Origin of the sequence: Billgrantia aerodenitrificans (assembly GCF_021404405.1) — a bacterium.
Classification (GTDB): Bacteria; Pseudomonadota; Gammaproteobacteria; order Pseudomonadales; family Halomonadaceae; genus Halomonas; species Halomonas aerodenitrificans.
The window spans coordinates 1-110,708 of sequence record NZ_JABFTV010000007.1; the positions used below are offsets into that span (position 1 = coordinate 1).

Sequence of the window (110,708 nt, forward strand, 5' to 3'; positions counted from 1 at the left end):
AGGCATCAGGGGGCATAATCTAAGTCCCAGGCTGTAGCGCCTCAGGCTCTGCGGATGCTCACCCTGATGCCAAGGCCTGCTGGTAGCTAATCAACAAGCCCGGAGAGACACAAGGCTCTGCACGAAAACTGTCTGCGCTCGCCCATACGGCGTTAAAAATCGGCTCAAAGTACTCATTTACACCCCGTAAACTCCGTCTTTTCGCCGATTTTTGCCTTGTCTGGCCATCGCTCGCCGACTTTTCGTACAAAGCCTAGCGAGCTACGCCGGCCTGCGTCAGAACGACTTGGGGCTCGGGCGCGCCATGGGTGAGGCATCGTTGGGTGTGTAGTGGACGGCGGGGGCGGCTTCCGGTCGGCCCGAGACCAGGCGGTTGCCCATCACCTTGAGGACACCGGGTCGTGTAAAGGCCGAAATGTTGGCCATGCGCCCCAGAGTTTCGCCATCGGCTGTGACCGTGTGGTCATGGCGCAGCTGAATATGGCACTGAGGCGATTGGAAATAGACCACGGTTTCATTCGAGCGGGGCGTCTGTCTCAGCAGCTTGGTGACAAGGAAAGCCAGCAGCACGCGCAGCCATGAGTGGTGCCGAACCGCCACTACGTTCAGCATGCCATCGTCGATACTGGCCTCGGCTATCTCATGCCCGCCGCCGAAATAGGCACCCGAGGCAATGGCAATGGTGAGCCACGGCCCCTCGACGGTGCGATCGTCGCACTCGATGCGGCCATGGATGCCGCGCTGCATGCCGAGCCGCTGCGCCAGCGTCAGCAGGTAGCTGAACCGGCCCAGGTGGCGCTTCTGCTGCTGGGAGGCCGTGCGGGAAGGCAGCGTGCCAAGGCCGATATGTGCGACATTGAGAAAGGCCGTGCCGTTTAGCCAGGCGACATCGACCTCCAGGCTCTGCTGCGAGGCCATCAGCCTGCACAGCTCCAGCGGGTCGTCAGGCAACCCCAGGTTGCGGGCGAAATCGTTGGCCGTACCGGAGGGCAGCACGCCCAGAGTGGCCTCTCGTTCGATGCAAACCGGTACTACCCGGTTTACCGAGCCATCGCCCCCGGCCACCAGCACGCGGTCGCCGGGGGCCACCTCCTGCTCCCACTCGGTTTCGCTGAGCCCGCGGACGTGCAGTTCCTCGATACCCGCCGCCTGAAGATAGCCCCGCCAGTACGACTCGCCCTGGCGGCCATCGCCGGCGGCCTTGTTGACGATCAGCCAGTAGTTCATCGGTGTCTCCTTCACCTGAGGTCACTCCTTGAGCGTAAGGATAGCGAGCTATTGTTCAGCTCGCCTTAGCATAGGTGGAGTCGCTTGGGCCCGTTACCCAGGTGAAGAAAGAACACCCACTCGGTACCGCTCAAAACAGAAAAAAATCCACGGGTTCAGCGGTATGCAGTGCGGGGCAGGGCATGATTCAATCTGCCCCATATCGACACGCCGAACAGGCTGCCCCACCTCATTCGTTTCCCCTGCTCGATGACACGCGGTCGGCGCTTCATGCGCTGGCTGTTCGGCATGTCATTGCCTTGAATCGGGAAAACCGAGGGGAGGTGGGTAGACGCCCGGCTGTCGAGACCGAACGCTCTCATCACGCTGACAGGAGGACCCTCGTGCCCATGGAGAACCGCTCGACCATTCCAGCCACCATGCACGCCATGGTCCTGACCGGCCACGGCGATATCGACAAGCTGGTGTATCGCAGTGACGTCGCCACGCCGCGTCCCGGGCCGGGGGCGGTGCTGGTGCAGGTCACCGCCACGGCCAAGAACAACACCGACCGTAAGGCCAGGGAAGGGCTCTACCCGACCAAGGACAAGGGCGAGGTGACCTCCTTCGCCATGGGCGGCGAGCCGACCCTGACCTTCCCACGTATCCAGGGCGCCGACGTGGCCGGCCGCGTGGTGGCGGTGGGCGAGGGTGTCGATGCCTCGCGCATCGGCGAGCGCGGCCTGCTCGACTTCAATCTCTATGCCGACGAGCGTCGCGACATCAACCTGACGCCGGACTACTACGGCCACGGCGCCGACGGCGGCTACGCCGAGTACATCGCCGTGCCGTCGGATCAGTTCCATCACGTGCCAAACCCGGAACTCGCCGACGCCGAGCTGGCGGCCATGGGCATGTGCTCCTACCAGACCGGCTACCACATGATGACCTCGGCCAGGGTCGCGGCGGGGGAGAGGGTGTTGGTCAGCGGGGCCAGCGGCGGCGTGGGTGCCGCGCTGATCCAGATGTGCCGCATCGTCGGCGCGATTCCCTATGCCGTGAGCCAGCCCGACAAGGCTGAGGCGCTGCTGACACTGGGTGCCGAGGCGGTGATCGACCGCGGCGATCTCTCCACCTTCGTCGAGCGCGTGCTCAAGGCCACCGGTGGGGCGCCCATCGATGCGGTAATGGACCTGGTCGGCGGCGAGATGACCGATCTGTTCATCGACACCATGATCGGCGACATGAAGGCGCGCACCACCTACCCGCGGCTCTCCATCGCCGGGGCCAGCGGCGGCAATCTCAGCGAGATCATGTGGACGCGGATCTACCTCTACCAGGTGCAGATCTTCGGCGTCTCCCACGGTACCCGTGAGGAGGCCGAGCAGTTGGTCAAGTGGATTCGCACGGGTGAGCTCAAGCCAGTGCTGCACGCTGCCTTCAAGCTCTCCGAGCTGCATGAGGCGGAGCGCTACTTTGTCAACCGCGGCAGCAACTACCTGGGCAAGATCGTCGTCGTGCCCGACGCCCAGTGGGCCGAGCATGGCGCTCCCTTTGCGCTCGAGGAAAAGGCATGAGCCACGAACTGACTCTGCAACTGCTCGACACCCATGCCGGCGGCGACGTCAGCCGGATCGTGATCGGCGGCATCGATCCGCTGCCCGGCGATACCGTGCGCCAGCAGATGGAGTACCTGGAGAACGATGCCGACGGCCTGCGCAAGCTGCTGCTGGGCGAGCCCTACGGCATTCCCGAGATGTCGGTGGACCTGATCGTGCCCGCCTGCGACTCCCGGGCGCAGATGGGCTACATCATCATGGAGGTGATGGGCTACCCCATCTATTCCGGCTCCAACACCATCTGTACCGCCACGGCGCTGCTCGAAACCGGGCTGGTCCCCAAGCGCGAGGGCATCCAGCACTTCACGCTGGAGTCTCCCGCCGGGTTGGTGCAGATCGAAGCGCGGGTCGAGAACGGCGTGGTGGAGGCGATCACCTGCGGTGGTTTGCCGAGTTACATCGACACCCACCGGGCCACCATCCACGTGCCCGAGGTGGGCGATGTGACCTACAGCATCGCCTACAGCGGCGGCTTCTACGCCCTGGTGGATGCAGCCGAGCTCGGCTTCTCGCTCAAGCGGGAGGAAGAGCGGGCGCTGGCCGAATGCGCCCACCGCATCGTCGAGGCGATCCAGGCGCGCAGCGGCTTCTCCCACTACACCCTGGGCGACGTCGGTCCATTGCCGTTTCTGCACTTCATGGGGCCGGTGGAGCAGATCGCCGACGACTTCTACCGCTCGCGCTCGACGACCTACGTGCACCCCGGCGTGATCTGTCGTAGCACCACCGGTACCGGTACCTCGGCGCGACTGGCGCTGATGCACTACGAGGGCACCATCAAGCCCGGCGACCGGCTGGAAACCGTCTCGCTGCGCGAAACCGGCTTCATCGGTCAGTTCATCGAAGCGCGTGAGGCTGGCGGCAAGCACCAAGTGGTGGAGAACACCATCACCGGCAAGAGCTACGTGCTGGCGCGCTCGGAGATCGTGGTCAATTGCGATGACCCGATGGTGGATTGCGGTGGGGTGCACCATATCCTGGCCAGCCGGCATCAGTCGTAGCGGCGTCGCCACTGTTTCACGGCGATCTGCTCCTTGACCAGTTCGAGCATGTCGACGAGCACCTGTTCGGTCACCCGATCGGTGTGCTCGTCGACCTGCAGCCAGGTGTCGAAGCTGCTGTCGGCCAAGCGTTCCACCAAGGCGGTGAACTCCGGCGAGCGCAGTCCTTCCATGGCCTCATGCACCAGACGACAGGCCAGATCGCTCATGCTCGCCTCCATGCTGCGGGCGACGAGATCGCCCATCGGCAGGCGTCGCAGGCGCCTCACTTCCTGACTCTCCGCCACCGTACGGCTCACCAGCGAGCTGACGTAGCGCATCGTATCGTCGCGGTTGCGCGCGTAGGCGTTGCCGGTCATCTCTTCCAGTCTGCGTGTGAGCTCGTGAATCAGCTGCTGCTTGCGCGGCATCACCACCTGGTCGACGACCCGCGTGGAGAGCGAATCGTTGGAGCGGATCTGCTCCTGCATGTTGCCCAGTAGGCGGATCGCCACGCGATCGGAGAGCTCCTCGAAGAAGATTTCGTAGTACTTGGTGTAAACGGCGTAGAGCCGCCAGCGGCGCACGTCGATCAACCCTAGTCGGTGCAGACGGGCCAGCAGCGAGATCACGCGCAGGATGCGCAACAGGCGGAAGCCGCCCACCGGGATACAGCCCAGCACGTCGTACCAGTGCACGAACGGGTAGAAGAACCAACGGTGGTAGCGTCGCTCGGCGATGGCCACCGCCCAGCCCAGCAGCACGTCGAGCACGAAGATGGCGACGAAGATCAGATCGATCTCGACGAAATTCTCGTGGATATGCCGGTCGTAGGCGCCGTGCAGCCCCGGGGCGACGGCGGCAAAGGCAGCGTTGAGCGGGCCGAGCAGGAACAGGGCGTCGAACAGCAGCAACGCCAGGTTGACCACCACCAGCACGATGATCAGCAGGTCCCAGATCAGGTGCAGGCGCTCCAGCCCGGGGCTCAGCGGGCGCGAGACTCTTCTCGACGGCATGGTGGCTCCTTGCACGGCGTTTAGGCTAAAGGTTAGCAGCCATTTGTTCCCTACAGTTTTGGCTTGCCGCGCAGCGCCTTGGTCTGCCCCTTCTTCGTCTTCTTGTCCATGCGCTTCTGCTTCGAGGCGCGGCTCGGCTTGGTTGGTTTGCGCGCCTTGCGCGTCTTCACCGCTTCCTGGATCAGCGCCTTGAGCCGCTCCAGGGCGTCTTCGCGGTTCTGCTCGAAGGTGCGAAAGCTCTGCGCCTTGATCACCACCACGCCTTCCTTGGTGATACGGCTGTCGGAGAGCGCCAGCAGCCGCTCCTTGTAGAAGGGAGGCAGGCTGGAAGCAGGAATGTCGAAGCGCAGATGCACTGCGGAGGCCACCTTGTTGACGTTCTGGCCGCCTGCGCCTTGGGCGCGTATCTGACTGAGCTCGATCTCGTGGTCGGCCAGTTCCACGCTATTGGAGAGTCGCAGCATGTCGGCTTCCTGCGGTGATTGGTGGGGGAGCTGCAACGTAGGCTAGACCTCGCTGCCGTAGGCCAAGCGTACCTCTTCGAACAGCCAGTTGGCGAAATTCGCCATGGCCGCGCTGGGCTTGCGTGACTTGAGGCGCGTCAGCCAATAGCTGCCTAGCGCGGCATGAATGTCGAAGGGCTGCACGACCTGGTTGCTGCTCAGCTGGCGGGCAAACATACGCGGTGGCGCGAGGGCCACCCCCACCCCCTGTACGGCGGCTTCCATCATGGCCAGCGACGAGTCGAAGGTGATGCCACAGGGTCGCGCGGGCGGGCGGGAGATGCCCGCGGCGGCGAACCAGTGGCTCCATTCGCTCTCGCGATAAGAGCGCAGCAGGGTCTGGCGGAACAGGTCCGACGGCGCCCTGAGCGCTTCCGCCAGGCGCGGCGTACATAAAGCAGAGTGGGGGGCATCGAAGAGCCGCTGAGCCTCGAGCCCGTGCCAGGCCCCATCGCCGAAGCGAATGGCGTAGTCCAGTCCTTCACTGGTCATGTCCACCCGATTGTTATGGGTCGAGATTCGAACTTCGATCAGCGGGTGCCGGGCCTGGAAGCGCGCCAGGCGTGGCAGCAGCCAGCCCACCGCAAAGGTACCTACCGCACCGACATGGAGAATGTCGCGTACCCTGCCGCCTTCGAGCCGCTCCAGCATGTCCGCCATGCGGTCGAAGGACTCCCGCATCACTGGCAGCAGGGCTTCGCCCTCGGCGGTGATCATCAATCCCCGCGGCAAGCGCTTGAAGAGTGCCACTCCCAGGCGTTCTTCTAATAGCTTGACCTGATGACTCACGGCTGCCTGGGTCACGTTCAGTTCGTCGGCGGCGTGGGTGAAGCTCAGATGGCGTGCCGCCGCCTCGAAGGCGCGCAGGGCGTTGAGCGGCAGGTAAGGTCTCGTCATATGCCCAAGCTCAGTTTATGGCTCGTGCAAGATATCATGGTTTGAACCTCTCGCCAGCCGACCGCTACTCTGCGTTGCGACGCGTCGACTTCCCCAAGAGAACCCTACGACAAGCGGACGGAACCATGATCAGCAAGAAAAAAGCCCTCAAAACATTCATGGCGGGCGCGCTAGCTTTTGCGCTGGTGCCGGCCGGCGCGCTGGCCGATGCCTGGCAGGAGCGCAGCGACTGGAGCGAGATATTCCGTGCCAACGAAGCCAGCGGCACCCTGTTGGTGGTCGACAAGCGCGACGGTAGCACCACGACGCTGGTACACGACGGCGAGCGGGCCAGGGAGCGTTTCGTGCCGGCTTCCACGTTCAAGATTCCCCACACTCTGTTCGCTCTGGATGTCGGCGCGGCGGAGGATGAGTTCCAGGTCTTTGCCTGGGACGGCGTCGAGCGCAGCATTTCCCAGTGGAATGCCGATCAGGACCTGCGTTCGGGCATGCGTAGCTCTGTGGTGTGGCTGTACCAGCAGTTCGCCCGCGAAATAGGCGAGGAGCGTGAACGCCACTATCTGGAAGCCGTCGACTATGGCAATGCCGAGATCGGTGACGATCTGGAGAACTTCTGGCTCAATGGAGGCATGCTGGAAATTTCCGCCGCGGAGCAGATCGAATTCCTCGAGCGTCTCTACCGGAACGAGCTGCCCTTTGATGAGGCCGACCAGCGTCTGGTCAAGGATCTGATGATCACCGCTGCCGGCAGCGACTGGATAGTGCGCGGCAAGACTGGCTGGAGCGGCCAGCTCGGCTGGTGGGTAGGCTGGGTGGAGCGCCCCAACGGCCCGGTGTTCTTCGCTCTCAACATGGAAACTCCCAATCGCATGGCCGACCTGCCCAAGCGCCAGGGTATCGTCGACGAGGCGTTACGCACCATCGAGGCACTGCCACCGGCGAACTGATCGCGCTTGCCAAGGGCCGCTCCGCGCTCGTTGCGGGGCGGCTTTCGAACTCAGTCGAGGCGGCGCTCGACGGCCTCGAAGTAGGCGCGGATGCGTGCCGCATTGGCGCCTACGTCGCTGCGTCCCATACGTGAAGCCGAGCGAACGTCGAGGCGCACGCGGTCGTCGTCTTCGCTGAGACGGATGACGATATCGTCAGTGAAGCCGAACCAGGTGGTGGTATCGGTGGCTTCGATGCGGGTCAGGGAGTTGTGTGCCAACTGCCAGCCCATGTCCAGCGCTGCGGCTTCGGCGACGTCCCGTGCCAAATTGAGCGGTGCGTCGAGGATCATCGGCTGGATGTCGGGGTAGGCCTCACGCTGCTGGCGGGCCACCGACTCGCCCGGGTACTCCACGGCGTTGGGGGCGGCCTCGCGGGCTGCCGCCAAGGTTTCGAAGGCGGGTGGGTTCTCGGTATCGGTGGTGATGTCGTGTATCGGCGGGGCCGTCTGGGCACGCTGCCAGTGCAGCCAGGGTACGGCAAGCATGGCGGCGGTGGCGACCACCACCAGTCCGCCGATCAGCGCCGGCTGCAGGCGCCGGCAGAAGGTCGCCGCGATCAGCGCCAGCAGCCCCAGGGTTGCGGCGCCAGCGGATAGATAGACGCCACGGCGCAGCATGTCGAAGGCACTGCCCAGGGGCAGCAGCTCCAGGCGATAGGCCGGCCCGGCGCCGGCCAGCAACAGGGCGGCCAGCAGCAGCACCAGCAGACTGAACCAGGCAAGGCGGGGCAGCCAACGGCCGCCGCGCGGGCGGCGTCGTGAGTTCAAGTCGGACATGACGATGCTCGACAAGCCAGGAATCGATACCTTCAGCATATCCTCTCGGGCCGGGAGTTGCCGTACCTCGATTTGCATTTCGCAACCTCCCCGCCGCTCACGGCTGCTATCGTTTGCTTAAGGTTCATGCCAAAGCAGCGCATGGAAGCCACGTATTTGGCGCGTGCAAGCGCGCTTCGCAGGAGGCAAGGGATATGCCGACTCGCTCCGATTCCGACCGCTACGGAAGTTCCAAGCGTCACAACTTGCTCGGCGTGCCCGTACATCGCGCCGTTTTCCTCACCTCTGCCACGCTCATCCTGACCCTGGTGGCCTTCGGGGTCGCCATGCCAGAACGTCTCGAGGCCGGCGCCGGGGCGGTACAGGACGCCATCTCCGAAAATCTCGGCTGGTTCTACCTGCTGGCGATGAACGCCTTTCTGATCCTGGCGCTCTATCTGATTTTCAGCCGCTACGGCAACGTCAGGCTCGGCGGCGAGGACGAACGCCCCGAGTTCTCCACCTGGGGCTGGTTCTCGATGCTGTTCGCCGCCGGTACCGGGGTGGGCCTGCTGTTCTACGGCGTGGCCGAGCCGGTCACCTTCTTCGCCGACCCGCCCTTCGGCGAGGCCGAAACCGAGCAGGCGGCGAGCGACGCGCTGGTGCACAGCTATTTCCACTGGGGACTGCATGGCTGGTCGATGTACGGTCTGGTGGGGTTGTCGCTGTGCTACTTCTGCTTCAATCGAGGCCTGCCGTTGACCATTCGCTCGGCGTTCATGCCGTTGCTGGGTAGCAAGCGCGTGGAAGGTCCGATCGGCAACGGTATCGATGCCATGGCTGCTACCGGTACGCTGATCGGCGTGGCCGTGTCGCTGGGCCTGGGCGTGCGCCAGATCAACACCGGGCTGGGGCACGCCTATGGCATACCCGACAACATCGGCGTGCAGATCGCACTGATCGCCGGCATCACCACGGTAGCGCTGTTATCGGTGCTCTCCGGCCTGGCCAAGGGTATTCAGCAGCTGTCGAAGCTGGCGATGCTCATCGGCGCCGCCCTGGTGGTCTATGTGCTGTTGTTCGGCCCCACCCAGTTCATTCTCAACTCGATGCTGCAGAGCTTTGGCAACTACATCAACGAGATTCCCAGTCGGGGCACCTTCACCGAGGCCTTCAATCCGCCCGATGCCGAGAGCTGGCAGAACGAGTGGACCCTGTTCTACTTCGCCTGGTGGATCTCCTGGTCGCCCTTCGTCGGCCTGTTCATCGCCCGCGTTTCGCGTGGTCGCACTTTGCGCCAGTATTTGCTCGGCGTGCTGCTGGTGCCCACGCTCACCTCGGTGCTGTGGCTCACGGTGATGGGCGGCTCGGCGCTCTATCGCGAGCTGTTCGAGGCGGCCGGGCTGGTCGACATCGTCGAGGACGAGCCCGAGCTGGCGTTCTTCCTGTTCCTCGACCACTTCCAACTGCCCGAGTGGGTCGTCACCACCAGCATGACCCTGATGATTGCCACGGTGGCGATCTTCTTCATCACCTCGTCGGATTCCGGCTCCCTGATCATCGACATCATCACCTCCGGCGGCGACCCCCACCCACCCAGGACCACAAGGGTGTTCTGGGCCATCCTGGAAGGTGTGGTGGCAGCCGTTCTGCTCACCGCAGGCGGGCTGGAGGCGCTGCAGGCGGTGGCGACCATCTCGGGGCTGCCTTTCGTGGTGATCCTGCTGCTAATGTGTGCCGGGCTCTACCTGGGGCTGCGACGCAACGAGAACGGCAAGGATGGGCAGGCATCGAGCTCGACTTGACGCCTGCTCGCTTCGGAGCCAGCTTGAAGGACAAGGGAAGACAGTGAAACGGTGACGCCAAGGAGGCATGCCATGAGCCGTTATCATCGACATCGGGCCGACGAACTGGAAGAGGAGATTCGTCGCTCCCGCGCTCATCTGGACGACACTCTGCACGAGCTGGAGAGTCGTTTATCTCCGCCTCGCATCAAGCGCAGCGTCAAGCGCCACCTGCCTCGCAGTGATGGGGCCGGCGCGGGCTTTCTGCGCAACCTGGAGCGTGCGATCCGCGAGAACCCCCTGCCGGTGCTGGTCACCGGTGTCGGTCTCGGGTGGTTGGTCGTCTCTCAGCTTCGCTCCGGTTCACGCGGGCAGCGTTGGGCCGATTCGTCGGTGGCAGACGGCCCGAGGATCCCGGCGCGCCAGGAAGCGCCTCAGCGTATGGTGGCCACGCACCTGGGGACTCAGCAGGGGCGCAGTGCCATCTCTACGCATCGGCCCGAGGTGGTCGGCGTGGCCACGCATCTCGGCACCGGGCAGGGCTGGAGCGGCTATGTGTACCCGCAGACATGAGAAGCTTGGCCTTTTGCGTCGGAAGTATCAGGCGCATCGGGAGTTTTATCGCTATTGCCACCCTGCTCGGCGGAGCCCCGCCGCTCTGGGCGCAGGCCGAGATGGTGGAGACGTTTCCCGAAGATGGCGCAAGGCTCGAGCGGGCGCCCGAGGAACTGACGATACGGCTCGACGAGCCGCTGCGCTTGACGCTGTTTGCAGTATCCGGGCCCGAGGGAATGGTCGAACTCGGCGACACCAGCCAGGATACCTTGGCTGAGCGTCACCGGGCCGTGCCAGCGGGCCGTATGGTGCCGGGTGAGTATCGCATCGTCTGGCGCGGCACCGCAGCGAGCGGCACGGTCTCGGCAGGCGGATACCGGTTCGAACTCAAGGAATGAGCCCGGTGTTCGAATGCGCTTGCCGAGAGAATTTGCCCGAAGCGTACGCAAGTTGCCGAATCCCAACGTTTCGTTGCGCTGCGTTTCTGGAGCCATGGAGAACTCGTTGCATATCTTGACGGTGTGGGGGCCTACCAAGGAGGACGTACGATGAAAAGGACATTACTGGCGATTGCCATCGGCGCCATTTCTGCCGGACTGGCCGGCGGTACCCTGGCGCAGGAAAACGACATCGAACTCGATGACAACGGCAACGTGGGCGAGGAGCAGGCCGCCGAGCCCCAAAATGCACAGAACGCGAACGCTCAGGACGATAATGGCGCCGAGACGGATGTCACGGCGGATGATGGCGATCTGCCTGAAGAAGGTGACGACGCCGAGGACTACGAGGAGCTGTACGACGACGCACCCGCCGATGCCGAGGCAGCGGATGACGACCAGGAAGCCAACGGTGACGATGACGCCAATGGCACTGACGATGCCAACGGCGATGCAGCCGCTACCGAGGACGACGACCTGGAGCTGGATGTAAGTGACGACGAAACCCAGGCCGATCCCGGTGACCAGGCCACGACCGACGAGCCCGACACGGCGCAGGATGAACAGGCGACCGAAGACGGGGATGCGGCGCAGGCCGGTCAGGCCGCTCAGCAGGATCCGGAAGCGGGCTTCGAAGAGATGGGGCCGGGCGAAGTCGAGCTGGATCCGTCCATCGCGTCTTTGCGGGCGAGTGAGGTAGAAGGCATGACCGTGATCAACATGGAGGGCGAGACCCTGGGTCAGGTCGAAAACGTGTTGCGTCACGATGATGCCGGCGATCTTCACGCCGTCCTCTCGGTGGGTGGCTTCTGGATCTTCGGTGGCTCCGAGGTCGCCCTGCCGCTGGCCGACATGCGCCTCGAAGGCGAGCAACTGGTGCTGCAGGACATCATCGGCCAGGACGAGCTCGACGACCTTGCCACCGACTATGACGAGGATCGCTACAGCGAAGTGGATGGAGACATGACCCTGGCGGAAGCCATGGAGCAGCGCTAGCACTGCAGCTGCTGTGACTTGCAGGAAAAGGCAAGGCCATCAAGGCCTTGCCTCTCTTTGTGTCGAATATCCGCCAACCAGGCCGAGCGAAACGAAGCGGCTACGCGCAGTTACCAAATTTTTCTGAAGATTTCTGTGGGTTGGTGGGCGTAGCGTCTATGTTCAGGAGGTGGTTACCTGTGTCGACTCTAGGAGGGAGTGTTATGAAAAGGACATTACTGGCAATTGCTATCGGTGCCATTTCAGCAGGTCTGGCAGGTGGCGCCCTGGCCCAGGACAATGCCGAGGACGACAACGGCTTGAACGGCGACGCCGCGGTGGGAGAAGAGCAGACCACCATGGATCCCCAGAACGATGACACCCTGATGGACGAGCCGGACATGGATGAGCCGGACATGGACCAGCCGGACGAGATGGACACCGGCGACGATCTCGGCACGGCTCAAGGCGACGACCTCGATCCCATGGGGGCCGACGGCCAACTGGACGACGCCCTGCGCGACATGCAGGTCAGCGAGATCGAAGGCATGACCGTGGTGAACCAGGAGGATGAGGAGCTCGGTGACGTTCAGAGTGTGGTTCGCGACAACGACACCGGCGAACTGCATGTGGTCATCACCGTGGGCGGTCTGTGGGGCATGGGCGGTAGCGACATTACCCTGCCGCTGGCGGAAATGGAGCTCCAGGACGACCAGCTCGTCACCCGTCAGGCCTACGGCGAGGACGAACTCGAGGAGTCCGCTCAAGAGTACGATGAAGAGCGCTACAGCGAAGTGGAAGGCGACATGACCTTGGGCGACGCCTGGGGTCAGTGAGTCGGCACAGCCAGCGCTCCAACGGGTACCGTCTGGCGTTACGACTCGAAGAAGGCAAGGCTTGGCAGCCTTGCCTTTTTATTTGCGCTGCTTTTGGCAGACTACCCTGAAGAGATCCTTCTATCGGAAATGAGACGAGATGAGCGAAATCAAAAAGCCTTGGGCCGAGCCCATGCCGGAAGCGCAGTTCGACTTGATGCGGCGCATCCTGGATGCACCAAGCCCCGTGGGGCTGGAAGCCGCCATGACCTACGGCGTGCTCGAGCCTCACTTCGAGAGCTTTGCACCCAAGAGCTGGCACCTGCACCAGTTCAAGGGCCATGCCGGGGTAGTCTGGGATACCCACCCAGGTCGCGACGAGCTATTCAAGGTGATGATCGTCGGCCACGCCGACAAGATCCGCATGCAGGTGCGCAGCATCGGCGACGACGGCAAGGTATGGATCAACACCGACTCCTTCCTGCCCAACGTGCTGATCGGCCACGAGGTCAAGCTGTTCAGCGAGGATCCCGAGGAACCGGGCCGCTACCGCATTATCCAGGGGGGAACGGTAGAGGCGCTCGGCGCTATCCACTTCTCCGACCCGGCTCAGCGCGAAGGGCGCAAGGGCATCAAGAAGGAACAGATCTATCTCGATCTGCAGATCCACGGCGAGAACAAGAAGCAGCAGGTGCTCAACCTCGGCGTGCGGCCCGGCGACTCGATCGTCTTCGACCGTCCCATTCGTCATGGCTTCAGCCCCGACACCTTCTACGGCGCCTACCTGGACAATGGCCTGGGCTGCTTCGTCACCGCCGAGGTGGCGCGGCTGATCGCCGAGGCCGGCGGTACGGAGAAGGTACGTGTCATGTTCGCCATCGCCAGCTATGAAGAGATTGGCCGCTTCGGCAGCCGGGTACTGGCCGGCGAGCTGGAGCCCGACGTGATCATAGGGGTCGACGTCAATCACGATTACGTGGCCGCCCCCGGCATCGGCGATCGGCGCATGCAGCCGCTGGAGATGGGCAAGGGCTTCACCATGGCGGTGGGAGCGATTGCCAGCGAACAGCTCAATCGCATCATCGAAACCACTGCCCGGGAGCACGGCATTCCCATGCAGCGCGATATCGTCGGTGCCGATACCGGCACTGACGGTATGGCCGGCGTGCTGGCCGCCATCGACTGTGCCGCCACCTCCATCGGCTTCCCCATTCGCAACATGCACACCATCTCCGAGACCGGCAATACCCAGGATGTGCTGGCGGCCATCCACGTGCTGAGTCGCACGCTGCAAGCGCTGGACGCACTGCCGGACCCGCATCGCGAATTCCTCGACAACCACCCTCGGCTCGATCAAGCTCAGCGACTGACGCACCAGGGCTCGGCGAAGCCCGAGGGAAATGAAGACGACAAGCGCCAGGGTCGAGGCCACCAACAGAAGCACCCGTCCTGATGGGGCGTCGGCATTCTGGAAGCCGCCAGCCCATCTCGGAGGCGTTCCACGATTGGGCATTCCATCATCGCAAAGGAGAAATACATGAAGCGTGTCGTGACCCTTGCCCTGCCGCTCGGCCAGTCCCGGCGTAACGCCAAGCGATTGGCGCTTGCCGCCGGATGTACCCTGATGCTGGTGAGCCCTCTGCTGTGGGCGCATGCACATATCACCGCGACCGAGCCCGAGGCCGGGGCGATCCTGGAGCAGGCGCCGGAGCGACTGGAGCTACGCTTCGACTCGCCCATCCGCATCACCCAGTTCGAGGTCACGGGACCTGAAGGGACGGTGGAGCTTGGCGAAGACCCACTCGGTCCGCTGGCGGAAACCCATGGTGCAGTGCCTGCCGAAACCCTGGCGCCCGGTGATTACGAGGTCGTCTGGCGCGGCATCGCCGAGGATGGCCATACCATGTCGGGCGGCTATCGCTTCGCGATTCAGGAGTAAACGGTGGCATCGATCGGCCTGGACCCTTGGACGGCCGGCCGAGTGCTGGCGTTGGCGGGCTTCTATGCTTCTGCACTGCTGGCGATGGGTGGGCTGCTGTTCCGCGCTGCCTTTCCCGGCCAGCCGCCCCGCGATGCCGCCGTACTTGACCGCTGCACCTGTGTGGCCGCTGGCTGCGGCATCGTCATGCTGCTGCTACTGTGGCTGCTTCAGGCCGCCTACCTGGGGGGCGGTAACTGGGCATCGGCCTTCAACCCTGTGCTGCTGGGTATCGTCGGCGAGAGCGCTCAGGGCGAGCGGCTGCGCCTGGCCCTGGTAGGGCTGTTACTGTTGCCCGTTGCGCTCTGGCAAGGGGCGCCCCGTATCGTCCGCTACGCTGTCGGCGCGCTGGGCGTCGTGCTGATTCTGCTGGCCTTTTCCCGGGTCGGCCACACGCGAGGCTCGCCGTGGCAGAGCGTGCTGCTGATGCTGCACCTGGGTCTTGCCTCCTTCTGGGCTGCGGCGCTGCCGCCCCTTTACCGCGTGGCCGGCAGCGTTTCGTCGGGCGCATCGGCGGAGCAGTTGCAGCGCTTCGGGCGCTTCGGCCTGTTGCTGGTGCCGCTACTTCTCCTCGCTGGCGGCAGTCTGGCCATGTGGCTGATGGGTGGCAGGCCGGGGGCGCTGCTGGACACAGCTTATGGTCAACTGCTCTCGGTCAAGCTGACGCTGGTGATGGGGCTGCTGCTGCTGGGAGCGGCCAACCGCTGGTGGCTGGTGCCCGCCGTGGCGCGCGGCAAGCCCGAGGCGCCGCTCCAACTGAGGTGCAGCATTGCCGTGGAAGCCTGCCTGATGGTCATGATCGTGCTGGTGGCCGCCGTGCTGCTGACGACCAGCTCGCCGGTGCGGTAGGCTGTCGCTTCACGAGCCGAGTACCGATTCGTCATGACCCACGATGACCGTCTGCCAACCCAGGTCCGCCGTCTGCTCGAAGCGGCACCGGCGGCCACGCTGCCGATGACCTATCAGCAGCTCGCCGAAGCCCTGGGGCTCACCCCGCCGAGGACCATCCAGCGCGTGGCCCAGGCGCTCGAAGCATCGATGCGCGAAGACGCCGAGCACGGTCGACCCTTCATTGCCGCGCTGGTGGTCAGCAGGCGCGATGGCCTGCCGGCACAGGGTTTCTTCGAGCTGGCCGTCGCCTTGGGGCGCTTGCCTGCGGAGCCGGCGCGGCATGCCGAAGCCTATCGTGAGGAGTACCGGCGAGCCCTGGCCGAGCGTCCTTCCTCATCACGATAAAACCAACCCATTAGCGGCGCAGCGGGTCGAGCAGGGCGCCCAGTCCGTTGTGGTCGATCTCGTGCATCAGGTGCAGCAATTCCCCGATCTCTCCGGGCGGAAAGCCCTCGCGAGCGAACCAGTTGAGGTAGGGCCCCGGCAGGTCGGCGATCAACCGGCCTTCGTACTTGCCGAATGGCATCTTCCGGGTAACCAGCTTTTCCAGGTCTTCTGGTTGCACGTCCATCTCCTGTCGTTGCGCTGCGGCGTATCCCACCAGTAAAGGCGTTGCGGGGCAAGCGAGGAGTTTGCCGAACGCAACATACGCTTACCGGACTGGCATTGTATTGCCGTGGAGCCGGGCTAGCTTCATTAGGGAAGACACAAGCGCCAGTCAGTCACCCACCCAGGGAAGGGAGAGTCGCATGTCATCCGACAATCCTCACGACCCCACGCGTCGCAAGTTCGTCGGCGGCCTGGCCACCGGTATGGCCGCTGCCGTTGCCGGCCCCGCTTTCGCTCAACAGAACGGCGGCAATCAAGCCTCGGCCCAGGGCAGCCCCGAAGAGAGCCCTCTCACGCAGATGCAGGACCCACGGGAGCAGTTTCCCCGGCCGCCGTTTCCCGAGCAGCCTCAAGAGTGGCCGGGCCTGGCCAGTGAAATGGAGCCGCGGCCCGATCACGGCGAAGAGAGCTACCACGGCAGCGGCAGATTGGCAGGCCGCAAGGCGCTGATCACCGGCGGCGACTCCGGCATCGGCAGGGCCGCGGCCATTGCCTATGCCCGCGAGGGCGCCGACGTTGCCATCAACTACCTGGAGGTGGAGGAGCCCGATGCCCGCGAGGTGATCGAGCTGATCGAAGCGGAAGGGCGAACCGCCGTGGCCATACCCGGTGACATTCGCGACGAGGCGTTCTGCCGTGAGCTGGTGGAGACCGCGGTAGACCGACTCGGCGGGCTCGACATCCTGGTCAACAATGCTGCCCGTCAGCAGTGGGCGGAGTCGATCATGGACGTCAGCACCGAGATATTCGACGACACCATGAAGACCAACCTCTACGCGATGTTCTGGATCACCAAGGCGGCCCTGCCGCACATGGAGGAAGGGGCTTCGATCATCAACGTCGCCTCCATGGTGGCCGAAGATCCGCCCGAGATCCTGCTCGAGTACAACATGACCAAGGCGGCGATCGTCAACTTCACCAAGACGCTCTCCAAGCAGGTCGCGGACCAGGGCATTCGCGTCAATACGATCTCGCCCGGGCCGTTCTGGACCCCGCTGCAGCCGAGCGGCGGCCAACCCCAGGAAGTGGTTGCCACCTTTGGCGAGGACTCCCTGATGGGTCGCCCGGGGCAACCGGTAGAAATCGCCGGGGTGTTCGTCCTGCTCGCCTCGCAGGAGTCCAGCTTCGCTACCGGTCAAAATTACAGCGCCACGGGTGGCGCATGACGAGCTAACGAAAGAGAAAAGCCCCGCCATGCGGGGCCATGACCGGATTGACACCCGCACCCAGCCGCGCGAGGCTAAAGGGTAACGCCGCAAGGCGTCCCCGTCCGCGGAAAGGGCTGCGCCCAACGCTTGAGATTGCCGATACCATACGACTCCCGGCCAGTCCGGCGGACACAGGCGCATGGAGGGAATCGTATGTCTTTTCTGTCCCGGCCAGACGCCACGTCGCACGGCCGCTTCAATCTCGAACAGCAGCGCAAGCGTGCCAAGGAACTGCTCAAGGCTGCCCGGACCGACGAGCCGGCTGCGCTGGCGCGTATTCTGCAATACATCCCGCCGCGTGAAGCGCCGCTGCAGCTCGCCGATACCCAGTTCGTCGTCGCCCGCGAATGTGGTTTTCCCAGCTGGCCGAAGCTCAAGGCACATATCGAGGCGCTCGACTTTTCTCGGCGCAGGCTAGCCGAGCGCGGCGACCGCGACATGGCCACGCTGCACATTCGCTGCGGCACGGATATCGAGCACAGCCTGCGCACCGCTGGCTTCGGGGGCGATTTCCTCGAGTTTTCCGATCCGTTCTGCATCGGCCCGCTGCGCGACCTGCCGCCAGAAGACCTCATGACGCTGCGTGCACGCTACCTGGCAGAAATCTCCGGCATGACCGAGCGCGATGCCCTGGCCCGGCTGCGCAAGAGTTACGCCGCGCTGGACGAACTCGAGCGCTATGAGCGCCTGGTGCTGTGGTTCGAACACGATAGCTACGACCAGCTGATCCTGGCCTACCTGCTTCACCGATTGAACGCGAAGCCGCCCAAGGCACGGGTCGAGCTGGTGGCGGTAGAGTCGGTGCCCGGTGTGGAACGCTTCATCGGTATCGGCCAGCTCGCTCCGGACCTGCTGGCCTGGCTGTGGCAGCAGCGCCGCCCCGTGGAGGCGCCGCTGCTGGCGCTGGGTGCTCAGGCGTGGCAAGCGTTGACCGCAAACGGCCCCGAGCCGCTGAAAGCGCTCGTTGCCAGCGGTACGCCGGCACTGCCGATGATGGGCCACGCGCTGGCCCGTCACCTGCAGGAACTACCCGCCGCGGATACCGGGCTCGGCCTGACCGCACGACTGACGCTCGAGATCGTGCGCGACCACGGCCCGCTGCCGGTGGGAAAGACGTTCTCCTACCTCATGCGCGAGTACGAGCCGCTACCCTATCTGGGCGACCTGATGTTCTGGTGGCTGCTACAGCCGCTCATCGCTGAGCCCGAGCCGCTACTGACAGTCAGCGAGAGCCAGCGGGAATGGCCCCACCGTCAGCTCGCACTGACCGAGCGGGGCCGGGCCTTGCTTCACATCTGCGAGAGCAGGTAGTTCGGCTTGCCCAGCATCTTGATCAGTCGCAGCTGTTGCTCCAACCAGTAGGCGTGATCCTCTTCGGTATCGGCCAGCAGCCCGAGCAGCACGTTGCGGGTCTGGAAGTCGCGCTCCCGCTCGCATAGAGCCATGGCGTCCTTCAGGGCGTCGCCCACCTCGTATTCGAGCTGGAGATCGTTGGCGAGCATCTCCTCCACGTCCTGCCCGATACGTACCGGGGTGCGGGTATGCATGTCGGGCTTGCCTTCCAGGAACAGGATGCGTTCGATCAACTGCTTGGCATGGCCTTTTTCATCGTCGAACTCGTGGGCGATACGCTCGTAGAGTTTGGTGAGTCCCCAGTCGGCATACATCTCGGAGTGGATGAAGTACTGGTCCATGGCGGCGAGCTCTGCTGCCAGCAGGCCGTTCAAGGCGTCGATGATCTCTTGGTTGCCTTTCATGCTTTGTCCTTCCCTTGGTGCGAGTCGTGCGAATGCGTCCATCCTAGGAAGAATTGCTGGTCGGGTCAATTTTTCCTTGAAATTCAGTTATTTGATATTGCTTTAGTGTGCGATTCGCATTTGGCTTGGCAGCGCCGGAAGCACGGCATCCTGGAGGGCGCGCCCCTCATGGGTGGTGAGCCGCAGCGGCCGGGTAACCGGGGTGTTCTCGACGATGCGCCCCGCCTCCATCACCACTACCCGCGAGCAGAATCGCTCTACCAGCCGCAGGTCATGGGTGATGAAGAGATAGGCCACCTCGTGTTCTCGCTGCAACTGCTCGAACAGCGACAGCATGCGGATCTGCAGGTGCAGGTCGAGGTTGGAGACCGCCTCGTCGAGGATGATCAGTTTCGGCCGTGGTGCCAGGGCGCGGGCGATGCACACCCGCTGCAGCTGACCGCCGCTCATCTGCTGGGGGTACTTGTCGGCATCCCCGGCGTCGAGACCCACCGCTTCCAGCAGTTCGACCACCCGGTCCCGGCGCGCCGTGCCCTTGAGTTCGCACAGGTGTTCCAAGGGCTCACCGATGATCTCTGCCACCCTGGCGCGTGGATTGACCGCACCGAGCGGGTCCTGGAAGACCATCTGCACCGAGCGTCGCAGCGCCTGCCATTGCGTCTTGGCCAGGTTCTGAAGAGGGCGATCCTCGAAGCGCACCTCTCCCGATGTAGGCGTCTCCAGCCCCACCAGTAGGCGGCTCAAGGTGCTCTTGCCGCAGCCACTGCGCCCCAGCAGGGCGAGGGTCTCGCCGGGGGCGATGTCGAGATCGACGCTCTCCAGTACCGGCGTCACCCGGCCCGCACCCACCAGCGAGAAGCGGCGATAGCCATGATGTACGCCGCGCGCGGCCAACAGGCTCATTGGGTCACCTCGAGCGTCGTGGGGTGGGGGCTGTCAGCGCTGGTGAGCCCATAGAGGGCCAGATGGGCCGCCACCAGTTCGCGGGTGGTGGCGTGAGCGGGACGATGGAAAATCGTCTGTACCGGCCCGGTCTCGACGATGCGGCCCGCTTCCATTACCGCCACACGATCCGCCAGCCGCGCCACCACGCCCATGTCGTGGGTGACCAGCAGAATACCCAAGCCGCGCTCGTGCTTGAGCCGTTCCAGCAGTTCGAGGATCTCGCGCTGAACGATCAGGTCGAGATCGGTGGTGGGCTCGTCGGCGAACAGGAAGGGCGCTTCGCTTGCCAGCGCCAGGGCGATCATCATCCGCTGCAGCATGCCGCCGCTCATCTCGAAGGGGTGCAGCCCGAGCACGCGCTGGGCGTCCTCGAGCCCGGCCTCCTGCATGGCTTGCGCGATGCGTTTCTCCCAGGCCGAGCGGGGCACGCCCAACGCCTTGAAGGTTTCGCGGGCGTGGTCGCGCATGCTGCGCACCGGATTGAAGGCGCTGCGCGGGTTCTGCAGGATGCTCGCCACCAGTCGCCCGCGCAGCTCAGGGAAGCGCAAGGCTTCGCCGCCAAGGCTCACCCGGCCGTCGGTCTGCACGGTGCCGGGAGGCAGCACGCCCAGGCTGGCCGCGCAGGTCAGCGACTTGCCCGAGCCGCTGGCGCCCACCAGGGCCAGCACCTCACCGGGTGCGAGGCTCAGCGAGACGCCGTCCACCAGCGTCAGCGTGCGCCCGTGGCGGTGGGTCTCCACGCGCATGACGTCGATTCTCAGCGCACTCAATGTCCGAGCTCCAGTTGCAGGTGGGGATCGAGACGGTCGCGCACCGCATCCCCCAGCAGGTTGAATGACATCACGCTCAGCAGCAGGGCCAGCCCCGGCCAGAACAGCAGCAGCGGCTCGGTCCACACGTACTGGCGCGCGTCGGAGAGCATCACGCCCCATTCGGGCGTCGGTGCGGACACACCCAGGCCGAGGAAGGAGAGCCCCGAGACGTGCAGCATGATGTGGCCGACGTCGAGACTCGCCAGCACCAGCAGCGGCGAGAGGATCGCCGGCAGCAGGTGGCGGGTGAACAGCCGCAGGCGGCTGACCCCGGCCAGCCGCGCGGCGTGGATGAAGTTGCGGTGCTTGAGCGAGAGCACGATGCTGCGCACGATGCGTGCGTACCAGGCCCAGTGGGAGAGGGCGATGGCAACGATCACGTTGACCAGACCGGTGCCGAGCATGCCGATCAGGAACAGCGCCAGCACCAGGGTGGGAAAGGTGAGGAAGATGTCGGTCAGGCGCATGATGACCTGGTCGGCACGGCCGCCGAGAAAGCCCGCGGTGCCGCCTATCGTGATGCCGAGCAGCAGCATCAGCGACATGGTCACCGCCACCGAGCCCAACGACACGCCGGCTCCGGCTATCAGCCGCGAAAGGATGTCGCGACCCAGGTGATCGGTGCCCAGCCAGTGGCTCAGCGAAGGGCTCTGCAGGCGATTCACCAGATCCACGGCGTTGGGGTCGTGGGGCGTCAGCCAGGGCCCCAGCGCTGCGGCGAGTATCAGCACCACCAGCATCAGCATGGCACCGCGCACCGGCCAGCCGGCGTCCTGCCAGAAATCGCTCACGCTGCGCAGCATCACTCCACCCCCTCGGCGGAGAGCCGAATGCGTGGGTCCGCCCAGGCGTAGACGATGTCGACGATCAGGTTGCACAGTACGAAGATCGTCACCATCAGCAGGGTGAAGCACTGGATCACCGGGTAGTCGCGGTTGAAGATTGCCGACACCGCGTAGCGCCCTACCCCGGGCCAGCCGAAGATGGTCTCGATGATCAGGGTACCGCCGATCAGTTCGCCGATGTGCATGCCGGTGGCGGTGATGATCGGCAGCAAGGCGTTGCGCAGCACGTGGGAGCGCTCCACACGGCGCTCCGGCAGCCCGCGCAGCCGGGCATAGGTGACGTGGCGCTGACGGGCCACCTCCAGCATGCTGGCGCGCAGCAGCCGGGCGTTGATCGAGAGCGACATCAGCGAGATGGCGATGGCCGGCATCACCAGATGGGCCCAGCTACCGCGGCCCATCGGCGGCAACCAGCCGAGCTGCACCGAGAACAGCAGCACCAGCAGGAAGCCGAGCCAGAAATTGGGCATCGATACGCCGACGAAGGCGAGCGTGCGCACCGCCTGGTCGGGCAGCTTGTTGCGATGGCGAGCCGCCCACATCCCCAGCAGAATCGAGATGCCCAGGGTCAGTACCAGCGCGATTCCGGCCAACTGCAGGGTGGCCGGCAAATAGTGCAGCAGGACCGGCAGCACCGGGCGCTGGGTGGCATAGGAGACGCCGAAGTCCAGGCGCAGCGCCCCGCCGAGCCAATCCAGGTACTGCACCATCAGCGGCCGGTCGAGGCCCAGCAGGCGTCGGGTCTCCTCCAGTGCCTGGGGGGTGGGCGGCACCTGCGAAAGGCGCAGGTAGTCCATCGCCGGGTCGGAGGGACCCAGGTGCAGCAGCAGGAAGATCAGCAGCGACGCCGCCAGCAGCATCGGCGGCAACAGCAGCAGTCGTCGCAGGATAAAGGCTGCCATGGCCTAGCGCGCCTCGGGCTTGAGCTGGTCGAAGGGCACTTCGCTTGCCATGGCGCCGAACGGCATCGGCCCCAGCTCCGGCCGCGCCACTCCGATGGCAGTGATGTAGGTGAGCGGCAGGTAGATCGCCTCGTCGTGCAGCCGGGTCAGAATCCACTCGTAGCGCTCCTGGCGTTGCGCCTCGTCGGTGGTCAGCAGCACCTCACCAATGCGCTCGTCCAGGGTCTCCTTGTCCGGCATGCCGAGCTGGGCCTGGTAGTCGGCGTGGGAAGGCGCGCGCATGCCGCTGACGAAGGCGTGCGGGTCGTAGGGGGCGCCCCAGGTCCGGTTGAAGATCATGCCGAAGCGGCCGTCGCGCTGGCGGGCGTAGACGCTGCTCTCCTCCTCGCCGATCAGGCGCACGCCGATGCCGACCCGGCCCAGGTCGGCCTGAATGACCTCGGACATGGACTTGGCCACGGCGTCATTGCCGACGAACACCAGTTCGATCATCAGCTCCTCGCCGTTGCGCTGGCGAATGCGACTGCCGGATGCCAGCTGCCAGCCCGCTTCTTCCAGCAGCTCGCTGGCCCGCTGCGGATCGAAGGCATAGGCCTCCAGGCCGATATCGGCGTAGGGCACGTTGGGTGAGAACAGGGTGTCGGCGCGTCGCTGGGTACCGTAGAGCACGCTGTCGATCAGGGTGTCCTTGTCCACGGCGTGGTTGATCGCCAGGCGCACGGCGCGATCGGCGGTGGGGCCGCGGTTGCTGTTCAGGGCCAGGGCGTTGGTGCGCATCGGCTCGGAAAGCTCGGCGGTATACATGCCCATGGCGCGGAAGCGCTCGAAGGTATCCGGCGAAATCGGCCCTTCGGCACCGTAGATCAGGTCGATCTCGCCGGTCTCGAAGGCGATGGCGCGGGTATTGGGATCGCCGATCACCTTGACGTCGATCTCGTCGAACGCCGGTGCGGCCCCCCAGTAACTCTCGTTGCGCACGAACAGGTCGCGCTCGCCCATCCGCGTGTCGCTCAGCACCCAGGGGCCGGTACCGATGGGCGCCTCGATGCCTTCCTTGGTGCCGCCTTCGACGAACTGAGAGGGCGCGATGAAGCGGAAAGGGCGCGGCAGGGCCAGCTCCTGCAGCAGCGGGTAGTAGGGCTCGCCGAGCTGAAGCCTGAAGACATGCTCGCTCACCACCTCGGCCCCCTGAATCTGATTGGCCAGCTCCAGCCAGGCGTGGCGCTCGCGGTTGGCGAGTATTGCCTCGATGTTGGCCACTACCGCCGCGGCGTCGAAGGGTTCGCCGTTGGAGAAGCTCACGTCCTCACGCAACTGGAACGTATAGGTGCGTCCATCATCCGATACCTCCCACGACTCCGCCAGCCAGGGCACCACCTGGCCGTCGGCCTGGTAGCGCACCAGCGGTTCAAAGACCATCGCCTGGGCGAACATCTGATTGGGAGAATAGAGGTGGGGGTTGAGGGCGCCGACGTTAGAGGGCCAGGAGAAGTTGAGGCGCTCCTGAGCCGCACTGGGGATGGTCATGAAGGTGGCAGACAAGCCTAGGCTTGCCGCCAGCATCAGGGACAGGGCGGCACGAAAGGGGCGCATGACGATCTCTCGGTATCGTGTAGGGTATGAATATTTATAGAAAACATCATACCGACGCGCATTGTCAATTCGCTGCCCGATCTGGGCGGCGGTGTCATGGCTGGCGTATTCTGTGGCTTTCGCGGGCGGCGATACGGCGCGTCCAGTCACAGCCGGCAGCGGAGGAGCCATGCACAGAATCACCATCACCATCGACGACGGGCTCATGGCGGAGCTGGACCGCATGATCGAGCAGCGGGGCTACCCCAACCGCTCGGAAGCGATCCGTGACCTGGCGCGAGCGGGAATGAAAGAGGCTGCGCGGGCCGAGGGGCAGGAGAGTAGCTGCGTCGGCGTGCTCAGCTACGTCTACGATCACGAGGCCCGCGACCTGGCCCGCCGTCTGACCCGTTCGCACCACGACCATGTCGACCTCACGGTCGCCTCGCTGCACGTGCATCTCGACCCGGAGCGCTGCCTGGAAGTGAGCATTCTCAAGGGCAACACTCACGACGTGCGACACTTCGCCGACAGCATCACCTCGCAGCGCGCCGTGGCGCATGGCGAACTCCAGGTCATCCCCACGCAGCTGGATTGAACGCCATGCACACCTTCGTCAGTGACAAGCCGGTAGGGGTCATCAGCGATACCCACGGCCTGCTGCGCCCCGAGGCGCTCACTCTGCTCGAGGGCTGCGAGCTGATCGTGCATCTCGGCGACGTGGGCGGGGGCGACGAGGACGCCGGCCTGCTCGAACGACTGGCCGAGCTGGCGCCGACCTTCGCGGTGCGCGGCAACATCGACACCGCGCCCTGGGCCGAGGCGCTGCCGACGACGCTGGATCTCAGCGTCAACGGCTGGCACCTGTATCTCACGCATATCCTGCAGGAGCTCGACCCGGCCACACCCTGCGATGCGGTACTTCACGGCCACTCCCACAAGCCGCGCAACGAGTGGCAGGATGGCCGGCTGCTGTTCAATCCCGGTGCTGCCGGCAAGCGCCGCTTTCGCCTGCCCATCACCCTGGGCAAGTTGTGGGCCGACGAGCGTGGCCTGCGTGGCGCCATCCTGCATTTGCCGCTGTAAAGGCCGAGAGAAAGTCAGTCGACATCGGCCGCAAAGGCCACGTCGCGCTGTGCCTCGAGCATACGGAGCCGCGCTTCCAGCGCCTGCTTGATGCCGGTATACGCTGAACTGCCGAGTGCTAGCCGCACGAGTGGCTGTATGAGGGGCTGCGCAGCGTCGGCGGCAGCGATCATGGCGTCTACCGTCCTTTCGGCATCGCCCTTTATCTCGAAGCTGCCATCTGCCACGGCGCGCCTGACATCGCCCGCTGGCGTGGCGTCATAGACCGCCATTGGCGTGCCGCGCACGAGCCCGGCGGCGAAATCGGTCGCGGTGGGGCCCGGTTCGACAATGATGAAGTCGATCCCGAACGGCGCCACGTCCTGCGCCGTCGCCTCGACGAAGCCTTCGATGCCCCACTTGGTCGCGTGATAGAGCGAGAAGTTGGGGTAGGCTTTCTGGCCGCCTTCGGAGGAGACCTGCACGATGCGTCCGCCGCCCTGGTCGCGCAGGTAGGGCAACACCGCGCGAATGAGCTGAATCGAACCTGTGAGGTTGGTGGCGATCTGGTGATCGATCTGTTCGTCGCTGAGCTCTTCGGCGGCACCGAAGAGCCCGTAGCCTGCGTTCGATACCACCACATCGATCCTTCCCATGCGTTCGAAGGCCTGGCGGGTGACCGCGCGGATCCCAGCCACATCGGTGAGATCGAGTTTCAGCACCAGCAGGCGCTCGCCATGGGCCTGCTGCAGTTCGTCGAGCACGCCTTCCCGGCGTAGCGTGGCAACCACGCGATCGCCACGTGTCAGCAGGCGCTCCGTCATCAGGCGGCCGAGGCCTGAAGAGGCTCCGGTAATCAACCATGTCTTGCTCATCGTTTCGTTCCTTCCTTCGGTGGATGACGAAACCATGGTCGCGCTTCCGATTGGAACGCAGAAGTAGGCTACTGTTGTATGAACTCGTGAGGGAAATTCACCAATGAGCAAGCCAAGCATGTCCCAGCCAAGCATATCCAAGCCAACTCTGGCCGATCTGGAAGCCTTTACGGTAGTGGCTGCCGAACGCAGCTTTCGACGTGCCGCCGACGTCATCGGTGTCTCGCGCTCGGCGCTGAGCCACCGCATGCGGCATCTGGAAGAGCAGCTCGGCGTGCGGCTGCTGCATCGCACTACCCGCAGCGTTTCCCTGACCGATGCCGGCAGCCGGTTCCTGGCGCGCATCACCCCCACCCTGAATGAGCTGAATGCCACGCTGGATACCCTCGCCGACGACCGCGGCGAGCCCAGCGGCGTGCTGCGCATCAACGCCAGCAGGGCAGCGGCCCGGCTGCTGCTTGCCCATGTAGTACCGGCTTACCTGCGCCGCTACCCGGCGGTGGAGCTCGATCTCGTCAGCGAAGGACGGCTCGTCGATATCGTCGAACAGGGCTTCGACGCCGGGGTTCGGCTGGGCGAGGCGGTACCCCAGGACATGATTGCGGTGAAGCTGGGCGGTGCCATGCGCTTCCTGGCGGTGGCCTCGCCGGATTACCTGCACCGTTTCGGCACGCCAAGTGTGCCCGACGATCTGCACAAGCATCGCTGCATCCGCCTGCGGCTGCCCAGCGGTAAGCGCTATCGCTGGGAGTTCGAGCGGCGAGGGCAGGAGATCGCCATCGACGTTCCCGGCGCGCTGACGCTCGACGACAACGAACTCATGGTCGAAGCGGCAGCCGACGGCCTCGGCATTGCCTACGTGCCCGAGATCGTGGCCAGCGAGCGCCTCGCCTCAGGGCAGCTCGTGGCGTTGCTCGAAGCCTGGAGCCCGCCTTATCCCGGCTTGATGCTCTATTACCCCGGGCACCGCCACGTGCCCGCTGCACTGCGCGCCTTCATCGATCTGCTGAAAACATCAGAAGTTCAGGCGTGATGTGCGACTATCTGGTGCCGGTAGGAGTGAGTACGATCCGTTTCCGAGCATTATCAGGGACCCCGTGAAGATATATCGAGCTTGTCAGGTGCTTAAATGGCCCGGTTTTTTCTCTTTTTACTTCTTGGTTCATTTCCGTTGCTGGCGCATGCGGAGGTGGCTGACAAGGTGGCGAGCCAAGGTGGGATGCTGTTGTTTCTGAGTGTTCTGTTTTTGATTTTTCTTCTTGTAGTTAAGGTTCGTAGCCATTGGTTGCTATGGCCTTATGCCGCTTTTCTTCTCTTTTGTATTGTTGGGGAAATCGATTTCATCATGATCGATGATGAAATTTTTCATATGGCGATAAACGAGCTTGGCTCTTCATACAGGTATGCGGCCTATGCTCACTTGGTGTCATTGATACTGCTCCTCGTATCGACGTTCTATTTCTTTTCCAGGAGTAGAGCTTCCCGACGGTGAAAATTACTCTCTCCTTGCCACCAGCAGGCCGATGCCGGCGCTCGCCAACAGGCTTGCGCAGGCGCGGTTGAACAGCCGGCGCATCGTGGGGCGCGAGAACCAGTGGCGTAGAAAGGCGCCGAAGCAGGCGTAACCGATGATGGCCACCCATTCGAGCACCAGGAACAGGGCGCCCAGAATCAGGAACTGGAAGGCGACGTCGCCGTCTGGCGTAACGAACTGAGGCAGGAACGCCGTGAAGATCAGGATCGCCTTGGGATTGCCGGCGGCGAGCAGGAACTCCTGCCGGCTCAGGCCCCAGAGCCCCATCGGGGCGGCGGCCATGCCCTCGTCGCTACTCTCGGCGCCCCACAGCTGGTAGGCCAGCCAGAATAGGTAGCCGGCGCCGAGTACCTTGATGAGCAGGAACAGCTTCTCGGAGGTGTAGAGCACGGTAGCCAGGCCCGAGGCGGCGAGGGCGATCATCACCACGAAAGCCGCCAGGCGCCCGATGCCGGCCAGGCAAGCCATGCGCACACCATAGCGTTTGGCGTTGCTCATAGAGAGCAAGTTATTGGGGCCCGGCGCCATGTTCAGAGCGAAGCAGGCCGGCACGAAGAGCAGCAGGGTCAGCAAGTCCATTTGGGCCACCAGAGGGTGCGGTTCGGCTTTCGATTTTGCATCACAGCTCCTGTGGACTGAAGCAAGGTCACTATCTTTTTGCGCAATAATGTCCAAGCCCTAGTCCTTGGCTGGGCCTAAGCTAGGCCATAGTGGTGTTCAGAGAGGTGTGGCATGGCCAAGCAATCCAGCCAGTTCGACTACCACAAGAGCTGGCAAGTACCCGGGCTCACGGTGCTCCAAGCGTCGCTGAGCGATTTCAGCTACGACCGCCATGCGCATGAAGAGTACGCCTTCGGCGTGACCCTTACCGGGCGGCAGGACTTCTTCAGCGGCGGTGAGTTTCATCGTAGCCCGCCCGGCAACGTCATCCAGTTCAACCCCGATCAGGTACACGACGGTCATCCTGGTGACGGCACCACGCTGGGCTACGTAATGATCTATGTGCCCACTGCCCAGCTTGAGGCCTCATTCGCCGATGCGGCGGGATGCGAGCGTGCCGCCCGGTTTCATGGGCGAGAGACCCTGCTGGACGACCCCCAGCTGCGCCACGCCATTCTCGACCTCGCCCAACTGATGATCGACCGGCAAGGCACGCGCATCGACCAGGAGCACGCCCTGCACCGCATGGCGACGCGCCTGGTGCAGCGTGCCGGCAAGTTCCAGCCCGGCGGCAGGGTGAGTCGCCCCGATGCACTGCTGCTGCGTGCCAAGGAGTACATCCTTGCGCACCTGGAGGCGGATCTCTCGTTGGATGAGATCAGTCAGGCCGCCCACCTCTCCAAGTACCACTTCCTGCGCCTGTTCCGCCAGCAGTTCGGTATCACGCCGCACCAGTACGTGCTGAGCTGCCGGGTCAACGCCGCGCGCAGCGCCCTTGAATTCGGCGTGGCGCCCTCCGAGGTGGCGCTCCGCCACGGCTTCACCGACCTCAGCCACTTCAACCGCCGCTTCAAACGCATCTACGGCAAGACGCCATATCAGTACCAGCGCAGCGTGACCTAGTAGCGCTGAATTCCGGCCGCTCGGCCACACACGAAACACTATCTATCGGAGAGACTCCCATGGAGATCGTCGCCTATGCTCTGGGCGTCATGTACACGCCTGGGCCCGTGAACCTGCTCGGCCTGCATGCCGGGCTCAATGGTCAGGCGAGGACATCGCTCGGCTTCTTCCTCGGTGTGGGGCTGGCCATGCTCACGCTATTTCTGCTGTTCGGCTGGGCCGGAGCGGCCTGGGTGCGCGGCGACATGCTCGCCGTAGTGGGGGCGGTGGGGTGTGGCTACATCCTCTACCTGGCGCTCAAGGTCGCCCGCTCGAGCGTTGAGCTCAACCGGGTGCGTGAGGCGCCTCGTGTCATGAGCTTCCGCGATGGCTTGATCATGCAGCTGTGCAACCCCAAGGCCATGCTCGCGACCCTGCCGATCGCCACCATCCAGTTTCCTGCCGCCGGCATCCACGGCGTGAGCCTGCTGTTCTGGTCGCTCGGGCTGGCTGCGCTGGCCTTCGGTGCCCCCGGTAGCTATGCCCTGATGGGCGTCGTGCTCGGCCAGCGCCTGGAAAATCCAAAGCTGCTGAAAGGCTTCAGCCTCGCCATGGCCGCGCTGCTGGTGTGGGTTGCGATCACCATCGGCTATGAGCACGTGTGGCTGCCGCTGGCCTCGGGCACTTTTTGAGATGCACCCTTGCCACGGGGGCGTGCTGGCTGATCAGAGCTAGGATGAAAGACGAAGCCCGCAATGGATAGCTAGGCTTCGCGCCCCGTGGCGTCGCGGTCGCAGTCATAGCGCTTCATGTGCGGGAACGGCGGCAGCCAGGCCTCGCGGCGTACGACCCAGCTCTCGTAGGTGGGCATCAGTTGATCCGGGGTATCCAGGGTGCCCAGGTGAACTTCGATTTCGTCGTCGCTGCGTGCGAAAACCGACGAGCCGCAGCGAGGGCAGAAGAAACGCCCGTTGTAGTCGCGCACTTCACCCTCTATCGTCACTGCCTCCTGGGGGAACACCGCCGAGGCGTAGAAGAGCGCACCATGGTGCTTGCGGCAGTCCAGACAGTGACAAATGCCGACCCGGTAAGGGCGCCCCGACGCTTCGACTCGAACGTTGCCGCAAAGGCAACCGCCAGTGTATCGCTCCATGCCAGGCCTCCCTTGTATCGACTGACTTTGTATCGACTGATCGCTCAGCGAGAAGAGGGCTGAGTACCCTTCAGAGGTGATAACGCAAGGGTAGCGCTTTCTTGGAGCTAGCCTGAAACCACGCCTGTAAAAATGCAAAGCGCGCCGGAATGAAAGATAATAAGCAGGTTAACGAATGACAGGCACTCGCGAGGCGACATGAATCCCACCATCGAACTGCTGAAATCCCATCGCTCGATTCGCAAATTCACCGACCAGAAGATTCCCCACGAGCTGCTGATCGAGCTGATTCGCGCCGGTCAGGCCGCCGCGACCTCCAACCATGTGCAGGCTTACACCGTCATCCACGTGAAGAACCCGGCCAACCGCGAGAAGATCGCCGAGCTGGCTGGCGGGCAGTCGTACGTGGCCACCGCTTCCGACTTCCTGGTGTTCTGTGCCGACATGAAACGACCCACCGAGGCAGCCGAACGCAGCGGCGCCAACGTCGTGCGCGGCATGACCGAGCAACTGGTGGTGGCCAGTGTGGATGCTGCCTTGATGGCACAGAACGTGGTCGTTGCCGCCGAATCCGAAGGGCTCGGCATCTGCTACATCGGCGGCATCCGCAACAACCCCCAGGCCATCAGCGATCTGCTGCATCTGCCCGAGCACGTCTACCCGGTGTTCGGCTTGTGCCTCGGCTATCCGGCTGTCGATCCGGACGTCAAACCGCGCTTGCCGGTGGAGGCGATCCTCAAGGAAGACTACTACGTCGACGACAGCGAGCTTGTCGCCGCCTTCGACGACGCCATGCAGAGCTACTACGGCGAGCGACGCGGCGGCAACAAGGACTCCAACTGGTCGAAGAACCTCTCCCCGCTGTTCAGCAGCAAGCTGCGCGCCCATATGCGCGAGTTCCTCACCAAGCGCGGTTTCGAGATGAAGTGAGCCAACCGCCGCTGCCGCTCAACCCGCTTCGTTGCAGCGACAGATGTGGAAGTGCCCGGTACCGATATAGGCCGAGGGCAGGGCATCGAACATGTCCCGGGCCGTGCGCACCAGATGCGGCTGGTCGTAGAAGCCCGCTTCCGCGGCCAGGGTGGAGAGTGTCATGCCCGGCTGCCAGCGGGCCATGGCGCGGGTGATCTTCAGGTACAGCAGAAAGCGCCGCAGCGTCACCCCCGTTTGCTCGCGGAACAGGTGCGTGAGTCGCGAGGCGGAGATTCCGGCGCGTTCGGCCAGCGCCGCGGCATCCAGCCGTTCCGGCAGAGTCTCACGCAGGTAGTGGCAGATAGCCGCGATGCGCGGATCCAGCGGCAGCGGTGGCCCGCCGGTAGCGGCCAGAAAGCGCGCCAGATTGGTTGCGAGGGCACGGCAATCGGCACTGTGGGCCAGTTCCCAAGCCTGGTCCTCGGCCAACGGCAGATCCATGCTGGCTCGCCCTGCCAGGCTGCCTGCCAAGCGGCGCCAGGCATCGCTGTCCGGATCGAGCTGGGCCACCAGCATGGTGGTCTGGCCCGGGTTCAGGGCCTGGGATACGTCCGGTGCCACCACCGCCGCCCGGGTTTGGCGGCGTGCCCCTTCCACATCCAGTTCGAACGTGCCATCCAGCCCCAGCAGCAACGACGCACTCACGTGGCGGTGTGCCCGGTTGGCCGGCAGATGGCCGAGCAGCATCCAGCGGTCGTTCCACAGGTAGAGGGTGCCGCGTAGCGGCGAGGTATCCGTCACAGGCGATCCATGGCTGTCGATCCATAACGCCGAGGATACGCCATTCAAGAAGCGGACGCCGGTGCGGCAGGCTCAATGCCCGGCCGGGCGCGGCACGCGTAGCCCCAGCCTGTGCGCCACTTCGAAGGTGACGAAGATCGGGCCGATCAGCAGAAAGACCACGTCTTCGATGAACGACGGCTTCTTGCCTTCCACCTTATGCCCCCATACCTGCAACGCCCATGCCGCCACCCAGACGATCAGCGAGATCCAGAACAGCGACCACCCCGCGTTCAGGATGGCGAGAATGCCCAACACGGAAAGGGCGAACCAGGCGAGCATCATCAAGAAGACACCGAAGGAGAGGCGCAGGTAAACCAGGCTGGCCAGCACGCCCAGCAGGGTGGCGCCATTGACCCACTCGGCCGCACCGCCTTCCAGGCCCAGCCAGCGGCCAAGCGGCACCAGCCATAGCAGTCCCAGAGTGGAAAACAGAATGGCCGGCACGCAGACGATGTGCACCCACTGGTTCACCGGATGGCGATGGCTCTCGCCGTAGTCGTCGAGAAACTGCTGCAGGCTTCGCATGGTCATGCCCTCGTTGTTCTTGGCAGGTCAGGGTCAGGCTCATGCTAGGCGCACCAGAGGACGCTGCCTTGTATGTAACCGCTACGTTGTAGCTGGTAGCCGGGCCCACCTACGGGTCGGTGAACTGATGCACGAGACGAGCAGCCGACTACTCGCCGAGGGCGTCAAAACCCAGGCCGAGCTGGAGGTGATGCGAGACATGGGAGTACACAAGGTGCAGGGCTATCTATTTGGGGCGGCCGGGTCAGTTGCCTGCCCACGGCTGAGCCTTCAGGCCTTGTCATGCTGGGGATTTCGCTACCCCATGGTAGGCTATGCTGAGAGCGTGAAATGCATGAAGCGCGAAACCTCGACGCATAGGGGGTATCGAGATATGAACAGAACCAAGACTTTGCAGCTGTTGCGGGATCACCTACCGTTGCTTTCTCGCGAGTACGGAGTAACCTCTTTGCGGCTTTTTGGTTCTATGTCTCGCGATGAGGCCCGTGATGACAGTGATATCGATATCTTGGTGAGCTTTGACGGCCCTGCGACCTCCGCTCGTTATTTCGGGGTGCAGTTTTATCTTGAGGATTTGCTGGGGCATCCGGTTGATCTCGTGACCGACAAGGCGCTTCGTCCCGAACTCAAGCCTTATATCGAGCGCGAGGCTGTGCGTGTCTAAGACACATCCGATGCGTGAATGGCGCTTCTATATTAATGATATGATCGGCTTCGCCGAGAAAGTTCTGTCTTACACGGAAGGCTTGGATCAAGACAGCTTTATCAATAACGACCTTATCTATGATGCTACGCTGCGTAATCTTGAGCTCATTGGCGAAGCGGCTACTCGTATTCCGGAAGAAATTCGTCAGCGGTATACGGAAATACCTTGACGGTTGATCGTCGCCACCAGGAATCGCCTGATACATGCTTATCTAGGAATTGACGATGATACTGTATGGAGCATCATTCAGGACAATATTCCTGAGCTTTTGGATCAGTTACGTGCAATAAAAACCCAACAGCTGGGCGAGACGAAGCGATGACCTCTACCGAGCCCCGTATTACCCTGAATCCGCAGCGACACCGAGTGCAGGTATCGATCGGTGACACCCTGCTTGCCGACACCACCCGTGCCCTTGAGCTGCGCGAACGTGGTTATCCGCCTCGGCTCTATGTTCCCCGCGAAGACGTGCGAATGGACCTCCTGAGCCGCTCCGAGACCGTGACCCACTGCCCGTTCAAGGGCGATGCCGCCTACTTTTCGTTCGGCGAACAGGCCGATGTAGCGTGGAGCTACGAGCAACCGCTGGAAGGCATGGAGACGATTGCGGAATACCTGGCCTTCGACGACGACAAGGCAAACGTGGCAGAAGATCGCTAGAGGGTAGGCCGCGGCGGCCTGGGCTCAACGACTCGCTACCCCGGCGCACGTACGTCGACAGCGACTCTCTCCTTCAGCAGCCACGCACCCAGCCCGGCGACGGCCAGCCCCAGAGTGGCGAAGAGCAGGAAGGTGGTTCCATGGCCTTCGGCTCCGACCAGCCAGCCGGCCAGCGGGGAGCCGGCGACCTGGCCGACCGAGGTGGCGAGCAGTGGCAGCACCGGGCCGAAGGCGGGCGCTTCTTCCATGATCTCGATTCCCCTGACCAGATAGAACCCGGTAAGAGTCATGTACCCGGCGCCGAACAGGGCCGCAGAAGCAAGGGCGAGAGGGAAATGGCTGGGGGCGAGGGCCAGCAGAACCAGACCGGCGGAGAGCGCCACCAAACCAGCGGCATGGCTGAACACCGCCCCGAATCGCGCAATGAGATCGCCGGCGCCGCCACCTGTCAGTCCGCCGAGGCCGACTGCCAGCCACATCCAGGCGGTCTGGCTCGGCCCCAATCCACCGGCGGCGATCGCCGCATCGGGAGCAAACACCCAGTAAGCCGCACTCACGCACCCCATGCCGGCGGCCAGGCCGCTCAGCCGAGTGATGGCGTGCCACTGCTCTCGGCTCACCGGCAGGGCCGCGAGGGAAGGCAGCGATGACGGGACAGGGCGGTCGTCCCGGGGCAGGAAAAGGTAGGCCGCCAGTGCGCCCATGGCTGCCAAGGCGGCGAAGCCGATATAGGCGCTACGCCAGGCCTCCGCCCAGATCAGCACTGCGGGCATGGCCAGCGCGATGCCCACGCTGGTGCCCGCATTGATGGTGGCGTTGACCCGCCCACGCAGCCTCCCTGGCACCACCCGCGACACCGCTTCCGCCATCGCCGGTGAGGAAAGGCCGGTACTGATACCGCAGATCAGCACGCCGACCGCAAGCAGCAACGAGGAGGGTGCCAGGGCAATCGTCATCAGCCCGCCCCCGGCCAAGGCGGCCGCCGCAACGCCGGCACGGCGAACCCCGAGGCGCTGTGTCACCCAGGGGGCGGCGAGGATGGCAAAGACGAAGCTCAGGAACGGCAGAGCACCGATCACGCCCGCCATGCTCGAAGAGATCGTCAGCTCGTCGCGCATCGCAGGCAGGAACAGACCGAATACGAAGCGGGCCAGCCCGTAGGTGATGGCGATGACCCCGCTGCCGAGGGCCGCCATGCCAAGAGCGGAAAGGGTCCTCATGAGCTCACGCTCCGAGCCGCGTTGAGCAGGGCATCGACCACCGCTCGGGTGTCGGCCAGAGCCGGCTGCATGCCTAAAAGCACCACCGCCGTGTTGCTGCCCTCCAGCACCATGAAGAGGCGTCGCGCCAGGTTGGCGTGATGATCCAGGCCATCGCGTGCCACAGTGGCTTCGATGCGTGCCAGCAGGTCACGCTTGGCGGAGATCGCCAGCGCATGGACCTCGGCGCTGTGCTCGGCAAACTCACCCATCGCCTTGACCATGATGCAGCCCTGCTGGCTGCTGTGCTCCAGCCAACGGCCATGAGCCTCGACCAGAGCTCGTGTCGCTTGGCCGGGCGGGGCGACGGCGGTGGCCGCATCGAGGCTGGCGATGAAGCGCGCATGGCGCGTCTGCAGCACCGCCGCGACCAGCGCCTCCTTGGAGGAGAAGTGGTTGTAGAGCGTCATGCGTACCACCCCGGCCGCCGCCACGATGCGGTCGATGCCGGTGGCATGAAAGCCCTGCTCATAGAAGAGACGCTCGGCCGTGGCGAGCAGATGGTCGCGCTTGGAGGCGGGCATTCGGTGGCGCTCCTGTATTCAATCTGCATAGATTGGGTTTATATAGACCGATCTATCTAATAATGGCCATATCTAAAACCAGAGGAGTGGGAAGTGTCAAACGCTAAGTAGAAGGGCCGCTCTCCTGGGAAAGCGGCCCTTCACGTCAAGACTTGCTTACAAGCAGTCGGCATGACTTGCCCAACGTGCTGGTGTGATCCTTGTCGGACCTTAGGCGGCTCCCGACTCCCGGAAGTGATGCCAGGCATGGTGGTAGAGAACGCCAGCATAGCCGTTGCGCTGAATGATCTTGAGGATCTTGGCGGGGTCTTCGTTATCCAGGGCCTTGTGCAGTTTCGCCTGCTGTTCTTCGTCGAGAGCCTCATACCAGTGGTAGGGCTGCCCCTGGGCATTGCTATCCTCGGCCTTGCGCATCAGGTCCATTTCGATGCGCCCGCCGTGTCGATACAGGATATCGTAGCCCTCCTGCAGTTGAGTCGCCGGCACGTCGCACGGCTTTTCGAGACCTTCCAGCACGTTGTAGTAGTAATAGCTCAGCGGTTGCATGTGGCTCCTCCAGCGGTATGCCGTTGCTTGTATCTACCAACCTGCTTCCCTCTCCCCATCCTGCCTGAGCCAAGGCGGCGGGCTCAATGGAAAAAATGTAAGCCATCCGTGCGCACCCGGACGACTACGGCGAAGCCGCCCGGAGTGAGGCCCGTCTCACTCCGAATACCCCTCCAGCGCGAAAGGATTGAGAAACTGCCTGCCCCAGAGGAAGGCGCGGTCGACCGGGCTCAAGCCGGCCTCATCACACACGCTGTCCCACTGCGCCCGAATCGTGGCGAGCTGATGGCCGATGATCTCTTTTGCCTGCATTTGGGTCAGGCCGAGTTGCTCCGCGGCCCTCAGGCAATGGACAAGCTGGCTGCGTCGTTCCTGGCCATGTAGCAGCATCGCTTGAGTGGCTTCTCCACCGGTTCGTGATTGGGGGCAAATGTCATAGGCTGGCGTCAATCGATAGATTTCACCATCCCAGAAGGCGGCATGGTTGCGAGCATGGTCGTCGGTATTGCCGCACAGCACGTTGAAGACGATGCGTCCGAAAAGCTCCTGGAGGGTTGCACCCGGCTGGTCGAATTCCGCACGTATGAGATGGCCCAGGTCCTCATAGCTGGCATAGCGAGCGGTCATTTCATCCAAGCCCAGCAGCGTGAGTGCCGATAGCACGATCCTTCGTGTCCAACCGTTAGCAGTTTTCATCCGGTCGAAGCGTTCTATCAACAGCACGTCCTTCCCCAGCGAGCAGGTCATCTCGACGGGAGCCACGTCGAGCCCCGCGAGACTGGCAAGTCGCATGGCAACGAATTCGGCTTTCACCACACTATAGAGATCAGTGCTGGAAGAGAACTTCGCCACCAACTTGCGATCTTGGTCATTCAGCAGGGCCTTGGGGCGAGCGCCGCCGATGCTGCTGCCGTGCTGAATGGCTTGATCGAGAGCGGGAGGTAGCGGCTCCCCTGCCTCCACGTATTCAGAAGCCGTCTGCAGCTCCGCCAGGGTGGCATCTTGGTGCTCGCGTGGCTTGTACTCGGTGGGCGTGAGCTGAAAATCGAGGGCGCCGATTCGGTCGGACCCCGATTCGAGTAGATAAACCATCTCATTGAAATCGGCCTGATCGGCTCCCGCGCCTGTCATTCCTGTCAGCCGGTTGATGATGACACGGCGCCCCCAAGCGTCTGGGGACGCATCTCGTAGGCAGGAGGGCAGTGTGCCGCTGACCTGTTCCTGGTTGCCGCGGCGCAGGGGAAGCTCACGGGGAAAAAGGCTGATGGCATCCTCTCGGTCAAGATAGCGCCGACCGTAGGCGAAACGGTAGCGATCCTGATCGTCGCGTTCAAGGAGGCCGGCAGCCACCGGGAGGGGCTGATTAGGCAGCCACACCCAAACATAGGCACGTTGGCTAGAAGTCATCGTCGAGGGGCTCGTACTGCTGACGGCGGGCGCGTTTGGGAAGCAGCGCCAGCCGTTCCAACTGGGTAGCGGACTCGCGTTTCAGGGTGTCCGTGTCGTCGGTGAATAGCGATACGCCTACCAACGCAGCCGCTTCGAAGTAGGTGCCGATGGCCACCCGGGGAGAGCCTTTGGCGATCTGGCGAATCGTGACTACGCCGACGCCCACTCGCTCGGCGAGTTCGTCTCGGGTCCAACCCTTGTGTAGGCGCCCCTCTTCGATCAGCCCGGCGAACAGGCGCAGTGAGAGGGCAGCATGGGGGCTGAGAGTCACATGTCTCGTTTTCATATCGACACTATAGTATCGGTTAGGAGCTTTAGCGATATTTTAATGTCGGTTCTGGTTTCTGGGCACTGACCAAGCGCTACCTGGATCCGCACCCGCTAAACTGAGGCAAGCAGAGGAGCTTCGTCAGGGTGGGTGGAGCAGGGGGCGGTCGATGAACTACGAACAGGTAGTGGCGAGTCTGTGGCGCCATGGCGATGGGCAAGCGACCGATCATGTCGCTCGGCTCAAGGAACTCATTCGTTATGCCACCCTGGCGCCTTCCGGGCACAACACCCAGTGCTGGCGCTTCAGAGTCGCGGATGAGGCCATCACCATCCTGCCGGATCTAACCCGGCGCACCCCGGTGGTCGATCCGGACGATCACCACCTCTACGTTTCGCTGGGCTGCGCCGCCGAGAACCTGAGTCTGGCGGCACGGGCGTTCGGCATGCAGGGCGAGGTTACGTTTCATGCGGAAGGCGACGGAGAAGTACGCGTGGCGCTGGCACCCTGCCCACCGGAGCGCTCCCCACTGTTCGAGGCCATTCCGGCACGCCAGTGCACCCGCACCGACTACGACGGCTTGCCCGTTACCGACCAGGAGCTCTACCTCCTCCAGGGCGCCGGAACCGGAAAAGAGGTATCCATCAGCCTGCTGACCGAACGACCGGCGATAGAGCAGGTGCTGGCCTTTGTGCTTCAGGCCAACAGCTTGCAGATCGCAAACCGGGCATTCCGAGAGGAGCTAGAGGCCTGGATCCGCTTCGGCGAGCGCGAGGCCCTCGAAGCCGGGGATGGGCTGTTTGCGCGTGCGATGGGAAGCCCGCCGACCCCGCGCTGGCTCGGCAGATGGCTATTCCGCGCCCTGTTTCGACAAGGCGTCGAAAACGCCAAGGTGGCCCGTCAGGTGCGCAGCTCCGCCGGTATTGCCGTGTTCATCTCGCAAGCCGACGACAAGGCGCACTGGGTGGACGCCGGGCGCTGCTATCAGCGTTTCGCCCTGCAGGCGACGGCACTCGGTATCTGCAACGCCTTCATCAACCAGCCGGTCGAAGAGACGAGCATACGCCTGGCGTTCTCCGAGGCCCTGGGTATCGTCGGTGGGCGCCCCAACCTGGTGGTGCGGTTCGGCCGGGGCAAGGCGATGCCGCGCTCTCTGCGCAGGCCGGTGGAGGCGGTCCTTATCCCATAACCCCGCAAACAGACCTCGCTTTGCCTGCGAGCCGAATCGCTCGTCTATTCGGCTCGTGGAGTGAGCCGAATAATTCCGCTATTCGGCTCACCAGAACATGTCGGCAAGAATTTGCTTGGCTTTACTTCCAGCCCGGCTGCCACCATATCCTCGTCAGCCCTCTCTACCCCGGAGCCCAGCCATGTCCGATTCTCTGCATCTGGCCTGCCCTCACTGCCTGGCCATCAACCGCGTGGCCACGGCGCGCCTGGCCGCCTCGCGCTGTGGTAAGTGCAAGCAGCCAATGTTCAGCGGGGCGCCGTTGGAGCTCACCAGCGCCAACTACGCGGCGCTGATCGAGCGCAGCGAGCTGCCGGTGGTGGTGGACTTCTGGGCCGGCTGGTGCGGCCCCTGCAAGATGATGGCGCCTGTCTTCGCTCAGACCGCCGCCGAGCTGGAGCCGCGCATCCGCTTCGCCAAGCTCGACACCGAGGCGGAGCAGGCTCTGGCCGGGCGCTTCGGCATTCGCAGCATTCCCACGCTTATCGTGTTCAAGGAGGGGCATGAGATCGCCCGCCAGGCCGGGCTGATGCAGAGCTCACAGCTTAAGCGCTGGCTGGAGTCGCATCTCGTCTAAGCCAGACCAACAATGGGGCTTGGTTGACCCTTGAGCCGAATGAGACGACAATTCGGCTCATATAGTGAGCCGAATAATTAGTTATTCGGCTCACCAGTCATACAGGGTACCGCCATGAACGCTTCAAGCACGACGCCACTCTGGATCTGGCAGCAACCCGACTGGCCCGCTTTCCACTGGCGGGCCGCCGTGATCCAGCCTCGCCTTCAGGAAACTTGGCGGTCTCTCGGGATGCTGCTGGGCAGGGTAGGTTCCCTGCCGGCCGACAACGATCCGGCAGTAATGCTGGATACGCTGCTGCAGAACATCATTACCTCCTCGGCCATCGAAGGAGAGCGCCTGAATGCCGCCTCGGTACGTTCCTCCCTGGCGCGACGCCTCGGCGTCGATGATGGAGCAGCGGTTGTTTCATCGCGTTCGGAAGGCCTGGCCGACATGATGATGGATGCCATCGGCTCGCCGGACACGACCCTTACCCGCGAGCGGCTCTTCCAGTGGCATCGCTGGCTTTTTCCCGATGCCGAGACATCGCTGGTCAGGCTGCGGGTAGGGGAATGGCGGGGCGAGGAGCCGATGCAGGTCGTCTCCGGCCGTCTCGACAAGCCCAAGGTGCACTTCGAAGCACCACCTCGCCAGGTGCTGGAGGACGAAATGGCTGCCTTCCTGGCGTGGTTTGACACGAGCCGCCACGACCCGACCCTGGACCCTCTACTGCGTGCCGGTATTGCCCACTTCTGGTTCGTTACCCTGCATCCCTTCGAGGACGGTAATGGCCGCCTGGCCCGCGCCATTGCCGACCGGGCCTTGGCCCAGGCCGACCGACAAAGCATTCGACTCTACACCATGTCCGCCGCGATCCTGGCCGAGCGTCAGGACTATTACCAAGTGCTCGAAAGCAGCCAGCGTGGCACGACGGATCTCAGCGATTGGCTGACCTGGTTTCTCGATATCCTGCTGCAAACCCTGGAAGATGCTCTCGCCGGCATCGAGCGCACCTTGGCCAAGAGCCGCTTCTGGCAGCGATTCGCCGAAGCCGGTCTGTTGCCGGAGCAGACCAAGGTACTCAATCGGTTGCTGGATGGCGGAGAGCGAGGCTTCGAGGGTGGCATCAGCGCTGCCCAGTATCAGAAGGTCGCCAAGGTCAGTAAGGCCACTGCCACCCGCCATCTTTCCGACCTGCTGGCCAAGGGCTGCCTGGAGAAACTGCCGGGGGGCGGGCGCAGCACGCGCTACCGCGTGGTGGGCTCCGGCCCAGAAGGTGGCGAAGCCGCCTCGGACACTCCCTGATCCAGCCACCTCTAGGCTTTGTAAGAAAAGTCGGCGAGCGATGGCCAGGGCTAGGCCCGTTCCCTACGGGCCAACGCACTTCCCACATCCTTGTAGGTCGCAAGGCAAAAATCGGCGAAAAGACGGAGTTTACGGGGTGTAAATGAGTACTTTGAGCCGATTTTTAACGCCGTATGGGCGAGCGCAGACAGTTTTCGTACAAAGCCGCGTCAGCGATCCAACAACCCCTCGGCGAGCGCCTCGCCAAGCCGGTCCACGGCGGCGGCCAGCTTCTCGTCGATGACGTGCAGATACTCCGTCCAGTCATTCACGTGGTGCAGCTCCGCCTTGCCATCCGAGATGCCGCGCAACACGATCAGCGGCACCTTGAAGCGGGTGCAGGCGCGCAGGCAGGCGTAGCTCTCCATGTCCACCATCTCGGCGGCGATGGCGGCATAGGCTTCGCCCGAGACGATATTGGCGCCGGTAGAAAGCGTGGCTTCACGAATGCCGGGAATACGCAGCGGCAGGGGAATGATCGCCGGCAGGTCAAGGAAGGGCGTGGTGCCTTTCTCGAAGCCCAGCGGTGAAGCGTCCATGTCGCGGTAGGCGACGGAAGTGGCCTGATAGATCTCGGTCTGCTCCAGCATCCGGCTGCCCGCCGAGCCCAGCGATACCACCAGATCCGGCAGGCGCCCCTGCTGAGCGAGAGCGGCCAAGGCCGCAGTGAGCTCCACCGCTGCCTCCACCGGGCCAACGCCGGTCATGGTCGGGGTAAAGCGCTGCTTGAGATGCGGGCCATATTCGGCCTCGGCAGCCATGGCGAACAGCACCTGGCGGCCGCCCAGTGTCGTCAGCGCCGGCGGTGTGCGCTGCGCCGCGCTCATGCTCCAGTCCTCATCCGTCTCGTGGCCTCAGGCATCGCTAGCGTTGCCGACCGTCTGAATGACCTCGAACCCTTCGAAGTTCGGCGGACCCAGATAGAGCCCCTCGCGCTTGCTCTGGCCGGCGTTGGCGTGGGCCTTGCGGAACGCCTCGGAGTGCGTCCAGGCCTCGAAGTCCTCCCGCGAGCGCCAGATGGTGTGCGAGGCGTATAGCACGTGGTCCTCCTTCTCGGGGCCGCGCAGCATATGGAACTCGACGAAGCCGGGCAGGCCCTGCAGGTGGGTCTCCCGCTCCAGCCAGATCTGCTCGAACTCCTTCACTCGCTCGGGATTGACCCGAAAACGGTTCATGGCGATGAACACGATAATGCTCCTTGTGGTCAGCGGCTGATGGTCACCGAAAGACGATGACACCGACGCCGACAGGGGGCAAGGCCGGAAAAGGCCAGCCGAGAAGCCGGTGGCCCCCGGTCGTGATCGATGCCACCCCGTACTATGCTGGGGTAGGCCAACAAAGGTCGTTAACGTTATCTGGAGGAGTGGATGAAAAAAGGACATTCAATGCTGTTGGGCCTGACTCTCGGTCTCTTTTCCCTGACAAGCATGGCCGACGAGGGCAACGGCCCGACGGCCAGCGTTGAATTCATCGATAACGACGGTGAGGTGGTCGGGGAGGGCACGATCAAGCAGGGCCCGGTCGGAGTGCTGATCAATTTCAGCATCGATGGCCTGGATGAGGGGTGGAAGGCCATTCATATCCACAGCGTCGGTACCTGCGAAGATCACGATGAAGGGTTCCACGCCTCTGGCGGCCACCTGAATCCTGACGACTCAGCGCATGGCTTCCTCAATCCAGACGGCCCGGATGCCGGAGACCTGCCCAACTTCTACGTCCACAGCGACGGTAGCGCGCAGGTAGAGATGTTCAATGAACGGGCAAGCCTCGATGGTAGTATCGGGGGGAACATGCTCGGTGAAGAAGGCACCGCGCTGGTCATCCATGAAAACCCCGATGATCACATGAGCCAGCCCATCGGCGGCGCCGGCGACCGGGTCGCCTGCGGGGTCGTGCAGGCAGACTGATTGCAGCGGTAGCGCACCAACCGGCCTTGGCCATGGCCTCGCCCAGGCAGCCAACGGCCAGGGCCGGCATCCGAAAAACGCCACACAGGAAAAGATACCAATGCACAAGGGAAGCTGCCTGTGCGGGAAAGTGAAATACGAGTACCGCGGCGAGATCGATGAAGTCTCCATGTGCCACTGTAAGCAGTGCCAGAAGGCCCAGGGTTCGGCCTTCGTCGCCGTGGCGCCGATCCGCTCGGCCGAGTTTTGCATCACCCAGGGCGCGGCATACCTCAAGGAGTATCGCGCCACGCCGGGCAAGGTACGGGTGTTCTGCAGCGAGTGCGGTAGCCCGCTCTACAGCGCCCGTGACGACCTGCCCGAGGCCAAGCGGCTGCGCCTCGGCACCCTGGATACTCCTGTATCGCCCAGCAAACGCTACCACGCCTGGGTCTCGTCAAAGGCTGAGTGGTTCGATCTCGCAGACGCGCTGCCTAGGTTCCCGCAAGCCGCGCCGAAGCCTTGATCCACCCCGATAGCCTGGCGTCGTCTGTTGGGTTGCCCTGGGTTATTGGCTACGCTCAGAGGACTTTGTCACCACCGAGAACAACGACATGGCTCGCAGAACGCTTGGTTCCGTTTTCCTGGCAGCCGTGCTGTACCACCCCTACGCCGCCCTCGCGCTGCCGGCAGGGGAAGGTCGGGAGACGGTCGAAGCCGTCTGCGCTGCCTGTCACGGCGTCAACCTGATCGAGCGCAGCTCAGGGTACACCCATGAGGAGTGGGACTTCCTCGTCTCCACCATGATCGACCTGTCGGACGCCCCCGAGCGGCAGGAAGAGATCCTCGGCTATCTCGCCGAGCACTTCCCGCCCAGCGATAATCGGGCCGCAACGCCCGCCGATGGCCCGCTGAGCATCCAGTTCGAAGAGTGGAAGGTGCCCACGCTGGGGCAGCGCTCTCGCGACCCGGTCGAAGCGCCGGACGGCAGCATCTGGTGGGTAGGGCAGTGGCTGGACATCCTCGGCCGACTCGACCCCGAAACGGGCGAGATGGAGGAGTTCGAGCTGCCCTCGGGCGCAAGGCCCCACTCGGTCAACATCGGCCCCGACGGCGCAGCTTGGTACACCGGCAACCGCAACGCCACCATGGGGCGATTCGACCCGCAAACCGGTGAGATCACCGAATATCCCATGCCCGACGAGGCCGCTCGCGATCCACACACCGCCGAGTTCACCGAGAACGGCACCCTCTGGTTCACCCTGCAGCAGAGCAACATGATCGGCCGGCTGGACCCGGAAACTGGAGACGTGCAATTGGCCACCAGTCCGCGTGAAGGCTCGCGGCCCTATGGGCTGAAGATCGCCGCGGATGGCACGGTCTGGGCCTCCTGCAATGGGGCGAACTGCCTGCTGCGCGTCGAACCCGAATCGATGGAAGTGAGCGAGATCACCTTGCCCGAGGCCGGCACCACGGTACGCCGACTCGATATCGACGAAGACGGCATCATCTGGTGGGTCAATTCCGGGCTGGGCCGGCTGGGGCGTTACGACCCCGACAGCGGCGATATCCAGGAGTGGGACTCGCCCAGCGGCCCGGACTCCCACCCCTACGCCATCGCCATGTTCGACGGAGCGGTGTGGTACAACGAAAGCGGCGTGCGGCCGGACATGCTGGTGCGCTTCGATCCTGAAGCGGAAACCTTCCAGAGCTGGCCGATCCCCTCAGGCCCGGTACATGCCGGTATCTTGCGCCACATGCGCACCACCCTCGACGGCGAAGCGCTGCTGATCCATCAGAGCGGCACCAACCACATTGGCAGGGTGACCGTAGAAGGCAGAGACCCGCAATAGGCTGCTCCGTGCAGGCTGGCGACACTTGCCAGGCTTGGTGGTTACTGTAAAGGTAGCGTAAACCTCGCCGCGGGTGATCGCATGACAGTCGAACCTCCTCAGCAGATGCAGCAATCCTTTCACGATGCTCTCATGGGGCATCCGCTGATTCGCGAGTTGTGGAATCACTTCCCCGAGAACATGTTCCTGGTACGTGTGGAAGAGGACGGCCACTTCACGCTCGAGGCCGCCAACCCGGCGCAGATCGATACCATTGGCCGTGAGTGCCTGGGCCAGCCGCTGGCGGCATTCCTGCCCGCTGCTACGGCTGAGTCGATTTATGCGCGCTACCGTGAATGCGTGGCGCGGAACAAGCCGATGCGCTATCAAGAGCATGCCGCCTTCTTCGATGAGGATGGCAACGAGCAGTACGGCTACTGGCTGACGCTGATCGTGCCGCTGCACAATGCTGACGACGACCCGCAGCGCGTCACTCATCTTTTCGGCATCTCTCAGGACGTGACCGAACTGCACCAGGCCCGGGATGCGCTGGAGCGGCACAACCAGGCGCTGGAAGCGCGCGTGGAGCAACGTACCGCTGAATTGCAACACGCCAACCGCGAGCTCAGGCTGCTCAACGGCCAGCTCGAGGAGATGGCCACCCGCGACTTCCTGACCGGTTGCTACAACCGACGACATATCGAGACCCTGGGCCAGCGCGAAATTGAACGTGCATGGCGCTATGGCACTTCGCTCAGCGTATTGATGATTGACCTCGATGCCTTCAAGCAGGTCAATGACACCCAAGGCCATGGCGCTGGGGATGCCGCGCTCAAACGCGTTGCCGCGAGCCTGCAGAGCGCCTTGCGCGCAAACGACCTGCTGGGCCGCTTCGGCGGCGATGAATTCTTGATCCTGCTACCCGAGAGCAACAGCGAAGACGCCTGCGCCACCGCCGAGCGCCTGCAGCAGCAAACACTTGCGCTGACCGCCATCTCGATCAGCGTGGGGATTGCCACTCTGCGCCGCGATGACAGCCTGGAAAGCCTCGCCGCCCGCGCTGACCAGCAGCTACTCGCCGCCAAGCGGGAGTATCATCGAAAAGTGTCCGGTTAAACGAATTCGCTCACCGTCAGACTCATGACCAAGGTGCCTACCTTGCCATTGGCTCTTCGAAGACACCGGCCAGGGTGGGGTATGAGAGTCAACCGGTTGACCGGAGTGGCTCCAACCTCCAGCCCTGTCCAGTAGCGAGCAAGCGATCGGTCAGGCCGAGGTTATCCAGAAAGACGTCATCATGCGACACCACGATCAATGCGCCCTGGTAGCTGCGCAGCATGGCTTCCAGGGCCTGTGCCGAGGGCAAATCCAGATGGTTGTTCGGCTCATCGAGTAACAGCAGCTGCGGTGGCGTGTCGGCGTAGAGCAGGCAAGCGAGGGCTGCCTTCAACCGTTCCCCCCCACTCAGTGATCCACTGGGCGTCGCAATTTTCTGCGCATCGATCCCGAGCTGCGCCAAGCGCATGCGCAGGTCCGCCTCGGTCGCCGTGCGGTTGGCCGAGCGTAACTGCTCGAGCACCGTCTTTGCCGGATCCAGGTTCTCCAGCTGCTGGTCCAGATAGGCGCGCTCGGGCGTCACCTTGCAAACACCGGCCAAGGGCGTAACCCTGCCTGCCATCACGCGCAACAAGGTGGACTTTCCACAGCCGTTGGGGCCGATGACACCCACGCGCTGCTGGCCGCTCACCATCAGGCTGATAGCGCGGGTGGCTTGTGCGACGTAAGGCAGTTCCACGCCATCCAGATCGACCACGCGACGTTTTGCTGGCTGCGCAACGGGGAGGTCATGCAGGGCGATGAGCGCCTCCTCTTCGACGTGCTGCGCGGCATCTTTCACGCCCTGGTTGAGCTGGTCAAAACGGGCCGACTGGTTCCGGCGTAGTGCACCCGAGGACGCTTCGCTGCGCTCTTTCTGCCCATCCAGCAGCACCTTGGCTTGATTGGCCTCCTTGCCTTGCCGATAACCGCGTGCCTGGCGCCGCTGCTGACGTTCCAGCTGCTTGCGCATCGCCTGTGCTTCACGCTGGCGTTCGCGCTTACGCTCGGCCAGCGTTTCCAGAGCACTCTGTCGCTCGTGTGCCTTGGCCTCGGCATAGAAGGCGTAATTGCCCCCGTAGCTTTGCAGCCCGAGAGCAGAGAGCTCCACGATGCGCTGCATGGCGTCCAGTAGCTGCCTATCGTGACTGACCACGATCAGCCCGCGTGGCCAGCGTTGCAGCTGTTCGATCAGCACCCGCCGACTCGGCCGGTCGAGATGGTTGCTTGGCTCATCGAGGATCAGGAAGTCGGCGTTCGACAGCATGGCGCCTATCAGGGAAACCCGCATCGCCTCGCCGCCGCTGAGTACGCTGGCCGGTGTTTCGGCGTCAAGGTGGCCCAAGCCACTGGACTCCAGTTCTAGGCGCAGGCGCGACGGTAAGTCCCAGTCGTCGCCTACGGCATCGAAATCCTCCGTTGCCGTACTGCCCGCCTCGATGCGCGCCAGCGCATCCAGGGTATGCTTAACCCCCGCCAGCGTTGCCACTGTTGCATCATCAGGATGAACCACTTGCTGGGCCAGGTAATGCACGCTGCCGGAGCGCCGACAGTGCCCGGAGGTGGGCGGTAACAATCCGGCCAGGATGCGTGCCAGCAAGGTCTTGCCCACGCCATTGCGGCCAACCAGCCCCGTCGAGCGCATGTCGAACTGCTCGTGAAGGCCGGAGAAAAGCACTCTGCCGTCGGGCAAAGCGTAAGAAACATCTTGAAGTACGAGATGGATATTCGTCATGCGCTAGTCCTGCGATGCCAAGCACTCCCCCTGCGATAGGGGCCGGTGGAGACTGGCCGTCATAACAACGGCGGCATCAATGGCGCATTGGACGAACACCTCATATTGAAGGGATGGACCTCCGACTATACTGCATCCGTCCTCTGCCCGAAAACCAGGTAGAAGTAAAAACACCTTAAAGAAGGCGCCGATGCAACAGGTACGCTGCCTCGCCCTACAGCACCCGCGATGCCCCCGTTGAATCAGCTGAGTGAAGCGGTGCTAAACTGCTCCGCTCATTGCTCCTTTGTAAGGAAGCAGCACAACCGAGTAAGGACACTAAGTGATAGAGATCAAGCAAAAGAACAGGATCATCGCCCTGGTACTTGCCATGTTCCTGGGCTTCTTTGGGGTCGATAGATTCTATTTGGGAAAATGGAAAACAGGCATTCTCAAAGCGGTGACTCTCGGGGGCTTCCTCCTCTGGTGGTTCATCGATGGCGCGCTCTTGCTGATGGATGCTTTCTTCCATTCGCTGGGGAAGCAGAAGGGGTTCGTGAAAGACGGATCGGGAAATGAGCTGAAGTACGGGCTGTCGATGTACAGGCTGCAGAACGGCCGGTTCGAACAAGATTGGTTCAAGTGAGCAAAAGGGAAGCAACATGACGAAGCAGTATGCTGTTTTAGCCTACGACTACACTGACACCGAGGCGCTGGATCGTCGCTTGGCCAATCGCGAAGCGCATTTGGATGGCCTTCGCCAGCTCGCCAAGCAGGGGAGTTTCCTCAGTGGCGGAGCGATACTGAATGAAGAAGGCAAGATGATCGGCTCGAATGCCCACTTCCAGTTTGCAGATCGGCAGGCCTTCGATGCCTGGCTTGCAACCGAGCCTTATATGATTGGCCGTGTTTGGGAGCACGTCGATATTCGCGAGGTGCGGTTGTTCGATCCGCATGGGTAATTACCCAGGCACCAGTGAGCCATCCTGAGCAGGCAGGTCCAGCCGTGCACAAGGCTTGAAGAATGGCCGATAGGGCGAAGCGCAGGAGAAAACGCATGGCCTGCCTGGGGGTAGCCGTAGGCCTGCTGCTGGCGCTGGTACTCACCGGCGTACTGGCCATACAGGCTTGGCGAGTGGCCGACAACTGCGCGATGGAGCAAGCCTGGGCCTGGCTGCAATCCCAGGCGCCCGCCACCGTCGAAACGTTCGACCCCGCCATGGTGGAAGGCCTGCCCGATGCCGCCCGGCGCTATTTCCTATACACCATCGCCCCGGGCGCGCCGCTTCATGTCGTCAGCGAAATCCACATGAGCGGCGAGATCGGCCTCGGCACCAAGGAGGCGCCCGGCTATCGCCTCATGCAGGCACGCCAGATACTCGCTCCACCGTACGGTTTCATCTGGCGGCTCGAACAAGCCGGCGCCGGCCTCATGCAGATGAGCGGCTCGGACGGTATGGCAGAAGGCCGCTCCTGGACGCGCTTCTGGCTCAACGGCACGCTGCCTGTCGCCAGGGCCGGGGGCGACGACAATCACCTGCGCGCCACGTTCGGCCGAGCTGTGGCGGAAGCCGCCTTCTGGGCTCCGGCAGCCCTGCTGCCCCAGCACGGAGTGCGCTGGGAAGAGGCCGGTGTGCGCTGGGAAGAGACCGGCGAGCACAACCTAGCACGAGCGATCATTACCCACGGCACCCTGGAACAAGCCATAGAGATCGCCGTGGCCGAGAACGGCCAACCGCGCTGGGTGCAGTTCCAGCGTTGGAGCGACGCCAACCCCGAGAAGGAGTGGCGACTCCAGCCCTTCGGCGGCTACCTCGATGACTTTCAAAACTTCGAAGGCTTCACCCTGCCCACCAAGGTCGAGGCGGGCAATCACTTCGGCACCGAGGCGTACTTTCCGTTCTTTCGGGTGAGGGTGGAGGAGGTGCGGTTCTCGGTGTAACGGTGCTGCTTGTTATATGCCACTAACTATTTTCTTTAAAGATTCTTTTTCTAGGAAATCCGAGTCCAGCTTCACAAGCTTGCCGTTGTCTCCTATTATGAAAACGTATGATTTTTCTCTATTTCCCGAGTACACAACAGAGAGTTCGTTCTCAGACCACTTCTCAACTTCTCGGCCTTCCACAAAATACTCTTGCATTATATTGATGCTGTCTTGGTCGCATCCCGAGTCATCCGTGCCGAAGAAAACATTCATAAAGAAAGAGCTGGCTGGGCATCCATAATCAAGAGTTTCATCATCCGTCATGTCGGAAAAAGCCAAAAACCTCTTCCCTAACTCATCTCCATACCTGAATATTAAAATATTCTGGCTGCCACCTGTGTCACCTATCACGGAGAAGTTTCCTGGAATTTTAAATCTAAGGCCTGAGTAAACTAACTCAATGTCTGTCTTTGCAAACGTGTTAATGGAAAATAACAGAAGAGCAATAGAAATTCCGAGCTTTGGCATTTCACATTCCTTATGTCGTCATGGTTGCTCCTGATTTATAGCTTACGCTAATTCTGACCTTGGAAACATGGTAAATGGATGTGTTTCTAGCGACTATGTTGACAGGCTCCGGTTATGCGGCAAGGTGCCGGGTGTTCTGCGCCGAGTGCGGCAACCCCCTCTAACCCCGAGAAGGAGTGGCGGCTCCAGCCCTTCGGCGGCTACCTGGACGACTTCCAAAACTTCGAAGGCTTCACCCTGCCCACCAAGGCGAGGCAGGCAATCACTTTGGTACCGAGGCGTACTTTCCGTTCTTTCAGGTGAGAGTGGAGGAGGTTCGGTTCTCGGTGCCGTAGCGCTTAATGGTACTAGGCAAGATCAGCGAGATGCTCAAGGGTTTCAGGATACTTCTGGACCAGCCGGATGAGTGTCATGGCCTGGGCATTGGGCTTGGCGCGGCCTTGCTCCCAATTCTCCAGCGTCCTGGGGTTGGTGCGGAGATACATGGCGAATACCGGGCGGGACATATGCAGCCGCTCCCGCAGCTCGATGAGCTCGCTGGCTGTGACGTCGGGAACCTCCGCCAGCTCTACGGAGTGGGAGCGCAGCGTGCGCTTGCCTTGGCGCTCATCTGCCAATGCATCGAAGCCCTCGACGAGTTCGTCAAAGATGTTACGGCCCATGGTCATGTCCTCGCGTTGAGTTGAAAGTCATGCATGGCCTTCACTTCGGGCGGTATCGAGGTGCTGGCGAACTACATAGAGATCTTGCACTAGGCCGCTGCGCAGCCGTTCCAGAGGAGGTTGGCCAGCAAACAGGGGATTGTGATTGGGCCGGCGCAGCCAGGAGTCCGCAGCGTCGGCTCGCGGCAGCAGGATCTGCAGAGCCTTGTAGATCCCCAGGATCAGCGACACGCGCTCAAGCTGATTGACGTCGAGACGGGCTGCAGTGGGCTGCTTGCGCCAGCGCCGATAGGTGGACTCAGGCACGCCAAGGAGCAAGGCGGCTTCCTGCCCCTTAAGCCCCCAGTCGTTGGCAATGTTGGGGTACGTACGCATCGCCGCTGCGCTCATTTCCTGGCGCTTTTCTACGGGTAGGTGGGGCATGGCCATGACGACCTCCGTTCGTCAAATGGAGGATATGCGCGTAATGATTGGCCATTTGGCCCAAGTCAGCAAGAAAATCAACACCTTTCTAGCGCAATCCTAATCATTTCCCCTATGCTGACTTTCGTTCCTGGGATGTCAGGATTATCTCTCCAAATAGGATCTATCGGAGCGTACCCACGGCTCCTGGCAAACCCATTCAGCTGGTAGGACTTACCTCCGGACTTGAAAATTGCTGCTTGCCCATCAACGCAGGCTACCACACCACTCTCTACGGTAAATGGCCATGTATCACCAAACTCAGACCTTGACACCTCCAAGTCTGAGCCAAAGGCTTGTCCATAAGACATGGCAAAAGCCATCACTAACACAAGCTTTATCGAACGCATATGCACCTCGAGAAAATTAAGTTATGGGAATACGGAGAGCTTCATGGTCACCAAGAAAAGCTATCAGTAAAGTTTGGGGCAGGTCATTTCATTCTTTCCAGCATTTGATCAAATGCTCGAGAGAGCACCTGCCCCAGCTTATCCTGAAGTCTTCTCTAACACTTCAAGACCAAGCGGCTCAATAGGCTTGAACACTCCCGTCTTGGTCATTTTTCTTCGCAGTTCGAAGCGCTCCAAGGTGGCAGGTGGCTCGATGTCGGCCAAGGCCTTGAAATTGATTTCTCGCCACTGTGACTTAGTGACCAGGACACTGTAGAGGTAGCTTTCGGTGGGTTGCCCAGTACCGGCATCGAGGCTCGGCATGTAGGCCGATACCAGCGCCACCTGAACGGTCGGTAGACGGTGAAATATCTCACCTAGCACCCGCATCGCAACGCCATGAGCGTAGTCGCGATACAGCATGCGACGCCGAGTGGCGGCGACTTTTTTAATGGAAACCTTCGCCTGCTTGGCAGCCAGGTGGTACTCCACGTCGGGGAAGGCATCCTCTTCGGGTAGCTCGATGTCGATAGCGATTGTGCTGGCATCATCACCGAGATCGAAGCTCACGTTCGTCTCCCTCGGCCACGGGATTTCCCCCAGGTGTTCCTCAAGGACATTGGCCATAGCATCGAGGCTCGTCAGCACTAACTCGGTCTCTTGCACGCGCCGTTGCCGTTCCTGATCGTTGAAGGCCCGCGCCGCATCCTCCCATTCGCTCAAGTCGCGCGCGTATTGTTCAGCCCATCGCTCGTTCTGCTCTTCTAGTCGGCGCCTCGCCGGTGGCCAGATACGGCTCCAGAGCGTCGGCTTGAGGCGAGGCCGGCGCTGAGGCTCAGGCTCGGGAAACGCACGAGCCTGAAACACTGGTGTGTCTCGTGGCGGCAGCGTATCAAGGTGTACCGTCGCTAGCGCAGCCAAATCGGCGTTCAGTCGATCGCACGCTTGCTGGAGCATATCGCGTATGCCCTCCCCAGCGTACTTACGAAGTACGCGGAGTTCCGTCTCATCATATGGCTGGCCATCGTCGTCGGTGATCACCACCTCGCCGTCTTCATTGACCCGGACACGGGCAACTGCCGAGCCACCTGCCTTGAGCTGCTGCTCAAGTACCTTGCCCCGAGAGAGCGCTCCTGCCCGGGCGCTGGTTGCTCCCGGGCTACCACGCTTGTTGAGCTTCTCACGGAAGGCGAGGCCGGTACCCGGCAGCCCCACGTTGGCATAAACGCCGCGACTCCCCACACTGATCTTGGCGCCACGAGGGCCGATGGAGGCCCCGATACCGCTTTTGCTGAGGTTCAGGCTTATGCCTGGCGCAATACGGATGCGCCGACGAAATCGAAGTGCCATTCTCCACCCCTTGTCTTGTCACTCGTTGTTGTCGTTTTCAGCCTGCTCCCGACGTTTCTGCATGGCATCGCTGAAGGCGGCAGCCAGGATGCCGGTCGGCATGGCAATCATGCCGATGCCGACGATGGCGGTCAGACCCGCAAACAGCTGGCCAGCCGCGGTTACCGGTGTCACGTCTCCATAGCCCACCGTAGTGAGGGTGGCCACGCTCCACCAGAGCGCCCTGGGAATGCTCCCGAAGGCCTCGGGCTGATGGCTGGCTTCCAGGGCATAGATCACGCTGCTGGTGACGATCAGCAGCGCCACCGCCACCATCAGGCTCACCGTGAGTTCATAGCGCCGCCCGCGCACCGCCGAATAGAGATCGCCGATTGCGTTGGAGAAGCGCCCCAGCCGCGCGAGCCTGAGCAGCCGGATCAGCTTGAGCAGACGCAAGGCGAAGGCGTTGACTGCCCCCATGGTCAGGAAGAAAGGCAAGATAGCGAGCAGGTCGATGATTGCCCATGGGCTGACCATGAAGCGCAGGCGCCCAGCCAGCCCTCGATAGCGGGGATCTTCGCCAGCCGCAATCACGCGCGCGACGTACTCGACCAGAAAAGCCAAGGCCAGCACTACCTCGGAGGTAACGAAGAAGTGTGGGGCAAGCGCTCGGACAACCGGCTCCGTCTCCAGAATGGTCAGTGCCGTGGCGAGAATGATCAGAACGGCTATGAAGCGGTTGGTGATTGATAGCCCGGGGGACTCACGAGCGGTGGGCTCGAGCATCTGGTACAAGCGACGGCGCCAAGCCTCATAGGGGCTGGCCTTCTGGCTATCCAATGGCTGCATGCATCCCCCTATCCAGTTGCCAGCTGATCAGTGCAAGACTCTCAGGCCCACCGCCAAAGCGAATGGGGAACGCAGCATTATTAACATACTGCTCAGGCGCACGGACGGCGTTATTGCCAACGCTTCCACCGACCCCTGTGCGGCTTGGACCGCATGGTGGAAGGCCGCAATTGGACGCGCTTCTGGCTCGAGGGCATGCTGCCCGTCGCTAGGGCCGGGGGCGATGACAACCACCTACGTGGGCACTCAGTCGTGTCGTAGGAGAGGCCGCCTTCTGGGCCCCGGCAGCGCTGCTGCCCCAGCACGGAGTGCACTGGGAAGAGGCCGGCGTGCGCTGGGAAGAGAGCGGCGAGCCCAACTTGGCACGAGCAATCATCACCCACGGCACCCTGGAACAAGCCATAGAGATCGCCGTGACCGAAAACGGCCAACCACGCTGGGTGCAGTTCCAGCCCTTCGGCGGCTACCTGGACGATTTCCAAAACTTCGAAGGCTTCACCCTGCCCACCCAGGTCGAGGCGGGCAATCACTTCGGCACCGAGGCGTACTTTCCGTTCTTTCGGGCGAGGGTGGGGGAGGTTAGGTTTCTGGTGCTGTAAAGCTGATCCTTTCGTAGGGCTGCGTTGATTCCGGTCGTGGGACAACAGGTGTTTCGGTGCTAGGCTGTAACGCAAAATAACATTTTGAGTTGGCGTAGGGGGCGCATGCAGGAACAATCGTTTACAGCAAAAAATTTCAGAAAGATTTATGATTCTGAGAATCAAAAAGGTGATTATATTGCGAGCGGCTTTCCTTCACAGGTGGCGGTGTATTCCAAAGAAATAAAGCGCTGGAGAAATATTAGGAGAAGGCTGAGAAAATCAAGAGATATATATTCTGAGGAGCTTTATAAGAGCAGAAATAATCTGGTGCTGAAAATAATCAGGCACTTTGATGCTGAGCGCAGTGAGCTAATTGATAAACATTTAGAAACTATTTCTAGCTTGGTTACTGCAAAGAGATTTCGGCTGTCAATAGAAGAGCATAACTCAAGTCACCATAGCAAGCAAACTTATAGGTTAAAAGCTGGGCTAGAAAACTTTTTTTCAGGCAAGCAGCTTCAGTACAATATTAAAAACACCTATGGGGTAAAACAGGCTGGGCGAGACTTAGTTGTATCGCAGCTCAAGTCCATCTTGAGTGACAACTTTCCTAAATATGTAATTAGGACTGATATTGAAGACTTCTATGAGAATATAGACAGAGGGGTTTTGTCTAGAAAACTATATGAAAACCCTAATCTCTCAATAACTTCAAGGAAAATGATAAATTTCATTCTGAAGGATTATGCTGAGCTTAGCGGCAGCGCAAAAGGGATACCGAGAGGCGTTGGCGTGAGCGCATATTTGGCTGAACTTTATATGAATGAAGCGGATGAGAAAATAAAAGAGCTTCCTGGATTAGTTTACTATACAAGGTATGTGGATGATATAGTTGCAATTTTTTCTTCTGCCCCAGGTGTAGGTGTTGAGAGGAAAAAGGAAGAAATTGCTCATATCTTAATGTTATTAGGCCTAACGCTGCATCCCACGAAAACGAAGATCATGGAGTCAAGCAAAGTAAAAAAATTCAGATTCGACTATTTGGGTTATAGTTTTGAATCACAAGGCGGGCTAAAAATAGGAATTAGCAAAAATAAAGAAAAAAGATACAAGCTAAGGATATCGTCGGCGTTTGAGAAATATGCTGGCGGCAGTAAAAGTTCAAAGGAAAAAAGGTTGCTAATAAACAGAATTAGAATGTTGACTGGAAATACTAAGTTATCCAATAATATAGGTGGAGCTTTTGTTGGGGTGTATAGCTCAAATAAGTGGGTAAACGATGCTAGCTGCTTCCATTGCCTTGATAGGTTTATGGGAAGTAAGATTGATGCTTTAGCCTGTCCCAGCCTTAAGAGAAGATTGAGAAAGCTTTCCTTTAAGGATGGTTTTGAGAGTAAGAGCTTTAGAAAATTCACTGCCAAGGAACTAGGAGTTCTGACTAAAGCATGGAAGGGGGTGGTATGAAAAAGAAAGAAAAAATATCTTATAAAAAAGAAAGAGTTGTTATTTCTGACTTGTTGCCTTATGAAGTTCCGCTTACTTTTTCGAATAGGCACTTTTATGATTTTTTAGTTGAAAACCAAGTGCAGTTCAAAAAAAATGTATTTACTTGGAAGCCTGGTTGTTCAACGGTCAACACTGCTGTGCAGCTATTGCTGGGGTTGGATGTAAGTAACTGTAGTTTAAACGCTGAGGGGAAGATGGTTTGTAACAGCAGCGATGCTGTCACTATACCTTTTGCGTATGGAATAACTCATAAAGAAGATGAGCTTAGGATGCTGTCATTTTCGCATCCAAAAAATCAAGTAAAAACCATTGACTTCTACCATCGACATAGTGGTGCGATAATATATTACTGCCAAAGAAGTAAGTTTAGTCTACGGGCTCCTGTTCGAATCGCTAAAACTGTGAGTTGGAATGACGCTTTAAAGATTCCTAAAATAAACGAGCATAACGATTTAGTAGAGGAATCTGGCAAGGATTACAAGAATCTAAAGTCTTTTTTTGTTTATGAAAAGTACAGTAATATTTTCAAATTCTTCGAGTCTGAAAGCTATCATAGGTGCGAAAAAATATACACTTATATGGCGAGGCTTGATATATCTAAATGCTTTGATAGCATATACACCCATTCGATTGCCTGGGCAGTGTTTGGAAAAGGACCGGTTAAGAACGTTCTATCAGGGGCAATTCCAGACGGGGAAATATCAGGATCTTTTCCTGATGACTTTGATAGGCTGCTTCAACAAGAAAATTATAACGAAACAAATGGGATAATGATTGGCCCTGAGGTGTCAAGAATATTTTCTGAAATTATACTGCAGGCAGTTGATGAAGAAGTTTTACGACAGTTACGAGAGCAAGGGGTTGTACATAGACAAGATTACGAAATATTTAGATATGTTGATGACTATTTTTTATTTTACAACGATGAGTCGATCTACAAGGCTTTGTTAGCACAGCTTCAGTTCACTCTGAAGGGATACAAGCTGAGCCTAAATACAGAAAAAGAAGTTGTTTATAAGAAGCCTATTATTACTGAAATAACAATAGCTAAAAGAATGATATCGAATCTTTTTAACGAGAGGTTGAGATATAAAATTGCAACTGAGGAAAAAGAAGAGTTCGGCGAGAGTGTGTTTGTAAAAAAAGGACATATCCATATTAAAAAAACCTCTCTCATAACTGAGTTTAAGTCGATCATAAAAAGCAGTAATGTCGAATATAAAGATGTTCTGAATTATTCTTTGTCTATAGTTGAGTCGAAGTGTAAAAAAATCTTGAATGAATATAGAGAAATTCAGAAGCAACCTTCTTCTGTAAAGTCTCTTGTCTATGCAATATGCTCAATCGTTGAGTTTTCTTTTTTTATTTACTCCGTTTCGCCAAGAGTGAATACGACAATAAAGCTATGTAGGATTTTGCATGTCGTGAGCTCATTCCTGAAGACAAGAGAGGTTTGTAAAGATGATAGAGATGGAATATTTAAAGTTATATATGAAAACATACACTTCATAATAAATAAGAATAAAATTAAGCGGTACGTCCAAGTTGAGACGCTCTATTTGTTGGTATCGCTTTCTCAGTTGGGGCGAGATTACCGCCTTGAGGAAGATTTTCTGGCGTCTTGCTTTGGCGCTACAAAGGACGAGGTTGGAGAGTATGTGTTTTCAAATGAGCTCAATCTATTCTCCATAACAGTTGCCTTGTTTTATGTTAAGGACGTTAAGCGATACGCGACATTTAGATTGTCTTTGGAAAATCATATTATAAGTAAAATGACAAAAGACCTTGAGGTGCTAAAAAAAGATGCTGAGCGTACTATTTTAACGTTAGATATTATGGCATGTCCATACGTAAGTACTAACTTAAAAAGGCAGATTTTACTTTTGTATGGAGTCAGCGAAAGTGACAAGCAGGATGCCATATTTTGTCTTCGGAAATACTGGTTTACTAAGTGGACTGATTTTGACTTCGGCAAGGAGCTTGACGCCAAGCGAAGCCTTGAAGTATATTAGGCATTCCATGCATCATTCAACCGGCGGTTAATGGCTGTAGGCAGCCCACACACTCGCATGGATTCTTAGCTACCCTATGCACGGGGGCTATGATTTGGGCGGTCCGAATGAGCCGCCCAGCCTTCTTAAGTTAAGCAGCTCGTCCCTCTCTTCAATATTTACCTGAACTCTAGGGCTTGCTTTGTTACAAAAAAGTGGAGGTGCTCTACTTAGCCTACCGCTGCTTAGCTCCTCTTGGTATGCGATGTCCCTCTGATGTTAGAGGGTATAGTGAAACTGAAGTGGAACAGACTGACTAATTGTGGCTGCTTTCTTATAAGAGAGTTCTTAAGCACAGTGCCCATTTACACAAAAAACTTCCCTTGTCACCGCCTTATCTAGCTTCCCGCGGCCCGTCTCTACCAGTTGAGCCAGTCCCTTGTACGCGTGATGCCGGTGTAGGCTAGCTCCCGGGTGAGGATGGGGTTGGGGCGGTAGGAGACGCAACATTACTTGATGCTGCGACCCCCATCGCTTGAGCGCCTACTCGGTGCCCGGGCTGTTCTCCTTTGTCTCAACCTACCCGCGCCGCTGCCACCAACGCATTACTAGCCAGCACAGCATTGCCCAAGCGGCTCCGGCGGTGCACCGGCAAGTACATCCGTCGGCCAATGCTCACCGAGGTAGACACGGCACATGCCCACCAGCAGGTCGAGCAGTATCGCCAGTATCAACAGGTAGGCTTTCAGCCTCAGCGCCGGCTGTACCCGAATGAGCAGGGCAGGTAGGTGACGGCAGACATCATCGAGTGGCCACTGGGGAGGCATCATTACAATTTGCCCAATCCACTCACCCTTACCACCTCCCTCGTCACCGCCTCATCCAGCATCCCACGACCTGTCTCCACCAGGGAGAGCCAGTCCCTCGCCCTGGTGATGCCGGTGTAGACCAGCTCGCGGGTGAGAATGGGGTTGGGGGCGTCGGGGAGCAGCAGGGCGGTGTGGGTGAATTCCGAGCCCTGGGATTTGTGTACCGTCATGGCGAATACGGTTTCCACCGCTTGCAGGCGGCTGGGCAGTACCCACTTGATATCGCCGCTGCCGTCGCTGGCCGGGAAGGCGACGCGTAGCAGGGTGCGGCCGGGCATCTCACTGGCGCTGCGGGCCTCGGGCACGGCGAGGGTGATGCCGATATCGCCGTTCATCAGACCCAGGCCGTAGTCGTTGCGGGTGACGAGCACCGGGCGGCCTTCGAACCAGCCCTGATCCAGCTCCAGGTCGCTGGCCTTGAGCCAGCCGGCGCGGCGCAGCGCGTGGCCGATACGCGGGTTCAGCCCTTCGATTCCCCAAGGGCCTTTTCTCAATGCACACAACAACTGGAAGTGGCCGTGGGCGGCGAGTACCTGGCGGGCCCAGGCGTCGTAGGGCTGGCGCGTTTCGCCTTCGCCGAAGTAGGGCTGTGTGGGGCGTGCTGCCTGCATCACATCCAGGTAGTGGGCGTAGCCACGGGGCGGGGCGATAGGCTCACCACGTCGGTCGTGGCGGCCTTCGCCACTGCTGGTGAATCCAGCCGGGTTGCCGTTTACCACCAGGCGATCCAGCGCCGGGTCGTCGGCGTCCGCCAGGGCGAGGCGGGCGATGTCGGCGTAGCGTGGCTTTCCATCCGTGCCATCAGTGCCGAAGATCTCACGTACGGCGCGCTTCTTTTCCTTCTGTGCCTCTTTCTCGTTCTGATCGGGCCCGAGCGGGAGGTTGACCGCTTCGGCGAGCTGGCCGATGCCGCTCTTGGCATCGAAGCGGTGGCTTACTCGCAGCATGGCGATGGCCTGGTCCAGCGGCTGGCCACCTTCGTCCTGGTAGCGTTCGGGAATCGGCGTGCCGGTCACCCGTTGCAGCCAGTCGCAGGTGGCCGGGGTGTAGTGGCCGCCTTCGGCGCGTTGGCACAGGTCGCCGAGCACTGCGCCGGCCTCCACCGAGGCGAGCTGGTCCTTGTCGCCGAGCAGGATCAGTCGCGCCCTGGGCGGCAGGGCGGTGAGCACGGCGGCCATCATCTCGATATCCACCATCGAGGCTTCGTCGATCACCAGGGCGTCCAGCGCCAGCGGGTTGCCGGCGTGGTGGCGGAAGTGGCGGGTATCCGGTCGCGAGCCCAGCAGGCGGTGCAGGGTAGTCACTTCGGTGGGAATGCTGTCGCGCAGGGTTGAGATATCCACACCCTGTTGGCCCACGGCGGCGGCCAGTTCTACCAGCGAAAGCCCCTGCACCTGCTTGGCGATGGATTCGTTGAGCCGGGCAGCGGCCTTGCCGGTGGGAGCGGCCAGGCGAATGCGCAGCGGGCGCGGGGCGGTGCCGGCGGGTGCGGTTTCGCCCAGGGCCAAGGCCTGCAGCAGGGCGAGCAGCTTGACCACGGTGGTGGTCTTGCCGGTGCCGGGGCCGCCGGTGATCACGGCGAAGGGCGAGCGGCTGGCCAGTGCACAGGCGGCCTGCTGCCAGTCGAGTTCATGCCCCGGGGTGAAGAGTGCCGCCAGCGCCCGGGCCAGGGTGACGGTATCGGCTTCTGCGTCGGTGGTGGCAGTAAGTCGGGTGCCGATCAGGCCGCGAATGTCCTGCTCGTACTGCCAGTAGCGGCGCAGGTAGAGCCGCACGTTGCCGTCGCGCTCGCTGCGCACCAGTGGGGTGTTTCCCGGTGGTTCGTTTCCATCCGCCACCAGGGCGGGGTGGTTCAAGGCGGCGCGCCAGGTGGTGAGTTCCAGCTCGGCCAGCAGGTCGCTTGGCAGCGGCGGTGGGTCGCTCAGGTCGTCGCCTTCCGGTGGCAGCGAGAGCGCCAGATCAGGGGCGGCCAGGGTCTGGGCGAGATCGAGACACACGTGGCCGCGGCCGAGCTGATGGCTGGCGAGAGCAGCGGCGAGCAGCAGCAGGGGCGGGGCGTCGTTCACCTCGCGCTGGAAGAAGCTCGCCAGCGCCCGGTCCAGCGCCCGCAGCCAGCCGCGTTCCACCCAGCGGTCGAGCAGGGCAAACAGCGCCTGGGTGTCGTTCAGGGCGGCCAGTAGCGGTTCCGACTTGGCGCTGACATCGGGGTCATCACCCACGCGGGTTTCTTCTCTTTCGCCGTCGCTAGTGCTTTCGTTCTGGTCGGCGAACAGATCCAGGGTGGCGTCGTCGTGGTGCTTGCTGCGCTTGCTCATGCCGGCGCCTCCGTGGTGGTGCGGGTGCCTGCCGCTCGGGCGTCGCCCTGGAACAGCGCGTCCAGCGCTTCGATCAGCTCCCGTGGGGGGCGCTCGGCGTGTACGCCGCGGCTCTCCGCATTGGCGCCCCTGAGAAACACGGTGAGCGAGCCGCCGATATGCCGGTCGTAATCGTAGCCCGGCAGGCGCGCCTTGAGCAGCCGATGCAGGGCTAGCAGGTATAGCGCGTACTGCAGGTCGTAGCGCTTGGCGGCCACCGCCTGACGCATGGCCTCCTGGCTGTAGGCGCTGTCGTCCGGCCCCAGGTGGTTCGATTTCCAGTCGGCCACGTAGTAGCGCCCTTCGTGCTCGAACACTAGATCGATGAAGCCCTTGAGCATGCCGTTGAGGGTGTCGGTGTCCAGCGCGGGGCGAGGCAGGCCGGCACCTGTGCTGTTCTCAAGGCTGGGGAGTGTGTAAGCACTTACGAGGGCGTCCAGTCGGCGGGTGTCGACCTGGCGCGAGGCGAACCAGAACTCCATCTCCACCTGGTAGCGGCTGAGCGCTTCGAGCCTGAGACTGCCCGCGCCGTTGGGCAGCGGCAGCGGGGCGGCGAGCAGGGTACCGAACCAGGCGTGCAGGGTGTTCAGCCACGGTTGCCAGCCGCGCACCTGGCAGCGGCGGGCGAGGGTGTCCTCGCGCAAGGCGGGGTCGCGGGCCACGCGGGCAAAGCCCTGTTCTCCTGCCCATTCGAGTATGCCATGTAAGAACGTGCCAGGACCTGGCCCTCTGGGAAATCTATGAAGCGAGGGCAGCGGTTCGCTCTGGCCGCTGTCGCGGGGTTCTTCCAACACCTCCAGCGCGGTGGCTTCCATGGCGGTGGCGGGTTCCGGCAGGCTGCCGCTACGCTGCGTTTCGCTGTCATGGGGCTTAACAGGTGAGTCAGTCCTTACTGGGGCGCTGACCGATTCGACGCTGACGATCTCGCCGGAGAGTCGCAGCGCCGAGTAGCTGGCGATCCACCAGTGCTCCCGGGCGGGGCGTGTGGGGGTGCGCGCTTCGCCCAGGGCGTTGTTGCGCTCGGTTTGGCGAACGATCTCGGCGTGGGCCGGCGGCGCCGGGGCGATCTCGATGGCGGCGCAGTCGCCCTTGAGCCGTGCGAGCGCTTCGCTGAATCCGGTTGGGCCGAGCAGGTCGCCATTGGCCAGCAGCTGGCCGACGGCGCTGCCTTCGCCGCCCTTGAGCGGGGCCATGCCGAGCCAGGTGGCGTGGCGGGCGCGGGTAAGCGCCACGTAGAGCTTGCGCAGGTCTTCGCCCAGGCGTTCGCGGTCGACGGTGGCCAAGGTCTCGTCGTCGGCTTCCAGGCTGATGCGCAGGCGGCCCTCGGCGTCGTGCCAGCGCAGCGGCGAGTCGTCCTTCTTCGTGGCGCGGTGGTTGCAGATGAAGGGCAGGAACACCAGCGGGTACTCCAGACCCTTGGACTTGTGGATGGTGATGACCTGCACTAGGTCGGCGTCGCTCTCCAGGCGCAGCTTGTGGGTGTCGCCGTGGCCTTCGGGGTTGGCGATGGCCTCGGCGAGAAAGCGGATCAGTGCGTGTTCGCCGTCGAGTTCCTGGCTGGCGTGCTGGAGCAATTCCCCTAGATGTAAGAGGTCGGTAAGTACTCTCTCACCGTCGCTGGCAGGCCCCCAGGCGAGCAGCCGCTGCGCCACGTCGAAGTCGTGGATGATCTTGCGCACCAGCGGCAACACGCCCTGGCGTTGCCACAACCGATGGTAGTCGCGGAACTGCAGCACGCGGCCTTCCCAGGCCAGTTCGTCTTCGTTCAACTTATCCAGCGTGGCGATATCGAGACCCAGCACCGAGGTGGCCAGGGCGGTACGCAGCAGCCGATCGTCGTCGGGCGCCGCACAGGCGCGCAGCCAGGCGTCTAGCTGAGGGGCGACCGGCGAGGCGAACACCTTGTCCTTGTCCGAGAGGTAGACGCTCTTCACCCCGCGCCGGGCCAACGCCTGGCGAATCGAGCGAGCCTCGCCCAGGCCATTGACCAGCACTGCCATATCGGAAGGCTTGAGTGGCTTGAGCGTTCCCTCTTCTTGAAACCCGGTGCGGCCGTTTAGCCCCTCGTTGAGCAGCTCCACCATGGTGGAGGCGCAGCGCTCGGCCATCTCCTGCTGGTAGGCGGTCTTGGAGAGCGGCTCATCGCACTCGAGTTGCCACAGGGTCATGGCCGGTAGCGCCTGGCCCTGGCGGGTGAGTGAGTCCTTGCGTCCTTTCGCTCCCACAGGCAGAAACGGGACCGGGTTCCCCTCGGGGGAATTGAACAGGAAGGCGCCGGGCGGGTGCGCTTCGGCGAATTCGAAGCAGCGGTTCACCGCCTCGACCATCTCGCGGCTGGAGCGGAAGTTGGTGCCCAGGGTGACGTGGCGGCCTTGAGTGTCGCGACGGGCGCGCAGGTAGGTGTAGATGTCGGCGCCGCGGAAGGCGTAGATCGCCTGCTTGGGGTCGCCGATCAAAAACACACCGCACTCCGGGCGGTTCTCTCGGATACGGTACACGCAGTCGAAGATGCGGTACTGCACCGGGTCGGTGTCCTGGAACTCGTCGACCAGGGCGACCGGGAACTGGCGGCGGATCTGTGCGCCCAGCGCCTCGCAATTGGGGCCGGTGAGCGCCCTGTCGAGATGGGTGAGCAGCTCGTTGGGGCCCATCTCGGCACGGCGCTCCTGCTCGCGGTCGAGTCGCGCCCGGCACCAGTGCACGGCGTGGGTGAGAAGATCGGCGTAGGGATCGGGCAGGGCGTTGAGTTCGCCCTGGAGTTTTTCCAGCGCTGCCAGGGCCGGATGATTCGGCGGCTCGCCCTTGAGCCAGATATCGGCCATGCCCTGGGGCGTGAGGCGCTTCCAGGCGGCGTCGGTCAGGCCGGGCCAGGTGGCCTCCCCTTGGCACCATTCTCGCAGGGCGCCGAGCCAGTTGGCGCGGCTCCTGGCGTTGAAGCTCTGACCCTTGAAGGCCTTTTGCTGGGCGGCCTCTTCGAACAGCGCCTCGCACTCGTCCAGCCACTGGGGCCAGGGGGCCTTGAGCTGGGCCAGGCGCTCGGCGGTCTCGCGGCTGGCATTGGCGATGGTCTCGGCCGGTGGCGGGGCGTTCTTGTTCAATGCCGCAGCTTCGGGCATCAGGCCGCGAACGGCGGCGTGAAGCTGTTCGGGGGTGCTCCAGTGGCGCACCACGGTGGCCAGCTCGTCGACGCTGAGCGGGTAGTAGAAGCTGCGCCAGTAGTCGCGCACCACCTCGAGCTCCAGCTCGGTCTGGTCATTTTCCAAGTTGAGCGAGAACAGGCTGCCGCTGTCGAAGGCATGCTCGCGCAGCATGCGGTAGCACCAGCTGTGGATGGTGGAGACGGCGGCTTCGTCCATCCATTCGGCGGCGAGCTGTAGGCGCCGGGCGCAGGCGGGCCAGGTGGCGGGATCGTATTGGTCGCGGAGGGCGAGGAGCAGTGGATCTGGTGGTTGCAGGCCTTCGCGTGCAGCTCCCTGCGGAGGCGCTGTGAACCCATCCCTGGGCGCTACATTTGACATCCCTGTCAAATGATCTCCGCTAGGAGCTGCCCCCGAGGCCTCTGCAAGGTTCAGGTTCGACTCATGCCCTTCTAGAAAGACATTGGCGGCTTCAACAAGCCGTGTGCGAATCCGCTCGCGCAGCTCCTGGGTGGCGGCGTTGGTGAAGGTGACGACAAGTATCTCGGGTGGCGTGAGCGGGCGCTCGAAGGCGTCGTCGTCGGCCTCCGAGCGGGCGCCGAGCACCAGGCGCACGTAGAGCAGGGCGATGGTAAAGGTCTTGCCCGTGCCCGCGCTGGCTTCGATCAGGCGGCTGCCGTGAAGCGGAAACGACAATGGATCTAACTGCGTGACCTCGCTCATGCCTGGCTCCCCGATGTCTTCTTCCCGCTCTGTTTCTTGTCACCCTCTTTCTTGTCCCCTTTCACCGCCAGATGTACCGGGGCGAGCAGCCGCTCGGTGAGTTCGGCGAAGCCGAGTCTGTCCTGGCGGGCTTCATAGAGCGTGGTGAAGCTGGGCCAGCGGTGGGCGAGGTAGGCGTTACGGCCCGCCTCGCCGGCGTTGAAGTCGTCGCCGTTGTAGGTGCTGGCGGCGGCGCGCCAGGCGTCGCTGTCGCGCTCGGTGTCAGGTGTTCCCAACTTGCTCAGCCAGACGAAGGCGGTGTCGCAGGCCAGCGGCAGCGGCATCTGCATGCCGGCCTGCCAGGTGCGGACGATCTCGCGCAGGTGGCCGCGGGCGGCTTCCGGGTCGAGGGGCGGCAGGGTGACGTGGCCGGCCTTGGAGAGCAGCAGGGTGGTCATGGGCCGGTCGTTCAGGTGGCCGGCCAGGTGGGCGACCCAGTGGCGCAGGATGTGCGACCAGCGGTATTTGCCTCGCCCTTTTCCCTGGCTGACCAGGCTGCTGCTGGCGAGCACCAGGCGGCAGCGCTCGCCCGATTCACTCTCACGTAGCTCGTCGAGCCAGTCTTCCAACGGCGGGGCGCCGGGCACGCTGAGCTGCACCGGCTCGGGCTCGCCCAGAGCGCGGGGCCAGGCTTCCAGGGCTTCTTCGTAGGCCTCGAACAGCGCTTCCATCGGCTCGCTGAGCTGTTCGCGCATGCGGTCGCCGAAGGCGCCCATGGCGAGCACGCCTTGGCCCTGCAGGCGGTCGAGGGTGTCGAGCAGCACGGGCAGGCGCTCGCGGCCTTCGTCCACGGCGCGGCGCTGTTCGCGGATCAGCAGGTCCTGCAGCTGCCAGTTGGCGAGGCCGTCCAGGGCGAAGGGTTCGTGGTCGAGGCTGACGATGTCCTCGCGTTCCAGAAACACCTTGAGCCGGGTGGTGAAGAAGGCGCGGGCCGGGTCGCGCAGGAAGTTGCCGAGCTGGGCCAGTGTAAGAGGAGCTTCTTGTGTGAACTCCTCGAGCTCGAGGGGCGCTGTTTCCGACTTCGCTTCACCATGCACCTCTCGCCACTCGTGGGCGAAGGTGAACAGCCGCCGGGCCGAAACGCTGCGCTCGGCCTGCTGTGCCTCGCTGGGGAAGTAGGTGCGGCTGAACGGCTGCAGCGGGTGCTCGGTGGTGAGGGCGGCGAGCAGGTCGCTGCCATCGCTTGTGCGCCAGCCGGCCTGTAGATGATCGCGCAGCTGGCCGACCAGCACCGAGGGTGGCTTTTCGCTGTTGTCGACGATGCTGCGGCCCACCCAGCTCACGTAGAGCTGCTCTCGGGCGGAGAGCAGCGCTTCCAGGAACAGGTAGCGGTCGTCCTCGCGGCGGGAGCGGTCGCCGGGGCGGTAGTCGCCGTTCATCAGGTCGAAGTCCATCGGCGGGTGGCTGCGCGGGTAGTCGCCGTCGTTCATGCCCAGCAGGCACACTCGCTTGAAGGGAATGGCGCGCATCGGCATCAGGGTGGCGAAGTTCACCGCGCCGGCCAGGAAGCGCTGCGACAGGCTCGGCTCGTCGATCTGAGCCAGCCAGTGCTCGCGCACTACCGAGAGCGGCAGGTCGCGGGTCAGCCCGGCCTCTTCGGCGCTCTCCTGCCATTCCTGTAGCGTTTGTTCGAGCTGGGCCAGTATCAGGCTGTCTTCCGGCGCCTCGGCGAGAAAGCTCGCTTCCAGCAGGGTGCGCAGGCGAGCGACCCAGCCGGCCACGTCGGTGGGCTCGCGCAGGCGGCGCCACTGCTGTTCCAACGTTTCCAGCAGCGCGGCCAGCGGGCCGGCCAGCGCCGCTTCCAGTCCGCCGATGTCGTCGAAGGGTTCGATGCCCTGCCACGGGCCGCTGGCGGCCTCGCCCACGGCGTAGCCCAGCAGCAGCCGGCGCAGGCCGAAGGCCCAGGTGTTCTGCTCCATGCCGGCGGGCAGGTCGAGGCTGCCGCGCTGGCCGGCGTCGAGCCCCCAGCGGATGCCGGCGCCCTCGATCCAGCGGCGCAGGGTGGGCACGTCCTGCTCGTCGATGCCGAAGCGGGCGCGCAGGGCGGGCACGTCGAGCAGGTCGAGCAGGTCGCTCACCGAGAGGCGCAGCTCCGGCAGGCGCAGCAGTTTTTCCAGCGCGATCAGCAGCGGCAGGCGGTGGCGGCTGCCCTGGTCGGAGAGGGTGAAGGGGATGTAGCGCGGGTCGTCGCGCTCGATCTGGCCAAAGACCGCCTGAACATGCGGAGCGTAGTGGTCGATATCCGGCACCATCACGATCACATCGCGGGGCTTGAGGTTCGGGTCGGCGCTGAAGGCGGCGAGCAGCTGGTCTTGCAGGATCTCCACTTCGCGCTGGGGGCTGTGGGCGGCGTGGAAGACGACGGAGTCGTCGCGGGCCGGGTCCACCGCCGGCCAGGTCTCGCGGGTCTCGTGCAGCGGGCGCAGCTCGCGAATGTCGTCCTGCAACTGCTGCAGCAGCCGGCCGTCGCCTTCGCGCACGAAGGGCTCGAACAGGTCGATGCGCAGCGAGTCGGCCTTGAATAGCGCCTCGTACTGCTGGGCGTCGTCGTGCTCGTCGAGCAGGCGCAGGTAGTCGCGGCCCTGCTTGCCCCAGGCGGCCAGCAGCGGTTGGGCGTGCAGGTGCAGGCTTTCCGCTCCGTCACCACTGGCATCTCCAACGCCGAGTACGTCGAGCTGGGCCGGCATGCCCTGCTTGCGTCGCTGGCGGAAACGCTGAGCCCGGAGCAGATCCTTGTGTTCGATGATGTCGGCCCAGTAGTGCTGGCAGGGGTTGTGCACGCACAGCACCACCTGGCAGCAGCGGGCGATGGCGGCCAGCGCTTCCAGCGCCTGCTGCGGCAGCGAGGAAATGCCGAACACCATCACCCGCCGCGGCAGGCCGGGGGGGCATTCGCCACCGTGAAGCTCGCGAGCGGCGGCGAGAAAGCGCCGGTGCACCATGGCGCGACTGGAGGCCACGCCGTCGTCGCCTACGTCTTCGGCAACGCTGTTCACCACGGCCCGCCACAGAGCCGGCTGCCAGCGCTGGGTGTCGTCGATAGGGCGCGCTTCGCCGCGGGCGGAGATCAGCACGTCCTCGCCGCGGGCCCAGGCCTCGAGCCAGTCGGCGCGGTACACCTGGTACTGGTCGAACAGATCGGCCAGACGCTCGGCGAGCTGGTGATGCTTGCGCAGGTCGCTGTCGCCTTCGAGGAAGCGGCGCAGCGGGGCGAATTCGTCGCGCGGCATCAGTTCCGGCAGCAGGCGCAACAGCCGCCACAGCAGGCGCGACTTGTCGAAGGGCGAGGTGGCCGGCACCGCGTTGGCATCGCCTTCCACATGGTTGAGCACCGCACGGTAGGCCTGCCACAGGAAGCGCGCCGGCAGGGTGACGTCCAGCGCGGCGGCGATGCCGCTGCCGCCGTCGGCCTCGTCGGCGGCCAGCGCCAGCTTCATCCACTGGCCGATGCCGTTGCTCTGCACCAGGATCGTCTCGTTTTCCAGCGGCGCAAGCGGGTGGCGCTTCATCCACTCCACCGCCACGCCGCGCAGGTCCTCCAGGCGATTGCCGTGAACGACCATGAAGCCTGGAGTGAGGGGCGTAGCGGCGAACGGCATGGCGGTGACTTCCTGCGAGGGCAAGGCCTCATGGTGCCGCAAATCAGTAGGCGGTGAAATGCGCAGGTGCATGGCAATTCGCATGCGCGACTCGGTCGAACGCAGCGGCCTCGTCCAGCAGCCAATCGATAAATCGTGCCACCGCAGGTGGTGCCTCGCCGCTAGGGGGCGTCAGCAGGTCGTAGCTCAGCGGGGAGGTGAGGACATGGCGCTCGCCGAAGGGGCGTACGAGGACGCCGCTTTCGAGACGGTCCATGGCGATAGGGTGGTTGGCCAGCATGATGCCCCGCCCGGCGATGGCTTGGTCCATGGCCAGACTGAACAGCGAGTAGCGGCGCTGTGGCGGTGCAACCCTGTCGCCAACCCCCGCGGCATCGAGCCATGTCTGCCAGCTGGGAAAGCTGATCCCCTGTTGTGACTCCCAGGCCACGTCCAGCAGGGCGTGATCGGCCAGATCAGCCGGCTCTAGGGGGCGGTCGTACTGCGCCAGTAGAGACGGAGCGCAGACCGGAAACAGCTCATCGTCGAATAGGCGGTAGCTTTTTGCCTCCGGCCAGGGACCGCGGCCATAGCGAATCGCCAGGCGGGCGCCCGCCCCCTGCCAAGCAGGGGTGGTGAGCGATTGACTGGCATCCAGAGAAATATCGAGACCGCCAAGCGTGGCGTCGAACTTCGCCAAGCGGGGCAATAGCCACAGCTGCATGAAGGATGGCGGCGCGCTGAGTGTCAGCATGGGCGCTTGGTGGGCGCGCTCGCGTGCGGCCGTGACCCCGGCGGCAATGCGCTCGAGGCCGCTATCGATATCTTTTGCCAGTTGCCGTCCGGCCGGGTTCAAGTGCACACCATTGGCGTGGCGGGCGAAGAGGCTGATGCCGAGGCGCTCTTCGAGCTGCTTGATCTGCCGGCTGACCGCGCCTGGGGTGACGTTCAAGCGGCTGGCGGCGCTCTTGAAACTCTCCGCTCGCGCCGCCTCGGCGAAGGCTCGCAAGGCGTTCAGGGGCAGGCGTTCGATCTTCATAGAGTGAGTTTTCCTGATCCTAGACCATCACGTTAATCGGTTGGGGGCTCCTATGGCAAATGCTCAACTGAGCACTAATTGCTATCGAGGAAGTGCTATGCAAGAAACCAAGATGTTGAGTAATCCTGTGGCTGGTGAGCGCCCCGCAGCAATGCGCTGCCACCTGGATCTGCAGGCCAGTATGCTTATGGTCGTGTTCTGCCTGGCGCTGGGATTTCAGCAGGTGGCGATCAAGATAGTGGCGACGGATATCTCGCCGCTGGCGCAGGTTGCCCTACGCTCCTCTCTCGCTGCGCTGCTGGTGGCGGTCCTGGTGCATTGGCAAGGTATTCGGCTGGCCGATATGCGTGCCCACTGGCTCCCCGGCCTGTTGGTGGGTTTGGGGTTTAGCGCCGAGTTCACCTTCGTGGCGTGGGGGCTTAACTACACCCTGGCATCGCATATGTCGGTATTTCTCTATACGGCGCCGGTGTTCGCTGCTCTGGGACTGCATTGGCTTGTGCCGGGTGAGCAGTTGACGCGGCGGCAGTGGGTAGGCATCGGGCTGGCCTTTGGCGGGATGGTCTTTGCCATGGCGCCCGACACTGAGATCGAGCATGCCGCCGATATCCTCCGAGGCGATATTCTGGGGCTGTTGGCCGGCCTCAGTTGGGCCGCGACCACTTTGGTGATACGCCGTTCTTCCCTCGCTGAGGTGCCACCGCTGCAGACGCTCTACTACCAGCTGGCCGTCGCAGGGCTCCTCTTGCTGCCTGCGGCCGCTTTGCTTGGCGATCTGGGCCGCATCCAGCTAACCGGCGCCGTGGCTGCCAGCCTGGCCTTCCAGACGCTGGGCATCTCGCTAGCTGCACTGCTGCTCTGGTTCGCGTTGCTCAAGCGCTACTTCGCTTCGCAGTTGGGCGTCTTTTCACTGCTGGCGCCGATATTCGGTGTGCTGTTTGGCGCTCTGCTGCTCGGTGAGCCGCTGACGATCAATTTCCTGATGGGCGGCGCAGCGCTTATGGTGGGGCTATTGATCGTTACCCGCTGATGAATCAGATCAGACCGAGCGGCACCTCTCCCACCTCGTGGGCCAGCAGTTAACTGCTGGCGGCCAAAGCCGCTCTTGCAGCGCAGCTGTTCGGCGATCTCGGCATAGCAGCGAGTCTCGCCGAAGGGAATGGTAGCCAGCGCGGTCAGCGCACACGGTCGGGGAGCAGCGCCCTCGCTGGCGATGAACGTGATGTTGGTAAGCCCATCGCGTGATTGGCATGGCGCTTCAATGGCGCTTGTTTTGATAATGCGTCTCGTTTGTTTCATGATGTGTCGCTAACGATGTCATCGCAAAGTGACGCTGCCTGCCCTATGCCCACCTCACCACGCTCGCTGCTAAAGATGTTCCTCGGAGAACGACCGCGGCTGGTCCAACGGATCAGACGTATCGTCGACAACGAGGCCGAAGCCGAAGACTTGGCGCAGGAAACTTTCGTCAAGCTGTGGCATCGCCAGCCCAAAGACGATGACTCTGTAGGCCTGCTCTACCGTACCGCGCACAACTTGGCGCTCGATCATCTGCGCGCCCAGAAGGTACGCCAACGTCATCAAGAGACTGCTCAGGCAGAAGAGCAGGATAACGCTCACCCCAGCCCCGAGAGGGTCGCGGCTACGCTCGAACGCTGGGGCAATCTGGTGGCTGAACTGGATGCATTGCCTGAGCGCACGCGCCGTATCTTTCTGCTCAATCGCGTCGAAGGCGAAACCTACGCCGCTATTGCCAAGCAGTTGGGAGTTTCAATCAGCACCGTGGAGAAAGAGATGATGCGAGCGATGCGGGCATGCCGCCAGTGGCAACGTCGGCAGGAAGAAGAGTGAGGGAATCTGGCTGCTGAGTCGTTATTGGAGAAGACAACCACAATTGCCGAAACAACGATGATCGTGCGATGAGGAGATGTACCAAGGTGGCGTTACCTTCCCAGGAAGCGCTCGATGATGAAGCCATTCAATGGTTTCTACGCCTGCGAGACCTCTCTGCCAGCGAGGCGGATCGGCATGCCTTCGAGGCATGGTTGGCGCAGAGCGAGCGACATGAAGAGGCCTATGCAGAGGCGGAGCAGCTATGGCAAGCGGTGGAAGCGCCGGCCAGGTTGCTCGCCGAGCGCGAAGCGAGTGCCCGCCCGGCCTCGTCGCACCAATCCTGGCCGTGGGCGGCGGCAGCATGCCTGCTGCTGACGCTACTGTTCGGCTTCGGTGCCTGGCGCGATCCCGGTCTGTTCGACAGGTGGATGGCTGACCTGGCCACTGCCCCAGGGCATACACAGCAGGTGGTGCTGGAAGATGGCACCCGGCTCTTTCTCGATGCCGATAGTGCCGTGGATATCGTGATGACGGCTGGCGGGCGTCAGTTGAGACTGCGCCGTGGTCGCCTCTGGTTGGATGTGGCCAGCGAACCGGCACGCCCTTTTACGGTATTGGCCGGCGAGGCGAAAGCCGAGGTGGTGGGCACGCGCTTTGCCGTAGAGCGATTTGCCGACGACGTTCGCGTCTCCGTGGAGGAAGGACGTGTGGCGGTCTCTCGTGGTCAGCGTGACGAAGGCACTGAGCGAGTGGTGCTGGGCGCCAATCAGGAGGTCCAGCTTCACCGCGGATCGCTGCATGGCGAGCCCAGCGAGATCGATGCCAGAGGCCGCCTGGCTTGGGCCCGGGGCCAACTGCTGTTCGACCAGATCGCGCTCGGCGAGGTCGCCTTGCAGCTCGAGCGTATGCTGCCAGGCCGAGTGGTCGTCAGTGGCGATGGGGCAACATCACATCGGCTTTCCGGCAGCTTCCCTGCCAATGATCCCGACGCCATTCTCGATGCCCTGGAAACCAGCCTGGGGATAACCGTCAGGCGTCTGCCAGGCATTACCTGGCTGGCGTCGCCAGCGCACGCTACCCAGCAAACTGTCCCTTCCCTATGACGAGGCCCTCATGGAAACCGTAACCCCGCCAGAGCAGACCACCGTTCAGCCACTCAGCAAGCGCCTCAAGCATGCCACCCGAGAGCAGCATGAGCGGGTTGATCACGCGATCATGACGCTGCGCCCTTTTGACGACCTGGAAGGCTATGCGCGCTTCTTGCGGGTGCAATACGGCTTTCAACAGCGCTGCCTGCCCGTCTATCGCCATCCACAGCTGGCCGACTGGATCTCCGACTTGACCCTGCGCTGTCGATACGCCGCAGTGGTACGCGACTGCCATGATTTGAACGTCGACGCCGAACGTCAGGCACAGGCCAAGCCGTTGGCAGCGCCGACAAGTGAGGCGGCGCCTTATCTGCTGGGTTGGCTGTATGTGAACGAGGGCTCCAATCTGGGGGCGGCCTTTCTGTTCAAGCGAGCCGCCGAGCTGGGGCTATCTGCCAGCTACGGAGCGCGCCACTTGGCGCCCAGCGACGACGGCCGTGGCCTACATTGGCGAAACTTTACGCAACAGTTGGATGCGATACCGCTGCCTGAGACCGGCATCGTGCAGGCGATCGCCGGTGCCAAGGAAGCCTTCGCCTGCGTCGAAGCGCTAGCGCGCCCGCTGGTTCGTTGAGGTGTCAATCGCCAAGGGCGAATCGAGGTAACGATGTGCCTAGCGCCGGGTAGCCAGTCCCGCCGCGCATAGAGGATTGAGCAGCTCTGCGGACAGCGGCGGCGCGCAGACTCTCGCCGGGCTCGACCTTGCCACCGGGAACGGACCATAAGCCCGCTTCAGGCGGGTTCAGGCGTTTTACCATCAGGATGGCGCCATCTTCGCGCCGAATGACGGTACAAGCGGCTTGTATGGTTTTCACTGCACTGGCCCTCTTTCGAGGCTTGAGCCCCCGTGCTCATAGCCTGCCACTCTAGCGTAACGCTCACACGCTCTCTGCAACATCGCGATTGCAATCGATTTTAGCCGAATCATTGAGGAACTCCTCAGCCTCGAACGTTTGTTGAATGAGAAGCAAAATCATTCAATAAATCTGGTGCAGAGGGACGTCATATGCAGCATGAACAGCGTGAGAGGCTACCCGGCGTGGGGAAAGGTCTCTATCGCAAGGTCGCGGAGGGGGCTGGCATCGTCGTGATGCTGACGATTTTCGTGATACTCGTCGGGCTGCGCGAGGCTCATGGGCAGACGGGAGGAAGCCGTGATACGACGGGGCAGGGCGATGACCAGACGCTCGCCCAGCAGCGTTACCGCTTCGATCTGCCCGAGCAGTCGTTGCTCTATTCGCTGGGTGAATTCACCGCCATTACCAACATCTCGGTACTGCGCCCGGACGACCGGGCCATCGGTGGCGTGGCGCCGGCGCTGCAGGGCGAGATGACCGCCGACGAGGCCTTGCGTGCTCTGCTGATGGGAAGCGGTTTGGCCGTTGAGTATCGTAATGCGCGTACTGCCGAACTCGTCGAGCCGCGGCCCGCCACCATGACCACCGTGGGCGACCAGGTCATGTTCAGCACCCTGACGGTTACCGCTGGCCGTCTGGGCGACGACTGGGTCTACCACGAACCGCGCTCGGTGAGTGTGATCCCCCGCGAGCGTATCGACCGCCTGCCGCCGCGCCACGCTGCCGATATGCTGCTGGAGACGCCGGGTGTCTACAGCGCAGTCAACACCCAGGACCCCGCGCTGTCGGTCAACATTCGCGGCATGCAGGACTTCGGCCGTGTCAACACCATGATCGACGGCATGCGCCAGAACTTCAACGAGAACGCCCACCAGCAGCGCAACGGCAACCTCTACGTGGACTCCGAGCTGCTCAGCGAGGTGGTGGTTGCCAAGGGGCCCACCTCCGACGTGCATGGTGCCGGCGCCATTGCTGGTAGCGCCAACTTCAGAACGCTGGACTATGACGACATCATCATGGATGGCAATGACGCCGGCGTGCGTCTGAGGGCCAATACCGGCCTGGGCGGTGAGGGTAACGGGGTCAATTTCATCGGTAGTTTGGCAGCGGCCGGTCGTTTTGGTGACAACCGTTTGGAATTGTTGGGAGCACGGAGCCGGCGCAGCCTGGGCGAGTACTCACCGGGGCGGCGAGGAGAAAGTTTCGATTGGCTGATGGTCGGGGTGCAGGACGGGTTCGAGGGTCGCGATAGCGAGCAGGTCGTCGACCGCGTCAAGTTCACCGATCAGACCCAGGAGTCCAACCTGTTCAAGGCGCGCCTGAACCTGACGCCAAACCAGGCGCTGCAGTTCACCTATCTGGATACCGAGATTTCCTACAACAACGTCTCCGATCGAAGGGTCACCAATCCCAGCGATGGCAGTGTACGGGAGGGCGACGAGGCGTGGCTGCAGTATGGCGATGCCCAGGCGTCCTCGCACTCCATCGGCCTGGACTATACCTTCAACCCCGGGTCCGACTGGATAGACTTGGCGGCCAGGGTCTACCGCGTTTCCACCGAAAACGAGCGCTATACCCGGGAAGGAAGGCCGGTAATCACCGACGGTATCAACATGACCGAGGAGGCATGGCGTACCGGGCGATGCGACCAGGTTCCCTTTCCGGACAACTGGCAGAGGGAGTGTGAAGCCGGGCTGGGTTCCAACGCAGTAACCAACATCACGACTCATGGCCTGACGCTGGAAAATACCGCGCGCTTTGCGTTGGGGGGCGTCGATGGCTTTCGCTTCAACCACGGCATCGAGTACTTTCAGGATCGCGGCGATTCCAATACCGAGTACGATCATCACGGCAGCGCCGTCAATACGGCTGTAAGCACCTTGCAGCCCAATGGACGTCGCAGTATCGCCAGTGCTTTCGGCAACCTGGTTTGGGAGAATGAGACCTACACCTTGGGTGGCGGCTTGCGCTATGACTACTACCGACTAAAGGGCGATACCCGCGTGCCGGGGGTGGAATGGAATTATATTACGCGGCAAGAGCAGTTTGATGCTCGTTTCTCACCCGAAGAGCAACAGATGCTGCGGGATATGGGTTGGTATGACTACTACTACAATTTGAACTGGATTGCCCCAAAGTGGGAGGCTGAGTATGCCTATTACGAATATGAAGTTAACAATCGCGAGGATAATCTGCTTCCCACCTTACAGGCAGCATACCGACCTACCGATTGGTTGGAACTCTTTGCTGGCTGGGGTGAATCCTGGCGGCCACCGGCACTGACAGAGTCGCTGATGGAGGGCAGCCACCCCAGCGATCCCTTCGCCGTGATGTTCCCCAACCCTTATGCAGAACCCGAAACCTCACGTAGCTGGGAGGTGGGCTTCAATACCGTCTTCCAGAATCTTCTGCTTGATAACGATCGTCTGCTGAGCAAAGTGGCTTATTACGATACCGAGGTGGACAACTACCTGATCACGAGCATGGTAAATATCATGCCGGGGAGAGTGGGGGGGTTGGGGCGTACCATGTTCGTCAACAACCAGGTGCCGATGAAATTCCGCGGTATCGAACTTGAGCTCGACTATGACGCCCGGCGTTGGTACACCCGCCTCAACTACACCCATGTACTTGGGGGCGATCAGAATTTCTGTCAATACGCGCGCCCTTTGGGCAGCCATTACCCTCGCTACGATATGCCGGATGAAGACGGGAATTTCTCGGAAGAGCATCAATGGGCTATCGACAATGGCTACGACTCCTATGAGGACTATCTGGACCAGCAGGTAATCTGTGCTGCGGGGGGAGCGGCCGCACAATTTGGTATGAATAGCGCGCGTAACGTACCGATGGATCGTGGGAGCTGGGTGCTGGGCATGCGTTTGTTCGATGAGAGGCTGGATATGGGAACGCGCCTCAACTATAGCGCCGAAGGCAAGCCGGAGGATTTCGAGTATGCCATCTGGCCGAGCTATACCACCTGGGACCTGTATGCCAGCTACCGCATCAATCAGAACGTGTTACTGCGCGCCTCGGTGGAGAACCTGCGCGATCAAAACTATGTGACTGGCTATTCGGATATCTTCTCTCGCACCTATGCGCCGGGGCGTACGGCGATGGCGGGGGTGGAACTGCAGTTCTGAGACCATGATGGGAAATCCTGTCACGGTCGAAGGATCATGCCGCCGTATCGCGGTATGGAAGACGAGGCATGCGACGCCATGCCCAACGGAGCTCGGCGGATGGGCCGCCGAGCCCCATTGACCAAGCAAGGAAAATGGAGAGTGAAACATGTCTATTTCCTATGTATACGATGAAAGTAACTTCCCGCCCGTATTTCCGCCTCCCACCACCTTGGAGGAGCTGCTTGTCGGCTTCGAGGACTTCGGTGTTCCTGGCGAGCACCCGGATAATACCGGGGGGTTCTATACGAGCGGCAATCCTTCTGGTCTCTCCGGTGATACCTACGCATTTTCGATTGACGGAGGGGCGTTCGCCTTTTCGGCGGTGGGGAATCTGGCATATGACTTCTCCAGCCACACTCTCCACGGAACTCTCGAGGGGTTGACCTTGGGCGGTGGCCTCAATAGTGATGGCACGGTGTCCAATGACTTCATCACCTTCACCTTCGATGACCCGCTGGTGGGCAGTCTCTCCGAGGGACGCGAGAACGTGGTTCACGACATCATCTGGGGCCTGATGAACGGCTCGGTCCAGGGGGCCGACGACAGTGCCGGTACCGGTACGCAGGGTGGTCTGCTGGCGGTCCTGGACGATGCAGGACTTCTGGATGACCCGATTCCGGCGCCGACCACCGGCGTGGCCGAGACCAGCGACTTCGATCTGGCCCTGGCCGCCTGAGCCTAGCCGACCTGACCCAATAAAAAAGGCAAGGGGTTCCCCTTGCCGCAACGTATCAACACCGCGCCAAGGGCCTTGTGCCCGGGGCGCGGTGCCTTGGCATTGTCGCCAGCAGTGGCGCGATGTCAAGCATGACCACCGTGACCCTGCGATGAGCGGAACAGATACATGAGCGGGCCCCGACGGGGGCGCGCCGAGTTTCCACGACGCTTATTTAGGGGCAGGCCACCATGAAACCTTCGCGCGGCGAGCCGCGTAACGAGATACGCCAGGCGCTGGGTGCCTATCGCGGCGGCTTTCGCAGCGTTGGCATCTATAGCGCCGTGATCAATCTGCTGATGCTGGTGCCACCGCTCTACATGCTGCAGGTCTACGACCGGGTGCTGGCCTCGGGCAACACCACCACGCTACTGCTGCTGACGCTGATGGCGCTGGGCCTGCTGGCGCTGATGGGGGCGCTGGAGTACGTGCGCAGCCTGGTGGTGATCCAGATCGGCGAGCGGATGGACGAGCGCCTCGGCGAGCGGGCCTATACGGCAGCCTTCGAGCGTGGCCTGGCCGGCCGGGGTGCCCAGGCGGGCCAGGCCACCCGGGATCTCGACTCGCTGCGTCAGTTCATCACCGGCAACGCCATCTTTGCCTTCTTCGATGCCCCCTGGTTTCCCCTCTATCTATTGGTGATGTTCCTGTTCCACCCCTGGATCGGCTGCCTGGCACTGGCGGGCGCGGTGCTACTGGTCGGCCTGGCGTGGCTCAACGAGCGGCTCTCCCAGCCGCCGCTGCGTGAAGCGGGCGGCCTGTCGGTGCAGGCCGCCAGTACCGCCGAGGCGCAATTGCGCCATGCCGAGGCCATCGAAGCCATGGGCATGCTGAGTGCGCTGTCGCGGCGTTGGGCGCGGCTGCATGGCGGCTTCGTCGCCCTGCAGGGGCTGGCCAGCGAGCGCACGGCGCTGATCACTGCGGTATCGAAGAGCCTGCGCGTGGCACTGCAGTCGCTGGTGCTGGGCTTGGGCGCCTGGCTGGCGGTGAGCGGCGCCATCAGCCCGGGCACCATGATTGCGGGATCGATCCTGATGGGACGCGTGCTGGGCCCCATCGACCAGGTGATCAACGCCTGGCGGCAGTGGAGCACCACGCGCCTGGCACATCAGCGTCTGGCGGTGCTGCTGGAGGCGCATCCTGCCCGCGCAACGGGCATGGCGCTACCTGCGCCGCGGGGCGAGGTGGCGGTAGAGGCCGTTAGCGCGATGCCGCCAGGAGGGCGCAAACCGACCCTGGTGCAGATCGACGTTCGCCTGGCGCCGGGCGATGCGCTGGGGGTGGTGGGTCCCTCCGGTTCCGGCAAGTCGACCCTGGCGCGACTGCTGGTGGGCGTATGGCGGCCCCAGGTGGGCACGGTACGGCTGGATGGCGCCGCCATCCAGCACTGGGACAAGGCCCAGTTAGGGCCGCACATCGGCTACCTGCCCCAAGAGGTGGAGCTGTTTGCCGGCAGCGTGGCGGAGAATATTGCGCGCTTCGCCGAGCCGGATTCCGAAAAAGTGATTGGTGCCGCCAAGGCGGCTGGGGTGCATGAGCTGATCCTGTCGCTGCCCCAGGGCTACGACACGCCGCTGGGCGATGGCGGCGTGGGGCTCTCCGGCGGCCAGCGGCAACGCATCGGCCTTGCCCGGGCGCTCTACGGCCCGCCATCGCTGGTGGTGCTCGACGAGCCCAATGCCAACCTCGACGAAGCCGGTGAGAAGGCGTTGATGGCAGCCCTGCAGTGGCTGCGTGAGCGCAACGTGACGGTGGTGCTGATCACTCATCGGCCTCAGGTGCTGAAGGCCACCACCCACCTGCTGGCGCTGAAGGAAGGCCGGCAGGCGACGTTCGGCTCGACTCAGGAGGTACTGCAGGCGGGGGCAGCACGTCAGGCCGCTTCTAGCGGTGCCACTTTGATGGCGCACAGCCCCTACCAGATGGAGCGCAGCGCATGATGCCACCTACCGATGCGGCACGTGGCGTCGAGCCCGGCCCTGCATTCTCTTCCACCTCGCGGGACACGCCGGACTGGCAAGCGATGGCGCAGCGGCGGAGGCGTCCGCGCCGTCTGGGCGGCTGGCTGTTGCTGACGGGCTTCGTGAGCTTCGTGGTGTGGGCGGCTTTGGCGCCGCTGGATAACGGCGTGGCGGTCCCTGCCACCGTGGTGGTTTCGGGCAACCGCCAGGCGGTGGAGCATCCCAGCGGAGGCATTGTCGAGCGGCTGTGGGTGCGTGAGGGCGACCGCGTCACCCAGGGCCAAGTGTTGGTCAGCCTGGATGCCACCCGCCATGCCAGTGAGGTGGACGTACTGAGCGGCCAATACAGCGCCACCCTGGCGGAGATCGCCCGCCTCGAGGCGGAGCGTGACGGTCTCGTTAGCATCGAATTCCCCGCCGAGCTGACCGCGCAGGCAGACCCCGAATTGCTGACCGTGCTGGCGCTGCACCGCCAACTGTTCGAGAGCCGTCAGGCCTCGCTCGCCTCGGAGCTGGCGGGGCTGGACGCCAGTCTGGCAGGCCAGCGCGCCCAGGCTAGCGGGCTAGAAGCATCGCTGACGCAGAAGCGCCTGCGGCTGGCGCTGCTGGGCGAGCAGCGCGATAACCTGCGCGGCCTGGCGGAAGAGGGCTACATTCCGCGCAACCGGCTACTGGAGATCGAGAGCCAGTACGCCCAACTGCAGGGAGAGCTGGTCGCCGACCGCGGCACCCTGGAGCAGACAGAGCGTCAGATCGACGAACTCAGCCTGCGCATGACCCAGCGCCGCGAGGAGTATCAGCGCGACGTGCGCGAAGCCTTGACCCAGGCACGCTCGCGCATGCGTGAGCTGGCCGGCCGCCTGACCTCGGCGGAGTTCGAACTGGCGCATACCCAACTGCGCGCCCCGACGGCAGGCATCGTGGTGGGGTTGGCCCAGCACACCGAAGGCGGCGTGGTGGCGCCCGGCGGCCGCCTGATGGAGATCGTCCCCGAGCACGAGCCGCTGCTGGTGGAGGGCCAATTACCGGTCGAGCATATCGACCGGGTGCACGCTGGGCTGTCGGTGGAGCTTGCCTTCACCGCCTTCGAGCGCAGCACCACACCTAGGGTGCCTGGCAAGGTGGCCCAGGTTTCCGCCGACCGCTTGGTCGATGAGCGCAGTGGCGAGCCTTACTACCGCGTTCAGGTAGAAGTGGCGGCGCAAGCCCTGGAGGGACTGGGCAGTGACGTGCTGCGTGCCGGGATGCCGGTGGAAGCCTTCGTGCGCACCGGCGAGCGTACGCTGCTCAACTACCTGTTCAAGCCGCTGCTGGATCGTGCTCGCACCGCCTGGGGGGATGCCTGATGGATAAGCTGGTTAGCCGCGTGTTTGCCGCCTGGCTGCTGGTGGCTGGGAGCGGACTGCTGGCCCTGCCCGCCATGGCGCTGGATTTCCACCAGGCCTACGAGCTGGCGCTGCAGCACGACCCGACCTGGCAAGCGGCCCGCAGCGAGAGCTCCGCGGGCAGCCATGAGCGGGCGCTGGGGCGTGCCGCGCTGATGCCCAATCTGAGCTACCGCTATACCCGCATGCGCAACGACGCTGAGATTCGTCAGGACACTCCCTTGGGTACGACCCGGCAGGACCTGGAATACACCAGCTTCTCTTCTGGTTTCACCCTTACCCAGCCGCTGTTCGATGCAGCGGCATTCGCCCAGTACCGCGAGGGTAAGGCACGCGCCGAGGCCGCCGGCCTGACCCTGGAGCGGGCGCGCCAGGCGCTAGCGGTACGGGTGCTGCAGGCTTATACCGAAGCCCTCTATGCCGAGGAGGAGGTGGGGCTGATGCGCGCCCATGGCAGAGCCTTGGAAGAGGAGGCTGAACGCAGCCGACGCTTCGTGGCAGGCGGCGAGGGCACTCGCACCGACCAGATGGAGATCGAGGCGCAGCGGCGGCTTCTGGCGGCACAGCTGATCGAGGCCGAGGACCGTTGGCAGGATGCCCGTAACGCCCTGGCGATGTTGATCGGCCACCTGCCAGCCGCGGCGCTGGTGCCGTTGAGCGATGCCGCGCATATGCAAGAGCCCGACTTCCTGTCGCTTGAAGAGTGGCGCGAGCTGGCCGTGGCCCATAACCCTGAGCTTGCCGCCCAGCGCAGCCTGCTCGAAGCCACCCGGCAGCAGCGAAACCAGCAGCGCGCCGGACATTTGCCCAGCGTGCGGCTGGTGGCGCGCAGCCAGATCACCGACTCCAACGCCGAGAATCAGGTGGGGCAGCGCTACGACACCGACAGCATCGGCGTGGAAGTTCAGGTTCCGCTATTCGCTGGAGGGCGCGTGCGCGCCGCTAGCCGTCAGGCCAGCGACACCCTGGAGCAGGCTCGTTTCGAGCTTGACGGCGCCATGGCCAAACTGCTCAACGACGTCGAGCGCCAGTACCGCATGACCCTGAGCAGCCAGCGGCGCATCGAGGCCTACCGCGACTCCGTGCTCGCCGCCGAAGCGCGGCTCGATGCCACCCGGCGCAGCATCCTCGGCGGCGAGCGCACCAACCTCGATGCCCTCAATGCCGAACAGCAGCACGTCGAAGCCCAGCGCGACCTGGCCCGCGCCCGCTACGACTATCTGCTCGCCTGGCTGTCGCTGCGCTGGCAGGCGGGAGTACTCGATAAGGGCGATATCGAACGGGTGGCGGGGGCTTTCGGTGCAGGTTAGCGCGCGGCTTGGTTAAGCGTCGCGTGTTGCCTGGGGTGAGCCCAGCATGCGCGCCAGGATGCCATCCTTGAGCCACAGGCGATGGGCCAGCGCCATCGCCACATGGCCGGCAATCAGTGCCAGTAGCAGCCAGGCCAGGGTGCTGTGCAGCAGGTCGGCAGGCGCCATCATCCAGGCAATCTCGCGCTCCGCTTCCGGCAGCAGTTCAATGCCATAGAAGATCAGGTGGCCGCCCCGGCCATACTGGCGCAGGATGGCCAGCGCCGGTATCAGAATCAACAGCGCATAGAAGGCCAGGTGCATGCAGCGCGCCAGCAATCCCCCCAAGCCTGATGGGCGGGGCGGTCGGTGATGGCGCTGGCGATAGGCCCACATGGCGCGCAGCAGCGTCGTCACCAGCAGCATGGCGCCCAACGAGCCGTGGGGGCCGATCCTCGCCAATACCAGAGTGACGGCGTTCTCACCGAATCCCTTCCAGGCCAACAAAACCCCGAATAACAGTATCACTTGCGCTGCCGTCAGCCAGTGGAGGAGACGGCTGACGAGGCCATAGCGATCGGGGGTGTCTCGCCAGTGATTGGCGGGTGATGTCGTCACTTAAGCTTCCGCGCGATGTTCATTCGTCCGCCTTGCCCAGGCGCCAATAGCCCATGCTGGTGACGCACTGCTTGGGCAGGCCGCACTCATTGACCAGATAGCGGCGAATATCCCGGGTGACCTTGGATTCTGCCGCAATCCAGGCATAGAAGGGGGCATTGTCGTCGAGACTCGCGGGCTCCCAGAGGACGGCGTTGTCTTCATCTAGCCCCTCGCTGGCGCCACTATGCGGTTGTCCGCCTAGGGCGCGGATCTCCTGATGCAGGTCGATGTCGCGCACCGCTCGCCTCAGCAGATCGCCGTGGTGGCAACCCGGCTCGCTATCGCGGGGCAACCAGCGCAGCTTGGCGGGGGCAGAGAGGGGCTGGATATCGTCCCTACGCGGTACTTCGAGCATAGCCTCTACCCGTGGGGCGAGGGGCAGGTCGTCGAGTGTTTCGAAGATGCCGGCGGCCGCCGGCAGGGCGGTCTCGTCGGCGATAATTAGGATGCGCCGTACGCCCCGCGGTGGCTTCCACTCATAGCCGAGCTTTTCGCCCCCGGCACTGGCCAGCGGAGCGGTCATCGCCAGGCGGTCGCCGGGACGGGCGCGCATCGCCCAGCGTGAGGCGGGGCCGTTGTCGCCGTGCAGCACGAACTCCACATCGACTTCGCCGCGTGCCGGGCGCAGTGCGCGAATGGTGTAGGTGCGCATGGGGGGGCGCTCGGCGTCTGGCAGGGCACGATAGGCGCCGAACCAGTCGTGCTCTTCCAGCTTGGCGATCTCGAACAGCGCGTCTAGGCCGTTGGCGTCCTGGGGAAAGAACAGTTTGATGCGTTGGTCCGGCGCGTGGGTGGCCATCCGGCCAACCTGGGGCCCGGTGAAAGTGAACCTGACTAGCGATGGGCTGACCTGGGTACGGCGTCCCAGGGTGATATCGAAAAGGCGGTAGCTCGTGCGTCCAGCCATAGTGGATGACTCCCATGTGAGGTGGGAATACTATCACTAGTAGTAATGATTCTCAATAACCGACGAATATGATGAATTCCCCCGTTTGGAACGTTAACTCTCATGGCATTGAATGAACCGTACGTTAACGAGGCGATGGTAATGGTGCGATTGTTATGGGTGGCATTGGCGGCATTGAGCTTTGCGGTGGGTTTTCTCGGCCTGTTTCTCCCGCTATTGCCGACCACGGAGTTCATGCTGGCGGCGGTCTATTGTGCATCTCGCGGCTCACCGCGCTTCGAGGCCTGGATTCGCTCGCGGCGCTATGTCGGGCCACTGCTCGAGAACTGGGAGAAGGAGAAGGCGATCCCCCGGCGCGCCAAGTTTGTCGCCGTGGGAATGATCTTCGCCAGCATGGTGATGATTCTGCTGCACCTGGGTGAGGGTTGGCTGCGCTGGGCTATAGTGGCGATGCTGGTTGTGGTGGCGGTTTGGCTGGTCACACGACCGGAGCCTTCTCGGCCCATGCGCTAAGACGAACGATCCAGGCTTACCCCCGGGTGCCGTGACGAAGCTTGATCGATTCTCTTCCCTGGGGCATGGTCAATGGAATCCACCCTTGATCGGCAGCAAGCGACGACCATGGCCTACGATCTCAGTGAGCGCTTGGTAATTGGACTGGCATCCAGCGCCTTGTTCGATCTGGAGGAATCCGATCGGGTCTTTCGCGAGCAGGGCGAGGCGTCCTATCGCATCTATCAGCGCGACAACGAGAACAAGCCGTTAAGTACCGGCGTTGCCTTCCCGTTCATCAAGCGTCTGCTGTCATTGAACGAGCTGAGCCCGGACAACCCGCCCATCGAAGTGGTACTGCTCTCGCGCAACGATCCGGAAACCGGACTGCGGGTCATGAAGTCGATCGAGCACCATGAGCTGGGCATTACGCGGGCCATATTTCTTCAGGGGCGTTACCCCCATCGCTTCATTCCGGCGTTGAACATCAGTCTTTTTCTGTCCGCCAATCGCCAGGACGTCGACCAGGCGATCCTGGCCGGGCATCCGGCGGGGCAGGTGCTGTCGTCGGGCGATCTCGATCTGACCGACGAGGAGGAGCTGCGCATTGCCTTCGACTTCGATGGCGTGCTGGTCACCGACGAGTCCGAAACCATCTACCAGAAGCAGGGGATCGAAGCCTTTCACGCGTATGAACGGGCCAATGCCCAGATACCGCCCGCGGCGGGCTTGTTGGCCGTTTTTCTGCGCAAGCTGGCGCATATCCAGATGCTGGAAAAGCAGCGCGAAGAGGAAACGCAGGGAGCCTATCGACCCAAGGTCAGGGTCTCCATCGTCACCGCCCGCAACGCGCCGGCCCATGAGCGGGTCATCCATACCATGCGTAGCTGGGGCGTGACGGTCAACGAGGCCTATTTCCTCGGCGGCATTGCCAAGGAGCATGTTCTTGGCATCATCAAGCCGCATATTTTCTTCGACGACCAGGCATCCCACCTCTCGGCCACCAGCGATATTCTGCCGTCGGTGCATGTGCCGTTCGGTCAGCTCAATCAGGGCTTGGGTGTGAGTGAGGAAGGTGCCGCTCGGTCTGGCTTCTCGCCGCCGGGAGAGAGTTCCCTCTAGCGTTTCATGCTGGCGTCTCCGTTAGCGATGGCAGCCCACCCCGGGAGGGGGAGGGCTGAGAGCATGGCCAAGAGTATGGGGTTGTGTTTCGTGGTTGCGATGCTTATCGGTTTTCTCGAAGCGGCTTGGCTCATACCGGGCTTGCGGTGGGACGAACCACGATATCGCTGGTGTCCACCCCATCGGGCTGGGCGATGACGTGAGCGATGGCCGCGGCGATGGCCTCGGGCTTGAGGGCAATCTGGCGGAAACTCTTCATCGCTTCGGCGGCGCCGGCATCGGTGATGGTGTCGGCCAGTTCAGACTCGACCACGCCGGGATAGACGCAGGTGACGCGCAGGTTGTCGTGCTCCTGGCGCAGCCCGTCGGAAATGGCCCGTACGGCGAACTTGGTGGCGCAGTAGACAGCGCCGGTTGGCACCACGAAGAGGCCGCCGATGGAGGAGATGTTGATCACCTGTCCGCTGCCCTGGGTCTGCATGGTGGGTAGCACGGCAGCGATACCGTGCAGCACGCCGCGGATGTTGACGTCGATCATGCGGTCCCACTCCTCGACCTTGAGCGAGGCCAGGGGCGAGAGCGGCATGACGCCGGCATTGTTGATGATCACGTCGATGCGACCATGGAGCTTCAGCGCGGCATCGGCGAAGGCCTGTACGTCTTCGCGCTGGGTGACATCCAGCGCTCGATACTCGACGCTGCCGCCTTCGGAACGAATGTCCTGAGCTAATGCTTCTAGGCGCTCGGTGCGGCGAGCACCGATGACCAGATGATGGCCTTGTTTGGCCAGCAACCGGGCAGTGGCTTCGCCAATGCCGCTGCTGGCGCCGGTGAGAAGAATGACTTTGCTCATATAGAGATGACTCCGTATGGGTGGCTTGTGACGACTCTCTAACAGAACTCGGATGATCGATTCGCGAGCAAGAGCGTCGTTGTAGTAAGCCTACGGAGGCGCAGTAAAAGCCGACAGAGTCATTCCTATTGCAGTATTGCCTAATCCTGTAGAGGAAGCGCTTTTAGGGTGTGTTTTGCCCGAAAGTTTGCCTAAATCTTTAGTGACGCGAATTGTGAGGGCTACCACGTGCCTATACGACCTACCCTGAATTCCCAGGAGCGAATGATCGAATTGCTGTATCGGCTAGCGCCGCATGAGGGGTTTACCCAGTCGCTGCTGAACGAGGTGCGCTTCATGCGCTCGGATCGCCCGCTGAAGCTCGCCCCGGTGATGTACGAGCCGAGCATCGTGATCGTGTGCCAGGGGCGTAAGCGAGGCTACCTGGGCGATGAAGTATATCTCTACGATGCCTTGCACTATCTCGTACTGGCGGTACCGCTGCCCTTTGCCGCGGAAACCGAGGCCAGCCCCGAGGAGTCGCTGCTGGCCATGTCGATTCGGCTGGACATGGCCGTGGTGGCGGAGCTGGTCTTCATGCTGGACCAGTAGGATGCACGTTCGACGTCGGCCCCAAGATGCATGCTCTCCACGCCGCTCGATGCCACCATGTCGGACGCCACGCTCAGGCTGCTCGAGGCGCTGGCCTCGCCTATGGAAGCACAAGTGCTGGCGCCCAATATCGTGCGGGAGATCTACTATCGGATACTGGCCGGCGAGCAGGGTGGGAGCGTTCGCGCGGCGCTGGCCCAGCAGGGCCAGTTCGGCAGGATCGCCAAGGCGCTGCACCGTATTCACGCCGAGTACGCCGAGCCCCTGGAGGTGGGACGCCTGGCCAGCGATGTCGGCATGAGCACGGCGGCCTTTCACGTGCACTTCAAGGCAGTGACGCAAACCTCGCCCCTGCAGTACATCAAGTCGACGCGGCTGCATCAGGCACGCATGATGATGATTCGTGACGGTCTGCCTGCAGCGGCGGCAGCCGCCAGGGTTGGCTACGAGAGTGCTTCGCAGTTCAGCCGTGAGTTCAAGCGCTTCTTCGGCCGGCCACCGGGCGAGGAAGTGCGCGAAATGAAGGCTTCGCTGGCGCTGTTGCCCCCTGAACGGGTGGCAAACCTGGCAGTGTCGCATTGAGGATGGTGCGGCATCCCCACGAGTTTCATGGTCGGGAGCTGGGCGCACTGGCCTGTTTCTCCCGACCATTTGTTGTTCCATTCTTTCAACTCAGTTCTTGAGGAAGTCCAGCAGGTCCTGGCAATCAGTCGGCGATGCGCAGCGTCACGTCGATGTTTCCGCGCGTCGCATTGGAGTACGGGCAGACGATGTGGGCTTGGTCGACCAGACCTTGCAGGGTGGTGCGATCGAGACCGGGGGCGGTGATGGTCAGTTCTGCTTCGATACCGAAACCGGTGGGGATCTGGCCGATGCCGATCTTGGCGGTGACGTTGGTGGCCGCGGGCAGTGCGACTTTCTGCTGGCCGGCGACATACTTCAGTGCGCCGAGGAAGCAGGCCGAGTACCCGGCGGCGAACAACTGCTCCGGGTTGGTGCCTGGGCCGCCGGCGCCGCCCAGCTCGCGCGGGGTGGACAGCTGAACGTCGAGTACGCCGTCGGAGGAGGTGGCGCGGCCTTCGCGGCCCCCTGTGGCAGTCGCGGTGGCGGCGTAGAGGATTTTTTCGATGGACATGGCAGTCGTTCCTGTTCCGTTGAGTGGCCGGGTGGTGTTGCCCGGTGAGGTGTATTCTGCGCGCCCGCTCGATACAATTGGTGGCATAAAGTCCTGAAAACTTGATCAGGAGTATGCGCATGGTGGATCGGCTTGCGGCGCTGATGGCGCATTTCCCGGTGAGCGCGCAGGTGTTCAATGCGGGGACGTTGTGCGGCACCAACACACTGCAAAGTGACGGCACCCATGGACAGTTGCACCTGGTTCGCAGAGGGGTAGTTGAGGTGCGGTACGGCAGGGAGTTACTGCAGGTCGAACGACCGAGCCTGTTGTTGTTCCCACGGCCGCTGACGCATCGCTTCCTCACCGACCCCGAGCGTGGTGCGGACATGGTCTGCGCTAACCTGTCGTTCGAGGGTGGCGCCGCCAATCCGATCGCATCGGCACTACCGGACGTCGTCTGCCTGCCGCTGGCAGACATTGCTGGCGCCGAGCCGGTGCTGGAGTTGTTATTCGAGGAGGCATTCGAGCAGCGATGCGGGCGCGTTGCGCTGGTCGAGCGTCTCCTCGAGGTGGTGATGGTCCAGGTTTTGCGCCAACTGATGACCAGTGGCGAAGTGCACGGTGGCTTGCTGTCCGGGTTGTCACATCCGCGCCTGCGCAACGCACTGGTGGCTATGCATGAGAAGCCAGAGCAGGCGTGGACACTGGACGAACTGGCGAATGTTGCCGGCATGTCGCGCAGCGTATTCGCCACGACGTTTCGCGAGACGGTAGGCGTTACGCCGGGGCGGTACTTGCAAAGCTGGCGCGTGCGGCTGGCACAGAAGGCCTTGCTGCGCGGGCGGCCTCTGAAAGTGATCGCAACCGAGGTTGGCTACGGTAGTGAAGCCGCGCTCTCCCGTGCGTTCAAGGCACAATCCGGACAATCGCCGCGGAAGTGGAAAGCCGGTCACCCATAGAGACTTTGGGCCCATCGATATGGGCACGAGTCCGTGGACGGCCTGTCGCAGCCGCATTGAGCAGCCTGTTGAGCGGTGTAGGATGGGAGGCCTTATCGACTGCAACAAGGGCTGGCCATGAGCGACTATCTGTTGGAAGAGTCACCGCTGAGCAGCGGGGCCATCTATCGATTGTTCTGCGGCACGATCTGCCCGCGCCCCATCGCCTGGGTCTCGACGCATGATCGCGACGGTAACACCAACCTGGCGCCGTTCTCCTTCTTCAATGTGGTGAGCGTGGCGCCGCCGGTGCTGGGCTTCTCGCCGCTGCTCAACGGCGAGGGTCAGCCCAAGGACACCATTCGCAACCTGGAGCAGGTGCCGGAGTGTGTGGTGCACATCAGCGGTGAGGCACTGGTCAACGAGATGAACGCCACCAGCGCCAGCCTGCCGGCGGGAGAGGATGAGTTCGCCCTGGCGGGGCTGGAGAAGGTGACCATGCCGGGGCTCACGGTGCCTCGAGTAGCGGCGGCGCCGGTGGCTTTCGGCTGCCGACTGCGCGAGATCGTGCGCTTCGGCGATCAACCCATGGCAGGTTGTCTGGTGCTGGCGGAGGTGGTGTCGATTCACATCGACGATGCCATCTGGAACGGCCGTCACGTGAGCGTCGAGGCGCTCAAGCCCATTGGGAGGATGGCGGGCAGCGACTATGCCCGTACGACCGACCTGTTCGGGCTGGAGCGGCCGACGTGAGATGCCGGTTCCACGGCGACAGGATCTCGACCATGCCCGCCTCAGTCGTCTGCGTGCAGTCGGCGCCAGCTCTGCGGGGTCATGCCCAGCCGTCGGTGAAAGTGGCGGGTGAAGTGCGATTGGTCGTAGAAGCCGCAGTCGCGAGCGATGCTTGAAAGGGGCTCGTCGCTGTTGCGCATCAGTTCGCAGGCCTTCATCAGGCGTCTTCGCGTCACGTAGGCCAGCGGTGGCTCGCCGAAGGTGTGCGTGAAGGCGTGTGAAAAATGGCTGAGGCTGAGACGGGCCTGGCAGGCCATGTCGGTGACACGGATCGTCGAACCCAGGCGCTGTTCGACGAAGGCCATCACGCGTTTGACCTGCCAGCCGACCAGGCCACCGTGCAAACACGGCTTCGGCCCGGCTTCCGGTGAGGGCTGGGTGAGCAGGTTCATGGCCTGCACCAGGCTGGCGCGTGCCGCTTCTTGATTCATGGGCAGGGCGGCTTCGGCGGCATCCAACAGCTTTAACAATTGATCCCGCAGGTCTACCAGGGCGGTAGGTGGGGCGTGCCTGCTCGTAAGCGGAATCATCACATTGCTCCCGAACGATTCGGAAGTCCCGGTGGCGACGGCTGGAGAGGTCGCTCGGTGGCTTGGTCTGGGGCGGAGTCCGAGAAAAGTATAGGTCAGAGCCGGCGAACGCCCGACCTCAAACTCGCCGCATGAGCGAAGTGAAAAATCTCCTATCGACACGGATGCCTGAGCACTCGCGTCGATAGGAACACCTCAGTGATCCTTGTAGTGATTTTCGTACTCCTCTCGGGAGAGCAGGCCATCCAGGTTGTGATCCAGAGAGCCGAAACTGGCGGCCATGGAGACTCGAGAGGCTTCGGTAGAAGAAATATACCCGTTATGGTCGGTATCGATTTCATCGAAGCTGCTCACCACGTTAGTACGCGAGCCGGTGCCGATTTGCGCGGTCTGGAAGAGGTTGTCCTCCGGAGAGGGACGCTCCGCCAGCGCGGCGCCCGGCACCGCCGCCAAGGCAAGGCAAAGTGCGATAATGGACAGTCTCATGATGACCTCCTGTCACGTTCGAAGCGGATGATCGAACCGACGAGCCGATCTCGTCGCCTTGATCATGGCGCCATGTGACCGCCCAGGCTTGCCCGGACCGGCTGCGTTTGGCACGTTTCTGCTGTGTCAGGAGGTCAGCATCGTTTGGCCTGATGCTTCGCCGTCGGGTTCAGAGCGCTCCGGTGAGCTTCTTCTCCACCAGCTCCAGGCGGTCCTGCCCCCAGAACGGCTCGCCTTCCACGTCATACCATGGAACGCCGAAGCAGCCGGCGGCGATGGCTTGCTCGCAGGCCGCGTCGAGACGCTGCTGCCCTTGCGTCTCCGACTCATCCAATAGTGCCTGGCCATCCAGGCCGCAGGCATCGGCGATCTCACGCAGGGTAGCGAGACCTGCGATGTCGCGCTCCTCGACCCAGCAAGCTCGCAGTATGGCAAGCGAGAGCTCGGCGATGTCGTGCCCCTTAGCCTTGGCAGTCAGCGCCAGGCGCGCCGCCGGCCGGTCGTCGGTGGGGAAGTGCTTCGGCTCGACGTTGAGTGGAACGCCATGAACCTGCTTCCAGCGTTTCAACTCCACCAGTCGATAGGCCTGGCGCTCGGGCGCGCGTTTGGGCAGCGGAAGACCACCTGTTCTGGGGAAGACCGCGCTTACCGTGACCGGCACGTAGTCGATGGTAGCGCCGTGACGATTGGCGATCTCGCCGAGTCGTTCGTGGCCCAGGTAAGTCCACGGCGATACCAGGCTGAGGTAATAAGTGATGCGCTTGGGCATGGAAGGTGCCTCATGGTCGCGAGAGGGTTTTCGAAGACTAACCCAGAAGGCTAGATGAGCAAGTGCTCGATCGAGGCAATGCCGCCGGTGGAGCCCACCGGCGGCATTGCTGCTGCGAATAGCGTGCTTACTGCGCTTCCGGCGGCACCAGCTCATCCGGTACTTCGATGCCGACTTCGCGGTAGTAGCGCAGCGCGCCGGCATGCAGCGGCGTGGCGGTGTTCTCCACCGAGATTTCCGGCGTCATGCCCTGGGCCGGGGCGAAGGTCTGGCCCAGGCGCTCGATGCTCTCCCAATAGGCGCGGGTGAACTCGTAGGCGGCATCTTCGGAAAGATCGCTGGTGGCGGCGATGCCGATGTAGGTGCCCAGGGTGGTGGCCGCCGGCATGTCGCGGTAGGTGCCTTCGGGAATCTCGGTGGCCGAGAGGAACGGCAGCGCCTCGGTGGCGGTGGCGACCTGCTCGTCGGTCAGCGAGAGCACCCGCAGCGGACGCGAGGAGTGCACCTCGGTGAAGGCCGGAATCGGCGGAATGCCGTTATAGCTGAAGCCGACGATGCGTCCGTCGACCACGGCATCGGCGGCGTCCGACATGCTCATGCGCTGGAAGTCCGGTGCGATGCCCAGGGCGTCGAACACCAGCTCGGTGATGTACTCGCCGCCGCCGCCGATGCTGCTGGGGTTGAAGCGCGCCCCGTCCAGATCCTCGAAGGTTTCGATGCCGCTGTCCTGGCGCACCGCCCAGTGCATGGTCGAAGGTGCCACCCACAGCACCATGCGCATCTGGTCGATGGCATCGTTCTCGTAGCGCCCGGTACCGGTGTAGGCCTCATAGGCCCCGGGAGCGTCGATCAGGCCCAGGTCGATCTCGCCGCGACCGAGGCGAATGGCGTTCTCCCGCGAACCGCCGGTCTCGCGCACCGAGACCTCGAGGGGCGAGTCGGCGCTGACCAGCCGCGAGAGTTCCGAGAAACCGAAGTACCAGCCGGAGGCGGCCGGCGCCACGCCGATGCTGACAGCTTCCTGGGCTGCCGCCGGCGCGGCCAGGCCGACGGCGAGCGCCGCCGCGGCAAGCGGCTTGAGGGCAGGCTGGAGTGAGCGGGGCATTTTCATGGCGTGTACCTCCTTGCTTGTCGTTGTGTTGTGTTGTGATTGTGGTTATCGCTTGTCGTGGTGGTTATCGGCCCTGCTCTTCGCGATAGGCGGCGATCACCTCGCGGGCCACGCGCAGGCCGTCGATGGCGGCGGGAAAGCCGCAATAGGGTACGCACTGCAGCAGTACCTCGCGGATCTCCTCCTCGCTGCAGCCGTTGTTGAGCGCGCCGCGCAGGTGCACCTTGAGCTCATGAGGGCGGTTGAGCGCCACCAGCATGCCGATGTTGATCAGGCTGCGGGTGGGGCGGGCGAGCCCCGGGCGGTTCCAGATGTCGTTCCAGCAGTTGCGCGTGACCAGCTCCTGGATCGGCCAGCTGAAGTCGTCCACCTGGGAGAGCGCGGCATCCACGTAGTCATCGCCCAGCACTTCGCGGCGAGTGGCGAGCCCTGCCTGATCGAGACTCTCTTGACGTGAGGGCTTGTCTTGGCGTGAGGTCATGGGGTGTCTCTCCTTGCGTTGCCCGTTCACTCGGCCAGGTTCTTCACCGGCCGGCCCGCGTCGAAGGCCAGCAGGTTGTCGAAGGCATCGCCGAAGTAGAGCTCATAGCTGTCCTTCTCCACGTAGCCCAGGTGGGGCGTGGCGAGGAAGTTGGGCAGCGCGAGCAGCGGATGGCTGGCCACCGGCTCCTCCTCGAACACGTCCACCGCGGCGCGGCCCGGGCGGCCTTCGCGCAGTGCGGCTTCCAGCGCGCCTGTGGCGATCAGCGGTGCACGGCTGGTGTTGACCAGCAGCGCGGTGGGCTTCATGCGGGCCAGATCCTCGGCGCTGACGATGCCGCGGGTGTCGTCGTTCAGGCGCAGGTGCAGGCTCAGCACGTCGCTGCGCTCGAACAGCTCGGCCTGGCTCGCTGCCACGTCGAGGCCGGCCTCGGCGGCGCGGGCACGGGTGCCCTCGCGGCCCCACACCAGCACGTTCATTTCGAAGGCCTGGCCGTAGCGGGCGATCAGCTTGCCGATCTTGCCGTAGCCGAAGATACCCAGCGTGCGACCCTTGAGCCCGGTGCCCAGGGTGCGCTGCCAGCGGCCGGCCTTGAGGTTCTCGAACTCCTCGGGAATGTGGCGCATGGCGGCCAGCACCAGGCCCCAGGTGAGCTCGGCGGCAGCGTAGGGCGAGCCGGTACCGGCCATCACGGTCACGCCGTGGCTCTTGCAGGCGGCCATGTCGACGTGGGCCGCGCCGCCGCCGGTCTGGCTGATCGCCTTGAGTCGGGGCAGCCGGGCCAGCAGCGACTCGGTGATCGACGTGCGCTCGCGGATCAGCACCAGGGCATCGGCGTCCCGGAAGCGCTCCACCAGGGCGTCCTCGTCGGTCACGGTGTCGTCGTAGATGGTGACCTCATGCCCCTCGAGCTTGGCGAAGGCGTCCAGGTGGCGCACGCAGTCCTGGTAGTCGTCGGGAATTACGATCTTCATGGGGCAGGCTCCTTGCTGGCCAGGGGTGAAGAAGAGGCTCCTAATGTGCTGCGGTTGAGGCGATATTGCCAGGCCCATACAGCGCCGATCAGGGCGATGCCCAGCGCATCGGTAACCAGCTGGCCGCTGATCAGCATCAGCGCCGCCGCCAGCAGCAGGCCGCGCTCCAGCCACGAACAGGGACGCAGGAAGTAGCCGATGGTGGAGGCCGCCAGCGCCGTGATGCCTAGCACGCCGCTGCCTACGGCCAGGGCGATCTGCAGCCCGGTGCCGTCGCCCAGCAGCGGCGGGTGGTAGATGAACATGAAGGGGATCAGGAAGCCGCCCAGGGAGATCTTGGTGGCGGTGAGGGCGGTGCGGAACCAGTGCGAGCCGGCAATGGCGCCGCCGATGTAGGCGGCCAGCGCCACCGGCGGGGTGACCCCGGAGAGAATGGCGAAGTAAAGGATGAACAGGTGCGCCGAGAGGCTCGGGAGGCCGGCCTCGATGAAGGCCGCCGCCACCACCGAGGCGGCCAGCATGTAGGCGGCCACGGTGGGCAGGCCCATGCCGAGGATGATCGCCACCACCATGGCCAGCAGCAAGGTGATCAGCACGTCGCCGCCGCTGACGATGAGGATCACCGAGGAGACCTTGAGGCCGAGGCCGGTGAGGCTGATCACCGCGGCGATGATCGCCACGCTGCCGATGATCACCGCGATCATGGCGGCGGTCATGGCGCCGGCCTCCAGGGCGGCGGGCAGCGACTTGACGCGCTCGACGAAGGTACCCGGGCTGCGCCAGGAGAACAGGTAGAGCGCCATGGCGGTGAAGTAGGCCGCCACGGCGGCGGTGGTCGGGGTGTAGCGCATCACCAGCAGCGTGATCAGCACGATCAGCGGGATCACCAGGGTCTCGATGTTGTAGAGGCCCTGACGCAGGGTGGGCCGCTCGGACTTGGGAATCGGGTTGAGGCCCAGGCGCTTGGCCTCGAAGTGCACGCTCATCCAGATGGCGAGATAGAACAGCAATGCCGGGATCAGCGCGGCGCTGATGATGTTGAGGTAGCTGGTCGAGATGACGTCGGCCATGACGAAGGCGGCCGCGCCCATGATCGGCGGCAGAATCTGCCCGCCGGTGGAGGCCGAGGCCTCGGTGGCGGCGGCGAAGCGTGGGCTGTAGCCGTTCTTCTTCATCAGCGGAATGGTGAACACCCCGGTGGTGGCGACGTTGGCCGCGGTGCTGCCGCTGATGCTGCCGAACATGGCGCTGCACAGGGTCGCGGCCTTGGCCGGGCCTCCCGACATGCGCCCGGTGGCGGCATTGGAGAGGCGCATGAAGCTGTCGCCGCCGCCGGTGGTGACCAGCAGGGCGCCGAACATGATGAAGATGACGATCACCGTGGAGGAGGTGCGCATCAGGCTGCCGTAGACCCCGGTCGGGCTCATGTAGAAGGTGGCCACCAGGTCGTCCCAGCGATAGCCGCCGTGCCCCCACACGCCGGGCAGATGGTTGCCGAAGGCGGCGTAGGCCAGGGCGATCAGCACCAGAATGGGAAAGGCCAGGCCGATGGCGCGGCGGCACGCCTCCAGCAGCAGCAGGATGGCCGCCACGCCGAAGAAGAGGTCCAGCGTGGTGGGCATCAGATAGCCCAGCTGGTAGATGATGCGGTCGAAATGGTGAACGTAGTAAGCGCTGACCGCCACGCCCAGGGCGATCGGCACGATGTCGTACCAGGGCACGCGCTTGGCGTCGCGCTGGCGGCAGCTGTAAGCCAGGAAGATCAGCGGCAGGGCGAACAGCAGGTGCACGGCGTTCTGAGTGTTCACTGGACCGGTAACGGCCGTGTAGAGGTGGAACAGCGCCATGGATACGGCAGCGAGGCGCGTCACCATGAACCAGAAGCCGGCGAGCTGACGCTTGCCCGAGTCCTCCGAGTATTTCTCAACGACTTTGGAATTTGCTGGGGTGTCCATCATTCGGATGACTCCCGCACCGCGGCATCGAGTCAGGGGCGGTGCGTCAGGAAAAGGGCGACGATAACCTCCGCGGGCGCCAGGCCCGCGGAGGCGCCTGGATCACTGGGCTTCGGGGGGAATGATCTCCTCAGGGATGTCGAGGCCCAGTTCCTGGTAGTAGCGCAGGGCGCCGGCATGCAGCGGGAAGGTGGCATTGTCGATCACGGTCTGCGGGGTCACCCCTTCGGCCGGCTTGAAGGAGTTGGCCACCTGCTCGTGGTTCTCCCAATAGGCCTTGGTGATCTCGTAGACGGTGTCGTCGCTGAGATCGGCATTGGCCGCGACGCCCATGTAGATACCCAGCGAGGTGGCATCGGGCATGCCGCGATAGGTGCCTTCGGGAATCACGGTACCGGCCAGGAAGGGCAACTCTGCCGTTACCTGTTCGACCTGCTCGTCGGTCAGTGACAGCAGGCGCAGCGTGCGAGAGGAGTGGACCTCGGTGAAGGCCGGAATCGGCGGCACCCCGTTGTAGCTGAAGCCAACCAGGCGGCCGTCGACCACGCCTTCGGCGGCATCGTCGATGCGCATGCGCTGGAAGTCGGGCGCCACCCCGAGGATGTCGAACACCAGCTCGGTGATGTATTCACCGCCGCCGCCGATGCTGCTGGGGTTGAAGCGCTGGCCGTCGAGCCCTTCGAAGTCCTCGATGCCGGAATCCTCGCGTACCGCCCAGTGCATGGTGGAAGGGGCGATCCAGTAGATCAGGCGGGCATCGGGATTGGGGGTGTCTTCGAAGCGGCCGGTGCCGTTGTACATCTCGTAGCCCACCAAGGCCTCGGTGAAGGCCAGGTCGAGTTCTCCGCGGGTCAGGCGAATGGCGTTCTCGCGGGTGCCGCCGGTCTCTCGCACGGTGATTTCATAGGGGGTGTTGGCGCTGATGACGCGAGCACCTTCGGAAATACCGAAGAACCAGCCGGTACCGGTGGGCACGGCACCTATGTTCAGGGAGGTATTGGCCTGGGCGCTCGTGACGCCGAGGCTACCGATGGCCAGAAGTGAGGCAGGTATCAGCAGGCGTGCCTTGCGGGTAAACGATGTCATTGTTATGTCCTCTCGGTGTTTGGCTTGTTGTTCTTGTTAGGAGTGCTCTTCTGTAGTCGTGTCGTTCTGCGGTCGTGACGCAGACGTCATGTCGCGGGCCAGAAAATGTCCTGGCGACATTGAATTCATAATGGTTGGGGGGCGGTGTGTATATTGACGAATCATTAACCTGCCTTCGTAGCAGGCGAAACCAAACGTTTGATCTACATCGTCACAACCTGCTTGGGCAATCGCCCGGCTCGGTGATCAGTCCTTGTATTTTCGAGTTATCTGCTTGTTTTTTCTGACTCAAGTTGGAGCCAGGAGGAAAGAGGCTGGTGCCATTCATTGCAGACGAGCTGGGCTGGCCGTGGGTCTGATCAGACTGGTTTAAGTTCTGTTCAACTTTTGTCGAAGAAAGGGGCGCCTTGTGCCTGGCGCGGCTGCAGCAGATGATCGACGAGGTGCCGAGCGACTACCGGCAGCGTTTCGTAGTGACGCATGCCGATCACGATCTCCCTGCGTGCCCAGTCGTCGGCCAGCGGTATCAGACGCAGGCGCAGGTCGCGCAGGTCCCGATACAGCGTACGCTGGGGCAGCACGCCGATACCCATGCCGTGGTGGATCATGCGGCAGATGGCATCGAAGCTGCGTACCTGGATGCGCATGCGCAGGGTGCGACCGGCCTGATTGGCTTGCTCATGCAGCAGCGACTGCAGCGAGGTGTCCTGCTGCAGCCCGACGAAGTCGTGCTCGGTGGCCTCGTGCAGGAACAGCTGTTCGCGCTGAGAGAGAGGATGATCCTCGGGTGTCACCAGCACCAACTGGTCGTGCCGGTAGGGGCGAACCTCGAGGCCGTCGGCTGCTACGTGTCCGGCGAAGATGCCCACATCGGCGATGCCATCCTGCACGGCGCTGATCGCCTCGGCACTGTTGCGCTCCTGAAGGTCGAGCTTGATCTGAGGGTATTCACGCGAGAAGGCGCTCAGGTCCTGGGGCAGGAAGGCAATGATTGCCGAGGTGTTGGAGTGGATGCGCACATGGCCCCGAACCCCTTCGCCGTATTCGCTGAGCTCCGCTTCGAGGCGGGCGACGTCCTCGAGGATGCGGCGCGCGTGGTGCAGGAAGGCCTGACCGGCGGGGGTGAGCTCGACGCCGCGAGAGCGGCGATAGAGCAGTTCGCTGCCGACCATGGCTTCGAGATCGCTGACCCGCTTGCTCACGGCGGCCAGGGCCATGTGCTCGCGCTGTGCGGCTGCCGTCAGCTGCCCCTCATCGGCAATGGCGACGAACAGACGAAGGGTGACGAAATCGAAGCGGCGCATGGCAAGGCTCCAGGTGCAATATGAGTCATCCTACCCCTGGTTTCGTGTCAAGCGAAACCAGAGTTACCCATTCTCTAATTGTAGGAGCGGTTGCGCTGGCACATCCTCACTGGAATTCACAGGGTTCTGCCAGGAGGCACTTCATGCCCAGCCCCGCGTCTCGCCAGCTCCCACTTGCCGGTCTCAAGGTTCTCGAGCTCGGCCAGCTGATCGCCGGTCCCTTCGCCACCAAACTGCTGGGCGAGTTCGGCGCCGACGTGATCAAGATCGAGCCGCCGGGCACGGGCGACCCCCTTCGCAAGTGGCGAATCATCGAGGAAGGCACCTCGCTATGGTGGCATGTTCAGAGCCGCACCAAGCGCTCCATGACGCTGGACTTGCGCAGCGAGGAGGGGCAGACCATGGTGCGTCGGTTGGCAGCCGAGGCCGACGTGGTGGTGGAAAACTTCCGCCCCGGCACGCTCGAGGGCTGGGGGCTCGGCTACGAGGCGCTAGCCGAGCACAATCCGGGGCTGATCATGGTGCACGTCTCTGGCTTCGGCCAGAGCGGCCCTTACCGCGACAAGCCCGGCTTCGGGGTGATCGGCGAGGCCATGGGCGGGCTGCGCTACCTCACCGGCCAGCCCGGCGAGCCCTCAGTTCGGGTCGGTGTGAGCATCGGCGATTCTCTGTCGGCCCTCTATGCGGTGATCGGCACGCTGCTGGCGCTGCAGGAGCGCGCTCGCAGCGGCCTGGGCCAGGAGATCGACGTGGCGCTGTACGAGTCCGTGTTCGCCATGATGGAGAGTCTGCTGCCCGAATACGACGCCACCGGCGAGGTGCGCGAGCCCAGCGGCAGCGCTCTTCCGGGGATTACCCCCTCCAATGCCTACCGTACCCGCCACGGCGACTTCGTATTGATCGCCGGCAACGGCGACAGCATCTTCAAGCGGCTGATGGGTGTGATCGGTCGCCGGGACCTGGCCGAAGATCCCGGGCTGGCCCACAACGACGGCCGGGCCCGGCGCGCCGAGGAGATCGATGCCGCCATCGAGGCGTGGACCTGTCAGCGCGACCGCGACGCCATCCTGGCCGCCCTGGATGACGCCCGGGTGCCCTGCGGCTACCCCTATACCGCTGCCGATATCGCCAGCGACCCGCACTATCTGGCGCGGGAGATGATCCAGACCATCACCCGTCCCAACGGCAAGCCGCTCAAGGTGCCCGGCGTGCTGCCGCGGCTCAGTGCCACCCCCGGGCGTCTGGGCAATGGCGGCCCGGCCCTGGGTCAGCACACCGACGAGGTGCTCGACGAGCTGGGCATCGACAGCGAGACCCGCGCCAAACTGCGCGCTGCGGGCATCATCTGACCCCTCGACCGACACGGGACCTATCATGACCCAATTGCAGATCAACGAGGTGGCGCCCCGCGACGGCTTCCAGATCGAGGCCACCTTCGTGCCCACCGCGGACAAGATCCGCCTGATCGATGCGCTCTCCGCCACCGGGCTGGCGCGCATCGAGGCTACCTCCTTCGTCTCGCCCAAGGCGATTCCCAACCTGCGTGACGCGGCTGAGGTGGTGAGCGGTATCCAGCGCCGAGACGGCGTGGGCATCACCGTATTGGTGCCCAACCTGCGGGGGCTGGAGCGGGCGCTCGATTGCCGGGTGGATGAAGTCAATCTGGTGATGTCGGCAAGCGACTCCCATGGCCTGGCCAACCTGCGCATGACCCCAGAGCAGTCCCTCGAACAATTCGCCGCCATCGTCAAGGTGCTGCGTGGTGACTCCCGTGGCCGCAACGTATTCGTCAACGCCTCGCTCTCCACCAGCTTCGGCTGCCCATTCGAGGGTGAGGTGCCTGAGGCACGTGTGCTCGAATTGGTGGAGCGCCAGCTGGCGCTGGGAGTACAGGGAGTGACGCTGTGCGACACCACCGGCATGGCCAACCCGGCCCAGGTGGCACGACTCTGCGAGGCGGCGCAGGCGCGCTTCCCCGACGTTCCCTTCACACTGCACTTCCACAATACCCGTGGCATGGGGCTGGCCAATGCCCTGGCCGCCTGGCAGGCGGGTATCGTCCGCTTCGATGCCTCCCTCGGCGGGCTGGGTGGCTGTCCCTATGCTCCCGGCGCGACCGGTAACGTGTGCACCGAGGACCTGGTGCACATGTTCGAGCAGATGGGCGTCTCCACCGGCGTCGACCTGGACGCGCTGCTGGCGGCCTCCGCCCTGCTGCCGGGGCTGGTGGGTCACGATACCCCCGGACAGGTGGTGAAGGCCGGCAAGTCGGATCGGCGCTATTCAATGCCGGCCCGCTGATACCGGCGCCATGCCGGCCCGCTGAAATGTACGCCCAAGTTTTACCGTGACAGGAGACCAACAACAATGACGGCACCATCCACGCCCCTCAACCTGGCCCAGCAGCTGATTCGCGACCATCTCGTCGAAGGCGAGATGACGCCGGGCAGCGAGATCGCCCTGCGCATCGATCAGGCTCTGCTGCAGGACGTGCTCGGCACCTTGGTGATGCTCGAGCTCGAAGCCATGGGGCTAGATCGGGTGAAGACCGAGCCCAGCGTGCAGTACATCGATCACGGCCTGGTCCAGGCAGACAACCTCAACGCCGAGACCTACTTGTTCCTCAAGAGTGCCTGCGAGCGCTTCGGCGTGTGGTACTCCGGGCCGGGCAACGGCATCAGCCATCCGGTGCATATGGAACACTTCGGCATTCCCGGCCAGTCCATCGTCGGTTGCGACAGCCACACCACCGCGGCCGGCTCGCTGGGCATGCTGGCCATCGGGGCCGGCGGCATCGAAGTCGCCATGGCCATGGCCGGCGAGCCGCTCTACCTGACCATGCCCGAGATCTGGGGCATCCGCTTGGAGGGTAGTTTGCCCGACTGGGTCTCGGCCAAGGATGCGGTTCTCGAGTTGCTGCGGCGTCATGGGGTGGCCGGAGGCAAGAACACCATCATCGAGTACTACGGCCCGGGCCTGGCGAATCTCTCCGCCATGGACCGCCACGTACTGGCCAACATGGGTACCGAGATGGGGGCTACCGCCACGGTCTTTCCCTGCGACGAGGAGACTCGGCGCTTCCTCGCGTCCCGCGGCCGCGAGGCGGACTGGAAGCCGCTGGCGGCCGAGCCCGGCTGCACCTACGACCGCGAAGAGGTGCTCGACCTGTCATCTCTCGAGCCGTTGATCGCGTTACCCTCCAGCCCCGACAAGGTGGTGCCGGTGCGCGAGGTGGTCGGTGAGCCGCTGCATCAGGCATACATCGGCTCCTCGGGCAATCCCGGTTATCGCGACTTTGCGGTGGTGGCCGGGATGGTCCGCGGGCGCACCGTGGCCGATGGTGTCTCGCTGGACATCAATCCATCCTCACGCCAGGTGCTGTCCACGCTGATCCGTGACGGCTATCTCGCCGATCTGGTAGCCAGCGGGGCGCGGCTGCACCAGACCGGCTGCAACGGCTGTATCGGCATGGGCCAGGCCCCGGCGGTAGGGCGCAACAGCCTGCGTACCGTCCCGCGCAACTTTCCGGGACGCTCTGGCACCCGTGAGGACAGCGTTTTCCTGTGCAGCCCGGAGACCGCAACCGCCTCGGCGTTGGCCGGCACCATCGCCGACCCGCGCAGCCTCGATATGCCCTATCCTCGCATCGCCGAGCCCGCGCAGATGGTGGTCAACCGCGATGTGTTCGTGCCGCCGCTGCCGCTTGCCGAGGCACGTCTCAAGCCGCTGCAGAAAACCGACAACACCCCGGCTCTGCCTGAACTCACCGTACTGCCCGATACTCTTGAGATTCCGGTACTGCTGGTAACTGGCGATAACATCTCCACTGACGACATCATGCCGGCGGGGCAGCGGGTCATGCCCTACTGGAGCAGCGTCTACGCCTCGGCGCCGTTCACCTTCGAGGCAGTGGACGCGGACTATGCCCGGCGTGCCGAAGCGACACGAGAGTTCGGTGGCCACGCCATCGTGGCCGGCCACAACTACGGCCAGGGCTCGAGTCGCGAGAACGCCGCGCTGGTGCCGCGTTATCTGGGTTTGCAGGTAGTGCTGGCCAAGAGCTTCGCGCGCATTCACTGGCAGAATCTGATCTGCTTCGGCGCCTTGCCGCTCACCTTCGTGGATGAGCGCGATGGCGGGCGGCTGGAGCAGGGCGACAGCCTGGTGATACGCGACCTGCACGCCCAGCTTGCCGCCGGGGCCGAACTCACCGCTGAGGTGGTGGGCAAGGGCACACTACGCCTGCACCACGGTCTGACGCCGCGTCAGCGTGAGCTGCTCGCCAGCGGTGGGGTCATCAATCATATTCGTCGCGTCAAGGGCGCCTCGGCGGAAGCGGTAGACGCATCGTGATCGAAAGGATTGGTATACCGAAGGGGCGCGTTGGCTGGGCCCTTGAATGTTCCCGGTGGGCCATGTTTCGTTGCAGTCACAACCTCGATCGTCGCGGTGTTCAAAGAGATAGGCCAATAACGAATAATCGATTATTTCCTGTTGACAGATTTTTACCGCTTGACTAGGCTGGAGCTTGCATGAGATTGGTATACCAGATGTTCTCTGGTAGCCAGCCGAATCGAGATGAGGTCGACCCCCATGAGCGCCTTGAGCAGCGACTTCTCGAGCACAGGTACCACACATGCCGATACCTCGGGTATCGGTTCCCTGGGCCAGCTCAAGCAGGAACTGATCAAGGACTACAATGAGGTCAACCATCGCATCTTCGGTATCGGTGTGGTGCGCCAAAAGGTGGACATCCAGGGCGACAGGATTCTCGTCATCGCCCTGCACAAGCGGGTACCGGCGCTTGGCTACCTCAACGGGCTCAACAGCAACGTGAGCGAGCTGGCCGACCACTATCTCATCAAAGGATTCAAGCACGAGTTCAAGCAGCTGCTGGTAGCGAAGTACGGCTTCGAAGTCCTGTCCATCTTCAAGGACTACGACGCCGAGGCCGAGCTTTCTGCCACGGTGGTAGTACTGAAGAAGGATGTGCGCGACTACCTCTGACGCTCATGGCGTCGGGCCTGGTCCGCAACTCCGCAAGCAAGACTGACTGGTGATGTGAACTCGCCCCGAGAAGGCGAGTGCTCGAGACCGTCAGCGCAGTTTGAGGCATTACGCCTCTCGCTGTGCTGGCGGTCTTTTTTTATGGCTGAAGCGAGGAGAACAACGATGGCCAAGGTAGCGGATATCGTCAATGCGATGAGTGTGATCACGGGCGGCAGGACGGTGTCGTCCATGGACGAGGTAAAGAGCGGCAATCACCCCTTCGTGATCATGAAATCGTCGGGCATCTACGGCAAGGAGGTGCTGGAGATTCCGGGGCTGATCTACGGCGACCCGAACAAGGAGGTGAAGAAGGTCGCCGTGTGCATGACCATGACGGAGCTGGTGATCGAGCTGGCCGGGGCCACCGGGGTGGATGCCGTGGTGGCGCATCACCCCATCGCCGACGCCGCCAGCTGTGGCGGGGTGACGCTGAAGAACTATCTCGACCTCTACGACGTAGCGGGGCTGGAGTGCCATGAGGCATTCCACGGTCTGCACCCCGGCATTCCCTTCCTGCATGGGCACAAGGTGGAGAAGGGCAGCATCTCCTACGGTGGCGTTCATGGCAACATCATGTTCGTGGGGCGTGCGCTGCCGGGCATTAACACCCTGGGCGACATTCTCGATCGACTGGATGGCTTCATGGCACTGGACCAGGACCGTGCCCTGCTGGCGGAGGAGCGCCTGGTACGCGGCATCAAGGAGATTCGCGAGACCAGCGTCGAGACCCGGGGCTTCATCCATCTGGGCGAGCGGGATAGCCCGGTCGAGCACATCCTGCACATCTTTCCGCACACCGGCTTCTCGCCGGAGAACCTGCGCCAGGCGGTGGCCGAAAACCCCGGGGTGGACACCGTGCTGGCCTCGATCAGCCGCGTCTACGCCGGCCATGCGTTGATCGAGACGGCCCGGGAGCTGGGCCTCAACTTCCTGGTCGGCAACTGTCACGTCATGGAGATCCTCGAGAACGGCCTGCCCCTGGCCTACGCCCTGGACGAGCTGCTCGAAGGCGTGGAAGTGGTGCTGTTCCGCGATCGGGTCACCTCCACGCCGGTGCGTCGGGTGGGCAACGAGGCGATGCAGGCCTATGCGCGGGAGATGTCGGCGAGCCACCTGCTGGGCAAGCATGCGTTGAGCGAGACATGACGGCACCACTTGCCGTTATGCTCTCCCCAAGCGCCCATTCAATAACAGTCCGTTCAATAACAGTCCATTCAATAACGGTCCATTCAATAACAACAGAGGCACTGTCATGAAAACCACCGTGACTACCCCTGAAGACTCCAGCCCGGACAAGAAGGAGCTCGGGCTACCGGCCAACAAGCGGGCGTGGAAACGCATCGAAGTGGTCGGCATCGTGCTGCTGTGCATCTGCCTGTTGATGCTGCTGCTCTCACCCACCAGCCTCTCGGGGCTGTTCAACGCGATCCTCAACTCCGTGCGACCGGTAGTGGTGGACGTCTTCCTTACCGGCGTGGTCGGCACGGCCATCATCGTCAGCGTGATCATCGGCCGGCTGCTGGAGCGACTGGGCTTCACCGATGCGCTAGTGCGCATCTTCGTGCCCGCCATGAAGCTGCTGGGTGTCAACCCGGCGGTGATCATCCCCAGCGTCTACAACATCTTCGGCGACATCAACGCGGCGGGTAAGATCTCCGGCCCGATCCTCAAGAAGGCGGGGGCCACTAAGGACGAGCAGAAGCTGGCCGTGGCCACCATGGTGCAGTCGCAGCAGTCGTTCTCCACCTTCATGCTGGGGCTGATGGCGCTGACCTTTGCCGGGGTGAACGTCTTTGCCGTGGTGCTGCTGGCGGTGTTCCTGCCGCTGGTGATCGTGCCGCTGATTCTCTCCAAGGTGCTCTACCGTGACGTCAAGCGGGTCGAGATCGGCCACCTGCCGACCTTCACTCCCGAGCGCGACTTCATGCCCACGCTGTTCAGCGCCGCACGGGAAGGCGTGGAGCTGCTGCTGCTGATCCTGATTCCTGCCGTGGCGCTGGTCTTCGCGGTGATCGGCGTGCTCGACTACATCGGCGTATGGGCACCGATCGAGGCGGGCCTGGGCAAGGTCATGCTGCTGTTCAACATCCATCCAGAAACCGGCGTGCTGTCGGTGCTGGTGAGCCCGACCCTGGCCATGGGGCAGCTGCAGAACATTGCCGCCGATCTCGACCCCTCGCTGGTGGTAGGGTCGTTCGTGTTGGCTTCCTCCGGCCTGCCGCTCTCCGCCGTGTTCGGCCAGGTGCCGGTGGTGTGGGCGGAGAGCTCCGATCTCACCGAGCGCGAGGCCATGGGCGCCGCGGTGCTGGGCATCGTCATGCGCCTGGGTACCGCCTTCCTGATTGCCTTCTTCGTAACGCCGCTGGTGGTGTAAGACATATTACCCGGTGCCACTGCCTGTCCGGCAGTGGCACCGATCTCTTTTTATTATTCATATCGTTCGAGTCGAATATATCGCAAATTATTCTTCGATTATTTGGTGTTTAGGTGGAATATATTTAGAGCGTTAATGGCTTTTGCGGGTTTTTCCTCGGAATCGACAACACAATCATAGAAACGGACAAGTCCGCTCCTCTCCAGTTGCATAGGGTTAATAGGAGGACTGTCGCTCTGACTCATGAGCGGTGGTATTTCCATAAGCAACAATAAAGATGGAGCTTCGACATGTCCTTCAAGATGACAAAAACCGCAGTCGCCGTAAGCGCGGCTCTTCTCACGCTTTCCGCAGGAAGCGCTCTGGCCTCGGAGCCCAGCCTGGGCGATGGCCCCATCCGCATCGTGATGCCCTATGGCGCCGGCGGCAGCACCGACATCACGGCCCGCATCATCGCCGCCAATGCCGCGGAGCACTGCGGCAGCCGGATCGATGTGGTCAGCATGCCCGGGGCAGGCGGCATGGAAGGGTTGCAGTTCGTGGCCGATGCCGAGCCCAACGGCCATACCATCCTCATGGCGGACTACTCTGCCACCATTACCCAGACGCTGACCGAGGACACTCCCTGGGAGGTAGAGGACTGGGTGCCCGTCGTGCACCTGACCGACTGGAAACCCACCGTCTACGCCAAGGCCGACCACGCCATCCAGTCCATCGAGGATTGGATCGAGCTGGCCGAGGCCGAGCCCAACAGCCTGGTGTTCGGTCACGCGGATCCGCTCAGCCTGGTGCACCTGCCGCTGGTACTGCTCGAGCTGGAAACCGGCATCCAGAACGTCCACCTGCCGACCACCGGTGGCGGTGAGACTCGCACCATGATCCTGGGCGGGCATATCGACCTGGGCATGACGCTGCCGCCTTCCATCGTCTCCAACGTCAACAATGGCGAAGTTACCGCCATCGGCGTCTTTGCCGATGAGCGCTCCGACGTGCTGCCGGACGTGCCCACCTTCAAGGAAGCCGGCTACGACGTGTCGTTCGAAGCGCCGCTGCTGGTCTACACCTTCTCCTCGGTGCCGGAGTCGATCCAGCAGGAACTCTCCGAGTGCATCATGACGGGGCTTGAAAGCGATACTGCCCAGGCCATGGGGCGTCAGGCCTCGGCAGGACTGGAAAACGTCCAGGGACTCGAGAGCGCTCAGGCCGTCTATCGCGACACCACCGAGCGCGTCAGGGAAGTGCTCGCTGCCATCGGCGAAGGCTGAACCTTACAGGTTGACGCTCCATGGACGGGGCCGGCTTGCCGGCCCCGTCGTGGCGTCGTGATCGTTCCAGCCTCGTGGGAGAGTGCGGATGTTGGATATCGTCATCGAGGCCAGTGCACTGGCCTTCCACCCCTATGTGTTGATGTACGTTTTCCTGGGAGTGCTGCTGGGTATCACCCTGGGGGCGATCCCGGGCTTGTCGGGTGACATGGCGATTGCCCTGTTGTTGCCCTTCGTGTTCTTTCTCGAACCCGCACTGGCCATGGGCCTGCTGGTGGGTATCTACAAGGGCGGGCTGTTCGGTGGCTCAATTGCCGCCATTTCCTTCGGTGTGCCAGGTACGCCCGGTGCCGCGGCGACCAGCATCGACGGTTACCAGGCCAAGCTCAAGGGCAATCCGAGCAAGGCCTTGCACACGGCTCTCTACTCCTCCGTCATCGGCGATACCACCAGCGACCTGGTACTGATCTTCATCGCCGTACCGCTGGCGGCGGTGGCGCTGACCTTCGGGCCCATCGAGTTCTTTGCCCTCTATGCCTTCTCGCTGATTCTGATCGCTGCCCTGAGCCAGGGCATGGTGGCCAAGGGCCTGGCGGTGGCCGCCATTGGCGTGCTGCTGGCGATGATCGGCCGCGACCCCATTACCGGGGCCTCTCGTCTCACCTTCGGCATGCCCGGGTTGTCCGGGGGGCTGAGCCTGATTCCGGTGCTGATCGGCATCTTCGCCATCTCGGAGGTGGTGTTCCAGGGCGCCAAGCTGTGGCGGAGGAAGGTCGACAAGCTGATGGACGACGTGGCCGAGCAGGCCAGCCTGCTGCAGGGCTATGACATCAGCAAGGACAGGCTGACCTGGGCCGAATTCAAGTCGACCCTCAAGGCCACCTATATCGGGGCCGCAGTGGGCACCTTCATCGGCGCGCTGCCGGGGGCGGGGCAGTCGCTGGCGGCCTTCATGAGCTACGGCCTGGCCCAGCGCTTCTCGCGCCGCTCCGAGGAGTTCGGCAAGGGTTCGCTGGAGGGCATCGCCAGCGCCGAGTCCGGCAACAGTGCGACCTGCGGCTCCACCTTCATTCCGCTGTTCGCCTTCGGCATTCCCGGCAGCGCCACCGCGGCGCTATTCGGCGCGGCGTTCATCCTGATGGGCATGACGCCGGGGCCGAGCCTGCTCACCGACCACACGGCGATCATCTATGCGCTGTTCTTCACGCTGATCTTCGCCAATCTGGTGAACCTGCTGCTGGGCAAGATCCTGCTGCCCTATTACTCGCGCATCGCCATGATTCAACCCGGCTACATGATCCCGGCTGTCTTCATCCTGGCGATCGTCGGCACCTTCGCGGCGAACAATTCGGTGATGGACGTGTGGGTGCTGCTGTTCGCCGGTTTGCTCGGTGTGACGCTGAGGCTGATGAGTTTCCCGCTGGCGCCGCTGGTACTCGGCTTCATCATCGGACCTGGGGCCGAGCGGGCACTGCGCCAGTCGATGATCATGGGCGGAGGCGACTGGTGGGTGCTGATCAAGAGTCCCATCGCCATTGGCTTCTACATCGCCGCCTTTGCGCTGATCATGCTATTCACCTTCGCCCTGAGGGCCAGGAAATGAATGAGGGCCGGGAAATGAACCGCACGATGGTGAAAGAGCTGCTTTCGGCAGCCCTGATGCTGACGTTGGGCATCGCTGGCTTGTTACATATCCAGTACGGTGCCTGGCGACCCGCACCGCTGGTGCCTTCCTACATCATGCCGCAGACGGCGTACTACTTCCTGCTCGCTGCCGGCGTCTGGGTGCTGGCCGCCCTGGGCTTGTTCGCCCTGAAAGGCCGGCTCAGCGCGCTGGAGCGGCCCGGTGCCGAGAACCAGGATCTGGTAGGTGTCGGGGTCGCCGTGGCCTTGATGCTCGGCGGCGCCGTGGTCTACTTCTGGCTGGTGCTCAACGTGGGGCTGGTGGTCGCTACCGTGGCGTTCAATGGCGTGCTGGTGGCCATGCTGGCGCCCAACGCCAGTTACAAGAGCCTGCTGATCGTCCCGCTGCTGGTGGGAGCGGCGGTATGGCTGCTGTTCGTCAGGATGATCGGCGTCACCTTGCCTACGCCTCTGCTGTTCTGACCGGGCTGCATGGCGGGTCAAGGGGCAAGCGAACCATGACCGGCCGGTGTCCACCGGCCGGTCATATGTGGGGCGGCCGTCAGCGATAGGCGTCCTGATACTGCTTGCGCAACTCGTTCTTCTGCACCTTGCCCATGGTGTTGCGCGGCAGGGTATCGACGAAGAACACCCGCTTGGGCTGCTTGTATTTCGCCAGTCGTCCTTCGAGATGGTCGAGCACCTGGCGTTCCCCCAGCGTGACGCCCGGCTGCGACACCACCACGGCAGTGACGCCCTCGCCGAAGTCCGGGTGGGGCAGGCCGATCACCGCCGATTCCACCACGCCTTCCAGCTCGTCGATCACCTGCTCGACCTCCTTGGGATAGACGTTGTAGCCGCCCGAGATCACCAGGTCCTTGTCGCGGCCGACGATGTGCACGTAGCCCTGTTCGTCGGCCATGGCCAGGTCGCCGGTGATGAAGAATCCGTCCTCCAGCAGCTCCTCGCGGGTCTTCTCGGGCATGCGCCAGTAGCCGATGAAGACGTTGGGGCCGCGAATCTCGAGCATACCGATCTCGCCCTGGGGCACCGGCGCATGGGTCTCGCGGTCGGTGATGCGGTACTCCACCCCCGGCAGCGGCATGCCCACGGTGCCGGCGCGGCGCTCTCCGTCGTAGGGGTTGGAGATGTTCATGTTGGTCTCGGTCATGCCGTAACGTTCGAGGATGGCGTGTCCCGTCTTGGCCTCGAACGCCTGGTGGGTCTCGGCGGTGAGCGGCGCCGAGCCGGAGACGAACAGGCGCATGTTGGCGGTCGCTTCCGGGGTGAGGCGCTCATCGGCCACCAGGCGGGTGTAGAAGGTGGGCACGCCCATCATGACGCTGCCGTGGGGCATCTCCTCGAAGATCACGTCGGCATCGAACTTGGGCAGGAACAGCATGCTCGAGCCCGCCATCAGGGTCACGTTGCAGCCGACGAACAGGCCATGGGTATGGAAGATGGGCAGGGCATGGATCAGTCGGTCCGCGGCGGTGAAGCGCCAGGCTTCCACCAGGGTGGCAGCGTTGGAGCCGAGGTTGCGGTGGGTCAGCATGGCGCCTTTGGAGCGACCGGTGGTGCCCGAGGTGTAGAGAATGGCGGCAAGGTCGTCGTGCTCGCGCGGTTCGATGCCGGTGTACGCTTCGGCACGCTCGGCCAGCGCCAGCAGGCTGCCGTCGGCATCGGTGCCGAGGGTCTCCACCGCGGGGCAGCCGGTCTCGCCGGCCACCGTGCGCGCCTCGGTGAGGGCGGCGGGGCGGCAGACGAACAGCGCCGGTTCGGCGTCGTCGAGGAAGTAGCGGATCTCATCGGCGGTATAGCCGGTGTTGAGCGGCAGATAAACGCCGCCCATGCGCAGGCAGGCGAGGTAGAGCAGGATCGCCTCTGGGCTCTTGTCGACCTGCACCGCAACGCGGTCGCCGGGGGCCACGCCCAGCGCTTTCAACGCACCGGCCAGGCGGGCGCTGGCGTCCAGAGCATCGCGGTAGGAGTAGCGCCGACCTTCACGGGTGGTGATGAAGTCGGCGTCGCTACGGTCGCGCATGCGGGCGGCGAAAGTTTCGAAGAGGTTGTGACTCATTTGGCAGGCTCTCCTTTGGCCATTTTCCGGGCGCGGCGATTGAGATCGCGAACTGCATTGGAACATACCACCGTGGCGTTGGCGGTGTAGTTCTCGTGGTTGCGCTCGATGTCGTCGAGTACGTAGAGATAATTGACCATCAGTCCGCCAGCCTGCTTCAAGCCCTTGGGTGAGATGTCGCCGAGCCAGTTGATGCGATGCAGCTCGGCGCCGTTGCCGAGGTGGAAGCGGGCCACCGGGTTGAGCG

At 62.9% G+C, this 110,708-nt stretch carries 111 protein-coding genes and 2 pseudogenes (1 of these 113 running past the window's edge); 61 read left to right on the forward strand and 52 right to left on the reverse strand.

All coding sequences use genetic code 11. The annotated features are described in order from the left end of the window. Positions 1-276: 276 nt before the first annotated feature. Positions 277-1,227 (reverse strand): diacylglycerol/lipid kinase family protein, encoded by a 951-nt coding sequence (locus HOP59_RS13715; protein ID WP_234254302.1) that lies wholly within the window; start codon positions 1,225-1,227, stop codon positions 277-279. A gap of 389 nt (positions 1,228-1,616) precedes the next feature. On the opposite strand from HOP59_RS13715, the gene HOP59_RS13720 reads away from it, so the two are divergent. Both HOP59_RS13720 and HOP59_RS13725 read left to right on the forward strand, forming a co-directional pair. Then, positions 1,617-2,783: an alcohol dehydrogenase catalytic domain-containing protein gene (locus HOP59_RS13720; protein ID WP_234254516.1), complete on the forward strand. Its 1,167-nt coding sequence runs from the start codon at positions 1,617-1,619 to the stop codon at positions 2,781-2,783. Then, positions 2,780-3,826, forward strand: coding sequence for a proline racemase family protein (locus HOP59_RS13725; protein WP_234254303.1), 1,047 nt, complete (start codon positions 2,780-2,782; stop codon positions 3,824-3,826). Before HOP59_RS13720 ends, HOP59_RS13725 begins: the two co-directional genes overlap by 4 nt. On the opposite strand, the gene HOP59_RS13730 is transcribed toward HOP59_RS13725, so the two are convergent. The 3 genes from HOP59_RS13730 to HOP59_RS13740 are packed head-to-tail and all read right to left on the reverse strand — an operon-like array spanning position 3,817 to position 6,221. Continuing rightward, on the reverse strand, positions 3,817-4,821 hold the full coding sequence (locus tag HOP59_RS13730) for an ion transporter (RefSeq protein WP_234254304.1): 1,005 nt from the start codon (positions 4,819-4,821) through the stop codon (positions 3,817-3,819). The two genes, HOP59_RS13725 and HOP59_RS13730, sit on opposite strands and share 10 nt — an antisense overlap. A gap of 50 nt (positions 4,822-4,871) precedes the next feature. After that, a complete protein-coding gene (arfB, locus tag HOP59_RS13735; RefSeq protein WP_010626713.1) occupies positions 4,872-5,285 on the reverse strand; it encodes an alternative ribosome rescue aminoacyl-tRNA hydrolase ArfB in 414 nt (137 codons plus the stop codon). Between the two features lie 42 nt (positions 5,286-5,327). Further along, a complete protein-coding gene (locus tag HOP59_RS13740; protein ID WP_234254305.1) occupies positions 5,328-6,221 on the reverse strand; it encodes a LysR family transcriptional regulator in 894 nt (297 codons plus the stop codon). Between the two features lie 158 nt (positions 6,222-6,379). Between HOP59_RS13740 and blaOXA the strand changes: the two genes are divergently transcribed. Beyond that, entirely contained in the window at positions 6,380-7,168 is a 789-nt protein-coding gene (gene blaOXA, locus HOP59_RS13745; RefSeq protein ID WP_267965942.1) for a class D beta-lactamase, read from the forward strand. Positions 7,169-7,218: 50 nt separating this feature from the next. Here blaOXA and HOP59_RS13750 read toward each other — a convergent pair whose 3' ends face one another. Next, entirely contained in the window at positions 7,219-7,986 is a 768-nt protein-coding gene (locus HOP59_RS13750) for a DUF1499 domain-containing protein (protein WP_234254306.1), read from the reverse strand. A 194-nt stretch (positions 7,987-8,180) separates the two neighbouring features. Here HOP59_RS13750 and HOP59_RS13755 point away from each other — a divergent pair, with 194 nt between their 5' ends. From HOP59_RS13755 to HOP59_RS13795, 9 genes are all read left to right on the forward strand, one after another. Then, entirely contained in the window at positions 8,181-9,770 is a 1,590-nt protein-coding gene (locus HOP59_RS13755; protein ID WP_234254307.1) for a BCCT family transporter, read from the forward strand. Between the two features lie 72 nt (positions 9,771-9,842). Then, a complete protein-coding gene (locus HOP59_RS13760; RefSeq protein WP_234254308.1) occupies positions 9,843-10,322 on the forward strand; it encodes a DUF3618 domain-containing protein in 480 nt (159 codons plus the stop codon). A gap of 5 nt (positions 10,323-10,327) precedes the next feature. Further along, on the forward strand, positions 10,328-10,702 hold the full coding sequence (locus tag HOP59_RS13765) for a copper resistance CopC family protein (protein ID WP_234254309.1): 375 nt from the start codon (positions 10,328-10,330) through the stop codon (positions 10,700-10,702). A gap of 150 nt (positions 10,703-10,852) precedes the next feature. After that, positions 10,853-11,737: a PRC-barrel domain-containing protein gene (locus HOP59_RS13770; RefSeq protein ID WP_234254310.1), complete on the forward strand. Its 885-nt coding sequence runs from the start codon at positions 10,853-10,855 to the stop codon at positions 11,735-11,737. A 203-nt stretch (positions 11,738-11,940) separates the two neighbouring features. Next, positions 11,941-12,552, forward strand: a complete 612-nt coding sequence (locus tag HOP59_RS13775; RefSeq protein WP_234254311.1) for a PRC-barrel domain-containing protein — start codon at positions 11,941-11,943, stop codon at positions 12,550-12,552. 139 nt (positions 12,553-12,691) lie between these two features. After that, positions 12,692-13,984, forward strand: a complete 1,293-nt coding sequence (locus HOP59_RS13780; RefSeq protein WP_234254312.1) for a M20/M25/M40 family metallo-hydrolase — start codon at positions 12,692-12,694, stop codon at positions 13,982-13,984. Between the two features lie 84 nt (positions 13,985-14,068). After that, positions 14,069-14,470, forward strand: a complete 402-nt coding sequence (locus tag HOP59_RS13785; RefSeq protein ID WP_010626723.1) for a copper resistance CopC family protein — start codon at positions 14,069-14,071, stop codon at positions 14,468-14,470. A 3-nt stretch (positions 14,471-14,473) separates the two neighbouring features. After that, a complete protein-coding gene (locus HOP59_RS23615) occupies positions 14,474-15,358 on the forward strand; it encodes a CopD family protein (protein WP_234254313.1) in 885 nt (294 codons plus the stop codon). Between the two features lie 33 nt (positions 15,359-15,391). Further along, on the forward strand, positions 15,392-15,745 hold the full coding sequence (locus HOP59_RS13795; RefSeq protein ID WP_234254314.1) for a hypothetical protein: 354 nt from the start codon (positions 15,392-15,394) through the stop codon (positions 15,743-15,745). A gap of 10 nt (positions 15,746-15,755) precedes the next feature. Here the strand turns inward: HOP59_RS13795 and HOP59_RS13800 are convergent, their stop codons facing one another. Beyond that, positions 15,756-15,965 carry a DUF3820 family protein gene (locus tag HOP59_RS13800; protein WP_010626728.1) on the reverse strand — a complete coding sequence of 70 codons (210 nt, stop codon included), beginning with the start codon at positions 15,963-15,965 and terminating at the stop codon, positions 15,756-15,758. A 184-nt stretch (positions 15,966-16,149) separates the two neighbouring features. Here HOP59_RS13800 and HOP59_RS13805 point away from each other — a divergent pair, with 184 nt between their 5' ends. Next, positions 16,150-17,175 carry an SDR family oxidoreductase gene (locus HOP59_RS13805; RefSeq protein WP_234254315.1) on the forward strand — a complete coding sequence of 342 codons (1,026 nt, stop codon included), beginning with the start codon at positions 16,150-16,152 and terminating at the stop codon, positions 17,173-17,175. 195 nt (positions 17,176-17,370) lie between these two features. Beyond that, the gene (locus tag HOP59_RS13810) at positions 17,371-18,528 is read left to right on the forward strand and encodes a DUF1835 domain-containing protein (RefSeq protein WP_234254316.1); all 1,158 of its coding nucleotides are present in this window, start codon (positions 17,371-17,373) and stop codon (positions 18,526-18,528) included. Here the strand turns inward: HOP59_RS13810 and bfr are convergent. The 6 genes from bfr to nikA form a co-directional block, all read right to left on the reverse strand. Next, complete coding sequence (bfr, locus tag HOP59_RS13815; protein ID WP_234254317.1) at positions 18,507-18,974, reverse strand: bacterioferritin; 468 nt, start codon at positions 18,972-18,974, stop codon at positions 18,507-18,509. The genes HOP59_RS13810 and bfr overlap by 22 nt on opposite strands. 102 nt (positions 18,975-19,076) lie before the next feature. Next, positions 19,077-19,877, reverse strand: a complete 801-nt coding sequence (gene nikE, locus HOP59_RS13820; protein ID WP_234254318.1) for a nickel import ATP-binding protein NikE — start codon at positions 19,875-19,877, stop codon at positions 19,077-19,079. Beyond that, positions 19,874-20,689: an ATP-binding cassette domain-containing protein gene (locus HOP59_RS13825; RefSeq protein WP_338073337.1), complete on the reverse strand. Its 816-nt coding sequence runs from the start codon at positions 20,687-20,689 to the stop codon at positions 19,874-19,876. The genes nikE and HOP59_RS13825 overlap by 4 nt, the downstream gene beginning before the upstream one ends. Next, positions 20,686-21,534 carry a nickel ABC transporter permease subunit NikC gene (nikC, locus tag HOP59_RS13830; protein ID WP_234254319.1) on the reverse strand — a complete coding sequence of 283 codons (849 nt, stop codon included), beginning with the start codon at positions 21,532-21,534 and terminating at the stop codon, positions 20,686-20,688. The genes HOP59_RS13825 and nikC overlap by 4 nt, the downstream gene beginning before the upstream one ends. After that, positions 21,534-22,478 (reverse strand): nickel ABC transporter permease subunit NikB, encoded by a 945-nt coding sequence (gene nikB / locus HOP59_RS13835; RefSeq protein WP_234254320.1) that lies wholly within the window; start codon positions 22,476-22,478, stop codon positions 21,534-21,536. Before nikB ends, nikC begins: the two co-directional genes overlap by 1 nt. Before the next feature lie 3 nt (positions 22,479-22,481). Beyond that, positions 22,482-24,071, reverse strand: a complete 1,590-nt coding sequence (gene nikA, locus HOP59_RS13840; protein WP_234254321.1) for a nickel ABC transporter substrate-binding protein — start codon at positions 24,069-24,071, stop codon at positions 22,482-22,484. 169 nt (positions 24,072-24,240) lie between these two features. Between nikA and nikR the strand changes: the two genes are divergently transcribed. Together nikR and HOP59_RS13850 are read left to right on the forward strand one after the other, a co-directional pair. After that, positions 24,241-24,648, forward strand: coding sequence for a nickel-responsive transcriptional regulator NikR (gene nikR, locus HOP59_RS13845; RefSeq protein ID WP_010626737.1), 408 nt, complete (start codon positions 24,241-24,243; stop codon positions 24,646-24,648). A 5-nt stretch (positions 24,649-24,653) separates the two neighbouring features. Continuing rightward, a complete protein-coding gene (locus tag HOP59_RS13850) occupies positions 24,654-25,136 on the forward strand; it encodes a metallophosphoesterase family protein (protein WP_010626738.1) in 483 nt (160 codons plus the stop codon). A gap of 14 nt (positions 25,137-25,150) precedes the next feature. Here the strand turns inward: HOP59_RS13850 and HOP59_RS13855 are convergent, their stop codons facing one another. Further along, on the reverse strand, positions 25,151-25,990 hold the full coding sequence (locus HOP59_RS13855) for an SDR family oxidoreductase (protein WP_234254322.1): 840 nt from the start codon (positions 25,988-25,990) through the stop codon (positions 25,151-25,153). Positions 25,991-26,093: 103 nt separating this feature from the next. On the opposite strand from HOP59_RS13855, the gene HOP59_RS13860 reads away from it, so the two are divergent. Both HOP59_RS13860 and HOP59_RS13865 read left to right on the forward strand, forming a co-directional pair. Further along, the gene (locus HOP59_RS13860) at positions 26,094-27,023 is read left to right on the forward strand and encodes a LysR family transcriptional regulator (protein ID WP_234254323.1); all 930 of its coding nucleotides are present in this window, start codon (positions 26,094-26,096) and stop codon (positions 27,021-27,023) included. Positions 27,024-27,119: 96 nt separating this feature from the next. Continuing rightward, the gene (locus HOP59_RS13865) at positions 27,120-27,482 is read left to right on the forward strand and encodes a hypothetical protein (RefSeq protein WP_234254324.1); all 363 of its coding nucleotides are present in this window, start codon (positions 27,120-27,122) and stop codon (positions 27,480-27,482) included. Positions 27,483-27,485: 3 nt separating this feature from the next. On the opposite strand, the gene HOP59_RS13870 is transcribed toward HOP59_RS13865, so the two are convergent. Further along, positions 27,486-28,103 carry a LysE family translocator gene (locus tag HOP59_RS13870; protein ID WP_234254325.1) on the reverse strand — a complete coding sequence of 206 codons (618 nt, stop codon included), beginning with the start codon at positions 28,101-28,103 and terminating at the stop codon, positions 27,486-27,488. A 153-nt stretch (positions 28,104-28,256) separates the two neighbouring features. On the opposite strand from HOP59_RS13870, the gene HOP59_RS13875 reads away from it, so the two are divergent. After that, on the forward strand, positions 28,257-29,087 hold the full coding sequence (locus tag HOP59_RS13875) for an AraC family transcriptional regulator (protein ID WP_234254326.1): 831 nt from the start codon (positions 28,257-28,259) through the stop codon (positions 29,085-29,087). A gap of 59 nt (positions 29,088-29,146) precedes the next feature. Then, entirely contained in the window at positions 29,147-29,758 is a 612-nt protein-coding gene (locus HOP59_RS13880) for a LysE family translocator (RefSeq protein ID WP_234254327.1), read from the forward strand. A gap of 71 nt (positions 29,759-29,829) precedes the next feature. Here HOP59_RS13880 and HOP59_RS13885 read toward each other — a convergent pair whose 3' ends face one another. Continuing rightward, positions 29,830-30,219: a GFA family protein gene (locus HOP59_RS13885; RefSeq protein ID WP_234254328.1), complete on the reverse strand. Its 390-nt coding sequence runs from the start codon at positions 30,217-30,219 to the stop codon at positions 29,830-29,832. Between the two features lie 198 nt (positions 30,220-30,417). On the opposite strand from HOP59_RS13885, the gene nfsA reads away from it, so the two are divergent. Beyond that, on the forward strand, positions 30,418-31,149 hold the full coding sequence (gene nfsA, locus HOP59_RS13890) for an oxygen-insensitive NADPH nitroreductase (protein WP_234254329.1): 732 nt from the start codon (positions 30,418-30,420) through the stop codon (positions 31,147-31,149). Between the two features lie 18 nt (positions 31,150-31,167). Here nfsA and HOP59_RS13895 read toward each other — a convergent pair whose 3' ends face one another. Further along, positions 31,168-31,932: a helix-turn-helix domain-containing protein gene (locus HOP59_RS13895; protein WP_234254330.1), complete on the reverse strand. Its 765-nt coding sequence runs from the start codon at positions 31,930-31,932 to the stop codon at positions 31,168-31,170. Positions 31,933-32,004: 72 nt separating this feature from the next. Beyond that, positions 32,005-32,505 (reverse strand): Mpo1 family 2-hydroxy fatty acid dioxygenase, encoded by a 501-nt coding sequence (locus tag HOP59_RS13900; protein WP_234254331.1) that lies wholly within the window; start codon positions 32,503-32,505, stop codon positions 32,005-32,007. A 121-nt stretch (positions 32,506-32,626) separates the two neighbouring features. Here HOP59_RS13900 and HOP59_RS13905 point away from each other — a divergent pair, with 121 nt between their 5' ends. From HOP59_RS13905 to HOP59_RS13915, 3 genes and pseudogenes are all read left to right on the forward strand, one after another. After that, entirely contained in the window at positions 32,627-33,163 is a 537-nt protein-coding gene (locus HOP59_RS13905; RefSeq protein ID WP_234254332.1) for a nucleotidyltransferase family protein, read from the forward strand. A gap of 40 nt (positions 33,164-33,203) precedes the next feature. Then, a pseudogene (locus tag HOP59_RS13910) lies at positions 33,204-33,527 on the forward strand (HepT-like ribonuclease domain-containing protein). Further along, a complete protein-coding gene (locus HOP59_RS13915; RefSeq protein ID WP_234254333.1) occupies positions 33,524-33,865 on the forward strand; it encodes a DUF427 domain-containing protein in 342 nt (113 codons plus the stop codon). Before HOP59_RS13910 ends, HOP59_RS13915 begins: the two are co-directional and overlap by 4 nt. A gap of 35 nt (positions 33,866-33,900) precedes the next feature. Here the strand turns inward: HOP59_RS13915 and HOP59_RS13920 are convergent, their stop codons facing one another. The 5 genes from HOP59_RS13920 to HOP59_RS13940 form a co-directional block, all read right to left on the reverse strand. Continuing rightward, positions 33,901-35,085 (reverse strand): MFS transporter, encoded by a 1,185-nt coding sequence (locus tag HOP59_RS13920; RefSeq protein ID WP_234254334.1) that lies wholly within the window; start codon positions 35,083-35,085, stop codon positions 33,901-33,903. Further along, positions 35,082-35,648 (reverse strand): TetR/AcrR family transcriptional regulator, encoded by a 567-nt coding sequence (locus HOP59_RS13925; RefSeq protein ID WP_234254335.1) that lies wholly within the window; start codon positions 35,646-35,648, stop codon positions 35,082-35,084. The genes HOP59_RS13920 and HOP59_RS13925 overlap by 4 nt, the downstream gene beginning before the upstream one ends. Positions 35,649-35,858: 210 nt before the next feature. Beyond that, positions 35,859-36,194 (reverse strand): hypothetical protein, encoded by a 336-nt coding sequence (locus tag HOP59_RS13930; RefSeq protein WP_010626754.1) that lies wholly within the window; start codon positions 36,192-36,194, stop codon positions 35,859-35,861. 156 nt (positions 36,195-36,350) lie between these two features. Further along, entirely contained in the window at positions 36,351-37,601 is a 1,251-nt protein-coding gene (locus HOP59_RS13935) for a type II toxin-antitoxin system HipA family toxin (RefSeq protein ID WP_234254336.1), read from the reverse strand. Next, positions 37,591-37,929 (reverse strand): helix-turn-helix domain-containing protein, encoded by a 339-nt coding sequence (locus HOP59_RS13940; protein ID WP_234254337.1) that lies wholly within the window; start codon positions 37,927-37,929, stop codon positions 37,591-37,593. The genes HOP59_RS13935 and HOP59_RS13940 overlap by 11 nt, the downstream gene beginning before the upstream one ends. 151 nt (positions 37,930-38,080) lie before the next feature. Between HOP59_RS13940 and HOP59_RS13945 the strand changes: the two genes are divergently transcribed. The 3 genes from HOP59_RS13945 (at position 38,081) to HOP59_RS13955 (ending at position 41,003) form a co-directional block, all read left to right on the forward strand. Further along, the gene (locus HOP59_RS13945; RefSeq protein WP_234254338.1) at positions 38,081-39,100 is read left to right on the forward strand and encodes an Acg family FMN-binding oxidoreductase; all 1,020 of its coding nucleotides are present in this window, start codon (positions 38,081-38,083) and stop codon (positions 39,098-39,100) included. A 181-nt stretch (positions 39,101-39,281) separates the two neighbouring features. Continuing rightward, positions 39,282-39,716: a thioredoxin TrxC gene (gene trxC / locus HOP59_RS13950; protein WP_234254339.1), complete on the forward strand. Its 435-nt coding sequence runs from the start codon at positions 39,282-39,284 to the stop codon at positions 39,714-39,716. Positions 39,717-39,830: 114 nt separating this feature from the next. Then, positions 39,831-41,003: a Fic family protein gene (locus HOP59_RS13955; protein WP_234254340.1), complete on the forward strand. Its 1,173-nt coding sequence runs from the start codon at positions 39,831-39,833 to the stop codon at positions 41,001-41,003. 209 nt (positions 41,004-41,212) lie between these two features. Here the strand turns inward: HOP59_RS13955 and HOP59_RS13960 are convergent, their stop codons facing one another. Together HOP59_RS13960 and hmuQ are read right to left on the reverse strand one after the other, a co-directional pair. Then, positions 41,213-41,869, reverse strand: a complete 657-nt coding sequence (locus HOP59_RS13960) for a 5'-methylthioadenosine/S-adenosylhomocysteine nucleosidase (RefSeq protein ID WP_234254341.1) — start codon at positions 41,867-41,869, stop codon at positions 41,213-41,215. 27 nt (positions 41,870-41,896) lie between these two features. Beyond that, positions 41,897-42,229: a heme-degrading protein HmuQ gene (gene hmuQ, locus HOP59_RS13965; RefSeq protein ID WP_010626761.1), complete on the reverse strand. Its 333-nt coding sequence runs from the start codon at positions 42,227-42,229 to the stop codon at positions 41,897-41,899. A gap of 180 nt (positions 42,230-42,409) precedes the next feature. Here hmuQ and HOP59_RS13970 point away from each other — a divergent pair, with 180 nt between their 5' ends. The 4 genes from HOP59_RS13970 to HOP59_RS13985 all read left to right on the forward strand — a co-directional run bounded on the left by HOP59_RS13970 (position 42,410) and on the right by HOP59_RS13985 (position 45,876). Then, the gene (locus HOP59_RS13970; RefSeq protein WP_234254342.1) at positions 42,410-42,949 is read left to right on the forward strand and encodes a superoxide dismutase family protein; all 540 of its coding nucleotides are present in this window, start codon (positions 42,410-42,412) and stop codon (positions 42,947-42,949) included. Between the two features lie 100 nt (positions 42,950-43,049). Continuing rightward, positions 43,050-43,454 (forward strand): GFA family protein, encoded by a 405-nt coding sequence (locus tag HOP59_RS13975; RefSeq protein ID WP_234254343.1) that lies wholly within the window; start codon positions 43,050-43,052, stop codon positions 43,452-43,454. A gap of 88 nt (positions 43,455-43,542) precedes the next feature. Beyond that, entirely contained in the window at positions 43,543-44,781 is a 1,239-nt protein-coding gene (locus HOP59_RS13980; protein WP_234254344.1) for a virginiamycin B lyase family protein, read from the forward strand. Positions 44,782-44,862: 81 nt separating this feature from the next. After that, positions 44,863-45,876, forward strand: coding sequence for a sensor domain-containing diguanylate cyclase (locus HOP59_RS13985; RefSeq protein WP_234254345.1), 1,014 nt, complete (start codon positions 44,863-44,865; stop codon positions 45,874-45,876). 88 nt (positions 45,877-45,964) lie between these two features. On the opposite strand, the gene HOP59_RS13990 is transcribed toward HOP59_RS13985, so the two are convergent. After that, complete coding sequence (locus HOP59_RS13990) at positions 45,965-47,590, reverse strand: ABC-F family ATP-binding cassette domain-containing protein (protein WP_234254346.1); 1,626 nt, start codon at positions 47,588-47,590, stop codon at positions 45,965-45,967. A gap of 322 nt (positions 47,591-47,912) precedes the next feature. On the opposite strand from HOP59_RS13990, the gene HOP59_RS13995 reads away from it, so the two are divergent. The 3 genes from HOP59_RS13995 (at position 47,913) to HOP59_RS14005 (ending at position 49,511) form a co-directional block, all read left to right on the forward strand. Continuing rightward, a complete protein-coding gene (locus HOP59_RS13995) occupies positions 47,913-48,215 on the forward strand; it encodes a TM2 domain-containing protein (protein ID WP_234254347.1) in 303 nt (100 codons plus the stop codon). A 16-nt stretch (positions 48,216-48,231) separates the two neighbouring features. Then, positions 48,232-48,531, forward strand: a complete 300-nt coding sequence (locus HOP59_RS14000) for a YciI family protein (protein WP_234254348.1) — start codon at positions 48,232-48,234, stop codon at positions 48,529-48,531. A 95-nt stretch (positions 48,532-48,626) separates the two neighbouring features. Continuing rightward, positions 48,627-49,511, forward strand: coding sequence for a DUF6544 family protein (locus tag HOP59_RS14005; RefSeq protein WP_234254349.1), 885 nt, complete (start codon positions 48,627-48,629; stop codon positions 49,509-49,511). 12 nt (positions 49,512-49,523) lie between these two features. Here HOP59_RS14005 and HOP59_RS14010 read toward each other — a convergent pair whose 3' ends face one another. The 6 genes from HOP59_RS14010 to HOP59_RS14030 all read right to left on the reverse strand — a co-directional run bounded on the left by HOP59_RS14010 (position 49,524) and on the right by HOP59_RS14030 (position 53,712). Further along, positions 49,524-50,021 (reverse strand): hypothetical protein, encoded by a 498-nt coding sequence (locus HOP59_RS14010; protein ID WP_234254350.1) that lies wholly within the window; start codon positions 50,019-50,021, stop codon positions 49,524-49,526. 347 nt (positions 50,022-50,368) lie between these two features. Then, positions 50,369-50,683: a helix-turn-helix domain-containing protein gene (locus tag HOP59_RS14015; protein WP_234254351.1), complete on the reverse strand. Its 315-nt coding sequence runs from the start codon at positions 50,681-50,683 to the stop codon at positions 50,369-50,371. A 27-nt stretch (positions 50,684-50,710) separates the two neighbouring features. After that, entirely contained in the window at positions 50,711-51,112 is a 402-nt protein-coding gene (locus HOP59_RS14020) for an MbcA/ParS/Xre antitoxin family protein (protein WP_234254352.1), read from the reverse strand. A gap of 71 nt (positions 51,113-51,183) precedes the next feature. Further along, positions 51,184-51,495 (reverse strand): DUF2511 domain-containing protein, encoded by a 312-nt coding sequence (locus HOP59_RS23690; RefSeq protein ID WP_422676527.1) that lies wholly within the window; start codon positions 51,493-51,495, stop codon positions 51,184-51,186. Positions 51,496-51,633: 138 nt separating this feature from the next. Then, positions 51,634-52,884, reverse strand: a complete 1,251-nt coding sequence (locus HOP59_RS14025; protein WP_234254353.1) for a DUF4236 domain-containing protein — start codon at positions 52,882-52,884, stop codon at positions 51,634-51,636. An 18-nt stretch (positions 52,885-52,902) separates the two neighbouring features. Further along, complete coding sequence (locus HOP59_RS14030) at positions 52,903-53,712, reverse strand: potassium channel family protein (RefSeq protein ID WP_234254354.1); 810 nt, start codon at positions 53,710-53,712, stop codon at positions 52,903-52,905. A gap of 293 nt (positions 53,713-54,005) precedes the next feature. Here HOP59_RS14030 and HOP59_RS14035 point away from each other — a divergent pair, with 293 nt between their 5' ends. From HOP59_RS14035 to drt3b, 3 genes are all read left to right on the forward strand, one after another. After that, positions 54,006-54,311 carry a DUF6920 family protein gene (locus HOP59_RS14035; protein ID WP_338073342.1) on the forward strand — a complete coding sequence of 102 codons (306 nt, stop codon included), beginning with the start codon at positions 54,006-54,008 and terminating at the stop codon, positions 54,309-54,311. 105 nt (positions 54,312-54,416) lie between these two features. Beyond that, positions 54,417-55,757: an antiviral reverse transcriptase Drt3a gene (gene drt3a / locus HOP59_RS14040; protein ID WP_234254356.1), complete on the forward strand. Its 1,341-nt coding sequence runs from the start codon at positions 54,417-54,419 to the stop codon at positions 55,755-55,757. After that, on the forward strand, positions 55,754-57,811 hold the full coding sequence (gene drt3b / locus HOP59_RS14045) for an antiviral reverse transcriptase Drt3b (RefSeq protein ID WP_234254357.1): 2,058 nt from the start codon (positions 55,754-55,756) through the stop codon (positions 57,809-57,811). The genes drt3a and drt3b overlap by 4 nt, the downstream gene beginning before the upstream one ends. Before the next feature lie 587 nt (positions 57,812-58,398). Here drt3b and HOP59_RS14050 read toward each other — a convergent pair. Genes HOP59_RS14050 through HOP59_RS14070 form a run of 5 tightly spaced genes read right to left on the reverse strand, consistent with a single transcriptional unit; the run spans position 58,399 to position 69,529 of the window. Next, positions 58,399-58,620, reverse strand: coding sequence for a phosphatase PAP2 family protein (locus HOP59_RS14050; RefSeq protein ID WP_234254358.1), 222 nt, complete (start codon positions 58,618-58,620; stop codon positions 58,399-58,401). Beyond that, on the reverse strand, positions 58,620-60,974 hold the full coding sequence (gene recD / locus HOP59_RS14055) for an exodeoxyribonuclease V subunit alpha (RefSeq protein WP_234254359.1): 2,355 nt from the start codon (positions 60,972-60,974) through the stop codon (positions 58,620-58,622). Before recD ends, HOP59_RS14050 begins: the two co-directional genes overlap by 1 nt. Continuing rightward, positions 60,971-64,873: an exodeoxyribonuclease V subunit beta gene (recB, locus tag HOP59_RS14060; RefSeq protein WP_234254360.1), complete on the reverse strand. Its 3,903-nt coding sequence runs from the start codon at positions 64,871-64,873 to the stop codon at positions 60,971-60,973. Before recB ends, recD begins: the two co-directional genes overlap by 4 nt. Beyond that, on the reverse strand, positions 64,870-68,511 hold the full coding sequence (gene recC, locus HOP59_RS14065; protein WP_234254361.1) for an exodeoxyribonuclease V subunit gamma: 3,642 nt from the start codon (positions 68,509-68,511) through the stop codon (positions 64,870-64,872). Before recC ends, recB begins: the two co-directional genes overlap by 4 nt. Positions 68,512-68,554: 43 nt before the next feature. Further along, positions 68,555-69,529, reverse strand: coding sequence for a LysR substrate-binding domain-containing protein (locus HOP59_RS14070; protein WP_234254362.1), 975 nt, complete (start codon positions 69,527-69,529; stop codon positions 68,555-68,557). A 97-nt stretch (positions 69,530-69,626) separates the two neighbouring features. Here HOP59_RS14070 and HOP59_RS14075 point away from each other — a divergent pair, with 97 nt between their 5' ends. From HOP59_RS14075 to HOP59_RS14090, 4 genes are all read left to right on the forward strand, one after another. Beyond that, entirely contained in the window at positions 69,627-70,559 is a 933-nt protein-coding gene (locus tag HOP59_RS14075) for a DMT family transporter (RefSeq protein ID WP_234254363.1), read from the forward strand. 284 nt (positions 70,560-70,843) lie between these two features. Continuing rightward, positions 70,844-71,380 carry an RNA polymerase sigma factor gene (locus tag HOP59_RS14080; RefSeq protein WP_234254364.1) on the forward strand — a complete coding sequence of 179 codons (537 nt, stop codon included), beginning with the start codon at positions 70,844-70,846 and terminating at the stop codon, positions 71,378-71,380. Between the two features lie 86 nt (positions 71,381-71,466). Further along, positions 71,467-72,465 (forward strand): FecR family protein, encoded by a 999-nt coding sequence (locus tag HOP59_RS14085; RefSeq protein WP_234254365.1) that lies wholly within the window; start codon positions 71,467-71,469, stop codon positions 72,463-72,465. 10 nt (positions 72,466-72,475) lie between these two features. After that, the gene (locus tag HOP59_RS14090; RefSeq protein ID WP_234254366.1) at positions 72,476-73,084 is read left to right on the forward strand and encodes a biliverdin-producing heme oxygenase; all 609 of its coding nucleotides are present in this window, start codon (positions 72,476-72,478) and stop codon (positions 73,082-73,084) included. Between the two features lie 4 nt (positions 73,085-73,088). Here HOP59_RS14090 and HOP59_RS23695 read toward each other — a convergent pair whose 3' ends face one another. Next, positions 73,089-73,325 carry an NUDIX domain-containing protein gene (locus HOP59_RS23695; RefSeq protein ID WP_422676533.1) on the reverse strand — a complete coding sequence of 79 codons (237 nt, stop codon included), beginning with the start codon at positions 73,323-73,325 and terminating at the stop codon, positions 73,089-73,091. A 191-nt stretch (positions 73,326-73,516) separates the two neighbouring features. Here HOP59_RS23695 and HOP59_RS14100 point away from each other — a divergent pair, with 191 nt between their 5' ends. The 5 genes from HOP59_RS14100 (at position 73,517) to HOP59_RS14120 (ending at position 81,923) form a co-directional block, all read left to right on the forward strand. Next, the gene (locus HOP59_RS14100; RefSeq protein WP_234254367.1) at positions 73,517-76,510 is read left to right on the forward strand and encodes a TonB-dependent receptor; all 2,994 of its coding nucleotides are present in this window, start codon (positions 73,517-73,519) and stop codon (positions 76,508-76,510) included. Between the two features lie 148 nt (positions 76,511-76,658). Further along, positions 76,659-77,228, forward strand: a complete 570-nt coding sequence (locus HOP59_RS14105; RefSeq protein ID WP_234254368.1) for a heme acquisition protein HasA — start codon at positions 76,659-76,661, stop codon at positions 77,226-77,228. 230 nt (positions 77,229-77,458) lie between these two features. Then, complete coding sequence (locus HOP59_RS14110; protein ID WP_234254369.1) at positions 77,459-79,207, forward strand: type I secretion system permease/ATPase; 1,749 nt, start codon at positions 77,459-77,461, stop codon at positions 79,205-79,207. Next, positions 79,204-80,574, forward strand: a complete 1,371-nt coding sequence (locus HOP59_RS14115; protein ID WP_234254370.1) for an HlyD family type I secretion periplasmic adaptor subunit — start codon at positions 79,204-79,206, stop codon at positions 80,572-80,574. Before HOP59_RS14110 ends, HOP59_RS14115 begins: the two co-directional genes overlap by 4 nt. Then, positions 80,574-81,923 (forward strand): TolC family outer membrane protein, encoded by a 1,350-nt coding sequence (locus HOP59_RS14120; RefSeq protein WP_234254371.1) that lies wholly within the window; start codon positions 80,574-80,576, stop codon positions 81,921-81,923. Before HOP59_RS14115 ends, HOP59_RS14120 begins: the two co-directional genes overlap by 1 nt. A gap of 12 nt (positions 81,924-81,935) precedes the next feature. Here the strand turns inward: HOP59_RS14120 and HOP59_RS14125 are convergent, their stop codons facing one another. Both HOP59_RS14125 and HOP59_RS14130 read right to left on the reverse strand, forming a co-directional pair. Next, positions 81,936-82,520: a cytochrome b gene (locus tag HOP59_RS14125; RefSeq protein WP_234254372.1), complete on the reverse strand. Its 585-nt coding sequence runs from the start codon at positions 82,518-82,520 to the stop codon at positions 81,936-81,938. 19 nt (positions 82,521-82,539) lie between these two features. Further along, entirely contained in the window at positions 82,540-83,469 is a 930-nt protein-coding gene (locus HOP59_RS14130) for a siderophore-interacting protein (protein ID WP_234254373.1), read from the reverse strand. A 141-nt stretch (positions 83,470-83,610) separates the two neighbouring features. Between HOP59_RS14130 and HOP59_RS14135 the strand changes: the two genes are divergently transcribed. Next, positions 83,611-83,982: a YbaN family protein gene (locus HOP59_RS14135; protein ID WP_234254374.1), complete on the forward strand. Its 372-nt coding sequence runs from the start codon at positions 83,611-83,613 to the stop codon at positions 83,980-83,982. A gap of 72 nt (positions 83,983-84,054) precedes the next feature. Further along, a complete protein-coding gene (locus HOP59_RS14140; RefSeq protein ID WP_234254375.1) occupies positions 84,055-85,083 on the forward strand; it encodes a 5'-nucleotidase in 1,029 nt (342 codons plus the stop codon). A gap of 130 nt (positions 85,084-85,213) precedes the next feature. On the opposite strand, the gene HOP59_RS14145 is transcribed toward HOP59_RS14140, so the two are convergent. Beyond that, positions 85,214-85,936, reverse strand: coding sequence for an SDR family oxidoreductase (locus HOP59_RS14145; RefSeq protein ID WP_234254376.1), 723 nt, complete (start codon positions 85,934-85,936; stop codon positions 85,214-85,216). 264 nt (positions 85,937-86,200) lie between these two features. Here HOP59_RS14145 and HOP59_RS14150 point away from each other — a divergent pair. Together HOP59_RS14150 and HOP59_RS14155 are read left to right on the forward strand one after the other, a co-directional pair. After that, positions 86,201-86,692, forward strand: a pseudogene (locus HOP59_RS14150) (AraC family transcriptional regulator); the annotation flags it as partial. A gap of 75 nt (positions 86,693-86,767) precedes the next feature. Beyond that, positions 86,768-87,109: a helix-turn-helix transcriptional regulator gene (locus tag HOP59_RS14155; RefSeq protein WP_338073343.1), complete on the forward strand. Its 342-nt coding sequence runs from the start codon at positions 86,768-86,770 to the stop codon at positions 87,107-87,109. Positions 87,110-87,233: 124 nt separating this feature from the next. Here HOP59_RS14155 and HOP59_RS14160 read toward each other — a convergent pair whose 3' ends face one another. Next, positions 87,234-87,662, reverse strand: coding sequence for an organic hydroperoxide resistance protein (locus HOP59_RS14160; RefSeq protein WP_234254377.1), 429 nt, complete (start codon positions 87,660-87,662; stop codon positions 87,234-87,236). A gap of 119 nt (positions 87,663-87,781) precedes the next feature. Between HOP59_RS14160 and HOP59_RS14165 the strand changes: the two genes are divergently transcribed. Beyond that, positions 87,782-88,603 carry an AraC family transcriptional regulator gene (locus tag HOP59_RS14165; protein ID WP_234254378.1) on the forward strand — a complete coding sequence of 274 codons (822 nt, stop codon included), beginning with the start codon at positions 87,782-87,784 and terminating at the stop codon, positions 88,601-88,603. 117 nt (positions 88,604-88,720) lie between these two features. After that, entirely contained in the window at positions 88,721-89,335 is a 615-nt protein-coding gene (locus HOP59_RS14170; RefSeq protein WP_191223696.1) for a flavin reductase family protein, read from the forward strand. A gap of 41 nt (positions 89,336-89,376) precedes the next feature. Here HOP59_RS14170 and HOP59_RS14175 read toward each other — a convergent pair whose 3' ends face one another. From HOP59_RS14175 to HOP59_RS14215, 9 genes are all read right to left on the reverse strand, one after another. Further along, positions 89,377-89,904 carry a helix-turn-helix domain-containing protein gene (locus HOP59_RS14175; protein ID WP_234254379.1) on the reverse strand — a complete coding sequence of 176 codons (528 nt, stop codon included), beginning with the start codon at positions 89,902-89,904 and terminating at the stop codon, positions 89,377-89,379. Between the two features lie 195 nt (positions 89,905-90,099). After that, positions 90,100-90,390, reverse strand: coding sequence for an EF-hand domain-containing protein (locus HOP59_RS14180; protein ID WP_234254380.1), 291 nt, complete (start codon positions 90,388-90,390; stop codon positions 90,100-90,102). Positions 90,391-90,559: 169 nt separating this feature from the next. After that, positions 90,560-91,159, reverse strand: coding sequence for a 2-hydroxychromene-2-carboxylate isomerase (locus HOP59_RS14185; protein ID WP_234254381.1), 600 nt, complete (start codon positions 91,157-91,159; stop codon positions 90,560-90,562). A gap of 127 nt (positions 91,160-91,286) precedes the next feature. Then, the gene (locus tag HOP59_RS14190; RefSeq protein ID WP_234254382.1) at positions 91,287-92,270 is read right to left on the reverse strand and encodes a TAXI family TRAP transporter solute-binding subunit; all 984 of its coding nucleotides are present in this window, start codon (positions 92,268-92,270) and stop codon (positions 91,287-91,289) included. Positions 92,271-92,334: 64 nt separating this feature from the next. Next, on the reverse strand, positions 92,335-92,751 hold the full coding sequence (locus HOP59_RS14195) for a carboxymuconolactone decarboxylase family protein (protein ID WP_234254383.1): 417 nt from the start codon (positions 92,749-92,751) through the stop codon (positions 92,335-92,337). A 26-nt stretch (positions 92,752-92,777) separates the two neighbouring features. Then, the gene (locus tag HOP59_RS14200) at positions 92,778-93,725 is read right to left on the reverse strand and encodes a D-2-hydroxyacid dehydrogenase family protein (protein ID WP_234254384.1); all 948 of its coding nucleotides are present in this window, start codon (positions 93,723-93,725) and stop codon (positions 92,778-92,780) included. Further along, complete coding sequence (locus HOP59_RS14205) at positions 93,722-95,683, reverse strand: TRAP transporter permease (RefSeq protein ID WP_086508281.1); 1,962 nt, start codon at positions 95,681-95,683, stop codon at positions 93,722-93,724. The genes HOP59_RS14200 and HOP59_RS14205 overlap by 4 nt, the downstream gene beginning before the upstream one ends. A gap of 99 nt (positions 95,684-95,782) precedes the next feature. After that, positions 95,783-96,766: a TAXI family TRAP transporter solute-binding subunit gene (locus HOP59_RS14210; RefSeq protein WP_234254385.1), complete on the reverse strand. Its 984-nt coding sequence runs from the start codon at positions 96,764-96,766 to the stop codon at positions 95,783-95,785. 380 nt (positions 96,767-97,146) lie between these two features. Continuing rightward, positions 97,147-98,070 (reverse strand): LysR substrate-binding domain-containing protein, encoded by a 924-nt coding sequence (locus HOP59_RS14215; RefSeq protein WP_234254386.1) that lies wholly within the window; start codon positions 98,068-98,070, stop codon positions 97,147-97,149. A 143-nt stretch (positions 98,071-98,213) separates the two neighbouring features. Between HOP59_RS14215 and HOP59_RS14220 the strand changes: the two genes are divergently transcribed. From HOP59_RS14220 to HOP59_RS14260, 9 genes are all read left to right on the forward strand, one after another. Beyond that, positions 98,214-99,419, forward strand: a complete 1,206-nt coding sequence (locus HOP59_RS14220) for a CaiB/BaiF CoA transferase family protein (protein WP_234254387.1) — start codon at positions 98,214-98,216, stop codon at positions 99,417-99,419. Positions 99,420-99,444: 25 nt separating this feature from the next. Further along, complete coding sequence (locus tag HOP59_RS14225) at positions 99,445-100,371, forward strand: hydroxymethylglutaryl-CoA lyase (protein ID WP_234254388.1); 927 nt, start codon at positions 99,445-99,447, stop codon at positions 100,369-100,371. A gap of 66 nt (positions 100,372-100,437) precedes the next feature. Beyond that, positions 100,438-102,423 carry an aconitate hydratase gene (locus HOP59_RS14230; protein ID WP_234254389.1) on the forward strand — a complete coding sequence of 662 codons (1,986 nt, stop codon included), beginning with the start codon at positions 100,438-100,440 and terminating at the stop codon, positions 102,421-102,423. 240 nt (positions 102,424-102,663) lie between these two features. After that, positions 102,664-103,077 carry a Na-translocating system protein MpsC family protein gene (locus tag HOP59_RS14235; RefSeq protein WP_234254390.1) on the forward strand — a complete coding sequence of 138 codons (414 nt, stop codon included), beginning with the start codon at positions 102,664-102,666 and terminating at the stop codon, positions 103,075-103,077. 165 nt (positions 103,078-103,242) lie between these two features. Then, positions 103,243-104,265 (forward strand): Nif3-like dinuclear metal center hexameric protein, encoded by a 1,023-nt coding sequence (locus tag HOP59_RS14240; RefSeq protein ID WP_234254391.1) that lies wholly within the window; start codon positions 103,243-103,245, stop codon positions 104,263-104,265. Between the two features lie 106 nt (positions 104,266-104,371). Further along, a complete protein-coding gene (locus HOP59_RS14245; RefSeq protein WP_234254392.1) occupies positions 104,372-105,493 on the forward strand; it encodes a hypothetical protein in 1,122 nt (373 codons plus the stop codon). Between the two features lie 290 nt (positions 105,494-105,783). After that, on the forward strand, positions 105,784-106,758 hold the full coding sequence (locus tag HOP59_RS14250) for a Bug family tripartite tricarboxylate transporter substrate binding protein (RefSeq protein WP_234254393.1): 975 nt from the start codon (positions 105,784-105,786) through the stop codon (positions 106,756-106,758). Between the two features lie 88 nt (positions 106,759-106,846). Then, a complete protein-coding gene (locus HOP59_RS14255) occupies positions 106,847-108,361 on the forward strand; it encodes a tripartite tricarboxylate transporter permease (RefSeq protein ID WP_234254394.1) in 1,515 nt (504 codons plus the stop codon). Positions 108,362-108,375: 14 nt separating this feature from the next. After that, positions 108,376-108,864, forward strand: a complete 489-nt coding sequence (locus HOP59_RS14260; protein ID WP_234254395.1) for a tripartite tricarboxylate transporter TctB family protein — start codon at positions 108,376-108,378, stop codon at positions 108,862-108,864. 79 nt (positions 108,865-108,943) lie between these two features. Here HOP59_RS14260 and HOP59_RS14265 read toward each other — a convergent pair whose 3' ends face one another. Next, positions 108,944-110,461 (reverse strand): malonate--CoA ligase, encoded by a 1,518-nt coding sequence (locus tag HOP59_RS14265; RefSeq protein WP_234254396.1) that lies wholly within the window; start codon positions 110,459-110,461, stop codon positions 108,944-108,946. Continuing rightward, on the reverse strand, positions 110,458-110,708 hold the 3' portion of the coding sequence (locus tag HOP59_RS14270) for a malonyl-CoA decarboxylase (protein ID WP_234254397.1). Its footprint extends 1,126 nt past the window's final position; the window shows 251 of its 1,377 coding nt (coding positions 1,127-1,377); its start codon lies beyond the right edge, outside the window; it ends in the stop codon at positions 110,458-110,460. The genes HOP59_RS14265 and HOP59_RS14270 overlap by 4 nt, the downstream gene beginning before the upstream one ends.

Bases quoted from the DNA above. Each gene is read 5' to 3' on its own strand.
- HOP59_RS14105 (WP_234254368.1), top strand. From the start codon at position 76,659: ATGTCTATTTCCTATGTATACGATGAAAGTAACTTCCCGCCCGTATTT.
- HOP59_RS14030 (WP_234254354.1), bottom strand. From the start codon at position 53,712: ATGCAGCCATTGGATAGCCAGAAGGCCAGCCCCTATGAGGCTTGGCGC.
- HOP59_RS13740 (WP_234254305.1), bottom strand. From the start codon at position 6,221: ATGACGAGACCTTACCTGCCGCTCAACGCCCTGCGCGCCTTCGAGGCG.
- HOP59_RS14255 (WP_234254394.1), top strand. From the start codon at position 106,847: ATGTTGGATATCGTCATCGAGGCCAGTGCACTGGCCTTCCACCCCTAT.
- HOP59_RS13870 (WP_234254325.1), bottom strand. From the start codon at position 28,103: ATGGACTTGCTGACCCTGCTGCTCTTCGTGCCGGCCTGCTTCGCTCTG.
- HOP59_RS14025 (WP_234254353.1), bottom strand. From the start codon at position 52,884: ATGGCACTTCGATTTCGTCGGCGCATCCGTATTGCGCCAGGCATAAGC.
- blaOXA (WP_267965942.1), top strand. From the start codon at position 6,380: ATGGCGGGCGCGCTAGCTTTTGCGCTGGTGCCGGCCGGCGCGCTGGCC.
- HOP59_RS13715 (WP_234254302.1), bottom strand. From the start codon at position 1,227: ATGAACTACTGGCTGATCGTCAACAAGGCCGCCGGCGATGGCCGCCAG.
- HOP59_RS14115 (WP_234254370.1), top strand. From the start codon at position 79,204: ATGATGCCACCTACCGATGCGGCACGTGGCGTCGAGCCCGGCCCTGCA.
- HOP59_RS13875 (WP_234254326.1), top strand. From the start codon at position 28,257: ATGGCCAAGCAATCCAGCCAGTTCGACTACCACAAGAGCTGGCAAGTA.
- HOP59_RS13720 (WP_234254516.1), top strand. From the start codon at position 1,617: ATGGAGAACCGCTCGACCATTCCAGCCACCATGCACGCCATGGTCCTG.
- HOP59_RS14195 (WP_234254383.1), bottom strand. From the start codon at position 92,751: ATGACCTCACGCCAAGACAAGCCCTCACGTCAAGAGAGTCTCGATCAG.
- HOP59_RS14205 (WP_086508281.1), bottom strand. From the start codon at position 95,683: ATGATGGACACCCCAGCAAATTCCAAAGTCGTTGAGAAATACTCGGAG.
- HOP59_RS13980 (WP_234254344.1), top strand. From the start codon at position 43,543: ATGGCTCGCAGAACGCTTGGTTCCGTTTTCCTGGCAGCCGTGCTGTAC.
- HOP59_RS14070 (WP_234254362.1), bottom strand. From the start codon at position 69,529: ATGAAGATCGAACGCCTGCCCCTGAACGCCTTGCGAGCCTTCGCCGAG.
- HOP59_RS14120 (WP_234254371.1), top strand. From the start codon at position 80,574: ATGGATAAGCTGGTTAGCCGCGTGTTTGCCGCCTGGCTGCTGGTGGCT.
- HOP59_RS14170 (WP_191223696.1), top strand. From the start codon at position 88,721: ATGAGCGACTATCTGTTGGAAGAGTCACCGCTGAGCAGCGGGGCCATC.
- HOP59_RS13750 (WP_234254306.1), bottom strand. From the start codon at position 7,986: ATGTCCGACTTGAACTCACGACGCCGCCCGCGCGGCGGCCGTTGGCTG.
- HOP59_RS14110 (WP_234254369.1), top strand. From the start codon at position 77,459: ATGAAACCTTCGCGCGGCGAGCCGCGTAACGAGATACGCCAGGCGCTG.
- HOP59_RS14005 (WP_234254349.1), top strand. From the start codon at position 48,627: ATGGCCTGCCTGGGGGTAGCCGTAGGCCTGCTGCTGGCGCTGGTACTC.
- HOP59_RS13855 (WP_234254322.1), bottom strand. From the start codon at position 25,990: ATGAGCAAGACATGGTTGATTACCGGAGCCTCTTCAGGCCTCGGCCGC.
- HOP59_RS13930 (WP_010626754.1), bottom strand. From the start codon at position 36,194: ATGCAACCGCTGAGCTATTACTACTACAACGTGCTGGAAGGTCTCGAA.
- HOP59_RS14160 (WP_234254377.1), bottom strand. From the start codon at position 87,662: ATGTCCATCGAAAAAATCCTCTACGCCGCCACCGCGACTGCCACAGGG.
- HOP59_RS13920 (WP_234254334.1), bottom strand. From the start codon at position 35,085: ATGAGGACCCTTTCCGCTCTTGGCATGGCGGCCCTCGGCAGCGGGGTC.
- HOP59_RS14080 (WP_234254364.1), top strand. From the start codon at position 70,844: ATGTCATCGCAAAGTGACGCTGCCTGCCCTATGCCCACCTCACCACGC.
- HOP59_RS13885 (WP_234254328.1), bottom strand. From the start codon at position 30,219: ATGGAGCGATACACTGGCGGTTGCCTTTGCGGCAACGTTCGAGTCGAA.
- HOP59_RS13865 (WP_234254324.1), top strand. From the start codon at position 27,120: ATGGCCCGGTTTTTTCTCTTTTTACTTCTTGGTTCATTTCCGTTGCTG.
- HOP59_RS14020 (WP_234254352.1), bottom strand. From the start codon at position 51,112: ATGGCCATGCCCCACCTACCCGTAGAAAAGCGCCAGGAAATGAGCGCA.
- HOP59_RS13755 (WP_234254307.1), top strand. From the start codon at position 8,181: ATGCCGACTCGCTCCGATTCCGACCGCTACGGAAGTTCCAAGCGTCAC.
- HOP59_RS13810 (WP_234254316.1), top strand. From the start codon at position 17,371: ATGTCTTTTCTGTCCCGGCCAGACGCCACGTCGCACGGCCGCTTCAAT.
- HOP59_RS13795 (WP_234254314.1), top strand. From the start codon at position 15,392: ATGACCCACGATGACCGTCTGCCAACCCAGGTCCGCCGTCTGCTCGAA.
- drt3a (WP_234254356.1), top strand. From the start codon at position 54,417: ATGCAGGAACAATCGTTTACAGCAAAAAATTTCAGAAAGATTTATGAT.
- HOP59_RS13925 (WP_234254335.1), bottom strand. From the start codon at position 35,648: ATGCCCGCCTCCAAGCGCGACCATCTGCTCGCCACGGCCGAGCGTCTC.
- HOP59_RS13775 (WP_234254311.1), top strand. From the start codon at position 11,941: ATGAAAAGGACATTACTGGCAATTGCTATCGGTGCCATTTCAGCAGGT.
- HOP59_RS13940 (WP_234254337.1), bottom strand. From the start codon at position 37,929: ATGAAAACGAGACATGTGACTCTCAGCCCCCATGCTGCCCTCTCACTG.
- HOP59_RS14220 (WP_234254387.1), top strand. From the start codon at position 98,214: ATGCCCAGCCCCGCGTCTCGCCAGCTCCCACTTGCCGGTCTCAAGGTT.
- HOP59_RS14175 (WP_234254379.1), bottom strand. From the start codon at position 89,904: ATGATTCCGCTTACGAGCAGGCACGCCCCACCTACCGCCCTGGTAGAC.
- HOP59_RS13730 (WP_234254304.1), bottom strand. From the start codon at position 4,821: ATGCCGTCGAGAAGAGTCTCGCGCCCGCTGAGCCCCGGGCTGGAGCGC.
- HOP59_RS13990 (WP_234254346.1), bottom strand. From the start codon at position 47,590: ATGACGAATATCCATCTCGTACTTCAAGATGTTTCTTACGCTTTGCCC.
- nikE (WP_234254318.1), bottom strand. From the start codon at position 19,877: ATGAGCCTGTTGGCCGCGCGCGGCGTACATCATGGCTATCGCCGCTTC.
- HOP59_RS14260 (WP_234254395.1), top strand. From the start codon at position 108,376: ATGAACCGCACGATGGTGAAAGAGCTGCTTTCGGCAGCCCTGATGCTG.
- HOP59_RS13985 (WP_234254345.1), top strand. From the start codon at position 44,863: ATGACAGTCGAACCTCCTCAGCAGATGCAGCAATCCTTTCACGATGCT.
- HOP59_RS13860 (WP_234254323.1), top strand. From the start codon at position 26,094: ATGAGCAAGCCAAGCATGTCCCAGCCAAGCATATCCAAGCCAACTCTG.
- HOP59_RS14015 (WP_234254351.1), bottom strand. From the start codon at position 50,683: ATGGGCCGTAACATCTTTGACGAACTCGTCGAGGGCTTCGATGCATTG.
- HOP59_RS13975 (WP_234254343.1), top strand. From the start codon at position 43,050: ATGCACAAGGGAAGCTGCCTGTGCGGGAAAGTGAAATACGAGTACCGC.
- HOP59_RS14230 (WP_234254389.1), top strand. From the start codon at position 100,438: ATGACGGCACCATCCACGCCCCTCAACCTGGCCCAGCAGCTGATTCGC.
- HOP59_RS13760 (WP_234254308.1), top strand. From the start codon at position 9,843: ATGAGCCGTTATCATCGACATCGGGCCGACGAACTGGAAGAGGAGATT.
- HOP59_RS13900 (WP_234254331.1), bottom strand. From the start codon at position 32,505: ATGACCATGCGAAGCCTGCAGCAGTTTCTCGACGACTACGGCGAGAGC.
- HOP59_RS14240 (WP_234254391.1), top strand. From the start codon at position 103,243: ATGGCCAAGGTAGCGGATATCGTCAATGCGATGAGTGTGATCACGGGC.
- nikC (WP_234254319.1), bottom strand. From the start codon at position 21,534: ATGCTGCGCAGCGTGAGCGATTTCTGGCAGGACGCCGGCTGGCCGGTG.
- HOP59_RS13805 (WP_234254315.1), top strand. From the start codon at position 16,150: ATGTCATCCGACAATCCTCACGACCCCACGCGTCGCAAGTTCGTCGGC.
- HOP59_RS13935 (WP_234254336.1), bottom strand. From the start codon at position 37,601: ATGACTTCTAGCCAACGTGCCTATGTTTGGGTGTGGCTGCCTAATCAG.
- drt3b (WP_234254357.1), top strand. From the start codon at position 55,754: ATGAAAAAGAAAGAAAAAATATCTTATAAAAAAGAAAGAGTTGTTATT.
- HOP59_RS14180 (WP_234254380.1), bottom strand. From the start codon at position 90,390: ATGAGACTGTCCATTATCGCACTTTGCCTTGCCTTGGCGGCGGTGCCG.
- HOP59_RS14130 (WP_234254373.1), bottom strand. From the start codon at position 83,469: ATGGCTGGACGCACGAGCTACCGCCTTTTCGATATCACCCTGGGACGC.
- HOP59_RS14190 (WP_234254382.1), bottom strand. From the start codon at position 92,270: ATGAAAATGCCCCGCTCACTCCAGCCTGCCCTCAAGCCGCTTGCCGCG.
- trxC (WP_234254339.1), top strand. From the start codon at position 39,282: ATGTCCGATTCTCTGCATCTGGCCTGCCCTCACTGCCTGGCCATCAAC.
- arfB (WP_010626713.1), bottom strand. From the start codon at position 5,285: ATGCTGCGACTCTCCAATAGCGTGGAACTGGCCGACCACGAGATCGAG.
- HOP59_RS14235 (WP_234254390.1), top strand. From the start codon at position 102,664: ATGAGCGCCTTGAGCAGCGACTTCTCGAGCACAGGTACCACACATGCC.
- recC (WP_234254361.1), bottom strand. From the start codon at position 68,511: ATGCCGTTCGCCGCTACGCCCCTCACTCCAGGCTTCATGGTCGTTCAC.
- HOP59_RS14140 (WP_234254375.1), top strand. From the start codon at position 84,055: ATGGAATCCACCCTTGATCGGCAGCAAGCGACGACCATGGCCTACGAT.
- HOP59_RS14100 (WP_234254367.1), top strand. From the start codon at position 73,517: ATGCAGCATGAACAGCGTGAGAGGCTACCCGGCGTGGGGAAAGGTCTC.
- HOP59_RS23690 (WP_422676527.1), bottom strand. From the start codon at position 51,495: ATGCGTTCGATAAAGCTTGTGTTAGTGATGGCTTTTGCCATGTCTTAT.
- nikB (WP_234254320.1), bottom strand. From the start codon at position 22,478: ATGGCAGCCTTTATCCTGCGACGACTGCTGCTGTTGCCGCCGATGCTG.
- HOP59_RS13905 (WP_234254332.1), top strand. From the start codon at position 32,627: ATGCACGAGACGAGCAGCCGACTACTCGCCGAGGGCGTCAAAACCCAG.
- HOP59_RS13770 (WP_234254310.1), top strand. From the start codon at position 10,853: ATGAAAAGGACATTACTGGCGATTGCCATCGGCGCCATTTCTGCCGGA.
- HOP59_RS14185 (WP_234254381.1), bottom strand. From the start codon at position 91,159: ATGCCCAAGCGCATCACTTATTACCTCAGCCTGGTATCGCCGTGGACT.
- HOP59_RS13955 (WP_234254340.1), top strand. From the start codon at position 39,831: ATGAACGCTTCAAGCACGACGCCACTCTGGATCTGGCAGCAACCCGAC.
- HOP59_RS13915 (WP_234254333.1), top strand. From the start codon at position 33,524: ATGACCTCTACCGAGCCCCGTATTACCCTGAATCCGCAGCGACACCGA.
- HOP59_RS14135 (WP_234254374.1), top strand. From the start codon at position 83,611: ATGGTGCGATTGTTATGGGTGGCATTGGCGGCATTGAGCTTTGCGGTG.
- HOP59_RS14010 (WP_234254350.1), bottom strand. From the start codon at position 50,021: ATGCCAAAGCTCGGAATTTCTATTGCTCTTCTGTTATTTTCCATTAAC.
- HOP59_RS14225 (WP_234254388.1), top strand. From the start codon at position 99,445: ATGACCCAATTGCAGATCAACGAGGTGGCGCCCCGCGACGGCTTCCAG.
- HOP59_RS13725 (WP_234254303.1), top strand. From the start codon at position 2,780: ATGAGCCACGAACTGACTCTGCAACTGCTCGACACCCATGCCGGCGGC.
- HOP59_RS14000 (WP_234254348.1), top strand. From the start codon at position 48,232: ATGACGAAGCAGTATGCTGTTTTAGCCTACGACTACACTGACACCGAG.
- HOP59_RS14145 (WP_234254376.1), bottom strand. From the start codon at position 85,936: ATGAGCAAAGTCATTCTTCTCACCGGCGCCAGCAGCGGCATTGGCGAA.
- HOP59_RS13780 (WP_234254312.1), top strand. From the start codon at position 12,692: ATGAGCGAAATCAAAAAGCCTTGGGCCGAGCCCATGCCGGAAGCGCAG.
- recD (WP_234254359.1), bottom strand. From the start codon at position 60,974: ATGAGCAAGCGCAGCAAGCACCACGACGACGCCACCCTGGATCTGTTC.
- HOP59_RS14215 (WP_234254386.1), bottom strand. From the start codon at position 98,070: ATGCGCCGCTTCGATTTCGTCACCCTTCGTCTGTTCGTCGCCATTGCC.
- HOP59_RS14265 (WP_234254396.1), bottom strand. From the start codon at position 110,461: ATGAGTCACAACCTCTTCGAAACTTTCGCCGCCCGCATGCGCGACCGT.
- HOP59_RS13945 (WP_234254338.1), top strand. From the start codon at position 38,081: ATGAACTACGAACAGGTAGTGGCGAGTCTGTGGCGCCATGGCGATGGG.
- HOP59_RS13785 (WP_010626723.1), top strand. From the start codon at position 14,069: ATGAAGCGTGTCGTGACCCTTGCCCTGCCGCTCGGCCAGTCCCGGCGT.
- bfr (WP_234254317.1), bottom strand. From the start codon at position 18,974: ATGAAAGGCAACCAAGAGATCATCGACGCCTTGAACGGCCTGCTGGCA.
- nikR (WP_010626737.1), top strand. From the start codon at position 24,241: ATGCACAGAATCACCATCACCATCGACGACGGGCTCATGGCGGAGCTG.
- HOP59_RS13850 (WP_010626738.1), top strand. From the start codon at position 24,654: ATGCACACCTTCGTCAGTGACAAGCCGGTAGGGGTCATCAGCGATACC.
- HOP59_RS13960 (WP_234254341.1), bottom strand. From the start codon at position 41,869: ATGAGCGCGGCGCAGCGCACACCGCCGGCGCTGACGACACTGGGCGGC.
- HOP59_RS14200 (WP_234254384.1), bottom strand. From the start codon at position 93,725: ATGAAGATCGTAATTCCCGACGACTACCAGGACTGCGTGCGCCACCTG.
- recB (WP_234254360.1), bottom strand. From the start codon at position 64,873: ATGAGCGAGGTCACGCAGTTAGATCCATTGTCGTTTCCGCTTCACGGC.
- HOP59_RS14250 (WP_234254393.1), top strand. From the start codon at position 105,784: ATGTCCTTCAAGATGACAAAAACCGCAGTCGCCGTAAGCGCGGCTCTT.
- HOP59_RS13970 (WP_234254342.1), top strand. From the start codon at position 42,410: ATGAAAAAAGGACATTCAATGCTGTTGGGCCTGACTCTCGGTCTCTTT.
- HOP59_RS14165 (WP_234254378.1), top strand. From the start codon at position 87,782: ATGGTGGATCGGCTTGCGGCGCTGATGGCGCATTTCCCGGTGAGCGCG.
- HOP59_RS14075 (WP_234254363.1), top strand. From the start codon at position 69,627: ATGCAAGAAACCAAGATGTTGAGTAATCCTGTGGCTGGTGAGCGCCCC.
- HOP59_RS13880 (WP_234254327.1), top strand. From the start codon at position 29,147: ATGGAGATCGTCGCCTATGCTCTGGGCGTCATGTACACGCCTGGGCCC.
- HOP59_RS14050 (WP_234254358.1), bottom strand. From the start codon at position 58,620: ATGATGCCTCCCCAGTGGCCACTCGATGATGTCTGCCGTCACCTACCT.
- HOP59_RS14210 (WP_234254385.1), bottom strand. From the start codon at position 96,766: ATGACATCGTTTACCCGCAAGGCACGCCTGCTGATACCTGCCTCACTT.
- nfsA (WP_234254329.1), top strand. From the start codon at position 30,418: ATGAATCCCACCATCGAACTGCTGAAATCCCATCGCTCGATTCGCAAA.
- HOP59_RS14090 (WP_234254366.1), top strand. From the start codon at position 72,476: ATGGAAACCGTAACCCCGCCAGAGCAGACCACCGTTCAGCCACTCAGC.
- nikA (WP_234254321.1), bottom strand. From the start codon at position 24,071: ATGCGCCCCTTTCGTGCCGCCCTGTCCCTGATGCTGGCGGCAAGCCTA.
- HOP59_RS14245 (WP_234254392.1), top strand. From the start codon at position 104,372: ATGAAAACCACCGTGACTACCCCTGAAGACTCCAGCCCGGACAAGAAG.